This is a genomic window from Priestia koreensis (genome assembly GCF_001274935.1).
GTDB classification, from domain to species: Bacteria; Bacillota; Bacilli; order Bacillales; family Bacillaceae_H; genus Bacillus_AG; species Bacillus_AG koreensis.
The window spans coordinates 402,866-518,208 of record NZ_LILC01000002.1; the positions used below are offsets into that span (position 1 = coordinate 402,866).

General features: G+C 40.4%; 122 protein-coding genes and 1 riboswitch (2 of these 123 running past the window's edge). Of the genes, 91 read left to right on the forward strand and 31 right to left on the reverse strand.

Features of this window, described 5'->3' with window-relative positions:
• The 10 genes from AMD01_RS01940 to ptsP all read left to right on the forward strand — a co-directional run.
• Positions 1-477, forward strand: partial view of a YkvI family membrane protein gene (locus AMD01_RS01940; RefSeq protein WP_245638863.1) — the final stretch only. Its footprint begins 564 nt before the window's first position; only the last 477 of its 1,041 coding nucleotides appear in the window; the start codon falls outside the window, past its left edge; it ends in the stop codon at positions 475-477.
• Positions 478-558: 81 nt separating this feature from the next.
• Positions 559-707: riboswitch (FMN riboswitch) on the forward strand.
• 210 nt (positions 708-917) lie between these two features.
• Positions 918-2,012: a bifunctional diaminohydroxyphosphoribosylaminopyrimidine deaminase/5-amino-6-(5-phosphoribosylamino)uracil reductase RibD gene (gene ribD / locus AMD01_RS01945; protein ID WP_425415100.1), complete on the forward strand. Its 1,095-nt coding sequence runs from the start codon at positions 918-920 to the stop codon at positions 2,010-2,012.
• Entirely contained in the window at positions 2,012-2,665 is a 654-nt protein-coding gene (gene ribE / locus AMD01_RS01950) for a riboflavin synthase (RefSeq protein ID WP_053399698.1), read from the forward strand. Before ribD ends, ribE begins: the two co-directional genes overlap by 1 nt.
• Positions 2,666-2,681: 16 nt before the next feature.
• A complete protein-coding gene (locus AMD01_RS01955; protein ID WP_053399699.1) occupies positions 2,682-3,875 on the forward strand; it encodes a bifunctional 3,4-dihydroxy-2-butanone-4-phosphate synthase/GTP cyclohydrolase II in 1,194 nt (397 codons plus the stop codon).
• 39 nt (positions 3,876-3,914) lie between these two features.
• On the forward strand, positions 3,915-4,385 hold the full coding sequence (gene ribH, locus AMD01_RS01960; protein ID WP_053399700.1) for a 6,7-dimethyl-8-ribityllumazine synthase: 471 nt from the start codon (positions 3,915-3,917) through the stop codon (positions 4,383-4,385).
• Between the two features lie 149 nt (positions 4,386-4,534).
• On the forward strand, positions 4,535-5,383 hold the full coding sequence (locus AMD01_RS01965) for a hypothetical protein (RefSeq protein WP_169775919.1): 849 nt from the start codon (positions 4,535-4,537) through the stop codon (positions 5,381-5,383).
• A 99-nt stretch (positions 5,384-5,482) separates the two neighbouring features.
• Complete coding sequence (gene glcT, locus AMD01_RS01970; protein ID WP_053399702.1) at positions 5,483-6,334, forward strand: glucose PTS transporter transcription antiterminator GlcT; 852 nt, start codon at positions 5,483-5,485, stop codon at positions 6,332-6,334.
• A gap of 342 nt (positions 6,335-6,676) precedes the next feature.
• The gene (gene ptsG / locus AMD01_RS01975) at positions 6,677-8,731 is read left to right on the forward strand and encodes a glucose-specific PTS transporter subunit IIBC (RefSeq protein ID WP_053399703.1); all 2,055 of its coding nucleotides are present in this window, start codon (positions 6,677-6,679) and stop codon (positions 8,729-8,731) included.
• Positions 8,732-8,751: 20 nt separating this feature from the next.
• Positions 8,752-9,018: a phosphocarrier protein HPr gene (locus AMD01_RS01980; protein ID WP_053399704.1), complete on the forward strand. Its 267-nt coding sequence runs from the start codon at positions 8,752-8,754 to the stop codon at positions 9,016-9,018.
• A 2-nt stretch (positions 9,019-9,020) separates the two neighbouring features.
• The gene (gene ptsP / locus AMD01_RS01985; protein WP_053399705.1) at positions 9,021-10,742 is read left to right on the forward strand and encodes a phosphoenolpyruvate--protein phosphotransferase; all 1,722 of its coding nucleotides are present in this window, start codon (positions 9,021-9,023) and stop codon (positions 10,740-10,742) included.
• Positions 10,743-10,774: 32 nt separating this feature from the next.
• On the opposite strand, the gene AMD01_RS01990 is transcribed toward ptsP, so the two are convergent.
• From AMD01_RS01990 to AMD01_RS02000, 3 genes are all read right to left on the reverse strand, one after another.
• Entirely contained in the window at positions 10,775-11,461 is a 687-nt protein-coding gene (locus tag AMD01_RS01990; RefSeq protein WP_053399706.1) for an LrgB family protein, read from the reverse strand.
• Positions 11,458-11,829 carry a CidA/LrgA family protein gene (locus AMD01_RS01995; RefSeq protein WP_053399707.1) on the reverse strand — a complete coding sequence of 124 codons (372 nt, stop codon included), beginning with the start codon at positions 11,827-11,829 and terminating at the stop codon, positions 11,458-11,460. Before AMD01_RS01995 ends, AMD01_RS01990 begins: the two co-directional genes overlap by 4 nt.
• 279 nt (positions 11,830-12,108) lie before the next feature.
• Positions 12,109-12,984, reverse strand: a complete 876-nt coding sequence (locus AMD01_RS02000; protein WP_053399708.1) for a LysR family transcriptional regulator — start codon at positions 12,982-12,984, stop codon at positions 12,109-12,111.
• 190 nt (positions 12,985-13,174) lie between these two features.
• Between AMD01_RS02000 and AMD01_RS02005 the strand changes: the two genes are divergently transcribed.
• A complete protein-coding gene (locus AMD01_RS02005) occupies positions 13,175-13,948 on the forward strand; it encodes a hypothetical protein (RefSeq protein ID WP_053399709.1) in 774 nt (257 codons plus the stop codon).
• 37 nt (positions 13,949-13,985) lie between these two features.
• On the opposite strand, the gene AMD01_RS02010 is transcribed toward AMD01_RS02005, so the two are convergent.
• Together AMD01_RS02010 and AMD01_RS02015 are read right to left on the reverse strand one after the other, a co-directional pair.
• On the reverse strand, positions 13,986-14,648 hold the full coding sequence (locus AMD01_RS02010) for a GNAT family N-acetyltransferase (RefSeq protein WP_053399710.1): 663 nt from the start codon (positions 14,646-14,648) through the stop codon (positions 13,986-13,988).
• 107 nt (positions 14,649-14,755) lie between these two features.
• Positions 14,756-15,367 (reverse strand): nitroreductase family protein, encoded by a 612-nt coding sequence (locus tag AMD01_RS02015; RefSeq protein ID WP_053399711.1) that lies wholly within the window; start codon positions 15,365-15,367, stop codon positions 14,756-14,758.
• Positions 15,368-15,738: 371 nt separating this feature from the next.
• Between AMD01_RS02015 and AMD01_RS02020 the strand changes: the two genes are divergently transcribed.
• Positions 15,739-16,608, forward strand: a complete 870-nt coding sequence (locus AMD01_RS02020) for an NAD(P)-dependent oxidoreductase (RefSeq protein WP_053399712.1) — start codon at positions 15,739-15,741, stop codon at positions 16,606-16,608.
• 29 nt (positions 16,609-16,637) lie between these two features.
• Here AMD01_RS02020 and AMD01_RS02025 read toward each other — a convergent pair whose 3' ends face one another.
• Both AMD01_RS02025 and AMD01_RS02030 read right to left on the reverse strand, forming a co-directional pair.
• Complete coding sequence (locus AMD01_RS02025; protein ID WP_053399713.1) at positions 16,638-17,804, reverse strand: aminotransferase A; 1,167 nt, start codon at positions 17,802-17,804, stop codon at positions 16,638-16,640.
• 112 nt (positions 17,805-17,916) lie between these two features.
• Positions 17,917-18,138: an IDEAL domain-containing protein gene (locus tag AMD01_RS02030; protein ID WP_053399714.1), complete on the reverse strand. Its 222-nt coding sequence runs from the start codon at positions 18,136-18,138 to the stop codon at positions 17,917-17,919.
• A 164-nt stretch (positions 18,139-18,302) separates the two neighbouring features.
• Here AMD01_RS02030 and corA point away from each other — a divergent pair, with 164 nt between their 5' ends.
• Positions 18,303-19,274, forward strand: a complete 972-nt coding sequence (corA, locus tag AMD01_RS02035; RefSeq protein WP_053399715.1) for a magnesium/cobalt transporter CorA — start codon at positions 18,303-18,305, stop codon at positions 19,272-19,274.
• 40 nt (positions 19,275-19,314) lie between these two features.
• Here corA and AMD01_RS02040 read toward each other — a convergent pair whose 3' ends face one another.
• Positions 19,315-19,509, reverse strand: a complete 195-nt coding sequence (locus tag AMD01_RS02040; RefSeq protein ID WP_053399716.1) for a hypothetical protein — start codon at positions 19,507-19,509, stop codon at positions 19,315-19,317.
• A gap of 274 nt (positions 19,510-19,783) precedes the next feature.
• Here AMD01_RS02040 and AMD01_RS02045 point away from each other — a divergent pair, with 274 nt between their 5' ends.
• Together AMD01_RS02045 and AMD01_RS02050 are read left to right on the forward strand one after the other, a co-directional pair.
• Positions 19,784-21,112 carry an MFS transporter gene (locus AMD01_RS02045; protein WP_053399717.1) on the forward strand — a complete coding sequence of 443 codons (1,329 nt, stop codon included), beginning with the start codon at positions 19,784-19,786 and terminating at the stop codon, positions 21,110-21,112.
• 96 nt (positions 21,113-21,208) lie between these two features.
• Positions 21,209-22,114, forward strand: coding sequence for a chemotaxis protein (locus tag AMD01_RS02050; RefSeq protein ID WP_053399718.1), 906 nt, complete (start codon positions 21,209-21,211; stop codon positions 22,112-22,114).
• Between the two features lie 98 nt (positions 22,115-22,212).
• Here the strand turns inward: AMD01_RS02050 and AMD01_RS02055 are convergent, their stop codons facing one another.
• The 3 genes from AMD01_RS02055 to AMD01_RS25045 all read right to left on the reverse strand — a co-directional run bounded on the left by AMD01_RS02055 (position 22,213) and on the right by AMD01_RS25045 (position 24,020).
• Positions 22,213-22,680 (reverse strand): YkyB family protein, encoded by a 468-nt coding sequence (locus AMD01_RS02055; protein WP_083446379.1) that lies wholly within the window; start codon positions 22,678-22,680, stop codon positions 22,213-22,215.
• A gap of 186 nt (positions 22,681-22,866) precedes the next feature.
• Positions 22,867-23,385 carry a L,D-transpeptidase family protein gene (locus AMD01_RS02060; RefSeq protein WP_053399719.1) on the reverse strand — a complete coding sequence of 173 codons (519 nt, stop codon included), beginning with the start codon at positions 23,383-23,385 and terminating at the stop codon, positions 22,867-22,869.
• A 197-nt stretch (positions 23,386-23,582) separates the two neighbouring features.
• Positions 23,583-24,020: a hypothetical protein gene (locus AMD01_RS25045; protein WP_083446380.1), complete on the reverse strand. Its 438-nt coding sequence runs from the start codon at positions 24,018-24,020 to the stop codon at positions 23,583-23,585.
• Positions 24,021-24,179: 159 nt separating this feature from the next.
• Between AMD01_RS25045 and AMD01_RS02070 the strand changes: the two genes are divergently transcribed.
• Together AMD01_RS02070 and AMD01_RS02075 are read left to right on the forward strand one after the other, a co-directional pair.
• A complete protein-coding gene (locus AMD01_RS02070) occupies positions 24,180-24,638 on the forward strand; it encodes a MarR family winged helix-turn-helix transcriptional regulator (protein ID WP_053399720.1) in 459 nt (152 codons plus the stop codon).
• Positions 24,635-27,778 (forward strand): MMPL family transporter, encoded by a 3,144-nt coding sequence (locus tag AMD01_RS02075; RefSeq protein WP_053399721.1) that lies wholly within the window; start codon positions 24,635-24,637, stop codon positions 27,776-27,778. Before AMD01_RS02070 ends, AMD01_RS02075 begins: the two co-directional genes overlap by 4 nt.
• Positions 27,779-27,809: 31 nt before the next feature.
• Here AMD01_RS02075 and AMD01_RS02080 read toward each other — a convergent pair whose 3' ends face one another.
• Entirely contained in the window at positions 27,810-28,673 is an 864-nt protein-coding gene (locus AMD01_RS02080; protein ID WP_053400097.1) for a metallophosphoesterase, read from the reverse strand.
• A 329-nt stretch (positions 28,674-29,002) separates the two neighbouring features.
• On the opposite strand from AMD01_RS02080, the gene fadH reads away from it, so the two are divergent.
• The 4 genes from fadH (at position 29,003) to AMD01_RS02100 (ending at position 32,139) form a co-directional block, all read left to right on the forward strand.
• The gene (gene fadH / locus AMD01_RS02085) at positions 29,003-29,767 is read left to right on the forward strand and encodes a 2,4-dienoyl-CoA reductase (RefSeq protein ID WP_053399722.1); all 765 of its coding nucleotides are present in this window, start codon (positions 29,003-29,005) and stop codon (positions 29,765-29,767) included.
• Between the two features lie 251 nt (positions 29,768-30,018).
• Positions 30,019-31,230 carry an EAL domain-containing protein gene (locus AMD01_RS02090; RefSeq protein ID WP_053399723.1) on the forward strand — a complete coding sequence of 404 codons (1,212 nt, stop codon included), beginning with the start codon at positions 30,019-30,021 and terminating at the stop codon, positions 31,228-31,230.
• Positions 31,231-31,351: 121 nt separating this feature from the next.
• On the forward strand, positions 31,352-31,585 hold the full coding sequence (locus AMD01_RS02095; protein ID WP_053399724.1) for a hypothetical protein: 234 nt from the start codon (positions 31,352-31,354) through the stop codon (positions 31,583-31,585).
• Positions 31,586-31,608: 23 nt separating this feature from the next.
• A complete protein-coding gene (locus tag AMD01_RS02100) occupies positions 31,609-32,139 on the forward strand; it encodes a DUF3993 domain-containing protein (protein ID WP_053399725.1) in 531 nt (176 codons plus the stop codon).
• Between the two features lie 44 nt (positions 32,140-32,183).
• On the opposite strand, the gene AMD01_RS02105 is transcribed toward AMD01_RS02100, so the two are convergent.
• Positions 32,184-32,417: a glutaredoxin domain-containing protein gene (locus AMD01_RS02105; RefSeq protein ID WP_053399726.1), complete on the reverse strand. Its 234-nt coding sequence runs from the start codon at positions 32,415-32,417 to the stop codon at positions 32,184-32,186.
• Positions 32,418-32,685: 268 nt separating this feature from the next.
• Between AMD01_RS02105 and AMD01_RS02110 the strand changes: the two genes are divergently transcribed.
• Positions 32,686-32,922 (forward strand): YkuJ family protein, encoded by a 237-nt coding sequence (locus AMD01_RS02110; RefSeq protein WP_053399727.1) that lies wholly within the window; start codon positions 32,686-32,688, stop codon positions 32,920-32,922.
• Between the two features lie 252 nt (positions 32,923-33,174).
• Positions 33,175-33,366 (forward strand): antirepressor AbbA, encoded by a 192-nt coding sequence (abbA, locus tag AMD01_RS02115; protein WP_053399728.1) that lies wholly within the window; start codon positions 33,175-33,177, stop codon positions 33,364-33,366.
• A gap of 81 nt (positions 33,367-33,447) precedes the next feature.
• Here abbA and AMD01_RS02120 read toward each other — a convergent pair whose 3' ends face one another.
• Complete coding sequence (locus AMD01_RS02120; RefSeq protein WP_245638864.1) at positions 33,448-34,182, reverse strand: sulfite exporter TauE/SafE family protein; 735 nt, start codon at positions 34,180-34,182, stop codon at positions 33,448-33,450.
• A 137-nt stretch (positions 34,183-34,319) separates the two neighbouring features.
• On the opposite strand from AMD01_RS02120, the gene AMD01_RS02125 reads away from it, so the two are divergent.
• From AMD01_RS02125 to AMD01_RS02140, 4 genes are all read left to right on the forward strand, one after another.
• Positions 34,320-35,207 (forward strand): transcriptional regulator CcpC, encoded by an 888-nt coding sequence (locus AMD01_RS02125; RefSeq protein WP_053399730.1) that lies wholly within the window; start codon positions 34,320-34,322, stop codon positions 35,205-35,207.
• 214 nt (positions 35,208-35,421) lie between these two features.
• Positions 35,422-36,141: a 2,3,4,5-tetrahydropyridine-2,6-dicarboxylate N-acetyltransferase gene (gene dapD / locus AMD01_RS02130; protein ID WP_053399731.1), complete on the forward strand. Its 720-nt coding sequence runs from the start codon at positions 35,422-35,424 to the stop codon at positions 36,139-36,141.
• 94 nt (positions 36,142-36,235) lie between these two features.
• Positions 36,236-37,363, forward strand: a complete 1,128-nt coding sequence (locus tag AMD01_RS02135; protein ID WP_053399732.1) for an N-acetyldiaminopimelate deacetylase — start codon at positions 36,236-36,238, stop codon at positions 37,361-37,363.
• A 114-nt stretch (positions 37,364-37,477) separates the two neighbouring features.
• Positions 37,478-37,723 carry a YkuS family protein gene (locus AMD01_RS02140; protein WP_053399733.1) on the forward strand — a complete coding sequence of 82 codons (246 nt, stop codon included), beginning with the start codon at positions 37,478-37,480 and terminating at the stop codon, positions 37,721-37,723.
• Positions 37,724-37,751: 28 nt separating this feature from the next.
• Here AMD01_RS02140 and AMD01_RS02145 read toward each other — a convergent pair whose 3' ends face one another.
• Entirely contained in the window at positions 37,752-38,633 is an 882-nt protein-coding gene (locus tag AMD01_RS02145; RefSeq protein WP_053399734.1) for a mechanosensitive ion channel family protein, read from the reverse strand.
• A 247-nt stretch (positions 38,634-38,880) separates the two neighbouring features.
• Here AMD01_RS02145 and AMD01_RS02150 point away from each other — a divergent pair, with 247 nt between their 5' ends.
• The 10 genes from AMD01_RS02150 (at position 38,881) to AMD01_RS02195 (ending at position 50,305) form a co-directional block, all read left to right on the forward strand.
• The gene (locus tag AMD01_RS02150; protein WP_053399735.1) at positions 38,881-39,333 is read left to right on the forward strand and encodes a TlpA family protein disulfide reductase; all 453 of its coding nucleotides are present in this window, start codon (positions 38,881-38,883) and stop codon (positions 39,331-39,333) included.
• 113 nt (positions 39,334-39,446) lie between these two features.
• The gene (gene gnd / locus AMD01_RS02155; protein WP_157052601.1) at positions 39,447-40,364 is read left to right on the forward strand and encodes a phosphogluconate dehydrogenase (NAD(+)-dependent, decarboxylating); all 918 of its coding nucleotides are present in this window, start codon (positions 39,447-39,449) and stop codon (positions 40,362-40,364) included.
• Positions 40,365-40,630: 266 nt separating this feature from the next.
• The gene (locus AMD01_RS02160) at positions 40,631-42,370 is read left to right on the forward strand and encodes an ABC transporter ATP-binding protein (RefSeq protein WP_053399737.1); all 1,740 of its coding nucleotides are present in this window, start codon (positions 40,631-40,633) and stop codon (positions 42,368-42,370) included.
• An 11-nt stretch (positions 42,371-42,381) separates the two neighbouring features.
• Complete coding sequence (locus AMD01_RS02165; RefSeq protein ID WP_053399738.1) at positions 42,382-44,205, forward strand: ABC transporter ATP-binding protein; 1,824 nt, start codon at positions 42,382-42,384, stop codon at positions 44,203-44,205.
• A gap of 105 nt (positions 44,206-44,310) precedes the next feature.
• On the forward strand, positions 44,311-45,003 hold the full coding sequence (locus AMD01_RS02170) for a potassium channel family protein (protein ID WP_281176824.1): 693 nt from the start codon (positions 44,311-44,313) through the stop codon (positions 45,001-45,003).
• A gap of 112 nt (positions 45,004-45,115) precedes the next feature.
• Positions 45,116-46,231 carry a sensor histidine kinase gene (locus AMD01_RS02175; protein WP_157052578.1) on the forward strand — a complete coding sequence of 372 codons (1,116 nt, stop codon included), beginning with the start codon at positions 45,116-45,118 and terminating at the stop codon, positions 46,229-46,231.
• Positions 46,209-46,841, forward strand: a complete 633-nt coding sequence (locus AMD01_RS02180) for a response regulator transcription factor (RefSeq protein ID WP_053399741.1) — start codon at positions 46,209-46,211, stop codon at positions 46,839-46,841. Before AMD01_RS02175 ends, AMD01_RS02180 begins: the two co-directional genes overlap by 23 nt.
• 146 nt (positions 46,842-46,987) lie before the next feature.
• A complete protein-coding gene (locus AMD01_RS02185) occupies positions 46,988-47,920 on the forward strand; it encodes an ABC transporter ATP-binding protein (RefSeq protein ID WP_053399742.1) in 933 nt (310 codons plus the stop codon).
• Positions 47,921-47,936: 16 nt separating this feature from the next.
• Complete coding sequence (locus AMD01_RS02190; protein WP_053399743.1) at positions 47,937-49,202, forward strand: ABC transporter permease; 1,266 nt, start codon at positions 47,937-47,939, stop codon at positions 49,200-49,202.
• Positions 49,199-50,305: an ABC transporter permease gene (locus AMD01_RS02195; RefSeq protein ID WP_053399744.1), complete on the forward strand. Its 1,107-nt coding sequence runs from the start codon at positions 49,199-49,201 to the stop codon at positions 50,303-50,305. The genes AMD01_RS02190 and AMD01_RS02195 overlap by 4 nt, the downstream gene beginning before the upstream one ends.
• Before the next feature lie 34 nt (positions 50,306-50,339).
• On the opposite strand, the gene rnjA is transcribed toward AMD01_RS02195, so the two are convergent.
• The 4 genes from rnjA to AMD01_RS23290 form a co-directional block, all read right to left on the reverse strand.
• Positions 50,340-52,007 (reverse strand): ribonuclease J1, encoded by a 1,668-nt coding sequence (gene rnjA, locus AMD01_RS02200; protein WP_053399745.1) that lies wholly within the window; start codon positions 52,005-52,007, stop codon positions 50,340-50,342.
• A 1-nt stretch (position 52,008) separates the two neighbouring features.
• Positions 52,009-52,221 carry a DNA-dependent RNA polymerase subunit epsilon gene (locus tag AMD01_RS02205; protein ID WP_053399746.1) on the reverse strand — a complete coding sequence of 71 codons (213 nt, stop codon included), beginning with the start codon at positions 52,219-52,221 and terminating at the stop codon, positions 52,009-52,011.
• Between the two features lie 879 nt (positions 52,222-53,100).
• On the reverse strand, positions 53,101-53,655 hold the full coding sequence (gene def / locus AMD01_RS02210) for a peptide deformylase (RefSeq protein WP_053399747.1): 555 nt from the start codon (positions 53,653-53,655) through the stop codon (positions 53,101-53,103).
• Positions 53,656-53,814: 159 nt separating this feature from the next.
• Positions 53,815-53,964, reverse strand: a complete 150-nt coding sequence (locus AMD01_RS23290; protein ID WP_083446381.1) for a YjcZ family sporulation protein — start codon at positions 53,962-53,964, stop codon at positions 53,815-53,817.
• Positions 53,965-54,174: 210 nt separating this feature from the next.
• Here AMD01_RS23290 and AMD01_RS02215 point away from each other — a divergent pair, with 210 nt between their 5' ends.
• From AMD01_RS02215 to AMD01_RS02240, 6 genes are all read left to right on the forward strand, one after another.
• The gene (locus tag AMD01_RS02215) at positions 54,175-54,840 is read left to right on the forward strand and encodes a YkyA family protein (RefSeq protein WP_053399748.1); all 666 of its coding nucleotides are present in this window, start codon (positions 54,175-54,177) and stop codon (positions 54,838-54,840) included.
• 534 nt (positions 54,841-55,374) lie between these two features.
• Positions 55,375-56,490, forward strand: coding sequence for a pyruvate dehydrogenase (acetyl-transferring) E1 component subunit alpha (gene pdhA / locus AMD01_RS02220; protein WP_053399749.1), 1,116 nt, complete (start codon positions 55,375-55,377; stop codon positions 56,488-56,490).
• 3 nt (positions 56,491-56,493) lie between these two features.
• The gene (locus AMD01_RS02225; protein ID WP_053399750.1) at positions 56,494-57,471 is read left to right on the forward strand and encodes an alpha-ketoacid dehydrogenase subunit beta; all 978 of its coding nucleotides are present in this window, start codon (positions 56,494-56,496) and stop codon (positions 57,469-57,471) included.
• Between the two features lie 107 nt (positions 57,472-57,578).
• Positions 57,579-58,913 (forward strand): dihydrolipoamide acetyltransferase family protein, encoded by a 1,335-nt coding sequence (locus AMD01_RS02230; RefSeq protein ID WP_053399751.1) that lies wholly within the window; start codon positions 57,579-57,581, stop codon positions 58,911-58,913.
• 3 nt (positions 58,914-58,916) lie between these two features.
• Positions 58,917-60,329, forward strand: a complete 1,413-nt coding sequence (gene lpdA / locus AMD01_RS02235; RefSeq protein ID WP_053399752.1) for a dihydrolipoyl dehydrogenase — start codon at positions 58,917-58,919, stop codon at positions 60,327-60,329.
• A gap of 265 nt (positions 60,330-60,594) precedes the next feature.
• Positions 60,595-60,831 (forward strand): hypothetical protein, encoded by a 237-nt coding sequence (locus AMD01_RS02240; RefSeq protein WP_053400098.1) that lies wholly within the window; start codon positions 60,595-60,597, stop codon positions 60,829-60,831.
• Between the two features lie 38 nt (positions 60,832-60,869).
• On the opposite strand, the gene AMD01_RS02245 is transcribed toward AMD01_RS02240, so the two are convergent.
• Positions 60,870-62,381 carry a glycine betaine uptake BCCT transporter gene (locus AMD01_RS02245; protein ID WP_053399753.1) on the reverse strand — a complete coding sequence of 504 codons (1,512 nt, stop codon included), beginning with the start codon at positions 62,379-62,381 and terminating at the stop codon, positions 60,870-60,872.
• Positions 62,382-62,539: 158 nt separating this feature from the next.
• A complete protein-coding gene (locus tag AMD01_RS02250; protein ID WP_053399754.1) occupies positions 62,540-62,872 on the reverse strand; it encodes a hypothetical protein in 333 nt (110 codons plus the stop codon).
• Positions 62,873-63,121: 249 nt separating this feature from the next.
• Here AMD01_RS02250 and AMD01_RS02255 point away from each other — a divergent pair, with 249 nt between their 5' ends.
• Positions 63,122-64,159, forward strand: coding sequence for a M23 family metallopeptidase (locus AMD01_RS02255; RefSeq protein WP_053399755.1), 1,038 nt, complete (start codon positions 63,122-63,124; stop codon positions 64,157-64,159).
• An 8-nt stretch (positions 64,160-64,167) separates the two neighbouring features.
• On the opposite strand, the gene AMD01_RS02260 is transcribed toward AMD01_RS02255, so the two are convergent.
• Positions 64,168-64,557: a DUF1885 family protein gene (locus AMD01_RS02260; RefSeq protein ID WP_053399756.1), complete on the reverse strand. Its 390-nt coding sequence runs from the start codon at positions 64,555-64,557 to the stop codon at positions 64,168-64,170.
• A gap of 291 nt (positions 64,558-64,848) precedes the next feature.
• On the opposite strand from AMD01_RS02260, the gene AMD01_RS02265 reads away from it, so the two are divergent.
• On the forward strand, positions 64,849-64,968 hold the full coding sequence (locus AMD01_RS02265; protein WP_053399757.1) for a GapA-binding peptide SR1P: 120 nt from the start codon (positions 64,849-64,851) through the stop codon (positions 64,966-64,968).
• A gap of 44 nt (positions 64,969-65,012) precedes the next feature.
• Here AMD01_RS02265 and AMD01_RS02270 read toward each other — a convergent pair whose 3' ends face one another.
• The gene (locus AMD01_RS02270; RefSeq protein WP_053399758.1) at positions 65,013-66,488 is read right to left on the reverse strand and encodes an aminotransferase class I/II-fold pyridoxal phosphate-dependent enzyme; all 1,476 of its coding nucleotides are present in this window, start codon (positions 66,486-66,488) and stop codon (positions 65,013-65,015) included.
• A gap of 295 nt (positions 66,489-66,783) precedes the next feature.
• Between AMD01_RS02270 and AMD01_RS02275 the strand changes: the two genes are divergently transcribed.
• Positions 66,784-67,740: an NAD(P)H-dependent flavin oxidoreductase gene (locus tag AMD01_RS02275; protein ID WP_053399759.1), complete on the forward strand. Its 957-nt coding sequence runs from the start codon at positions 66,784-66,786 to the stop codon at positions 67,738-67,740.
• A 22-nt stretch (positions 67,741-67,762) separates the two neighbouring features.
• Positions 67,763-68,035, forward strand: coding sequence for a UPF0223 family protein (locus AMD01_RS02280; protein ID WP_053399760.1), 273 nt, complete (start codon positions 67,763-67,765; stop codon positions 68,033-68,035).
• Between the two features lie 49 nt (positions 68,036-68,084).
• Here the strand turns inward: AMD01_RS02280 and AMD01_RS02285 are convergent, their stop codons facing one another.
• Entirely contained in the window at positions 68,085-68,723 is a 639-nt protein-coding gene (locus AMD01_RS02285; protein ID WP_053399761.1) for a YktB family protein, read from the reverse strand.
• A gap of 248 nt (positions 68,724-68,971) precedes the next feature.
• Here AMD01_RS02285 and AMD01_RS02290 point away from each other — a divergent pair, with 248 nt between their 5' ends.
• The 3 genes from AMD01_RS02290 to AMD01_RS02300 all read left to right on the forward strand — a co-directional run bounded on the left by AMD01_RS02290 (position 68,972) and on the right by AMD01_RS02300 (position 70,555).
• A complete protein-coding gene (locus AMD01_RS02290; RefSeq protein ID WP_053399762.1) occupies positions 68,972-69,163 on the forward strand; it encodes a hypothetical protein in 192 nt (63 codons plus the stop codon).
• A gap of 133 nt (positions 69,164-69,296) precedes the next feature.
• Positions 69,297-70,100: an inositol monophosphatase family protein gene (locus AMD01_RS02295; RefSeq protein ID WP_053399763.1), complete on the forward strand. Its 804-nt coding sequence runs from the start codon at positions 69,297-69,299 to the stop codon at positions 70,098-70,100.
• Positions 70,101-70,153: 53 nt separating this feature from the next.
• A complete protein-coding gene (locus AMD01_RS02300; protein ID WP_169775920.1) occupies positions 70,154-70,555 on the forward strand; it encodes a GNAT family N-acetyltransferase in 402 nt (133 codons plus the stop codon).
• 37 nt (positions 70,556-70,592) lie between these two features.
• Here AMD01_RS02300 and AMD01_RS02305 read toward each other — a convergent pair whose 3' ends face one another.
• Positions 70,593-70,778: a YlaF family protein gene (locus AMD01_RS02305; protein WP_053399765.1), complete on the reverse strand. Its 186-nt coding sequence runs from the start codon at positions 70,776-70,778 to the stop codon at positions 70,593-70,595.
• 119 nt (positions 70,779-70,897) lie between these two features.
• Here AMD01_RS02305 and typA point away from each other — a divergent pair, with 119 nt between their 5' ends.
• Genes typA through AMD01_RS02320 form a run of 3 tightly spaced genes read left to right on the forward strand, consistent with a single transcriptional unit; the run spans position 70,898 to position 73,396 of the window.
• Positions 70,898-72,730 carry a translational GTPase TypA gene (gene typA, locus AMD01_RS02310; protein WP_053399766.1) on the forward strand — a complete coding sequence of 611 codons (1,833 nt, stop codon included), beginning with the start codon at positions 70,898-70,900 and terminating at the stop codon, positions 72,728-72,730.
• Between the two features lie 33 nt (positions 72,731-72,763).
• A complete protein-coding gene (locus AMD01_RS02315) occupies positions 72,764-73,081 on the forward strand; it encodes a YlaH-like family protein (protein ID WP_053399767.1) in 318 nt (105 codons plus the stop codon).
• A gap of 15 nt (positions 73,082-73,096) precedes the next feature.
• Entirely contained in the window at positions 73,097-73,396 is a 300-nt protein-coding gene (locus AMD01_RS02320) for a hypothetical protein (RefSeq protein WP_053399768.1), read from the forward strand.
• 33 nt (positions 73,397-73,429) lie between these two features.
• On the opposite strand, the gene AMD01_RS02325 is transcribed toward AMD01_RS02320, so the two are convergent.
• Entirely contained in the window at positions 73,430-73,885 is a 456-nt protein-coding gene (locus tag AMD01_RS02325) for a pyridoxamine 5'-phosphate oxidase family protein (protein ID WP_053399769.1), read from the reverse strand.
• 205 nt (positions 73,886-74,090) lie between these two features.
• Here AMD01_RS02325 and AMD01_RS02330 point away from each other — a divergent pair, with 205 nt between their 5' ends.
• Complete coding sequence (locus tag AMD01_RS02330) at positions 74,091-74,291, forward strand: YlaI family protein (RefSeq protein ID WP_053399770.1); 201 nt, start codon at positions 74,091-74,093, stop codon at positions 74,289-74,291.
• A gap of 3 nt (positions 74,292-74,294) precedes the next feature.
• Positions 74,295-74,738, forward strand: a complete 444-nt coding sequence (locus AMD01_RS02335) for a hypothetical protein (RefSeq protein ID WP_053399771.1) — start codon at positions 74,295-74,297, stop codon at positions 74,736-74,738.
• Between the two features lie 15 nt (positions 74,739-74,753).
• Here the strand turns inward: AMD01_RS02335 and AMD01_RS02340 are convergent, their stop codons facing one another.
• Complete coding sequence (locus tag AMD01_RS02340) at positions 74,754-75,365, reverse strand: YhcN/YlaJ family sporulation lipoprotein (RefSeq protein WP_053399772.1); 612 nt, start codon at positions 75,363-75,365, stop codon at positions 74,754-74,756.
• Between the two features lie 213 nt (positions 75,366-75,578).
• Here AMD01_RS02340 and AMD01_RS02345 point away from each other — a divergent pair, with 213 nt between their 5' ends.
• Positions 75,579-76,907, forward strand: a complete 1,329-nt coding sequence (locus AMD01_RS02345; protein WP_053399773.1) for a PhoH family protein — start codon at positions 75,579-75,581, stop codon at positions 76,905-76,907.
• Between the two features lie 41 nt (positions 76,908-76,948).
• Here AMD01_RS02345 and AMD01_RS02350 read toward each other — a convergent pair whose 3' ends face one another.
• The gene (locus AMD01_RS02350; protein WP_157052602.1) at positions 76,949-77,446 is read right to left on the reverse strand and encodes a molybdopterin-binding protein; all 498 of its coding nucleotides are present in this window, start codon (positions 77,444-77,446) and stop codon (positions 76,949-76,951) included.
• 217 nt (positions 77,447-77,663) lie between these two features.
• Here AMD01_RS02350 and AMD01_RS02355 point away from each other — a divergent pair, with 217 nt between their 5' ends.
• The 3 genes from AMD01_RS02355 to pyc all read left to right on the forward strand — a co-directional run bounded on the left by AMD01_RS02355 (position 77,664) and on the right by pyc (position 82,967).
• The gene (locus AMD01_RS02355; protein WP_053399775.1) at positions 77,664-77,945 is read left to right on the forward strand and encodes an Fpa/YlaN family protein; all 282 of its coding nucleotides are present in this window, start codon (positions 77,664-77,666) and stop codon (positions 77,943-77,945) included.
• A gap of 223 nt (positions 77,946-78,168) precedes the next feature.
• Positions 78,169-79,362 carry an FtsW/RodA/SpoVE family cell cycle protein gene (locus tag AMD01_RS02360; RefSeq protein ID WP_053399776.1) on the forward strand — a complete coding sequence of 398 codons (1,194 nt, stop codon included), beginning with the start codon at positions 78,169-78,171 and terminating at the stop codon, positions 79,360-79,362.
• A gap of 155 nt (positions 79,363-79,517) precedes the next feature.
• Complete coding sequence (gene pyc / locus AMD01_RS02365) at positions 79,518-82,967, forward strand: pyruvate carboxylase (RefSeq protein WP_053399777.1); 3,450 nt, start codon at positions 79,518-79,520, stop codon at positions 82,965-82,967.
• 39 nt (positions 82,968-83,006) lie between these two features.
• Here the strand turns inward: pyc and AMD01_RS02370 are convergent, their stop codons facing one another.
• On the reverse strand, positions 83,007-83,924 hold the full coding sequence (locus tag AMD01_RS02370; protein ID WP_053399778.1) for a COX15/CtaA family protein: 918 nt from the start codon (positions 83,922-83,924) through the stop codon (positions 83,007-83,009).
• A 615-nt stretch (positions 83,925-84,539) separates the two neighbouring features.
• On the opposite strand from AMD01_RS02370, the gene cyoE reads away from it, so the two are divergent.
• From cyoE to AMD01_RS02415, 9 genes are all read left to right on the forward strand, one after another.
• Positions 84,540-85,487, forward strand: a complete 948-nt coding sequence (gene cyoE, locus AMD01_RS02375; protein WP_053399779.1) for a heme o synthase — start codon at positions 84,540-84,542, stop codon at positions 85,485-85,487.
• Positions 85,488-85,607: 120 nt separating this feature from the next.
• Positions 85,608-86,675, forward strand: a complete 1,068-nt coding sequence (gene coxB / locus AMD01_RS02380) for a cytochrome c oxidase subunit II (protein WP_053399780.1) — start codon at positions 85,608-85,610, stop codon at positions 86,673-86,675.
• 48 nt (positions 86,676-86,723) lie between these two features.
• Positions 86,724-88,592, forward strand: coding sequence for a cytochrome c oxidase subunit I (gene ctaD / locus AMD01_RS02385; protein WP_053399781.1), 1,869 nt, complete (start codon positions 86,724-86,726; stop codon positions 88,590-88,592).
• Complete coding sequence (gene ctaE, locus AMD01_RS02390; RefSeq protein WP_053399782.1) at positions 88,592-89,215, forward strand: cytochrome c oxidase subunit III; 624 nt, start codon at positions 88,592-88,594, stop codon at positions 89,213-89,215. The genes ctaD and ctaE overlap by 1 nt, the downstream gene beginning before the upstream one ends.
• Before the next feature lie 4 nt (positions 89,216-89,219).
• Positions 89,220-89,555, forward strand: coding sequence for a cytochrome c oxidase subunit IVB (ctaF, locus tag AMD01_RS02395; protein ID WP_053399783.1), 336 nt, complete (start codon positions 89,220-89,222; stop codon positions 89,553-89,555).
• A 213-nt stretch (positions 89,556-89,768) separates the two neighbouring features.
• Positions 89,769-90,695, forward strand: a complete 927-nt coding sequence (ctaG, locus tag AMD01_RS02400) for a cytochrome c oxidase assembly factor CtaG (protein WP_053399784.1) — start codon at positions 89,769-89,771, stop codon at positions 90,693-90,695.
• Between the two features lie 75 nt (positions 90,696-90,770).
• Positions 90,771-91,235 (forward strand): DUF420 domain-containing protein, encoded by a 465-nt coding sequence (locus tag AMD01_RS02405; RefSeq protein WP_211263370.1) that lies wholly within the window; start codon positions 90,771-90,773, stop codon positions 91,233-91,235.
• 72 nt (positions 91,236-91,307) lie between these two features.
• On the forward strand, positions 91,308-92,489 hold the full coding sequence (locus AMD01_RS02410) for a GNAT family N-acetyltransferase (RefSeq protein WP_053399785.1): 1,182 nt from the start codon (positions 91,308-91,310) through the stop codon (positions 92,487-92,489).
• 146 nt (positions 92,490-92,635) lie between these two features.
• The gene (locus AMD01_RS02415; protein WP_053399786.1) at positions 92,636-92,920 is read left to right on the forward strand and encodes a hypothetical protein; all 285 of its coding nucleotides are present in this window, start codon (positions 92,636-92,638) and stop codon (positions 92,918-92,920) included.
• 41 nt (positions 92,921-92,961) lie between these two features.
• Here the strand turns inward: AMD01_RS02415 and AMD01_RS02420 are convergent, their stop codons facing one another.
• Positions 92,962-93,342, reverse strand: coding sequence for a YugN family protein (locus tag AMD01_RS02420; protein WP_053399787.1), 381 nt, complete (start codon positions 93,340-93,342; stop codon positions 92,962-92,964).
• Between the two features lie 184 nt (positions 93,343-93,526).
• Here AMD01_RS02420 and AMD01_RS02425 point away from each other — a divergent pair, with 184 nt between their 5' ends.
• The 4 genes from AMD01_RS02425 (at position 93,527) to AMD01_RS02440 (ending at position 96,805) form a co-directional block, all read left to right on the forward strand.
• Positions 93,527-93,949, forward strand: coding sequence for a CBS domain-containing protein (locus AMD01_RS02425; RefSeq protein WP_053399788.1), 423 nt, complete (start codon positions 93,527-93,529; stop codon positions 93,947-93,949).
• A 307-nt stretch (positions 93,950-94,256) separates the two neighbouring features.
• Complete coding sequence (locus AMD01_RS02430) at positions 94,257-95,225, forward strand: CAP domain-containing protein (RefSeq protein WP_281176832.1); 969 nt, start codon at positions 94,257-94,259, stop codon at positions 95,223-95,225.
• 58 nt (positions 95,226-95,283) lie between these two features.
• Positions 95,284-96,051 (forward strand): sporulation protein YpjB, encoded by a 768-nt coding sequence (ypjB, locus tag AMD01_RS02435; protein ID WP_053399790.1) that lies wholly within the window; start codon positions 95,284-95,286, stop codon positions 96,049-96,051.
• Between the two features lie 67 nt (positions 96,052-96,118).
• Positions 96,119-96,805 (forward strand): zinc metallopeptidase, encoded by a 687-nt coding sequence (locus AMD01_RS02440; RefSeq protein ID WP_053399791.1) that lies wholly within the window; start codon positions 96,119-96,121, stop codon positions 96,803-96,805.
• A 41-nt stretch (positions 96,806-96,846) separates the two neighbouring features.
• Here AMD01_RS02440 and AMD01_RS02445 read toward each other — a convergent pair whose 3' ends face one another.
• A complete protein-coding gene (locus tag AMD01_RS02445; RefSeq protein WP_053399792.1) occupies positions 96,847-97,716 on the reverse strand; it encodes a YitT family protein in 870 nt (289 codons plus the stop codon).
• 145 nt (positions 97,717-97,861) lie between these two features.
• Here AMD01_RS02445 and AMD01_RS02450 point away from each other — a divergent pair, with 145 nt between their 5' ends.
• The 19 genes from AMD01_RS02450 to AMD01_RS02535 form a co-directional block, all read left to right on the forward strand.
• A complete protein-coding gene (locus tag AMD01_RS02450) occupies positions 97,862-98,212 on the forward strand; it encodes a nucleotide pyrophosphohydrolase (protein WP_053400100.1) in 351 nt (116 codons plus the stop codon).
• Positions 98,209-99,006, forward strand: a complete 798-nt coding sequence (gene dapB, locus AMD01_RS02455; protein WP_053399793.1) for a 4-hydroxy-tetrahydrodipicolinate reductase — start codon at positions 98,209-98,211, stop codon at positions 99,004-99,006. Before AMD01_RS02450 ends, dapB begins: the two co-directional genes overlap by 4 nt.
• Before the next feature lie 24 nt (positions 99,007-99,030).
• Positions 99,031-99,441: a methylglyoxal synthase gene (gene mgsA / locus AMD01_RS02460; RefSeq protein ID WP_053399794.1), complete on the forward strand. Its 411-nt coding sequence runs from the start codon at positions 99,031-99,033 to the stop codon at positions 99,439-99,441.
• 1 nt (position 99,442) lies between these two features.
• The gene (bshB1, locus tag AMD01_RS02465) at positions 99,443-100,159 is read left to right on the forward strand and encodes a bacillithiol biosynthesis deacetylase BshB1 (protein WP_053399795.1); all 717 of its coding nucleotides are present in this window, start codon (positions 99,443-99,445) and stop codon (positions 100,157-100,159) included.
• Complete coding sequence (gene bshA, locus AMD01_RS02470; RefSeq protein ID WP_053399796.1) at positions 100,156-101,286, forward strand: N-acetyl-alpha-D-glucosaminyl L-malate synthase BshA; 1,131 nt, start codon at positions 100,156-100,158, stop codon at positions 101,284-101,286. The genes bshB1 and bshA overlap by 4 nt, the downstream gene beginning before the upstream one ends.
• A 12-nt stretch (positions 101,287-101,298) precedes the next feature.
• Positions 101,299-102,486, forward strand: coding sequence for a CCA tRNA nucleotidyltransferase (locus AMD01_RS02475; RefSeq protein WP_053399797.1), 1,188 nt, complete (start codon positions 101,299-101,301; stop codon positions 102,484-102,486).
• Positions 102,471-103,457 (forward strand): biotin--[acetyl-CoA-carboxylase] ligase, encoded by a 987-nt coding sequence (locus tag AMD01_RS02480; RefSeq protein WP_053399798.1) that lies wholly within the window; start codon positions 102,471-102,473, stop codon positions 103,455-103,457. Before AMD01_RS02475 ends, AMD01_RS02480 begins: the two co-directional genes overlap by 16 nt.
• Positions 103,458-103,701: 244 nt before the next feature.
• Positions 103,702-104,535 carry a 3-methyl-2-oxobutanoate hydroxymethyltransferase gene (panB, locus tag AMD01_RS02485; RefSeq protein WP_053399799.1) on the forward strand — a complete coding sequence of 278 codons (834 nt, stop codon included), beginning with the start codon at positions 103,702-103,704 and terminating at the stop codon, positions 104,533-104,535.
• 1 nt (position 104,536) lies between these two features.
• Complete coding sequence (gene panC, locus AMD01_RS02490; protein ID WP_053399800.1) at positions 104,537-105,382, forward strand: pantoate--beta-alanine ligase; 846 nt, start codon at positions 104,537-104,539, stop codon at positions 105,380-105,382.
• A gap of 91 nt (positions 105,383-105,473) precedes the next feature.
• Positions 105,474-105,857 (forward strand): aspartate 1-decarboxylase, encoded by a 384-nt coding sequence (panD, locus tag AMD01_RS02495; protein ID WP_053399801.1) that lies wholly within the window; start codon positions 105,474-105,476, stop codon positions 105,855-105,857.
• Positions 105,858-105,988: 131 nt separating this feature from the next.
• On the forward strand, positions 105,989-108,808 hold the full coding sequence (gene dinG / locus AMD01_RS02500) for an ATP-dependent DNA helicase DinG (protein WP_053399802.1): 2,820 nt from the start codon (positions 105,989-105,991) through the stop codon (positions 108,806-108,808).
• A gap of 9 nt (positions 108,809-108,817) precedes the next feature.
• Entirely contained in the window at positions 108,818-109,576 is a 759-nt protein-coding gene (locus tag AMD01_RS02505; protein WP_053399803.1) for a ComEC/Rec2 family competence protein, read from the forward strand.
• 209 nt (positions 109,577-109,785) lie between these two features.
• A complete protein-coding gene (locus AMD01_RS23295) occupies positions 109,786-109,956 on the forward strand; it encodes a YpmA family protein (protein WP_083446386.1) in 171 nt (56 codons plus the stop codon).
• A 12-nt stretch (positions 109,957-109,968) separates the two neighbouring features.
• On the forward strand, positions 109,969-110,475 hold the full coding sequence (locus AMD01_RS02510) for a cell wall elongation regulator TseB-like domain-containing protein (RefSeq protein ID WP_053399804.1): 507 nt from the start codon (positions 109,969-109,971) through the stop codon (positions 110,473-110,475).
• A 180-nt stretch (positions 110,476-110,655) separates the two neighbouring features.
• Complete coding sequence (locus AMD01_RS02515) at positions 110,656-111,840, forward strand: pyridoxal phosphate-dependent aminotransferase (protein ID WP_053399805.1); 1,185 nt, start codon at positions 110,656-110,658, stop codon at positions 111,838-111,840.
• 208 nt (positions 111,841-112,048) lie between these two features.
• Positions 112,049-113,341, forward strand: a complete 1,293-nt coding sequence (asnS, locus tag AMD01_RS02520; protein WP_053399806.1) for an asparagine--tRNA ligase — start codon at positions 112,049-112,051, stop codon at positions 113,339-113,341.
• 206 nt (positions 113,342-113,547) lie between these two features.
• Positions 113,548-114,252, forward strand: a complete 705-nt coding sequence (locus AMD01_RS02525; protein ID WP_053399807.1) for a DnaD domain-containing protein — start codon at positions 113,548-113,550, stop codon at positions 114,250-114,252.
• A 142-nt stretch (positions 114,253-114,394) separates the two neighbouring features.
• The gene (gene nth, locus AMD01_RS02530; protein WP_053399808.1) at positions 114,395-115,051 is read left to right on the forward strand and encodes an endonuclease III; all 657 of its coding nucleotides are present in this window, start codon (positions 114,395-114,397) and stop codon (positions 115,049-115,051) included.
• Positions 115,048-115,343 carry the 5' portion of a YpoC family protein gene (locus AMD01_RS02535; protein ID WP_053399809.1) on the forward strand. The gene runs 226 nt beyond the window's last position, so only the first 296 of its 522 coding nucleotides appear in the window; it begins with the start codon at positions 115,048-115,050; its stop codon lies off the right edge, out of view. Before nth ends, AMD01_RS02535 begins: the two co-directional genes overlap by 4 nt.

Below are 115,343 nucleotides of genomic sequence, written 5' to 3' on the forward strand. Positions count from 1 at the left end.
TATGCAGCTTTTAACTTAGCTGGGGCGCAGGCAGCGTTGGTGCCTCTTAGCACAGAAATTAAGGACAAGAGTGTAGTGAAGTGGGGAGCAATAATCGGGGGAATTGGACTCACGTTTATGATGTTTACGACTCATTTTGTGATTTCTCATTTTCCGCATGCGTTTCAGGCAGAGATTCCAATGGGGCAGGTGGTCAAGTCATCAAGCATATGGCTTGGATGGTTATTTTTACTCGTCGTTTACGGCGAGATTTTCACTACGCTCATTGCGAACGTTTTTGGTATGGCACGACAGGCGAAAGGGGTACTTCGAATTTCTGAGAAACAGTGCGTAGGTTTTGTGCTTATTCTCTGTTTTGTAATTGGCCAAATTGGGTACGGACGCCTGCTAAGCATACTTTATCCTATCTTTGGTTACGTGGGACTCGGCTTTTTAATGATGCTGGCCTTTCATAAAAATAAAATAATAAGCAAATGATTATGACAAAAGGATGTTTCTTTGCTATACTAATTACAACATGAAGTAATAAAACACTTCATAAACAAACAACTTTATAACGTTATCCTTCGGGGTCGGGTGAAAGTCCCAACCGGCGGTGATGAGATTATGAATCTCTAAGCCCGTGACCCGTTTTTGTGTTTTACATTAGCGGTGGATCTAGTTAAAATCTAGAGCCGACAGTATAGTCTGGATGGGAGAAGGATCAGAGTGCAGCGAAATGTTGTACCAGTAGGCAATTTTCTGACAGAGAAAATGTTTTTTGGTATACGCTTTTTACCTATGTTTTTTAGCTGAGGTAAAAGGTTTATTTAGCTGTAGTTGATAGTACATATCTATCGATACACTGATATAGTCTCCACAACCCCTTAGGTTTTCTAAGGGGTTTTTTTATATTCACCAAAGAGGAGGCAGTCACTTTGAGTAACCAGCAGTTTATGAAACTTGCCATCGAGATGGCTCGAACGACGCTCGGTCAGACATCCCCTAATCCGGTTGTGGGAGCTGTGGTGGTTCAAGAGGGGCAAGTGGTGGGCATGGGTGCACATCTAAAAGCAGGTCAGCCACATGCTGAAGTATATGCATTAGAGATGGCGGGGGAAAAGGCAGAGGGTGCAACGCTTTACGTAACGCTTGAACCTTGTGCGCATCATGGTAAGACGCCTCCTTGCGCTGATCTTGTCATTCATCGTGGCATCAAGAAAGTATTTATTGCTTCTACAGATCCGAATCCACTTGTCGCTGGAAAAGGAATTAAGCGGATGAAGGACGCTGGAATTGAGGTAGAGGTCGGTCTGCTGAGGGAAGAAGCTGATGAGTTAAATCAGGTGTTTTTTCACTACGTGTCAACAGGTCTTCCGTATGTGACACTTAAAACAGCTACCAGTCTTGATGGGAAAACGGCTACGGTCACGCGAGAAAGTAAGTGGATTACAGGGGAAGAAGCGCGTGCCGACGTTCATCAGTTGCGTCACACTCATGATGGGATCTTAGTTGGTGTGGAAACAGTTTTAATCGATAATCCTAGTTTAACGACCCGTTTACAAGGAGAAGGGAAAAATCCCATTCGGATCATTTTAGATACGCATTTGCGAACTCCTCTAGATGCCAACGTAGTGATCGATCGTAAAGCACCTACGTGGATTATTAGCGGAAAAGGTGCGAATGCTAAAAAGATTCAGGAACTGGAAAAGCAAGGTGTACTTCTACTACAACTACCATCTGATGAGCTAGCTCTCTCTTCTGTGCTTTCGTTACTCGGAGAAAGAGGGATTACATCGATTCTTGTTGAAGGTGGTGCAACTGTACACGGAAGCTTTTTGAAAAGCAGACTTTTTCACCAAGTGATTGTCTATATAGCGCCAAAGCTGATCGGTGGAAAAGAAGCCCTCACTTCATTTAATGGCGAAGGGTTTCGATCAATGAGCGAGGTCGAACAGCTTGAATTTAAAAGTGTCGAAATGTTCGGACGAGACATTAAAATCGTAGCAGTACCGAAAGAGAGTGACAGCTAATGTTTACAGGCATTATTGAAGAAATAGGGACAATTGATCGCATTCAAACAGGAAAAGAGGCGATTACCTTTGGGATTAAAGCGAAGCATATTTTAGCCGACGTCCACTTAGGGGATAGCATTTCTGTTAATGGAGTGTGTTTAACGGTTACAGACTTCACAAGAGATCGGTTTTCGGTTGATGTGATGCCAGAAACCATCAAAGCAACTACGCTACAGCACCTTAAACAAGGATCGTCTGTTAACTTAGAACGAGCCATGGCGGCAAATGGTCGATTTGGTGGTCATTTTGTTAGTGGGCATGTGGATGGAACGGGTGTTATTCGTAATAAAACCGCTAGAGGGAATGCTGTTTATTACGAAATTGCCACCTCTACAGAACTGATTGATACGATGATTTTAAAAGGTTCAGTTTCGGTTGATGGGACAAGTTTAACGATTTTTGGATTAGCAAAAGATTCCTTTACAATTTCTCTTATCCCTCATACAACGGACCACACCGTTCTCGGATCAAAGGGAAAAGGTGAAATGGTAAACGTAGAATGTGACATGTTGGGGAAATATATAAAAAAAATGATGCAGCCAAAAGAAGAACAACCAAAATCCACCTCTACAATGCAAAATCTGTTAAGAGACAGTGGATTTATGAACTAGAAAGCAGGTGACTCGTATGTTTCATACAGTGGAAGAAGCAATTGAAGATTTAAAGATGGGGAAGCCCGTCATTGTATGTGATGATGAAGATCGCGAAAATGAGGGAGATTTTATCGCTCTTGCTGAGAAAGCGACTCCTGAGGTAGTGAATTTTATGGCGACACACGGAAGAGGGCTCATTTGTACACCTATTTCAGAAGAATTAGCAGATCGTTTAGATTTAAAGCCGATGGTGGACAACAACACAGATATGCACGGAACGGCCTTTACAATCAGCATTGATTATAAAACGACGACAACAGGAATCAGTGCATTCGAACGTTCGACAACAATTCAAGCACTTCTAGACGCAGAAGCAAAAGCCGCTGATTTTAGAAAGCCTGGTCATGTATTTCCGCTCATCGCCAAAAAAGGCGGTGTACTTCGTCGTGCAGGGCATACTGAAGCGGCAATTGATTTAGCAAAGCTCGCCGGTGGACAAGAAGCAGGCGTCATTTGTGAAATCATGAATGAAGACGGAACGATGGCTCGTGTTCCAGATCTTGTTGCCATTGCGGAAGCACATCAGTTAAAAATGATTACGATCAAAGACTTAATTGAGTATCGTCGTCAGCATGAAAAGCTCGTTCATCGCGAGGTAGAAATTAATTTACCAACAACATTCGGCGAATTTCGAACGTTTGGTTATACAAGTACATTGGACGGTCAAGAGCATGTAGCCCTTGTGAAAGGTGATATTACACCAGATGAGCCGGTTCTTGTCCGCGTTCATTCTGAATGTTTGACAGGTGATGTGTTCGGCTCTCATCGATGTGACTGTGGGCCACAGCTACACGCGGCTCTGATGCAAATTGAAAAAGAAGGCAAAGGCATATTATTGTACATGAGACAAGAAGGCCGAGGCATCGGCTTAATTAACAAGCTAAAAGCCTACAAGCTTCAAGAAGAGGGCTATGATACCGTTGAAGCGAACGAAAAACTTGGGTTTGGTGCGGATCTTCGCGATTACGGAGTAGGGGCACAAATCTTAAAAGACCTAGGCGTAACCAAAATGCGTCTATTAACGAACAACCCGCGTAAAATTACGGGCTTAAAAGGTCATGGGTTAGAAGTTGTGGAGCGTGTGGCGATTCAGATGCCTGTTTTAAAGGATAATGAGCGCTATTTACACACAAAGGTTGAGAAGCTCGGTCATTTATTAAAATTATAGTAGACAATTAATTATTACAGTTGAGAGGGAGTTTTAAATATGGGAACATTATTTGAAGGAAATTTAGTAGGCAGCGGATTAAAAGTAGCGATCGTAGTAGGGCGCTTTAATGAATTTATTACAAGTAAACTGCTAGGCGGCGCACAGGATGCCTTAAAGCGTCACGGAGTAGAAGAAGAAAACGTGGATGTTGCATGGGTGCCAGGAGCATTTGAAATCCCATTAGTAGCTAAAAAATTAGCAGAAACGAAGAAATACGATGCGGTCATTACACTAGGAACGGTCATTCGTGGAGCAACACCACATTTTGATTATGTATGTAATGAAGTGGCAAAAGGCGTATCATCGCTAACGTTACAAACAGGTATTCCAATTATCTTCGGTGTTCTGACAACAGAAAATATTGAGCAGGCAATTGAACGTGCAGGAACGAAAGCTGGGAATAAAGGCTGGGAAGCAGCAGCAGCAGCGATTGAGATGGCGAATCTAACACGCGTAATTGAAGGATAATACGATAAATGTGCCTTCCTCTTAAAAGAGGAAGGCGTTTTTTATCCATTCCTACTATAAGAAGAGGTGGCGGAAGTTTTGTTTAGATGTGAATAAAATTTAAAGATCCTCTCATCCTAAGATTATGACACTGTTCGTGAGGAGACGGAATGATGCCTCGAGTAGGGCCTTTTATTATATTAGTATTAGTGAGTAGCATCGTTTTTTTTTATGTGCTGTACAAAAAACGAGATGTTAAGTTGCTTTATTTGTTCGGGTTTATGATCGGACTCGCGTATGCGCTAGAATACGTAATTTTCGTGCTATTAGATAGCTATCACTACGATCCGGGGATAACAAGCAGCCGTTTTATTGACGGGATGTTTGGGTCTATTGCTTCGCAAGCTTTTGCCTTTCCAGTAGCAGCAATTACGGTTGTCGCTTATGAGTGGAAGTTCAAGCAGTATATTTGGGTAGCGGTGTTTTTCATGGGGATTGAAGAACTTTTCCTCGCGTTGCACATTTACGAGCATGAATGGTGGAAAACCATTTATACAGGTGTTTTAATGACGATCGGCTTTGCGATTGCGAAAATGTGGTACTACTGGATGAAAACACGTTATTCAACATTTTTACACTTCACCACGCTTTATTTTTTGATGATCGCGATCAATTGTAGTATTATGTTTGTCGTTTCCACTATTCTACACCTGTATTATTATAAAGTCGGCTTATTTTCTGATCCGAATCGAGATCATATTAATATGAACACAATTTATGTGGTCGTAATGACGTGGATGTATGTGTGGATTATTGTAAAGAGAAAGTCATATCTATGGCAAATTGCCGTCATCATTTTGATGTTTATCATTGATACCGTACTTTTGCATACGGGTATTTTACACTCTAGTCGCCCTTTTTTAAGACTAACGTTCCTTATCATGAACGTATTAGATCTTTGGTTGATCGCCTTTTTGAACGGAAAGCTGTTGCGGCATAGTTTTCAGAGAGCACGATAACAAGGGCATAAACAGGTAATTAATTTTCGTTGACGTGCTGTTGATAGATTGGGTAAGATGAAAGAATGAAATCGTATGAAATAGGGGAGTTGGGGATTCGTGAAAGAGTCCTTTTTTGTAGAAAAGGCTTTAAATAATAACGTGTTAATTGCTTCACATTCACAGTACAAAGAAGTCGTCCTTATCGGAAAAGGCATTGCTTTTGGCAAGAAAAAAGGCGATGAAATTTCGACTGAAGCAGTAGAGAAAATGTTTTTACTGCAAGATGCAGCAGAACAAGAACAGTATAAGCAAATTTTAGCTCACGTAGATGAAACGTTTATCGAAGTCATGAATGATATTATGACACACATTGGAAAAAGCGTTCAGGCACCGTTAAATGAGCACATCCATGTGGCGTTAACGGATCATATCGCTTTTGCTTTAAAACGAATTCAGCAAGGGATTCAAATTAGCAATCCGTTTTTAATTGAAACGAAAACGCTCTACGCAAAAGAGTATGCTATTGCTGAAGATGTGATTGACATTATTCATCAAAAATTAGGGGTTCAGCTCCCTGAAGGGGAAGTGGCGTTCATCGCACTTCATATCCATAGTGCCGTTACACGTAAAAATTTATCAGAGGTGAACCAGCATTCGCAGCTTATTCACCAAATTATTCGTGTGATCGAAGATTCCCTCAAGATTGAGATTGATCGTGAATCGATTTATTATATGCGCCTCATTCGCCACTTGCATTTTGCGATTGATCGTGTAAAAAAAGGCGAAAAGGTAGAGGAATCGGTTCGACTCGCTGATATTTTACGAAATGAATATCCGATGCACTACAGTCTGGCATGGAAGGTCATTAAGGTTATGCAACAGTCCTTAAAAGTACCCGTATACGACGCAGAAGCCGTGTATTTGACGATGCATCTCCAGCGCTTAACAGCGAAGGAAGAGTCTGAATAATAGCACATCAACTCGCTGTATAATGGGAATTTTTCTATAAAGTGGAATGAAAACCTTTGCTTTGTGAACTTTTTTCGACAATTTTCGCAAAAAAGCGTTGACACCCCTTTCAAAACTTGCTATGATTCAATTGTCTTTCTAATAGAATATTAAATCAGATCATTTCTACGTGTTACTGATTCGATCAGGCATGAGTAGAGAGGTTAGTTGAATGTTATCACGGGATACTGGAGATAGTATATTTTGATAACGTTTTATTTCCTCTTTGCTCATGCTTTTTTATATACTTTGTAATCGTTAACATGAAGATATGGTCGTTTAAGGGAAAAGGAGGTTTCTCATATGTTTAAGAAGTTTTTCGGTGTTTTACAGAAAATCGGGAAAGCGCTTATGCTTCCAGTAGCGATTCTTCCAGCAGCAGGTTTGCTTTTAGCGTTCGGTACAGCATTCCAAAATCCTGATTTACTTACACATCTTCCGGCATTAAAAGCTCACTGGTTCCAAGTAGTAGCGAGTGTAATGTCTGATTCTGGTAACATTATTTTCAGTAACTTACCGTTACTATTCGCAGTAGGGGTAGCAGTTGGTTTAGCAGGCGGTGACGGAGTTGCCGGTCTTGCAGCAATTATCGGTTACTTAATCATGAACGTAACGATGAGCACAATGTTACAAGGTATTGGTACGTTAACACCTAAGATGATTGAGAAAATTTCAACGCTTCCAGCGTATGCAAATGTTCTTGGTATTCCAACGCTTCAGACAGGGGTGTTCGGGGGTATTATCGTCGGGGTTATCGCAGCCTCTATGTATAACCGCTTCTTTAAAATTGAATTACCACCGTACTTAGGGTTCTTCGCAGGTAAACGTTTCGTTCCAATCGTGACAGCGCTTGCGTCTTTAATCTTAGGTATCGCAATGATTTTCGTATGGCCAGTTGTACAAAATGGTTTAAATGCATTCTCAAACTTTATGTTAAATGCAAATCCTGGTTTATCAGCGTTCGTGTTTGGTTTAATCGAACGTTCACTAATTCCATTTGGTCTTCACCACATTTTCTACTCACCGTTCTGGTTTGAGTTTGGTGAATACACAAGTAAAGCAGGTAACTTAATCCGTGGGGATCAGCACATCTTCATGCAGCAGCTTCGTGACGGTGTACCATTCACAGCAGGTACATTCATGACTGGTAAATATCCGTTCATGATGTTCGGATTACCAGCAGCAGCATTAGCGATCTACCATGAAGCACGTCCAGAAAATAAAAAATATGTTGCAGGAATCATGGGTTCTGCTGCATTAACATCTTTCTTAACGGGTATTACAGAACCACTTGAGTTCTCATTCTTATTCGTAGCACCAGTATTATTCGCAATTCACGCTGTTTTCGCTGGTTTATCATTCATGACAATGGCACTATTAAATGTCAAAATCGGAATGACGTTCTCTGGTGGTTTAATTGACTACATCCTATTTGGTATCTTCCCGAACCGTACTGCATGGTGGTTAGTTATCCCAGTAGGTCTTGTATTAGCCGTTATTTACTACTTCGGTTTCCGTTTCGCGATCCGCAAGTTTAACCTTAAAACTCCAGGTCGTGAAGACAAAACGGAAGAAGATAAAGCACAAGCTGGTACAGCAGAAGAATTACCAAAAAACATTTTAGAAGCACTTGGTGGACAAGAAAACATCACTCACTTAGATGCTTGTATCACACGTCTTCGTGTTTCTGTAAATGACGCGAAAAACGTTGATAAAAACCGCTTGAAAAACCTAGGAGCTTCTGGAGTTCTTGAAGTAGGGAATAACATTCAAGCAATCTTTGGTCCACGTTCTGATACATTAAAAGGACAAATCAAAGATATTATGGAAGGCCGCACGCCAGTAGTTGCAAAAGAAGAGAAAACTGTGCAAAATGAAGGAGTAGCACTAAACAGCACAAACGGTGATGAAATCGTTTCACCTATCAAAGGGGAAATCGTTCCATTATCTGAAGTGCCTGACCAAGTGTTCTCACAAAAATTAATGGGTGACGGTTTCGCTATTATCCCATCAGAAGGCACAGTAGTTGCGCCAGTCGATGGAAAAATAGTAAACTTATTCCCGACGAAGCATGCTTTAGGGATTGAATCAACAGATGGACGAGAAATCTTAATCCATTTCGGTATTGATACAGTAAACTTAAAAGGTGAGGGCTTTGAAACACTTGTATCACAAGGTGACGAAGTGATGAAAGGTCAACCGCTATTAAAAGTTGACTTGGATTATGTAAAAGCAAATGCACCATCTGTGATTACACCTATTATCTTCACTAACTTAGGTGCTGATGAGAAACTCAACATCTTAAAGCAAGGTTCTGTTGAACAAGGTGAAGAAAACATTCTTAACATTACAAAGTGATCAAAGGAGATTGATTAAAAATGGCAGAAAAAACATTTAAGGTAACAAGCGAATCAGGAATCCACGCACGTCCAGCAACAACTTTGGTACAAGCAGCAAGCAAATTTGATTCTGATGTAAACTTAGAATTCAACGGGAAAACAGTTAACTTAAAATCAATCATGGGTGTTATGTCTTTAGGCATCCAACAAGGCGCTACAATCCGTGTAACAGCTGAAGGTTCTGATGAAGTTGAAGCAATCGCTGCAATCGAAGAAACAATGAAAAAAGAAGGTTTAGGCGAGTAATAATGACTAAAAATATCAAAGGCATTGCCGCTTCTAGCGGCATTGCCATTGCTAAAGCATTTCGCCTAGAAAATCCAGTACTAACCGTTGAAAAAACATCAGTAGCGGATGTTAATCAAGAAGTTTCTCGTTTTGACCAAGCTGTTTCCAAAGCAAAATCAGAATTAGAAGTAATTCAAGAGCACGCACGAAAAGAACTAGGACAGGACAAAGCAGATATTTTTGCTGCTCATCTTCTAGTTTTAAGTGACCCTGAACTGATCAATCCAATTAAAGATAAAATCACGTCTGAAAGCGTAAACGCAGAATCTTCATTAGACGAAGTGTCTGGTATGTTCATCACAATGTTCGAGTCTATGGACAATGAATATATGAAAGAACGTGCAGCAGATATCCGTGACGTAACGAAACGTGTATTATCTCATTTATTGGGCGTAACGATTTCAAACCCTAGTCTTATTTCAGAAGAAGTAGTTGTGATTGCAGAAGATTTAACGCCTTCTGATACAGCACAATTAAATCGTAAATTTGTAAAAGGGTTTACAACAGATATTGGTGGACGTACGTCTCACTCAGCAATCATGGCTCGTTCAATGGAAATTCCAGCGGTTGTTGGAACGAAAACAGTTATGGCTGACATCCAGAACGGTGATCTTGTTATCATTGATGGACTAGATGGAGATGTTATTGTTAACCCAACGGAAGACGTTGTGAAATCATACGAAGATAAAAAAGCTGCGTATGACGTTCAAAAAGCGGAGTGGGCGAAGCTTGTAAACGAACGTACAGTTTCAGCAGATGACCACCACGTAGAACTTGCTGCTAATATCGGTACACCTGAAGATGTAAAAGGTGTATTAGAAAACGGCGGAGAAGCAGTTGGCTTATACCGCACAGAATTCTTATACATGGGCCGCGATACGCTTCCAACGGAAGATGAGCAGTTTGATGCGTATAAGACAGTTCTTGAGCGTATGGAAGGAAAACCGGTTGTTGTTCGTACACTAGATATTGGTGGAGACAAAGAACTTCCGTACTTAGATCTTCCAAAAGAAATGAACCCATTCCTAGGCTTCCGTGCAATTCGCCTATGCCTAGAAATGCAAGATATGTTCCGTACACAGATTCGTGCGTTATTACGTGCTAGCAGCTACGGTAACCTAAAAGTAATGTTCCCGATGATCGCAACAGTCGACGAGTTCCGTCAGGCAAAAGCGATTTTACTAGAAGAAAAAGCAAAACTTCAAGAGCAAGGTGTAACAGTATCTGAAAACATTGAAGTAGGGATGATGGTTGAAATTCCATCTTCTGCAGTGATGGCAGATCAGTTTGCAAAAGAAGTGGACTTCTTCTCAATCGGAACAAATGACTTAATTCAATACACAATGGCTGCGGATCGTATGAATGAGCGCGTATCTTATTTATACCAACCGTACAACCCAGCAATCCTTCGTTTAGTGCATATGGTTATTCTAGCTGCACATAAAGAAGGCAAATGGGTTGGCATGTGTGGAGAGATGGCTGGAGACGAAATCGCGATTCCAATTCTACTTGGTCTTGGACTAGATGAGTTCTCTATGAGCGCATCATCTATTCTAAAAGCACGTTCTCAAATCCGTCATCTATCTAAAGGTGAGATTGAGCAACACGTCGAAAAAATTCTTGCAATGTCTACAACAACTGAAGTAGTAGACTACGTAAAAGCGACATTCCATATTGGATAACAAAAAAAGACGATCTTTTGATCGTCTTTTTTTTATAACAAGTTAAATAATAAGGGAATAAAGGTTTGCGATAAAATAATGGTTATAATGGCTGTACTGATCATCGCAAGGCTTGAGAAGGTACCTTCTAGCTGTCCAAACTCAAAGGCCTTTGCTGTTCCCGTTCCGTGTGCTGCAACGCCCATAAGCAGTCCTTTTGCAATCGAGGAGCGAAGCGCTAAAAAGCGAATTAAAATCGGTCCAATTGTCGCACCGGCGATACCTGTTAAAATAACGAATAAAACGGTTACGCTCGGGTCGCCGCCAAGCGTTTTCGAAACATCCATTGCGATAGGGGTCGTAATCGAACGCGGCACAATGCTGTGGACGAGGAAATCTTGGAGATGAAATAAAATGGCAAGTAGAAGCGATGAAAAGACGGCAATCACCGTGCCCGCAGTCACGCTCAAAATAATTTCCATTCGGTATTTCTTCAACAGATGAAACGACTTATACATAGGGATCGCGAATGCTACCGTTGCGGGTCCCAGCAATAAGTTGATAATAGAAACGTTATTTTTGTAGGCATCATATGAAATATGGGTTTCTTTCAAAATAAACATAATCACCAAGGGTGTCAGAATAATGGGTGAAAAAACAATCCATTTGAAGCGCCCGTATAATCGTTTAGCCAACACATAAATAATGATTGTAAGCACAATGGCTAGTAGTGAAATCATGTTGTACTATCTCCCTTACGTTTGAAAATCAATTCGGCTATCATTCCTGTACTCGCCATGACGAGCGCTGTACTAATTAGGATAATCAAAAGAATTTGCCAGCCGTAGTTTTTTAATACATCGGTATAATTCATTAAACCAACTGTTGCTGGAATGAAGAAAAGCAATAGCTCAGCAACAAGCAAATTGCCGCCTTTTTCAATCCATTTCAGCTTGATTACTTTTGTTTGCAGTAAGATCAGCAGGAGAAAGAGACCAACGACGCTCCCCGGAACAGGTAAATGAAGCAAACGAACGAGTTCTTGTCCAACAAGAAAAACACCTGTTAGTAAAATGATTTGAAAAAATAATGTAAATAACGTTTTCAACGTGTCACCGCCTTTTCATAAAAATAAAATATGTTGTGAAAAGATTATTGTAATGATTGACTAGCAGTTGTCCCCACTGTCTAAGAATCGTGCTTCTATTAAATAGAGTCGCCTTATAAAGACGACTCAAAAGTGGGAAAAGAGAAACTTTGGGATTATGCAAATGGGGTTGCATATCAACAAGTAATAACCTGTTACATACATAAGTGTAGCGTAGGCGTTTCTATTGGTAAAATATATAAATGTTATTCATCCTATTCGCTAAAGTTATGAAAAGGCTTAAATAACGGATTTAATATGCTCAATAAAGGCGTTTGTCGCAAATGAGACGTAGCGATCCTTTCGAATGATAATCGCAAGGTCCCAAGGAATGGAGTTTTCTAAATCCACTACCTGAATTTGATCACGATCAAGCTTCTGACAAATTGACTGTGGAAACAATGCGATCCCCATGCTTGCTGCTACCATTTCGGCAATAAAGTCCCATTGTGTGCTTTGATAAGCGATTGTAGGCTTAAACCCTGCCTGTACACATTCCCGATAAATCATTTCATGCATGGAAAAGTCTTCATGAAATAAAATAAACGATTCGTCCTTTAGCTCATGAAAGGCGATTTTTTTATGCTGTGCGAGGTGGTGATCCTTTGGTAGTGCGACCTGCAATTTTTCTCGCGCAAACGGGATCGTTCGAAATAACTCCTCATTAACAGGTAAGAGGACAACACCAATATCTACTTCTCCTTCTTCTACGATCCTCTCCATTCGTTTGGCACCAAATTCGATCATCCGAATTGAAATATCTGGATACGTTTGTCGAAATGATTTCATAATGTGGGGGAAAAACAGTGATCCTATAATAGGAGGAATGCCAATCTTGATTCGTCCTTTTTGAATATGCATAAGATCATAGAGAGAATTCGATAAATCTCTTAATGAGGATAGAACATTCTCTGCCTGATGATACACGATGTCACCTGCATCGGTTAATTGTATACGTCGAGCCGAGCGATCAATTAAAGTAACGCCTAATTCATCTTCTAATACTTTTACCATTTTACTTAAAGATGGCTGTGAAACGTGCAGAACGTCCGCTGCCTTTGTAAAGCTTTTTTGCCGAGCCACTTCTGTGAAATATTGCAACTGTCGAATATCCATCGAATCGCTCCTTTCAGTTGAGTTTATTGTATGTTAAAGTAAGTATATCCATTATATTTGTGAACAAGTGAACAAATCAATATTTCAGATTTGTTCCACTTTTTTAGTTTCTCTTTTGTTGAGAAAGGACTATAATAGATTCATTGGACAGACATTCGTATGTGATTGACAGAAAAGGTGGTTAGTAAGGTTGAGTAAAGTAGATACGCTGCGAGACATTGTTTACATAAACGGAAATTTGCATGAGCAATATTTCATTACACACGGAATTGAATTTCGCGAATTTTTTCATTCGATCCCTACTCCGTTAGCAAATGTCCTGCTTCTTAAACATGGTTATGAGGAAAGTGACTATGATTTTGGCGTTCATTTAGATTATGTAGAAAATGAACAGCTTCCTCGCTTAGTAGAAGAAGATGTTAGTAAGTACGGTGATTTTTGCTGGGTTGATTTTGATGAATCATCATCTTTTGAACTATTGCACGATGAGGACTTGGCTGCATTACTTTACTTAGGGCACTATAAAAAACCACTACGTACAGCATTTAGTCACAAGTTAAATAACCAATTCGTTTATTTAAGCAGTGAAGACGGATGGTTTAATAAAACGTACTATCGAAATATTTATGATATGAATCACATTGTGAGTCGTGTGATTCCGATGAAACTGTCTGTGACAAAGCAGTCTCGCTTCACTTTCTTAAAAAAGAAATTGGAGTATCCACCGGTCCCGCTCGTATTAGTAAACACGTTGCTTACGCTTGCGAATGATGGACTAGTAGTGGATTTGAAGCAAGTACAGCAGACGCGAAAAGATATTCAAATTCCGATTTTTACGATCGGTAAATATATTGACATGGAAGAAATGCTGCATGATCTTGAAGAATCGTCGCATAAAGGAAGCTTTCAAGCTACGCTTGTGTTAAATAAGAAGGACCTAGAATGGGAACTGATTGAAATGTAAAAGGAGGAGCCGACTGTAAAAAGTGGGCCTCTCCTTTTTATGTGGCTAAAAATGGATTTTTCCACTCCATTAACACAGCATGATGAAGCGATTCTTCGTCTTCAATGTAGTCGGCGACAATTCCTACAGGAGTACGTCCACAGCGCATAAGAAAGGTGATAACGGGATCGGAAATACGCCCCGATTGAATGCCATCTAAGTATTGCTCAGGAGATAATTCATGGTGATAGCGGTGATAGTGAGGTATTCGTCCGCCGCCTAGGAGACGATCCAGTTTCAACTGCACGACGACTTCATACATAGACGACATAAGCAGCTTTCCAATACCTAGCTTACGATATGAGGGTGATACGCAAATGTCGACAATATACAGAGTTTGACCACTATTGGTGTGATTAGTAATAAAACCATCCGAGGTAATTTCTGACCAGGTGTGGGGGTAATCATCAGTTTTCACGCGTAGACCTGTAATCGATCCACAAATTGTGCCGTCTATTTCGGCACATAATGCGCCTTCCGGGAAGCGAGTGACGTGTTCGTGTAACTGTTCCTCTGACCACCATAATTCTGACGGAAAAGGGGGAGGAAAGGCTGCTTGCTGAACACGAATGAGAGATGAGAAATCTGAGGGTGTATAATTCCGAATGATAGCCATACGAGGTGTTTTTTGATCAAATACGTAGCATTTTTTCTGATACATCACAGGACCTGCCTTTCGTGATTTGATAACACTATTATAAAGGATTCTCCCACAGGTGGGTGATTTTTAGCCCACAAAAAAAAAGCTCCGTAAAGGAGCTTTTTAAATTAGATCCAAGTTGTTACTTGATCTAACGGCAAACGGTCGCTAGCATGTGCTTCTTTTGCTGCTGTTCCAACAGAAAGTAGCATAACGGGAACAAAACGATCTTCCACTTTAAATTCTTCAATGAATTTTTGAGCGTTGAAGCCACCCATTGCACATGTGTCAAAGCCTTTTGCTTTTGCAGCATGCATAAGCGTCATAGCCGCTAGAGAAGCATTGCTGTACGCTGCGTCACGAGCAAATACACCGTTTTGGTATGCGCCGTTAATTTGGCCAGCAAGGATGTCTTTAACTTCGCTTGTCATGTGTCCAGCTTCTACAAGTGGATTGTATACGTCGTCTACGTTTTTATTTGCTTCTAAATCACCTAATACAGCGATGACAGCACCAGAATCAACGACTTGACGTTGATTATAAGCGATTGGGAGAAGGCGCTCTAAAGCGTTAGAATCTGTAATGACCATGAAGTGCCAGTGTTGTAGGTTCCACGCAGACGGAGACTTCACAGTTGCTTCTAGAATTTCTGTTAAATCTTGTTTGCTCGGTTTTTTAGCTGGATCATATTCACGAATAGATGTACGAGAGCTTACGACTTCAAAAAAATCTTTTGACATAAAAATTCCCTCCAGATTATATGGTAAAAAAATACATTTGATTACATTTGAATACTTCATTACTTTTTGTAAGTAAGAGATACATGCAAATTTTAATAAACGTTCCCAAGGATGTCAAGAAATAATGCTCAGAAGATAACAAACATTTCTTACGCTAGTTCTACCCTAAAACGTTATTGCGAAAAACTGATGCGCGAGCTGTCCTTCAAACAAAAAAATGGTGAAGAAGACGCTTCGCTTATTTTGTGTTGCTTCTATTCTTCTATACAGAGGAATGAAGACATTTTAAGGGATAGTTCTTTTTAAAACGGTGCTCATCAGGTAAGATAAAGAAAAGGATGTTTTTTCATACAGGAAGAGGAGGAAGAGATATGACAGGCAAACAAACGGTTGGATTTATCGGCACGGGGGTAATGGGGAAAAGCATGGCGTCTCATTTAATGAAAGCAGGGCACGAGGTACATGTATACACCCGAACAAAAGAAAAGGCAGTAGAATTAATTGAGAGTGGTGCAGTGTGGTGCGAAACGCCGAAAGAAGTAGCACAAACTAGTGACGTTATTATTACAATGGTTGGCTATCCATCAGATGTAGAAGAAATATACTTAGGTGAAAATGGATTGCTTGCTCATGCCAAAAAGGGTACATATTTTATTGATATGACAACATCTAAACCATCTCTTGCGGTTCGAATTCATGAAAAAGCAAATGAACAAGGCATGTTTTCATTAGACGCACCTGTTTCCGGAGGAGACGTAGGCGCAAGAGAAGCAACGCTTACGATTATGGTAGGAGGAGACGAAAACGCATTCCAGGCTTGCAAACCGATTTTGGAGTTGCTCGGAAGTAACGTCATTTTACAAGGTGATGCAGGGGCAGGTCAGCATACGAAAATGTGCAATCAAATTGCGATTGCATCTAATATGATGGGTGTAAGTGAAGCGATCGTTTATGCGGAAAAAGCGGGACTAAATCCCGAAGTGGTGTTGCAGTCTATTTCATCTGGTGCAGCAGGAAGCTGGTCACTTAGTAATTTGGCTCCTCGTATGATCAAAGGAGATTTGGAACCGGGCTTTTATATTAAGCATTTTATTAAAGACATGGGAATTGCTTTAGAAGAAGCAGAAGCCATGAACATGGACGTTCCAGGTCTACAGCAGGCTAAAAAACTATACGATTCGCTTGCAGCACAAGGCAAGGCAGACAAAGGTACGCAAGCATTGTATGAGTTATATAAATAAGCAAAGACGAGCGAATGCTCGTCTTTTGTTTATGCCAAAAGATTTTTCGATTTTAAAAAGCGTTCTATACGATCTAACGCTTCTTTTAGTAGCTCCATAGAATAAGCGTAAGACAAGCGTACATAGCCCTCGCCGAGCGCTGAAAATGCGCTACCTGGCACTAGAGCAACACCCGCTTCTTTTACAAGCATAAGCGCAAAATCGAACGAAGAGAGGTTGAATTTACGGATGGATGGGAAAATATAAAATGCTCCCGTTGGTTTTTCAACCTCAAAGCCCATTTGAACAAGGCGATCATACACATAATTCATACGCTCCATATACGCCTCTTTCATATAAAGAGGATCCTCTTGGCCGTTCATTAACGCCTCCAATGCGGCTGCTTGAGAAACAGATGACGCACAGCTTACATTGTACTGATGAACTTTTAAGATATGCTGTGATAAATAAGAGGGCGCAAACAACAGGCCAATACGCCATCCTGTCATTGAATGAGACTTGGATACACCATTGATGACAATCGTCTTCTCTCGCATGGATGGAATCGTGGCGATGGATGTATGAGTGCCGTTAAAGACAAGCTCGCTATAGATTTCATCTGACAGAACAAAGATATCTCGATCTTCTAAAAGCGCGGCGATCTCGTGAAGCTCTTTGCTTGAAAGCGTCACGCCCGTCGGATTGGATGGGTATGGTAACACGATACAGCGCGTTTCCTCTGTTAGATAAGGCTCAATTAAGTCAGCCGTCAGACGAAATCCGTTTTCAGTTGTGTCAACGTGAATAGGAGTCGCACCTGCTAGACGTATAAGCGGTTCATATCCAGGGTATACAGGTCCTGGTAAAATGACTTCAGATCCTTCATCAAGAATGGTTCGAAAAGCAATGTCGATTGCCTGGCTTGCTCCAACCGTCACAATAACTTCATTTTCTGGATTGTATGTAAGGTTGTATTTTTGTTGGATAAATTGAGAAGCTGCCCTTCGCAGTTCAATCGTTCCAGCATTATGTGTATAGGAAGTTAGGTTTTGATCAATTGCCTGCTTTCCCGCTTCTTTTACATGATCTGGCGTTAAAAAATCAGGCTGTCCGATTGTTAACGACAAGACATCCTCATATTGAGAGACCATATTAAAAAAGGTACGAATGCCTGAAATTTGTAGTTGTTTTACGCGATTATTTAGCAAGTGTTCCATTAACAATCATCCTTCCGTTGCAATATCCCACTTATTGTACCACAACCATTTACGTTCAAAAGAAAAACATGTGCCCCTGCTCTTGAATGAAGGTCCAAAGCAGAGGCACATGTTACGCTTCTTCTAATTTTTTATACTCGTTTGTTAATTGAATGAACGTTTCTTTATCGCCTTTATCTAATGCGTCATCAATTAAAAAGGTTAGGCGTTCCTTATTGAAAACGTAGCTTAAATGATCTAGTAAATCGTTCGCTGTTTTTTGGTATTGAATCTCTCTTTGTGTATATAAATCCTTTCGGGAAAAGTCATTCGCGTTTTTTCTGTAGTAGCTCATGACTATGTACCTCCTTCAAATTAGAATGTCTTCCGAATCATCTTGTTAGTTATTTACCCATATATATGACGATTAACCGCAATGTGTTAAAATTTTAGGTGTTTGAAAAAAATGAAAAAAGGGTACATAGGAAAGATACATAATGAAGATTTAAAGGAGCAGATATGATTAGAACATGCGCGTTAACATCAGCTGGTGTAATTAAATACGATCTATCGCTTCGTTCCTTGAAAAAGCCTGACATTGTTTGGTACTGGGTTGATTTCGATCAGCCGTCTAACGAGGAATCTCAGCTTTTAAGTAAACATTTCCGCTTTCACCCGTTAGCTATTGAAGACTGTTTGGAATTTGTACAGCGTCCTAAAATGGATTTTTTTGATAAGTATGTGTTCATTGTAATGCATTATTTGAATCAAAAAACCCTATCGCCAGAAGAGGTAGATGTGTTCGTTGGGAGCAATTACATCGTTACCTTTCATAAAAAGTCAGTGCGAGGACTGAACAATACGTGGGCACGTGTTCGAAAGGATACGGCACTTCAGCAAGGTCCAATGACAATCCTGCATGCGGTAATGGACCAGCTCGTAGATGACTATTTTCCACCCATCTACCGAATCGAAGACCGGTTAAATGAAATTGAGGAAGCGACGGATTCTGATTCGTCCGTATCCGATATCATGGACGAAGTATTTGATATTCGAAGCGACTTATCTAAGATGCGTCGAACGGTTTTGCCTATGCGTGATTTGCTTTATCGTATTTTAAATTCAGAACGTATTGCGCACGTCAACGATCAGAAGATTTACTTTCAAGATATTTATGATCATCTCTTGAAAATTACGGAGCTTATTGAAGCAAATCGAGAGTTTACTTCGGATATTCGAGATAACTATATTTCGATTAACTCTGATCGAATGAATTCGATTATGATGACTCTTACAGTTATTACGACGATCTTTATGCCGCTATCGTTTATAGCAGGACTGTATGGAATGAACTTTACAAATATGCCGGAACTACGCGGTCACTACAATTACTTTATCGTACTAGCTGTAATGGTTCTGATTTCGATCGGGATGACGCTTTGGTTTAAGAAGAAAGGCTGGTTCCGCTTTAGCAAGAGATCAAAGCTATAAGAAAAGGTCACGCAATGTGCGTGACCTTTTTTTTTCGTCTTTATTCCATATCAATCTGGCCTTCTCGCCAGTAAACAGGCGATACGTAGCCTAAATCAATTTCGCGATCATCAAGTGTAATAAAGCAGTGCTGAGCTGCTTCTTGTTGTTTAATCTTGTCATAAATAGGTTTTTCTACTCCCTCTAAAATCTTCATTTCGTGGTCTTCAGAGAATAGAATAACAGAGCCTTTCATGAAAACGTCCACCTTCTATATATGTTTTATTTTAATTCACCTCGTAGTATATGAGTTTTTTTTGGCTTCGTCTAGACGTATGAATCCCTCTTGAAAAATATAAATTCCCTTCTTTCCTTAAAATCATCACATTGGTTTCGTTTTCATAAAAAGAAGAAAAAATTTGCTCGAATGAATCTCTTTATTCGTAAAAGTTTTCATAATTATTTGTAAATAAACAGGTTTTTGTTTTTACGAATGGAAATCAAATAGAAGAAAGAAAAGGAGGATGCATATGAGTAAGCTTGAAAAGAACATGATACCATCAAAGAAAAAATTCATTACGTTACCTGTTTATATCACACTTCCAATTGTTTCATGGGCTTTGTATGATTTTGCAAATACGATTTTCTCTTCTAATATTTCCACGATTTTCTTTCCTTTTTATTTAGAGGAAACAGTCGGTAACAGTGAGGCGATGAAGCAGCTAGCAAGTACATTCATTTCGTATGCCAATGCGCTAGCTAGCATATTTTTAGTGATTTTCTCACCGCTATACGGGACGATGATCGATCGCACGAAGCGAAAGAAAAAGCCGCTCGTTTATTTTGCACTCGGATCGATTATTTGTACGTTCGGAATGGGAGTAGCAGCATATCAGAAGCAGTGGGATCATGCGACAATGTTACCGCTCTCGTTAATACTCGTCGTTATTTTGTTTGTGCTGGCGAAATTTTTCTTTCAATCAAGTCTCGTATTTTATGACAGCATGATGCCGGATTTAGGTTCAAAGGAACAAATGCCCCTCATCTCAGGCTTTGGGGTGGCGATCGGATATTTTGGCACGCTTGTAGGATTGAGCGTTTATTTCTTTGTGGGAGACCATGATTTTCATCGTGCGTTCATTCCAACGGCCATTTTATATCTTCTTTTTTCGCTGCCGATTATATTTTGGGTAAAGGAACCCCCTCAACATGTCGATGTAAAGGAGAAGCAATCTTTTTTTAGTGGTTATAAAGAGATTTATCAAACGTTTCAAGAAATGCGCGCTTTTCGGTCTATTTTTTTATTTATGATTACGTATTTCTTTATTAATGATGCGATTGCGACGGCTATTGCGATGATGGCCGTTTACGCAAAAGCCGTCATAGGATTTACAACAAGTGGTTTTATTCTTCTGTACTTAATATCGACGGTGGCAAGTATTATTGGTGCTTTTGTATTCGGATATGTGGTGAAAAAATTTACGTCTCGGCGTGCGGTTACAATGGTTGGTGTCATTTTGGTAGTCGCCCTTCTTTTTGCCGTGACCGCAAACGGTGTCCCGATGTTTTGGGTGGCAGGATCGTTATTCGGCGTTTCATTAGGATCTATGTGGGTCGCTACAAGAACATTTATTATTGAGCTATCACCTGAAAACAAAAGAGGGCAGTTCTTTGGTTTGTTTGCTTTTTCAGGAAAGTTGTCGGCTATTGTAGGTCCATTGCTATACGGAACCATCACATGGGCGTTAAAAGACTACGGGGCGCTTGCGAGTCGAATTGCTTTAGCATCTCTACTGTTGCTTGCGGGGATTGGACTGTGGGTGCATTTAAAGACGAGGTACGAAACCGTCCGAAAATAAGAAAATGGAGGGAGTTTTGAGCAATTATTCTATGAAATTAATACTAGTAATTATATAATGGAAATACAAATTTTTAACATGGAAGGGCGAAATTGGATGTACAAAGACGCAGGGATTTTACTAGAAAGCGGTACAAATGAAATTGAAATTGTGGAGTTTGGAGTTCGACATATTCGTTTTGGCATTAACGTCATTAAAGTGAGAGAAATTATTAATCCAGTAACGATTAATCCGGTTCCGAATTCGCATCCGTATGTTGAAGGGATTATTGAGCTCCGCGGTGAGGTTTTGCCAATTGTTGATATAGCGAAGGCACTCAAACTTCCGCCATCTGATACGCCTGAGAAGGATAAATTTATTGTCACAGAGTTTAATCAGCAAAAAATCGTATTTCATGTTCATAGTGTGACAAAAATCCATCGCTTGTCATGGAAGCAAATCGAAAAGCCTTCCGAGTTATATCAGGGACTTGAAACACAGATTACAGGAGTCGTTAAAATGGAACAAGAGCTGATCTTGTTGCTTGATTTTGAAAAACTCATTACGGACGTTAATCCTGATTTTGGAATCGACGTGAGCTCCGTCAAAAAGCTCGGTGAACGAAAGCGCTCCAATAAGCGAATTGTAATTGCCGAGGATTCGCCTTTATTGCGTCGTTTAATTGGCGATACGTTAGAAGAAGCAGGCTACGTCATTACGGAGTTTTTCGAAAATGGTCAAGATGCGCTGGCTTATTTAGAATCTATTGTAGCAGGGAATAAGGCGATTGAGGATCAAGTACAGCTTGTGATTACCGATATTGAAATGCCCCAAATGGACGGCCATCATTTGACGAAACGCATTAAGGAAAACGATAAGTTATCAATTTTACCTGTCATTGTTTTTTCGTCTCTTATTACAGAAGATCTCCAACATAAGGGACAAATGGTTGGAGCTAGTGCGCAGGTTAGTAAGCCGGAAATCAAGCGCCTTATCGAACAAATTGATTCACTTATTTTATAAAAGTACACAAAAGCGCCTCATACGAATAGTATGAGGCGTTTATTAAACGTACAAAGCTCCTCTAGCTCAGCCCTTATTAGTGACACAATGGTAGAAAGTTAAAAATAGCTTTTTCCCAGAGGTTTAAAGATGGGAGCGGTTTTACGACGTGTATTCATAGAAGATTGAGGAGGCGTTAATGAGTAGTTGGTATATTGTGAAAGCAAGCGCTTTGCGGTTGAAAGCGACATCGTTGTTTTAGGGTTTCGATAATTCATATCCAACTCTCCAAGATGCGATAGCGTTTGGAAGTCTTCCTTTTTAGGGGGAATATGAAAGTAATAGTTACCGACAGCCACTAAAACATCTGATTTTTGCTGGCTTTTCCCAGGGTTTTTCGAAAAATGCAGTCCTTCTTTTTTCGCTTTGCCTTCTGAAATCAATTTTTCTAGTGCAAGCTTCTTAAGAGTGTATAACATTTTAGGATCTGGAGCAGCCTTTGCATGACGATTTACAGTGAAAATAGCTTGAGCAAGATCATCAACCTTCATATGTGCTGGTTTTGATTGATCTGTATGATGAGGCATGGTGTTCCTCCTTTGATAAACTTTCTATTTATTATATCCTTTCTTGTCCAAATTGCAAACATTGAGTTTTGGACAACTGTAAGTAAAAAGAGCCGTTTATTTTCTTTCAAGGGAAGCTTTTCAGATAAGAAAGAATGGCTCGCCTATAAGCAAGCGAGCAACATTTTGTAGGAATGCGGAAGGGTGTTATTTGTGTGGAAGAATATAGACGCCAGTTCCATTTGGAACGAGCGATGAAAGCTCGAGAACATCTTTATTGTACATGCGTATACACCCCATCGAAACCGCTTTTCCGATGGAAGAAGGGTTGTTCGTTCCATGAATACCGTAGTGATATTTCGAGAGACTGAGCCACATTTCACCAAACGGACCACCAGGGTCAGGTTGCCTGTTTACAATCACATAATTTCCAGGTGGAGTCGAGCTCAACATTTTTCCAACGGCAATCGGATATGTTTTCATCAGTTTCCCATCATGGATAAGCAACAGTCGTTTTTCCTTTAGATAAACGTAAATGGAATAGGGGATGCTTTCCTTTGGTGGAAGACCAGGAATGTAAATAGGTTGCCCGACTACAATTGTGTCAGGGTTTACAGTTGGATTTGCACTCAAGAGCATGTCATAAGGAATGCGATAATCCAGCGAGATTGAATAAAGCGTTTCACCAGATTTTACGATATGGTACACTTGAACACCTCTTCTCATCGATCACCAAGAGTACTTTTGGTGATACTAAAAATCGTTCACATGATCTATCTTATGGAAAAGAAATCATTTCAAGAATAACAAAATGATTTTATAACGGAGGACAAGATAAGTCCTTTTTCAAACGTGGTGCTCATATGTAATTTAATCGTAGAAAAGAGAATGGACGTCTTTTAGACGTCCTATTTGTGGTGAAGCTATTTAGGTGGCTGCATGGGCTGCATGGATTGCATCGGTTGCATGGGCTGCATCGTTGGAGATGAATAATACGTGTTGTAAACAGGAGCTCCTCCAGTTGAAGGAGATGCAGGAATAGCCATTTGAGAAGGGAAGTTGCCGATTCCGGCGTTAATATTTCCCGTTGGATAGCCACCAAAACCTCCAGGAATACCGGCTGCTCCAGGGTATCCGCCGAAAGCGCCTGGATAGCCTCCGTATGGAACAGGATACGGAGGAGGGAACGGAGGGCAACACCCTGGGAACGGAGGACGAGCAATCGCGCCAACTGTCAGCCCACCTAGAAGACCGCCAGCTAATCCAGCAACTAATGGAAGTCCGAAGAAAAATCGTTCATCTTCTGAAGCAATTGAACGGTAAGGATCATATGCGGGGTAGGGAATATATGAATAATACATGTACAAACCTCCTTATGCTTTGTCTTAATAGTGTATGGAAGGTGGAAGGGGATTGAGCCTGCCCTATAAGAAAAATTCCCGTTTAGAAAGAAATAGGTTGACGAAAGCACTTCTCTCTTTATATAGTTTATGTAGTGAATAGTTCAAGGAGTGAACTAAATGGAAAAAGAAAAACTAAAAGCGCTGATTAAGCGCTATGAAGATGTGCATATTTTCGCGCTTAGGCAAGTATCATCTATTGTTGCTGAAAAGCTACCCGAAAATATGACGATGGAGCAATACAACGTACTCCGTTCGCTGAAACAGCGAGGAAAATGTCGCTCGTCTGAATTAGCCGATATTTGCGGGGTAAACCGCAGCGCGATTACCGCGATGGTCGCTCGACTCGTTGCAAAGAATTATGTGAAACGAGTTCAGGATGAACAAGATCGACGTAGCATTTGGCTCACGACTACTTCAAAAGGTGATGAGGTTTATGAGCAGGGTGAGGGAGCGATTGAGCAGATGGTCGCTTCGTATCTACAGGAACTAGATGACGAGGAAGTAGAGACATTCATCCATACGTATGAAAAAATTACGACCATCATTAAACGGATGCACGGAGAGGAGCAGCTATGAAGGCCATTATTAAGTTACGATGGGTATTGCTAGCAGTTTGGATTGTAGGAGCCGTTGTTTTATCGCTTTTAGCGCCTAACATGGAGAACTTAGTGAGGGAGAAAGGTCAGATTGGTGTTCCATCAGGATATTCTTCTTCACTCGCAAATGAAATTTTAGACAAAAAAAGTGGTGAAAATGAGAATGAAGCATCCATTGTGGTTGTTTATCACGACAAGAAAAAGTTAGATCAGCAAGAGCTCGAACAAATTAAACATAACATTGAACAATTTAAAGATCAGAAGAAACAACTAGGTATCACAGAAGTAACAACTCACTTTGAGCAAGCTGATTTGAAAAACCAACTTGTATCAAAAGACAACAAAACTATTTTAGCTCTGTTAACGGTAGATATGACAGGGAAGGAAATTGGAGATATTCGTAAAAGTCTTCAAAAAGTCGTGGATAAAAGTGCCGTAGAAGCACATATGACAGGAAGTAATTTAATTGATGAAGATGTGGTGGTAAGTTCCCAAGAAGGGCTGAAGAAAACGGAGATTATTACGCTTGTCTTTATTTTAGCGGTGTTAATCATCGTGTTCCGCTCTGTTGTGGCACCGATTATTCCATTAATTACGGTTGGTTTTACATATATTATTAGCCAATCAATTGTCGCTTATTTAGTAGATTATTTTGATTTTCCACTTTCAAACTTTACTCAAATTTTCCTCGTGGCCATTTTGTTTGGGATTGGAACAGACTACTGTATTCTACTCCTCAGTCGCTTTAAAGAAGAAATGGTGAACTATGAGGATCCATTAGATGCCATTGCTGCGACATATAAAACCGCAGGAAGAACGGTTCTGTTCAGTGGCTTAGCTGTATTGGTAGGCTTTGCTTCTATTGGGCTTGCGACGTTTAAATTGTATCAATCAGCATCTGCCGTTGCAATCGGAGTGGCCGTTCTTTTACTCGCTTTATGGACAGTGGTTCCATTCTTTATGGTGGTGTTAGGCAAAAAACTATTTTGGCCAATGAAGGGAGCAATTGGCCATTCGCAAAGCCGTCTATGGGGATGGGCAGGGAATCTGTCTATTAAACGACCGTTCATTGTCCTTCTTATTCTAGCCGCTGTAATAGCGCCGCTATTATGGAAATATGATGGCAAGCTTTCGTTTAACTCATTGGACGAAATTGGTGATAGCTATGAATCTGTTAAAGGCTTTAATTTAATTTCTGATAGTTTTGGTCCTGGTGAATCACTTCCGGCGAAGATCGTCATTGAGAACGATGAGCGCATGGATAACCGTGAGTACTTAACCATTATTGAAAAAATCAACCGTGAGTTAGATAAAGTAAAAGTCGTGGATAAAGTAAGAAGTGCCACTCGACCAGTCGGCGATGATTTAGAAGATTTATATGTTAGTAATCAAGTCGATGAGCTCAATAAAGGCTTAGGTCAAGGAAACGATGGGATTGTTAAAATTCGGGATGGGCTCAAAGAAGCTTCTACGAATTTAACAAATTCAACACCTCAAATGAAAGAAGCAACCGGAAACATTACGAAGCTTGTTGAAGGCACCAACGGAATTAAAACAGGTGTGACACAGGTTCAAAGTGGCTTAACGACGATTGAAGAAGGACTTCGTAAAGGGACGTTAGGTGCAGGAGAGGCGAAAAAAGGTCTTCAAGAAGTGAAGAAAAATGCGGTCAAACTTGCCAATGCGAACAGTGAGCTTTTAAAAGGCTATCAAACGCTGCAAGGAGGGCTTGGTGAGTTATCAGGAGGATACGGTGAGATTCAGAAGAATCTGTCCTCGATTAGCGAAGGCCTTGCCGCTATTAATACACAAATGGGGCTTCTCCCTCAGAAGTATCCTGACGTTCAGAGCAATGCGAATTTTATGAGAGATTATGGTGCCCTTCAGCAGCAAGTTGGGAAGTTGAGTGGAGGCGCTACTGAATTAAATAAAGGTTTGCAAACGCTCAATACAAATCTTCAAGGGGCGTCAAAAGGCCTTGCAACGGCCAATACAAATTTATCGAAAGTTGTGCAAGGTCAGCAAGCATTTGGAGCAGGAATTGATCAATTAATTACGGGCATTACCCAGCTTGAAACAGGCATTGGAAAAGCGGCTGATGGACAGTCGCAAATTATTTCAAAGCTACCGGAAATGTCGACAGGTTTAGGAAAGCTTGCAGAAGGTCAAAAGCAGCTTCAAACAGGGGTTGGGACGTTTGTAAGTAAAATTGGGGAGCTAACAAACGGACTAGATCAAAGCGTAACAGGTCTAACCAAAGTAAGTGGAGGATTAGATTCTGCCACAAGCTACTTGGCTGAACTGGCGAAGTCACAGGATAAAGACATGACGGGCTGGTACTTACCAAAAGATGCGTTAAAAAACAAAGAGTTTCAGCAAATTTTAGACGTGTATATGTCTACTGACCGAAAAGTGACAACGATTGATGTGGTGCTGAAAGTAAATCCATACTCAAACAAAGCCTTAACCAACATTCAAGAAGTAGAAGATGCTGTAAAGCGCGGAATGAATGACACAAAACTTGAAAACGCAACGTTTGGTATTTCAGGTGTTTCCAGTATTTTTGCAGATTTAAAGCAAATTTCGGATGCTGATTATTCAAAAACCGTTACCTTTATGCTAATTGGGATTGCATTAATCCTCATTATTTTACTACGCTCGCTCATTATGCCGGCGTACATTATCGCATCCTTGCTGTTAACGTACTATACGTCAGCTGCGATGACCGAGGTTATTTTCGTTGATATTTTAGGCTATCCAGGCGTGAACTGGGCAGTTCCGTTTTTCGGGTTTGTTCTACTGATGGCATTAGGCGTGGATTACTCCATTTTCCTTATGGACCGTTTTAATGAATATCGCAAACATAAAGTAGAAGAAGCAATCATTCTATCGATGAAAAATATGGGCACTGTTATTTTATCAGCGGCCATTATTTTGGCTGGTACATTTGCAGCCATGCTTCCATCTGGGGTACTGTCGCTTCTTCAAATTGCGACACTAGTGCTAACAGGGCTATTGTTATATGCCCTGCTGCTTTTACCGTTCTTCGTACCAAGTATGGTGAAGATTTTCGGCAAGGCAAACTGGTGGCCATTTTTACAACATAAAGAAGAGAAATGAAAAAAGCGCGAGACCAATGGTCTCGCGCTTTTTAGTGATGTAAGACAAAAAGTGTAATTTCCGGCTTGGCTAAAAATCGAAAAGGAAGCCTAGTAGTGCCAAGGCCGCGATTCACATAGAGTGCCATTTTAGAAGGTCCAATTTCAAAGGTGCCTTCTTCATATTTACGTCCATAAGGAGGCGTATAGAGCGGGCCATAAAATGGAATTTGAATCTGTCCACCGTGCGTATGTCCAGATAGCTGAAGATCCACGTTATACGCCGCTACTTTTTTAGCGACATCAGGCTCGTGAACCATCGCCAATGAAAAATTGTCTTTTCCCAATGTGCCGAATGTTTTTTGATAATCAGGCTGTCCTAACATAATATCGTCTAAGCCACTAATCGTAATAAACGATTGATCAATGAGGCTAACCTTTACCGTTTCATTACGAAGTAGTTGAAAGCCAGAATCCTCAATCGCTTTTCTGTAAATATCTGTTCCGTAACCTCCGTGGTCGTGGTTTCCATAGATAGCAAATTTCCCGAGAGGCGCTTGGATCCGCTTTAAAATAGGTGGAATTAATTTTGTATATGGATATTGATTTGGAATATCCATCAAATCCCCTGTAAACAACACAATATCCGGATCTAGCGCGTTAATTTTATCTACAAGGCGACTCAGCATTGAAAGGTCATACGTTAAACCTAAATGGATATCGCTGAATTGCAGAATTTTAACGCCATCAAACCCTTTAGGAAGGTTAGCAAACGTCATATTTTTGGTCGTCACCTGTAACTGTCGAGGTTCTATGTATCTTGCATAGGCATAGCCAAGACTTGTAGTAAGCAAGGAGCCAATACCAATCGATAATAATCCTTTTAAAAAGACGCGTCTTGAGTATTTCTTTGTCATTACAATAACCAACCTAGCATCCTAAATTTTTTAATTATTTCTTGTTATTTATTTGATCGTGCATAGATGAGTATAACAGTTTACCTATGGGTACATCTATACTAAATTCCACTCATAATTGTGGAAACCCTCTAGGAATGTTGGATTATTTCATTCTATATGAATAGTAAGTTTTCGTAAACGAAAGGATGTGTTTAACAAGAATGGAGATAGAAGTGTCATTTTCCCGTGAATTATTTAAAAATTTTGAAAGAAACGTGTCAACTTGAGTAGAAAAAAGGTAAAATGAGTATGATAGCAGTTAAAATTTTCATCAAGGGGGATGGAGAATGAAAAACAAGGTTGTTATTGTAACAGGTGGATCTAGTGGTATGGGGAAATATATGGCGCAGCGTTTCGCGAAGGACGGCGCGTATGTGGTTATCACGGGTCGTACCGAGGAGAAATTACAAAAAGTAAAAACAGAAATTGAAACGTTTGATGGACAAGTATTGGTTGTGCCAATGGATGTTCGTCAGCCTGAGCACGTGGCTCATATGGTTAAAGCGACAGATGAAGCGTTTGGCCGAATTGATTATTTGGTGAACAACGCGGCAGGAAATTTCATCTGTCCAGCGGAAAAACTAAGCGTGAATGGATGGAACAGCGTCATTGATATCGTGTTAAATGGAACGTTCTATTGCAGTTCAGCAGTTGGAAACTACTGGATTGACCGTAATATTAAAGGAAGCATTATTAACATTGTGGCTACGTATGCTTGGAATGCTGGAGCTGGTGTTCTTCATTCTGCTTGTGCAAAATCTGGGGTATTAACGATGACACGTACGTTAGCTGTAGAGTGGGGGAAAAAATACGGAATCCGCGTGAACGCTATTGCACCTGGACCAATTGAGCGTACAGGGGGAGCAGACAAGCTTTGGGAATCAGAAGAAGCGGCAAAACGTACGTTAAATTCGGTTCCACTAGGTCGATTAGGCACACCAGAAGAAATCGCTGCGTTGGCTTCCTTCTTGTTCTCAGATGAAGCCGCTTACATTAATGGTGACTGTATTACAATGGATGGTGGTCAGTGGTTAAGTCCGCACCCATTTTAAGAGCACCATTCTTTTTCTACATATGTGCGTAAAGAAAAAGATAGTGATATACTGCTTTGGTGAAGGGGATAAGTCACATGACTTATCCCTTTTTCTTCTAGTGGAGATGGCACTAGCATAAATGCGATATCCATATTATACTATTGAATATTATGAATGTTCTTGAACCTTTTCGGGTGTTGAGAAGCTAAAACCATGGGTGTGTAAAAGTCCATATGAAACACATCGTAGAAAAAGAATGGAGGTGTGGTATGGATCCACTTGACGTATTAACAAGCTTAGAGAATGTTTTCCCTTATTATCAGGCTATTTTTAGTGCAGATGAGCATACCATTGTAGGCTACGAGGTGTTAGCGAGAATTCGAACAGAAAATGGCGTTGAAAGTCTAGGGCCTTTTTTTCAAGATGAATCGATCCCTGATGAGTATCGTATTGATGTAGATCGAGTCGTTCTTTCCCTCGCTTTGGAACATGCATTGACGAGTCCAGATGCGTATATGCTATTTATTAATCAAAACGCCAATCTGCTGATGAATGATCATGGTGAAACACTGCTGTCATTGCTGCAGTCTTTTGAAGAGAAAGGGCTCTCCTTAAACCGCATCGTACTAGAAGTGACGGAGCATGATTTTGAAGGCGATATTGAACAGCTTCACCATCTGCTGACGTATTATAGAACCTACGGCATTAAGGTCGCGGTCGATAATATTGGGAAGGAGAGCAGTAACCTGGATCGTATCGGCTTACTGGCACCCGATATTTTGAAAATTGATTTGCATACGATGCGGAAAACATCGATGCCACAAGCCTATCAAGACGTTCTGTATTCCCTAGCTCTCTTAGCGAGAAAAGTAGGAGCAACCTTACTATATGAAGAAATTGAAGCATCCTTTCAGCTTCAGTATGCATGGCGGAACGGCGGACGTTATTTTCAAGGATTTTATCTACATAAGCCATCCCCAGATATTCAAGAGGCAACCTTGCTGAAGGATAAATTAAGACAGCAATTCGAAATGTTTATTTCTCATGAAAAAAAGCGTCTGCTGTCTATTTACCATTTGTCACAAATCTTTGAAGAGCAGCTTCAGCGTATCATGGTGAAGGGCAAAAAAGTGGAGAGCTATGACGAGATGATTGCGCTTGTTGCTTCTCATTTAACGAATTCTAGTTTTCGGATTTATGTGTGTGATGAAAATGGCTTTCAAAAGTCAGCGAATATTGTAAAACACGAAAATACATGGGAGCTTAAACCAGAGTATATGCTGAAAAACTGGAGTTGGCGTCCCTACTTTTTAGCCAACATTATCCGCATGAGTGTGGATAAAAAGGGGATATTATCAGACGTATATAGCGATATTGAGACAGGTGAAAATATTCGAACATTTTCCTATCCGATCGATCACCAGCACTATCTTTTTGTGGACTTATCATATGATTATTTATATGAGCAAGATGCGCTTTGAGTATGTCATAAAGCCTTCTACCGCCTTTGAGCAGTAGGAGGCTTTTGTTTGTATATTGTTTGTTTATATTTGGAAAACTAACATACATATCACGTTTAATCTGTAAGGGAGGAAAAAAGTCATGGGACTTATACCGATATTAGCGGTAGCGGCTGTCGTTATTATTTTAGGCGGGTTGCTGTATACGTATCTAATTGGACGTAAGCAGCGCCTTTTAGATGGGGAGTTAGACAGTGCGGTTAGCGAGCGTGTGCAAGAACGACCTTATATGCGAAATCCCATCTTTCTCGTCTATATTTTTGGTTTTTTAATCTTTTTAGGAATCGTCGCCGTGATGGCGATTGTTTACAGATAATAGGAAAGAAGGAGCGAGATAACATGAAAAAACACGCCATGATCGTGCTAGCTTTGCTGATGACTTTTTGGACAGGGAATTATGCGAGCGCAAAAGTGAACACCGTTCATCCTTCGCGAATTGAAGTGTTTACTTTTATGCATGATGCGTTTCAAGCGCAGTTAAAGCTGAGTGAAGCCTACCATACGAAAGCTGAAACAGAACGAGTATTAACCCCATATTTTTCAAAATCATATACAGATCAATTTTTAAAAGAGAACGTCGTAAAAGAAGCGCAGGGCTATATTAGCTACGGGGGAGATCTTTCTCCGTATTATATTCCGTATTTTTCCTATAACGGCGATACGAAAATGATCTATGATGATCAAAAACATAAGCTGTACGTATACGAATATTTCCCTGATGAAACGGATGGACCTGTCAAATACGGGGATCACTATGAAATGATTACGCTAAAGCTGTACGGACCGCAGTGGAAAATTGTGCAATACACCTTCAGCAAAGAGAAGCCTGTGCGTTCAGTCAAAACGTTTCACGAAATTAAAGCGGATTAAAAAAGCAGACCTTCTCATAGGGGAAGGTCTGCCATGAATTCGTATTAGAGATTTAATAATTCTTCTAGTTTCGGTAAGTTAAAACCGATTACGAGGTCATCATCTACTTTGACGGTAGGAGTAGAGTAAGCTTGAAAAGTATGAATCATTCGTTCTCTGGCTGCTTTGTCAGTAGAAACATCAAACTCGGTAAACTTAATTTGATGATGCGTTAAAAACTGTTTAACAACTTGACATGGTGGACATTCAGGCTGTGAATACACTTCTACTTTTTTCATAAAAACCATCCTTACTTTAAAATATGCCTACAATGTGTAGTGCAATGATTACTATTCTTGTGATGAAATAGTATCTACATTATAGATAATTTTAATGAATAAGGCTAGAAATATGAGAGTTGTTTAAAGAATTATCCTGAAATCCCTTGAGTTTTTGGATAAGGTAGCATATAGTTTAAACGTATGTTGTCTTTCTTTAGGTAATGGCATAGAAAAATGTCAGTAGCAAAACCTAATGATTAAAGACAGGTAGAAAGGAGTCAAGTGAATGTCACAGTTACAAGGTATTTTAACTCGTTTAATAAATCTTCGTGAACAAGCAGGTAATGGTGAAGCACCACAACGTTTTTTTGAAGTAGAAGGAAAACGTATTTGTAGTGTGAAATACCATGAAAAAGCAGAAACATATGAGCTAGAAGTATACGTTGATGGCGAAAAACCAAAAGTGTATCAATTTGATAACGTTGATATGATTGCAATTGAAATTTTTGAACTAATTAACTAAAAAAATGAAAGAACGACTGCTTAAATTTTTTGAGAGTCGTTCTTTTTTTATGCTTTTGTTTTGTTCTTATATACGAGAATGAAGCAATCGCTTAAGATTTGCAAAAATAGTCGAATGCTGTAAAAAAAGCGAAAAAAATATCGAAAACGTAATATTGACACATAAGCAAAAAAACTCTAGACTTAAATTGTGTCAAATAATCGAACTTTTTTGAAAGTTTGAATACTTGATGATGAAACTGGGGGGACGGTTATGAGCGTCAAGAATGTAGTCACACTTACACAAGAAGAAGCACAGTTACTGTTAAACGTCTTGTTTGAACAACAATATGCTGTGGAGATTGTCAGCAGCCATATCAATGATATTGAGCAGGGATTAAAAAGAGTAGACCAACTTCAATATCAAAAGATCGCGTCGCTATACAACAGATTATGTGACATGTAACGATACATAGAATGTCGTGTAAATAAAAATGATTCAAGCAAAAAAGCAGTCTTTTAAAGATTGCTTTTTATTTTGTGTCCATTACACTGATTTTTGAATGAGTTGATAGGTAAGCTGGACAATTAATAGAAATGTCACGAGCCGCAAAAGCCAGATAAGATAGACTTTTGGAAGTTTAGGAGCGAGTTTGACAGCAAGCTGTGCGCCTAAAAAAGAGCCTAGTGCTAGAGGAAGTGCAACACTCCAATTAAAGTAAGGAGACGACACATACGTTATGAATGCACCTAAGCAGCTTAGGAAGGTTTGAAAGCGAGTAAATGCTATTGCTTTCAGATACGAAAGCCCTTGTTGCAAGAAGGTATACATTAATAACGTTCCCTGACCAGGACCGAACATGCCGTCATACATCCCAATCCCAAATATAGCAGGAAACGTCATAAGCTTTGGCTTAGTGGTAACACCATCTTTTTGTGTGGGTTTTTTTAAGAAGTTTAAAAGCAGAGCAAAGCTTAGGAGGAAAATAGCGACAATCTGCATCGTATGTGCACTAATGTAGAGCGTAATTTTCCCACCAGTTACACCACCTAAAAAACTGAAAGGTGCCATCCACAAGGCATGCTTCAGTTGAATCGTTTTATTTTTGAGAAGAACAAAAAAACTAGAAAAAGAACTAATGGTATTTGAAAATTTGTTGGACGAAATCACCGTATGAATTGGAATGCCAAGTAGTAGCATGGCTGGTACGTTAATTAACCCTCCGCTTCCGCACAGCGTTCCAATAAATGTTGCAATAAATCCCACGAGAACTAATACCACGATTGCATCATCACCTTTCCATATAAAAATCCGCTTCTTCTTTATTGTATTCGTAGAATGATCATAATGAAATAATGAAAAAAATCAGTTATACTATAAGTAAAACTTATCGAATAAACCAAAGGAAGGACACGGCTATGCAATTAATCGAATACAAGATGCTGATGGTTTTAGCAGAAGAATTAAATATGAGAAAAGCGTCAGAGCGTCTGTTTGTTTCTCAACCTGCTCTGTCACAACGTCTTCAGACAATCGAACGTGCGTGGGAGACGAAAATATTTATCCGCTCTCAAAAAGGATTGGCGTTAACACCTGCAGGAGAAAAGATTGTCCAGTTTGCAAAAGAGGTTGTTGAAAAGCAAGAGAAGGTGAAAGAGGAAATACAGGCGTTGAATACACAAGTATATGGGACGCTCAAGCTAGCCGTTGCTTCCATTATTGGTCAGCACTGGATTCCGCAAATTTTAAAGCGGTTTGTAGAGGAATACCCGCATGCAAAAGTCTCGCTTGTGACGGGATGGAGCAGTGAGATGCTTCAGTACCTATACGAAGACCAAGTGCACCTAGGGATTATTAGAGGAAATCCTGATTGGAAAGGTGTGAAGGAACATATTTTAACAGATACGTTGAACCTCGTAGATACCGATATTACATCACTTGAGCAGCTGGCGACAACGGACAAGCCGTTCATTCAATTTAAAAGTGACTCCACGTACTATCAAGAAATTCAAGAATGGTGGCATCAGCAATTTCAAACGAGTCCAAAGCGCACGATTGTAGTAGACCAAATTGAAACGTGTAAGCAAATGGCGCTGAACGGAATAGGATTTGCGATCTTGCCTTCGATCGCCTTGACGAAAGAGGATAAACGAATTAATCGCATTCCGCTACTTGATGAATATGGTAAGCCCCTAACGCGTGATACGTGGCTAATTGGCTATGAATCCACTTTCCATTTAAAACAGGTGAAAGCCTTTGTGGAGGTCGTGCAACAGTATGTGAAGGAGCATTTAGACGAATACTAATTCCATCTCGTTCGTGAAGTGAAAGGTTTCGTAGGTTGATTTGTGCGAAATACACGTGAATCGGCTATAGGAAGCGTATTTGTCGATAAATGAAACGGAAAAGGCAGAGATCCGCAACTATTGGTGAATTAATCAAAGTTCAAGCTTGTCATGAAGAGTGCAGTTTGTTAAATTAGTAAAATAGAATGTAGCTTACTTAAGGAGGAAATACATAATGAAAATGATGGATGCAAATGAAATTATTTCATTTATTCAAAATAGTACTAAATCAACACCTGTAAAAGTATACGTAAAAGGTGAAGTAGAAGGCATTGATTTCGGCGCAGATTCGAAGACATTTGTGAACGGAAACTCTGGTGTTGTTTTCGGTGAATGGAAAGACATCAAAGCAGCTCTAGAAGCAAACGAAGGAAAAATTGAAGACTACGTGGTTGAAAACGACCGTCGTAACTCAGCGATTCCATTACTTGATATGAAAGGCATCAAAGCACGCATTGAGCCAGGTGCAATTATTCGTGACCAAGTCGAAATTGGTGACAATGCTGTAATCATGATGGGTGCTTCTATTAACATCGGTTCTGTGATCGGTGAAGGAACAATGATCGACATGAACGTTGTTCTTGGCGGACGTGCAACAGTAGGTAAAAACTGTCATATCGGCGCGGGTTCTGTTCTTGCTGGGGTTATTGAGCCACCTTCTGCTAAGCCAGTTGTTATTGAAGACGATGTAGTAGTAGGAGCAAATGCGGTCGTTCTTGAAGGTGTAACGGTAGGAAAAGGTGCAGTTGTAGCAGCAGGTGCAATCGTAGTAAACGACGTTCCTCCATACACAGTTGTAGCAGGTACGCCAGCTCGCGTGATCAAAGAAATCGACGAGAAAACAAAATCAAAAACAGAAATTAAGCAAGAGCTTCGTCAACTAGGCGAAGAGTAAAAATGAGCTTATAGACGTTAATCTATCGTAAAAGAGCGTGGAGATGTTCCGCGCTCTTTGTGTATAGTGAGGTAACAGTAGGAGGAAAAACGGAATGAACACAGAACAGTTAATTCGAATAAGACGCGAATTACATCAAATTCCTGAACTGGGATTTCAGGAAACAAAAACGCAGCGATATTTACTTAATTACATACATAGCCTCCCATCAGAGCGTTTGGAAATCAAAGAATGGAGAACAGGAATTTTCGTCAAGGTGCTCGGGAACAACCCTACTCAAACGATTGGCTATCGAACAGATATTGACGGCTTGCCGATTACAGAAGAGACGGGATATGATTTTCAGTCTGTGCACGACGGAATGATGCATGCTTGTGGCCATGATGTTCATATGACAATTGCGCTAGGTGTTCTTACACACGTTGTTGAGAATCCGATTGATGATCATGTGCTCTTTTTATTTCAACCAGCAGAAGAAGGCCCAGGTGGTGCACAGCCGATGCTAGAAAGCGACGTTATGAAAGAATGGATGCCTGATTTCATAATGGCGCTTCACGTAGCACCGGAGTATCCTGTTGGAGCGATCGCGACGAAGGAGGGGCTTTTATTTGCGAACACGTCAGAGCTCTATATTGATTTAAAAGGGAAAGGCGGTCATGCTGCTTATCCCCACCAAGCAAATGATATGGTAGTGGCTGCTTGTTCTCTCGTCTCACAGCTACAGTCTGTTGTCGCACGTAACGTGGATCCTCTAGATAGTGCAGTAATCACAATAGGGAAAATTACGGGGGGAACCGTCCAAAATATTATTGCAGAAAAAGCGCGCCTTGAGGGAACGATTCGAACCCTTTCACCAGAGTCTATGAAAAGAGTAAAGGAACGAATTGAAGCGCTCGTAAAAGGGGTAGAAGTAGGTTATCACTGTCAGACAGAGATTGACTACGGTGCGATGTATCATCAGGTCTACAATCACGAGATGGAAACACGTGCGTTTATGAACTTTGTAGAGGACGAAACAGATGTAGAGCTTATTGAGTGTAAAGAAGCAATGACGGGTGAAGACTTCGGATATTTGTTAAAAGATATTCCAGGGTTTATGTTTTGGCTAGGCGTGCAGTCTGAATACGGCTTGCACCACTCAAAGCTTAAACCGAATGAAAAGGCGATTGATGTTGCGGTTTCGCTAGTCACACAGTATATGAGAAAAAAAGGCACACGCTAAAATTTTGTATAATTTACCTCTAGTGGGGACAGCTTATAAAGGTACACGCTACTTTTTATAGTAGTGGCTTATGACGCTTTATAAGCGATACCACATTTACGGAGGTAAAAATTAATGGCTAAAATTGGTGTAGAAGCAGGTTTAACGGACGTACAGCAAGCATTACAAGAAATGGGGCATGAAGTGGTTCAACTTCATCAAGAAAGTGATGCACAGGGCTGTGATTGCTGCGTAATTACAGGACAAGACCAAAACGTGATGGGAATTGCGAACACAGTAACACAAGGATCTGTTATCCAAGCAAGTGGATTAACGGCAAATGAAATTTGTGAGCAAGTAGGCTCAAGAGTTCAAGGATAAAAAAAGGATGCCAATCGGCATCCTTTTTTTAAGTCGTTTGTGCAGAAGGCTGAGTGCCTTCATCTTTTTTTACGAACACTTGATGTGGGTACGGAATATCAATTCCATTTGCATCAAGCGCCTCTTTAATCGCTTTACGTAGCTGACGTTCTACGCCCCACTGCTCTCCGTTTACCGTTTTTCCGATAATACGAATCACAACGTCTGAAGAACCAAGGTCTTGCACCCCTACTACATTTGGTCCGTCTACGATGTTTTCATTTTCAAGCGCAACGCGATCACACGTCTCCTGAAGAACCGTAATGGCTCGGTCAATGTCATCGTCATATGAAATACCAATGTCAATTAGCGCACGCATAGTACCTCGTGAGTGGTTGCTTAAGCTTGTAATTTCACGATTCGGAACATAATGAAGCGTTCCGTCAAAACCTCTGATATGAGTTGTGCGTAGACCTACGGCTTCAACAATACCTGAGAAGCTTCCAGTCGTCACGTAGTCTCCTACGTCTAATTGTTTTTCTAATAAAAGAAAAAAGCCTGTCACAATGTCGCTTACAAGACCTTGTGCACCAAATCCGATGGCAAGTCCCACTACTCCAGCACCAGCAAGCAGTGCGGTTGCGTGAACGCCGAACGTTTCAAAAATCATGACGACAAAAATAAAGATCAGCACGTAGCTAAAGACGTTTGCAATTAAGCTCTTTAACGTTAAGGCGCGACCATTTGAAATATTGTCACGTTCCATTGCTTTTGTAAATGAACGCTCAATGATTTTTTGACCGATCGAGCGAAGAATAGCAAATGCGATGAGAAGGCCAATGAGCTTTAAGATCACAATTCCTGCGTTCGCTAACAGCGCCTCCCATTCAAATTGTTGCAGGTTAAGCTTATCCCACATTACAGTAATCATCCTTTCTTAATTCGAAGTGCAAAAGATATGTATGTTGCCCTTTTCCCTCATCTTTGTAGCAATAAACTACAAAAAATGTTATTCGTATATAGCTTTACCAAAGATGCTTAAAATGTGCAAGAGAAGATCGGATTAGGACTAAACTCGCCGAGTGGTCTAGAATCACAGGGAGAAAAGCAATCAGTCTGACATTCTTTACTAATAAAGTGCAGGGACCACAATAAACTAATAAGAGGGGGGAGCCAAGATGAAACTACGTGATACAATGCCAGAGTTAGTTGGGGCAAGCATGTGGATCAATGGAGAGACGTCTACAGAACAGCTTATAGGGAAAAAAGCAACGTTAATTCATTTCTGGTCGGTAAGCTGTCATTTATGTAAAGAAGCCATGTCTCACATTAATGATTTTCGTGATCTTTATCAAGAACAGCTTCAGGTAGTCGCAGTTCATATGCCTCGCTCAAAAGCTGATTTGAATACAGAAGAAATTCAGCGTATAGCAGTAGAAGAGAACATGACTCAGCCTATTTTTATCGATCATGAGCAAACGTTAACAGCAGCTTTTGACAATCAATATGTCCCCGCTTATTATTTGTTTGATCGTGATGGTCGGCTCCGTCATTTTCAAGCAGGTGGAAGTGGAATGAAGGTGCTAAAAAAGCGGCTTCAGCGGATACTTACTGAGATAAGAAATGAATGAGGAGAAAGCGTGAGTGTTATTCTCACGCTTTTTATCGTGCATATAGAAAATTTTCTACATGCTTTTTGTCATTAAGGAAAAGATAGATAGTGAAAAAGTCGAATGATTTAGGAATGAAAGTGAGGATACATAAAATGAAATTAGGTATGGTAGGCTTAGGGAAAATGGGTGCAAACTTAGTGTTGAACTTACTTGATCATAAGCACAAAGTCGTAGCGTTTGATGTAAACGATGAGGCGGTAAAAAAAATCGAAGGCGAAGGAGCAACCGGTGCACATTCACTTCAAGAGCTTATTGAAAATTTAAGCAAGCCTCGTATCGTTTGGATGATGGTTCCTGCGGGTGAAATTACGGAGAGCGTGATCGAGAAGCTTCTTACTTATATGGAAGCAGACGATATCCTCATTGACGGAGGGAATGCATTTTACAAAGATTCACTGCGACGTGCAGACGAAGCAAAGAAAAAAGGCATTCACTACTTCGATGTTGGAACAAGTGGAGGAATGGAAGGAGCTCGTCACGGAGCTTGTATGATGATCGGTGGGGATGAATCGGTCTTCAAAACGATCGAGCCGATTTTCCAAGACATTAATGTTGAAAAAGGCTACTTGTACACCGGTGCAGTTGGAAGCGGTCATTTCTTGAAGATGGTGCATAATGGCATCGAGTACGGAATGATGCAGGCAATTGCTGAAGGATTTGATGTGTTAGAGAAGAGTGAGTTTGATTATGATTTTGAAGGTGTCGCTCGCGTATGGAATCATGGATCAGTCATTCGCTCATGGTTGGTTGAACTGATGGAAAGAGCATTTTCAAAAGATCCAAAGCTCTCCAATATTCGGGGCATTATGAACTCGTCTGGAGAAGGAAAGTGGACGTTGGAAACAGCGCTTGATCTTCAAGTACCAACACCGGTCATTGCCCTGTCTCTTATCATGCGCTATCGTTCATTAGAAGATGATACGTTTACTGGGAAAGTGGTAGCGGCCTTACGTAATGAATTTGGTGGACATGCAGTAGAAAAAAACTAGAGAAGATGGAAGACCACGGATATCCGTGGTCTTTTTCTACGTCTAAAGTCGTAGAGAAGTTCAATCCAATGGCGGTCGCTGACTTTCTTTGTTCCGCGTATTCTATAACTGCATTATGTCTTGTAACCGGTATTAAAATAACAGAAAATATTACTTTTTTAAAATATTTTAAAAAATACAAAAAAGTATGGAAATTTATTTCGAAAACCGATATATTTAATAATACGTTTTCCAATTTGAATAAAAAATGGAAGAAGGAGGATGCTATGGAAACGTTTAAAAAACTAAAGGGCTTTTACTTGCCTTTTCGATCCTATTTTTATTGGTCCGTTCTTTGTTTATTTGTTGTAACAGCAATCACAGTTGTCTATCCAATTGTGCTTCAATACACAATTGATAGTGTCGTATTGAAGGAAAATTATCAGGTAGTTCCATATGTAGCAATTGGTTTTGTCCTACTTATGATAGTGAAGGGCGGAGCTACGTACGTTCAGCAATACTACGGAGACTTATTTGGAATTCGTTCCGTGTATGAATTGCGAAACGCCTTGTACAAAAAGCTACAGGTACTACCATTCGCCTACTATGATAATGCGAAAACGGGTGATTTAATGTCTCGTTTAACCGCGGATGTGGAAGGATTTCGCTTTTTCCTTTCATTTGGTTTTTCGGAGCTAATCCGGTTTGTACTTTTAATCATTGCTAGTTTTAGCGTCATGTTTTACTATTCTATCCCGCTTACGATTGCGACAATCGTCGCTTTACCGTTTCTCTCAATCGTTGTGTATAAGTTTGACAAACGCGTTCACCCCGCATTTCGGGACGTGCGAAAAACGTTTGGTCGTTTAAATACAAATGTACAAGAGAATATAAGCGGAATTAATACGGTAAAAGCACTATCGCGCGAATCGTTCCAAACGAATAAATTTAACCAGTCCAATGCTGATTATAAAGACCGCTATTTGCAAACGTCTGAAGTGTGGGCGAAGTATTTTCCTTTGATGGAATTTATCGGGAACCTATCTGTCGTCGCACTGCTTTCTTATGGTGGTTATTTAGTGATGGAAGGAACGGTCAAACCTGGTGAATTAGTAGCCTTTTTTAGCTTAACTACATACTTAATGTGGCCGATTATGAACTTAGGGTTCGTAATTAACATGTTCTCGCAGTCAAAAGCATCGGGTGAGCGCTTATTAGAAATCTTGGATGAAGAAGAAAAGGTACACGAACCTGTTGCAGAATTACAGCCTTTAAAAGGAAAAGTACAGTTTCAGAACGTTTCTCTTCAATATCCGAATGAAAGTAAAATGGCACTTGAAAACGTATCATTTCAAGCAGATCCAGGCAGCGTGATTGGGTTAATTGGTGCAACCGGATCTGGTAAAACGAGCTTAACAAGACTTATTACAAGATTTTATGAGCCAAAAGATGGCCAAATCTTGCTAGATGATCGAGATATTAAAGACTATTCTCTTTCAAGCCTTCGTCATCACATTGGCTTTGTACTTCAAGAGACGTTTCTGTTCTCGTCAACAATCAAAACCAATATTGCCTATGGTCGTCCAGAAGCAACGATGGACGAAATCATAGAAGCTGCCAAGCGCGCACAAGCACATGAGTTTATTATGGAGCTTGCAGATGGCTATGATACGATGCTCGGAGAACGAGGGTTAGGATTATCAGGAGGGCAGAAGCAGCGTATCGCCATTGCCCGTGCCCTTTTATTAAACCCTAGTATTCTCGTATTAGATGATGCAACAAGTGCTGTGGATATGGAAACAGAACATCAAATTCAACTCGCATTAAAAGAAGTAATGAAAAACCGTACAACGTTTATTATTGCGCATCGCATTTCTTCGTTAAAGCACGCAGATGAAATTTTAGTGTTTGACGATGGAATTGTAGCGGAACGTGGTACACACGAGCAATTATTGAAAAATAACGGACCGTATGAACGAATCTATGATATTCAATATCAAGATCAGCATGCAGTTACGAGTGCATAGGAGGTGTGGACATGAAACAGTCAAAAGAAAAACTCGTCAAAAATCGTTTTTATTACCCAACGGATCAGGTAATTGATAAGCCGTTCAACTGGAAACAGATGCTGCGCTTATTCAGCTACTTAAAACCTTATCGCAAGAAGCTTCTTCCGCTTGCGTTCTTAACGGTTATTATTACGACGATTGTACGACTAGCAGCACCTATTCTAATCGGAGTATATACGCTCGATCATGCGATTAAAAACAAAGATCAAAATTTGTTATGGACGCTTGTAGCAATTATTTTTGGGCTTTATCTTGTATCTTATATTGCCAATATTTTTCGAATTCGCTGGATGAATCAGCTTGGTCAAAACGTGATTTATGACTTGCGAAAGCATTTGTTTACGCACGTACAAAGTCTTTCGCATCGTTTTTTTGATTCAAGATCAGCGGGTTCGATCCTTGTTCGAATCATGAATGATATTAACTCCCTTCAGGAGCTTTTTACGAGCGGTGTTATTAACTTATTGATGGATATGATTTTGCTTATTGGTGTTATTGCCGTCTTATTCTCTTTAAGCCCGTCGCTTAGCATCGCTGTCATGATCATTTTACCGCTTATGTTCTTCATTTCGACGAGCCTGCGCCGCAATATTCGTCGATCTTGGCAGAATGTACGGCTAAAGCAAGCAAAGCTAAATTCACATTTGAATGAGAGCATTCAAGGAATTCGCGTCACGCAAGCATTTAATCAGGAAACAGAAAATATTGCATTTTTTGATGGTGTAAATACAGAAACATACGAAAGCTGGCGAAGCGCTACACGTAAAAACGCCATGTTTCGTCCGTTTGTGGAAATGTCGAACGCGCTTGGAACAGCCATTTTATTATGGTACGGGACAACGCTTATCGCAGATGGAACGTTGACGATTGGGAAATTTGTTTCATTTGCGTTTTATCTCGGAATGTTTTGGGAGCCGATTTCTCGAATGGGGCAAGTCTACAACCAACTTTTAATGGGAATGGCGTCTTCAGAGCGTATTTTTGAATTTCTAGATGAGAAGCCGCTCGTTGATGAAAAAGACAATGCAAAGCACTTAGACGAGATTAAAGGGAAAATTGAGTTTGAGGAAGTTGAATTTTCCTACGATCAAAAACGCTTGGCGTTAAAAGGAATTTCTCTCACAATGGAAGCGGGGGAAACAGTTGCACTCGTTGGGCATACGGGTTCTGGAAAAACGTCCATTGCCAACCTAATTACGCGTTTTTACGATCCAACAAGCGGAAGAGTGAAAATAGATGGCATTGATATTCGTGATGTGACCGTATCAAGCCTGCGCTCACGCATCAGTGTGGTACTTCAGGATACGTTTATCTTTTCGGGTACCATTATGGAAAATATCCGCTTTGGACGTCCTGACGCAACAGATGAGGACGTGATTCGTGCTGCGAAAGCTGTTGGGGCCGATGAGTTTATTTTAAAGCTGAAAAATGGCTACGATACAGAAGTCGAAGAGCGAGGAAATATCTTATCTGTAGGGGAGAGACAGCTTTTATCATTTGCGCGAACGCTGCTTGCTGATCCAAGCATTATTATTCTAGACGAAGCAACAGCAAGCATTGACACCGAGACGGAGCTCATTATTCAAAATGCGCTTCGAACCTTATTGAAGGGCCGCACAGCCATTATGATTGCGCATCGTCTGTCAACCATTCGTGAGGCAGATAAAATCTTTGTTCTAAATCACGGGGAGATTGAAGAGTTTGGAAATCATCAGGAGCTGATGAGGCAACAAGGTGTTTATTACGAATTAGTAAAAGCACAGTTTCGTATGATTGATTCAACGTCAGCTTGATTAAGAAGAGGGTAACCATTGTGTTACCTTCTTTTATTTGTAGCAGGGAAATCGTATAAAAGACAGAAATATATGATACAATCAGAGAGGTATGTACATACTTAGATGGAAGCTTTTTATAATGGAGGAGTTCTTGTGAAGAAGGAATTTGCCGTTATCGGATTAGGTCGATTTGGCGGAAGCATTTGTCAAACGCTTAGTGATCAAGGAATGGAAGTTTTGGCGATTGATATGGATGAAGATAAAGTAAATCAATACGCTAATATCGCCTCTCATGCTGTCGTGGGAGATACGACAGACGAGATGGTGTTAAAAAGCCTCGGCATTCGTAACTTTGATCACGTCATCGTAGCGATTGGCGATAATATTCAAGCGAGTATTTTAACAACGATTATCTTAAAGGAACTAGGAGTTAAGAAAATCACCGTAAAAGCTCAAAATGACTATCATGAAAAGGTACTATCAAAAATTGGCGCAGACAAAATCGTTCATCCAGAACGTGATATGGGGAAACGAATTGCGAATAATATTATTTCAAACAGCGTACTTGACTACTTGGAGCTGTCTGATGAGCATAGTATTATCGAAGTAATTGCCAACAGTCGTATGGCAGGTTATTCCCTAATTGAGCTCGACATTCGAGCGAAATATGGAATTAATATCGTCGCGATTAAGCGCGAGAAGGAGATTATCGTATCTCCACAGGCATCGGAGCTCATTCAAGAAGGAGATATTTTAATTATTATCGGTGCGGATTCAGACATTGATCGTTTCCAAACAAAACTTTATAGTCGTTAACTACTCGGATCGTCTTCTATCTAATTCTCAAGTGGATTGGAGAGAAGACGGTCCTTTTTAACAAAATAGACTTATACTCAGTAATAAAAGGGGTGAAAAGGTGCGTATATTTTTGAGTAGATGGAGCTTATTTTTGCTTCTGTGGATTCTCTTCATTTTGTCCATTCCCTATACGTTTTCTCGAATCATTACAGCATTTTTATTGTTAAGTATATCCATGCTCTTTTATTTTTTATTACCGATTTTAAAGCAGCCGCTCATCGGTTATGTAGTGGGGCTTGTTATTATTGTACTAGCAGCCATTCGATATAACTATCCGTTTTACTCCGTACTACTGATCGCATACTTAGCGCTCGAGGCAGTTTTTCAGCTTCCGTACAAAACATCTCGTCTCTACACCGTTCTTTCTTCTATAGTGAGCATGATTCTTTTGCTCTTTTCTCATTCAATGAATTACATTGCTGAAGATGTTTTGATTGTTTTTTTCTTCATGTTTTTATTACTTGCGTTAAGTCAAAATCGCCAACAAAAGATGGAAAAACAGCAATTGTATGAGCACTTATTAGGCGAATATCGACACATAAAAAGAATGGCGTTAAAAAATGAACAGGGAGCCCGAGTTCAGGAAAGAACACGTATCGCACGTGATATGCATGATTCAGTAGGGCACAAGCTAACTGCGCTTTTAATGCAAATTGAAATGATGATCTTAAAGCCTGAATCATCAGCCGAAGCCGCTCCGACACTTAAAAGGCTCGCAAAAGAAAGCTTAGAGGAAACCAGAAGCGCAGTACGTACCTTAAAGGACGAAGAAGTAACGGGCATTCCGTCTGTTCTTCTTTTAATTCGGAAGCTAGAATCCGAGAGTCATATGAAAGTGGAATTTACGACGAAGCAGGGCGCATTGTCTCTGCCACTATCAAACCGTCAGAGTGTCGTCTTATATCGTATTATGCAAGAAGGATTAACCAATGCGATGCGCTACGGATCATCACGTGACGTTCACGTGACGTTAGGACTGAGCGCAATAGGAGATTTGTCCTTTAGAATTGTGAATACCGTACATAAACCGATACCGTTTCAACCAGGATTTGGATTAAAAGGATTAAAAGATCGTGTTGAAGAAATAAAAGGGAGCGTCACATTTTATCAAACAGAATCAACCTTTGTTATAGAAGGATTTTTGAAGGTGGAGGGACCAGAACATGTGGAACATCCTACTCGTTGAGGATCAGCATATCGTTAGGCAAGGACTGAAAATGATGATTGAAATTGATGATGATTTTCGAGTGGTTGCTGAAGCAAGCAATGGAGAAGAGGCGCTTGCACAATTGCATAAGCATATCGTTGATATGGTCGTAATGGACATCCGGATGCCGATTATGAACGGCCTTGAAGCGACTAGGAAAATAAAAGGAATTAATCCCCAGATGAAAATTCTTATTTTAACGACGTTTAATGATGATGAATATGCTCTGCAGGCACTAAAGGATGGAGCGAACGGATTTATGCTCAAAGATGCGGAGCCTGTAAAGCTTATTGAAGCGATCCGTAGCTGTCTAAATGGGGGACTGACCATTCATGATAACGTCGCTGCAAAAGTCGTTCCGCGCTTATTGCAAACACCGAACGTTCAGGCTTCAGAGATTCCCCTAAGCCCGAGAGAGCTTGCTGTCACAAAGTTAGTGGGTGAGGGGAAAACGAATAAAGAGATTGCCGATGAGCTGTATTTATCTATTGGAACAGTTAAAAATCATATTACACAAGTATTGAATAAGCTCGAATTGCGAGATCGGACACAGCTTGCGATTTATGCCGTTCGACATCACCTTGCTTAAAAGGCTCCGTTAATGGGGTCTTTTTATATGAAAAGAGAAAAGAAGTGACGGAGGTCATGGGTAAAAAAGAAAAACAGTGACGGAGGAAAGTGTAGAACATTCCATTCAGAGCTTATGATAGAGAGAGAACAAAGGAGGAGAAAAATATGTTAGAAGTGGTGAACATAACAAAACAATACAAAAAGACAAAAGCGGTGAACGGGGTAAATTTATTTTTAGAAAAAGGCGAAACAGTGGGGTTGTTGGGGCCAAATGGTGCAGGGAAATCCACCACGATCTCAATGATTTCTTCCCTTATTCCCCCGACAAGCGGTGATATTCGAGTGTTCAATGAAAGTATTTTAAAAAAGCCGCAAACGCTTCGAGACATTTTAGGAATTGTTCCTCAGGAAATAGCGGTGTATATGGAGCTAAGTGCAAAAGAAAATTTAATGTTTTTTGGCAGGCTTCATGGACTTCGCGGAGAGAAGCTTGGCAAAAAGGTACAGGAAGTATTGGAAATTATCGGGCTAAGCGATCGTCAGAACGATCAAGCGAAAACATTTTCTGGTGGAATGAAGCGGCGTTTAAATATCGGGGTTGCGTTAATGAATGACCCTCAAATTATTATTATGGATGAACCAACGGTAGGAATTGATCCGCAATCACGAAATCATATTTTAGAAACCGTTCGACGTTTAAACGAAGAAAAACAGATGACGGTTTTGTACACAAGTCACTACATGGAAGAAGTAGAGTATTTATGCGATCGCATTTATATTATGGATAAAGGCGACATTATTGCTTCTGGTACGAAGGATGAAATTAAAAATATCCTTTCTGCTGAAAATACGATTCAAATGAAAGTGACGATTCATGACGAATCGTTTATCACTCTCTTAAAAAATCATCCTTCCATTTCAAACGTCATGGTGCAAGATAAAGTAGTCACGGTGTTGGTTCCAAAGCAAGTTCACATTTTACCAGAATTATTCAAAAGCGCTGATCAGTGTAAAGTGATGATTACATCGGTAGAAGTGAAAACACCAACGCTTGAAGATGTATTTTTACATTTAACAGGAAGACAGTTAAGAGACTAAGAGAGGGGGATTTCTTGTGATATTTCGACTTGTTCAAAAGGATTTGACCTTGTTTTTGCGAAAGCCACAACAGCTAATGGTTATTTTATTAATGCCGTTTGTATTAATTACGATTCTCGGAAACGCGCTAGGATCGCTAGGCGAATCGACCCAATCATCTCTAAAAGCAAACGTGATCATAGCTCAGGAAGGGAACGAAGAAGCAGAGGCGAAAAAGTTTTCCGAAGAAATAGCGAACATGCCGGTCCCAGCTGAGCAGAAAAAAGCGATTCTGCAGGGGACAGAAAAGCTCAAACCAATCGAACTTTTGAAACGTAACGTTTTAGGAAGCGACGTTGTAAAGAGCATGATCACCGTAAAAGAAATGACGGTAAAGGAAGCAAAAAAAGAGCGGAAAAACAAAAAAAATACGGCGGTTATCATCGTGCCTCAAAACTTTTCTTATGAGGTATTGCAGCACATGCTGTTAAACAAGAAAGAGACGCCTACTCTACAAGTGACATACAACGAAAAAAAGGAAAATGCAGTGAAGCTCGTTCAAGATATACTAACTTCCTACCAAAAGCAATTAACGCTACAGTCTAACCTCAGTAAAGTGGTTGTCAAAGTTCCACATGAGGAAGGGAAGGTGTTTGGGGCTGTAAAAGCTGTTCACCAAGAGAAGCCGCTCAGTGCCATTGCTTATTATACGATTGCCATGAGTATGATGTTTGTAATGTATGTCGCTTCAACGATGGCTAGTTATTCGTACATGGACAAAGAACAGCACGTGTATGATCGAATTATCATTTCCAATCTGTCTCCTTATGCCTATTTCGGAAGTATATTTTGTTCGACTGCGCTTATTGCGTTTTTACAGCTTTCGATCTTGTTTGGTCTTGCTGCTCTAATCTATCACGTATACTGGGCAAGTATCGGACTATTTTTCATTGTCACGCTGGCGATTAGCTTAGCTGTGGGCGGTATGGGGGTGTTCTTAGCCGTTCTCAATTTTATTTCAGGATCTTCTAGTGCATCCGCAATCTTCTCATCTGTGGTCGTATCGATTCTAGCTCTGATCGGTGGGAGCTTTGTCCCAACTTCACAGCTACCAGCATCTTTGCAAAACTTATCCGAGTTTGTTCCAAACGGCGCAGGGTTAATGGCTTATCTACAAGTTGTGCAAGGGTATTCGTTCTCTGACATTCAAACGTCTGTCGTTGTGTTGCTTTTGTACGGATTAGTATTTCTTATGCTATCTGTGTTCATGTTTAATCGTAGGAAGGGAGAGGTGGCGATATGACATCGATTTTATGGGCTCGTTTTAAGCTTCTAGCTCGCAGACCAGGTGCGACCATTTTAATGACCGTGCTCGCAATGGCATTTGCGTATTTTTTAGGAGGAACAAATGGGGGAAAAGAACCTGTTCCTGTTTATAGTCACCTATCAGGCGCTCCTGAAAAAGCCTTATTAAAGGAATTGAATCAATCGGATGTTTTTAGCTTTCATCTAAGCAGCTTAAAAGGGATAAAAAAAGACGTGAGTGCTGGAGAAAGCTCTGTAGGGCTGGAAGTTTATCCTGATCGTTATAATGTCATCGTCATTGGTGAGAATGTACAGAAGTCACTGCTAGATCCGTTTGTACAATCGGTTTATGCAGAAAATAGTCAAAAAACAGCCATTGCAGCAGCAAATCCAGCAGTGGATCAGAAGAAGATCGAAAGAGTATTTCAGGAATCCAAGAAGCATCCTGTTTTTACGATGAACGATACATCGATGGAAGGAAAGCTGTCGGTAGACAATAGTAATCAGCTTCAGGCAATTTTCGGATTTACGTTGTTTTTTTCGATCTATACCATTGCTTTTAGCGTGTTTGGTCTCTTTAATGAGCGTCAGCAGGGGGTATGGAACCGGGTCATTTTATCTCCCGTCTCAAAAACAAGCATTTATTTGGGTCATTTGATTTATAGCTTTGTGGTTGGGTATGCACAAATTGCGCTTGTGTTTAGCGTTTTTCATTTCGTAGCGGGTGTGGATTTTCATACCTCCCTTGGTTTCGTTCTTTTACTGATCGCACCATACGTTTTTGCAATTGTTGCCTTTTCTTTATTAATTACGAGTTTAGTAAAGACGGTTCATCATTTCCGAGCACTTATTCCTCTTTTATCCGTAAGCATGGCGATGATTGGAGGAGCCTATTGGCCAATTGAGATCGTTTCCTCAAACGTTATGATCAGTTTATCTAAAATTGTTCCTATTACGTACGGAATGGATTTACTAAAAGGAGTAACGATTCATGGGTATGAATGGCAACAATCTTTCTATTCAGTTGTCATTTTATTATTGATGGGAATTATCATGATGGGAATCAGCATCAACGTAATGGAACGGAAACAAACCGCATAAAAAAAGCTCGCCAGGCGGCGAGCTTTTTTTATCGTCATACTTCCATGATGATTGGTAAAATCATTGGACGACGTTTTGTTTTTTCGTACAAGAACGGAGCAAGCGTATCTGTGATCTCATTTTTAATTTCAGACCACTGAGACGTACGACGTTCCATTACTTTATTAAGATGTTTTGTAATCAATGCTTGTGCGTCATTAATAAGGTCACCTGACTCACGCATGTAGACAAAACCACGAGAGATAATGTCTGGACCAGCTGCAATTTTAAAGTCCTTCATGTTGATGCTTACGACAACGATAACAAGACCTTCTTCAGAAAGAATACGGCGGTCGCGCAACACGATGTTTCCGATGTCTCCGATACCGTTTCCATCAATGTATACAGATCCAGATGGAATTTTACCAGCAACAGATGCTTCATCTTCACTTAATGCTAACACTTCACCATTGTCCATGATGAAACAGTTCTCTTCCGGCACGCCGCAGTCAACAGCAAGCTTGATGTGCATTTTTTGCATGCGATATTCACCGTGAATTGGCATGAAGTATTTTGGCTTAATTAAGCGAAGCATTAGCTTTTGCTCTTGCTGTCCACCGTGACCAGATGTATGGATGTCATTTAACGGTCCGTGAATAACATCAGCACCAGCGCGGTACAGAAGGTTAATGGTTCTGCTAACGCTTACGGTATTACCCGGAATCGGTGAAGATGAGAATACAACCGTATCTCCCGGAATGATTTGAATTTGACGATGCGTCCCGTTTGCGATACGAGATAACGCAGCCATTGGCTCTCCTTGGCTTCCTGTACATAAAATTGTGACGCGGTTAGCTGGGAGACGATTGATTTGAGACGCTTCAATGAACGTATCTTTTGGACATTGGATATAGCCAAGGCTTTGACCAATTTCAATCGCAGATTCCATGCTTCGTCCAAATACAGCTACTTTACGATTGTTTTGCACAGCTGCTTCAATCACTTGTTGAAGACGGTGAATGTTAGAGGCAAACGTTGCAAAAATAATACGACCATCTACTTTACGGAAGATATCGTTAATGCTATCGCCTACACGACGTTCAGAAATCGTGAAGTTTGGCACTTCACTGTTTGTGCTATCAGAAAGTAAGCAAAGTACACCTTCTTTGCCGATCTCAGCCATTTTTGTTAAGTTGGCTGGTTCACCTACAGGAGTGAAATCAAATTTAAAATCGCCTGTATGTACGATTTGTCCATTAGGTGTTTTGACAACGACACCATAGGAATCAGGAATGCTATGTGTAGTACGGAAAAACGTCACCGATGTTTTTCGGAATTTGATAATATCATCTTCCTGAATTTCATGAAGCTTTGCTTTACGTAATAACCCATGCTCTTCAAGTTTATTTTTAATAAGACCCATTGCAAGTTTTCCAGCGTAGATTGGAATATCTACTTGACGTAGTAAGTAAGGAATCCCGCCGATGTGATCTTCGTGTCCATGAGTAATGAATAAACCACGGATTTTATCTTCGTTTTTTACTAGATATGAGTAGTCTGGAATAACGTAATCAATACCAAGAAGCTCGTCTTCAGGAAACTTAATCCCAGCATCAATGACAATAATTTCGTCTTGGAATTGAACAGCATACGTATTCTTCCCGATTTCGCCTAGTCCACCGAGGGCGAAAACAGAAGTTTGATTGTTTTTTACAAATTTCATATTATCCTATCTCCAATACTTTGAAATCTTCATGTTGCTGTTCATATTCTAAATGAGCACCACGAATTGGTTGAACGAATTCGATGTTAAGATTACGGTCCTTCAGTTTTAATCGTACGTCTTTCTCAGAGTCTGCCTCTACATACACGGTTTTTGTGTGCTCACGTACGGGAACTTGCTTAATGCTTTCTTGGAAATATACTTTAAAAATCATTTCTTATCTCTCTCCTTAATCCGAAATTCAAGTAACTTTTTTTATTATATTACAAAATGGGTATGTATTTCATTTATTTTCTAGTTATAACACTAATAAAATGCATCTTCACTAAATTGTATTCATGGAACGAAGTGAAGTCAATTCATTATCCACTATACCGCAACTAGAAAAATAGTATGAACATCATCCGCGCTTTGAGAAATGCTGGTGGAAACCTGCAAATCGTCTTGTTAAGATAGTAGCCGAAACGAGATCCTTTTTGCAAGTAGCATTGCTCTCTTTCTTATAACAATAAATTAAGGCAATACGAAAGGCAAGTTCTCCTTTCATATTGCCTCTCTAATAATTATGATTTTATTATGCGATAGACTTCTTACGGAGTAGCTCTTTCCAACGATTTGCTAACTTCTTTCGTAGACGTTTTAGCATAGTAGCTCATCTCCTTGTCCAAAATAGTCATGTCATTTACTCGAAGTCAAAGGGATGTTCCGTCCTCTTTGAGCTCGGTCGCGTGTAATAACCGCTAGATCCCTGTTAAATTGATTGCGTCTAGCAAACGTGTTCAGCGATAGGCTTGACTCTACCTGCTAGAGGCAGAGATGAAAAAAGGATCCTTTCTCTCTATAGTATCTATTATATGAAATTTTTCTCAAAAATAGCATGGTTATATATGGAATATCATAAAAATAGTAGGTGAATCATGTTTTTTTACTATATTCAAAGCATAAAATAGGGGGGAGAAGTAGAAGGAAATAGGGGTTAAAAGAAGAGGTTTACGATCGACGTCTTCATGTACGTTGTTTCGCCTGTCCATAAAGGAGCTGTCCAATCTTTAAAAAAACAGACCGCATTTCAATTGAAATGCGGTCTGTGGCATCAGCGCTCTAACGGCTGTGCATCTGCTGGTTGGTCAAACGGCTGCTGTTCATTAATGTAGTCGTAGAACATTACGCCGTTTAGATGATCAATCTCATGTTGAAACACAACAGCAGGAAGTCCTTTTAGACGTAGTTTCACTTCTTCACCGTCTAATGTTGTTCCTGTTACCGTTACTCTCATGTAGCGGGGAACAAACCCAGGAACGCTTCGCTCAACAGATAGGCAACCTTCTCCGCTTGTTAAATAAGTTTTCTCGACAGAATGGCTAATAATTTTGGGGTTAAATAGTGCGTAGCTGTATAACGTACCTTTTTCGTCCGTTACGTGAACGGCAATCATTCGCTTTGATACGTTAATTTGCGGTGCAGCCAGGCCGATCCCAGGACGAAGCCCGTATTTTTCAACCATATCAGGATTTTGGCTGTTTTGAACATATTCCATTAAGCTAGCTAAAATTTGTTTGTCTTCCTCCGAAGCAGGTAATGATACCTCTGTTGCGACTTCACGCAGCGTCGGATGCCCTTCTTGTATAATATCGTTCATTGTAATCAAGATTAACATCTCCCTAATTCGAATTACTTACATCATATGCGATATATCCAAAGTCTATCAAAAGAATATGTAAAAGTCACCAAAACTGTTGATAAAAAAGGGGTTAGAGGGTGAAAAATAGAAAAGCGGCGAAATCCGCCGCTTCGATGTTAGCTGTTATTACCAAGCTCCACAGCCACAACCAACAATGATTAAAAGAATGAACAATACAACTAATAATACAAATCCTCTTCCACCGTATCCAACTCCACCATAACCGTAACCACAAGGATTACATCCGCCACCATATCCATATCCGTAACCGTACATATTGAAAGACCTCCTAGTAATATAAGTTTTCCACCAGCCCTCATGATTTTTTCTTTTCATGTGCTGGGTTAATACAATATATGTAGGGAATGAAAAGGTGTGTAGAGCAAATGCCTATATTCATGTTTTAAATGGCAGAATCGTCTCTTTTCATTATTTGTTAATTCCTGTAGTATAAGATCTACAAGATATGTAAGGAGGACGTTCGATTTGGAAAGATGGGTAAAAAAGGGCAGCGCATTGCTTGTTGGAATGTGTACGGTACTGGTTTTAGGCGCATGTTCGGACGATCCTTCTCCACAGCAGCAAATTTATTCTTCACTTGAGAAAGTTGTTGCACAGGAGAAAGGGTTTTTAAATCAGCAGGAGCCGTTGGTGAATCTTGAAAAAGAAGAAAAAGGTATCTATGATCAAATCATTGCGTTAGGGATGAAAGAACACGATCAGATTAAAGCCTTGTCAGATGATGCGTTAAAACTGATTGATAAACGTGAAAAGCATCTTCAAAAAGAGAAAGAAAGCATTCACGCCTCTAAAGAGAAATTCGATGCGATTACCAAGCGTATTGACTCATTGGAAGATGCGAAACTGAAAGAACAAGCAGAGCAGTTAAAAGACGTAATGGAAAAGCGTTACGCTTCTTATGACCGCCTATATGCTAATTACGAGCAGTCCATCACATTAGATCGAGACCTTTACAAAATGTTTCAAAAGGATGAGATCACGTTAGATGAACTTGAAAAGCAAATTACCTCCATTAATGAAACCTACGACAAAATTGTCAAAGAAAACAAGGTATTCAATGACCTCACGAAAAAATACAACGATGACAAAGAACAATTTTATAAAAAGGCTGGTATTGAATCGTCAAAATGATAAAATGACTGGCCAAAAAGAAGGCTCAAAAAAGACGTACTTTTTTGAGCCTTCTTTCTTTTTATGGTACGCTAATGTAGGAATTTGTCGAAAAAACATTCCCTTATAAATCAGTGGTGCTATAAAACAATATAGTACAGATTAGCGATGTGTATTAATACAGTTCGCCATTTCCACACTATTTAAAATTGATTCTACAATCTTTTTAAATAGTGATACAAAAGGATTGACGAATCATTTTAACATGGTGTAAACTAAGCGATGGAATGATTGGTTGTATTAATCTCGAATAGAGAGAGACTAATACAGATGAACGAATGATTGCATTCGTTCGAACTTTCCTTTTGCTCATGTTTTGATTGAGTTTGCGGGGGAATACATATCAGTGTAAAAAAGCGCGAACTCAAATTTAGCTAGTCAATGATTTGAATGTTTTTCTTTAATAGTTTTGGACAATCTAACTATGTATGTACACTTTCAGTATTGACTAACGTCATGAATAAATTGGTGAAATGAAAGGAAGAGGTGACAAAGATGGCTGCAAAAACGAAAAAAGCTACTTTTGATTTAAACAAGCAACTTGAAGCCGTTGCTGAGCAGTACCCAACGTTACAAATTCTTAATGAAGAGGGCGAAGTTGTTAACGAAGCAGCAATGCCAGCTTTATCTGATGATCAATTAAAAGAACTAATGCGTCGTATGGTATATACACGTATTCTAGACCAACGTTCAATTTCATTGAACCGTCAAGGTCGTTTAGGTTTCTACGCACCTACAGCAGGTCAAGAAGCATCTCAAATTGCTTCTCACTTTGCTTTAGAGAAAGAGGACTTTGTACTACCAGGTTACCGTGATGTACCACAATTAATCTGGCATGGTCTTCCATTAACACAAGCATTCTTATTCTCTCGTGGACATTTCAAAGGGAATCAAATGCCTGCAGATGTTAATGCAGTATCTCCACAAATCATTATCGGTGCTCAATATATCCAAGCAGCAGGTGTTGCTTTAGGACTTAAAAAGCGCGGTAAAAAAGCTGTTGCAATCACTTATACTGGTGACGGCGGAGCTTCACAAGGTGACTTCTACGAAGGTATTAACTTTGCAGGTGCATTCAAAGCTCCAGCAATCTTCGTAATCCAAAATAACCGTTTCGCAATCTCAACTCCTGTTGAAAAACAATCAGCAGCGAAAACAATTGCGCAAAAAGGTATTGCTGCAGGACTTCCTGGTATCCAAGTAGATGGAATGGATGCGTTAGCTGTATATGCTGCTGTTAAAGAAGCACGTGAGCGCGCGATCAACGGTGAAGGTCCAACAGTAATTGAAACATTAACTTACCGTTACGGTCCACATACAATGGCTGGTGATGACCCAACTCGTTATCGTACAGCAGACCTTGATACTGAGTGGGAAAAGAAAGATCCATTAGTTCGTTTCCGCAAGTTCTTAGAAGGCAAAGGTCTATGGAGCGAGGAAATCGAAAACGAAGTAATCGAACAAGCAAAAGAAGATATCAAACAAGCTATCAAAGAAGCGGATGATACTCCAAAACAAACGGTTACTGACTTAATGGAAATCATGTATGAAGAAATGCCTTTCAACTTGAAAGAGCAGTATGAAATCTACAAAGAGAAGGAGTCGAAGTAAGCCATGGCGCAAATGACAATGATTCAGGCTATCACTGATGCGTTACGCACAGAATTAAAAAATGATGAAAACGTGCTAGTTTTCGGTGAAGATGTTGGCGTAAACGGCGGGGTATTCCGTGCGACTGAAGGCCTTCATCAAGAATTCGGTGAAGATCGTGTATTTGATACACCTCTTGCTGAATCTGGTATTGGTGGTCTTGCAATTGGTCTTGCTACACAAGGCTTCCGTCCTGTACCAGAAATTCAATTCTTCGGTTTCGTATACGAAGTAATGGATTCAATCTCTGGTCAAATGGCTCGTATGCGCTACCGTTCTGGTGGTCGCTGGACGGCTCCAATTACTGTACGCTCTCCATTCGGTGGTGGTGTACATACACCTGAACTACATGCAGACAGCTTAGAAGGTCTTGTAGCTTCTCAACCTGGTCTAAAAGTAGTTATTCCTTCAAGCCCTTACGATGCAAAAGGACTTTTAATTTCATCTATCCGTGATAACGACCCAGTTATCTTCTTGGAGCACATGAAATTATACCGTTCTTTCCGTGAAGAGGTACCTGAAGAAGAGTACACAATTCCATTAGGAAAAGCAGAAGTGAAACGTGAAGGTTCTGACCTTACAATCGTAACTTACGGTGCAATGGTTCATGCTTCATTAAAAGCTGCTGAAGAACTTGAAAAAGATGGCCACTCCGTAGAAGTAATCGACCTACGTACGATTCAACCTTTAGACATCGAAACGATCGTAGCTTCAGTTGAAAAAACTGGTCGTGCTATCGTTGTTCAAGAAGCACAAAAACAAGCTGGTATCGCTGCTAACGTAGTAGCTGAAATCAACGACCGTGCGATCTTAAGCCTAGAAGCTCCAGTATTACGTGTAGCTGCACCTGATACTGTATATCCATTCACTCAAGCTGAGGGAGTATGGTTACCAAACCATAAGGATATCGTAGAAACTGCGAAAAAAGTTTTAAACTTCTAATTTAAGTTAAGCATGTTTGACTATAGAAAAATCAGCAGAATTGCTGATTTTTTCTACAGTCATTTCTCATAATGTTAGGAAAGTACACACTAGGAGGTTGAAGACACTTGTCATTCGAATTTAAACTGCCAGATATCGGTGAAGGTATTCACGAAGGTGAAATTGTAAAATGGTTTGTGAAACCTGGAGATGAAATTGAAGAAGACGATGTACTTGCTGAAGTACAAAATGATAAAGCTGTAGTAGAAATTCCTTCTCCTGTTAAAGGAAAAGTATTAGAATTAAAAGTGGACGAAGGAACTGTAGCAGTAGTTGGACAAGTTATCGTTACATTTGATGCACCTGGTTACGAAAACTTAAAATTCAAAGGTGACGATCACGACGACGAGCCTAAAGAAGAAGCACAAGTTCAAGCAACTGCTGAAGCTGGTCAAGATGTAGCAAAAGAAGAAGCACCGAAACAAGAAGCGAAAGCTGAAACTGGTGCAGGCGCTCAAGCTCAAGCAGACGTTGACCCTAACCGTAAAGTAATCGCTATGCCTTCAGTGCGTAAATTAGCTCGTGAAAAAGGCATCGATATTAAAGCGGTTCCTGGTACTGCTAAAAACGGCCGCATCACAAAAGAAGACGTTGAAAACTTCGTAGCTGGCGGATCTGCTGCACCTGCAACTGAAGCACCTGCTGCTAAAGAAGAAAAAGCAGAAACAAAAGCTGCTGCAACGGCTATTCCTGAAGGTGAATTCCCAGAAACTCGTGAGAAAATGAGTGGTATGCGTCGTGCAATCGCTAAAGCGATGGTTAACTCTAAGCACACAGCTCCTCACGTAACGTTAATGGACGAAATTGATGTAACGAAACTTGTTGCACACCGTAAAAAATTCAAAGAAGTTGCTGCAGATCAAGGTATTAAATTAACATTCTTACCTTACGTTGTTAAAGCGTTAACTTCTGCTCTTAAGAAGTTCCCAGCTCTTAACACTTCTATCGACGATGCTACAGACGAAATCGTGCACAAGCACTATTACAACATCGGTATCGCTGCTGATACTGAAAAAGGTCTATTAGTACCTGTTGTAAAAAATGCTGACCGTAAGTCTGTATTCTCAGTTTCTAATGAAATCAACGAACTTGCTGGTAAAGCTCGTGACGGTAAATTAGCTCCTGCTGAAATGAAAGGTGCTTCTTGCACAATCTCTAACATCGGTTCTGCTGGTGGTCAATGGTTCACTCCAGTTATCAACCATCCAGAAGTAGCGATCTTAGGTATTGGTCGTATCGCTGAAAAACCAGTTGTGCGCGATGGCGAAATTGTTATTGCTCCAGTATTAGCGTTATCTTTAAGCTTTGACCACCGTATGATCGATGGTGCTACTGCTCAAAATGCGCTTAACCACATTAAACGTCTATTAAATGATCCAGAATTATTATTAATGGAGGGGTAAAAAATGGTAGTAGGAGATTTCCCAATTGAAACTGATACTCTAGTCATTGGTGCGGGTCCTGGCGGATATGTTGCAGCAATTCGTGCAGCACAATTAGGACAAAAAGTAACAATCGTAGAAAAAGCAACGCTTGGTGGGGTTTGCTTAAACGTTGGATGTATTCCTTCAAAAGCATTGATCACTGCAGGTCACCGTTTCGAAAACGCGAAGCATTCTGAAAACATGGGAATTAAAGCTGAGAACGTAACAGTTGATTTCTCTAAAGTTCAAGAATTCAAAGGCGGCGTTGTTAAAAAACTTACTGGCGGTGTTGAAGGCCTTCTTAAAGGTAACAAAGTAGACATCGTTCGTGGTGAAGCTTACTTCGTTGACAATGAAACAGTACGTGTAATGGATGAAAATTCTGCACAAACATACAAATTCAAAAATGCTATCTTAGCAACAGGTTCTCGTCCAATCGAGATTCCAGGATTCAAGTTCTCTAAACGCGTTCTTGACTCTACTGGTGCTTTAGCATTACAAGAAGTTCCGAAAAAATTAGTTGTAATCGGTGGCGGTTACATCGGTACTGAGCTTGGTACTGCATATGCTAACTTCGGTTCTGAAGTAACATTTGTTGAAGCTGGCGAAGACATCCTTTTAGGCTTCGAAAAACAAATGAGCTCACTTGTAAAACGTAACCTTAAGAAAAAAGGAAACGTTGAAATTCACACTAAAGCAATGGCTAAAGGTGTAGAAGAAACAGAAAACGGCGTAAAAGTTACGTTTGAAGTAAACGGCGAATCAAAAGTAGTTGAAGCTGATTACGTTCTAGTAACAGTTGGACGTCGTCCAAACACAGATGAGCTTGGTCTTGACCAAGTAGGCGTGAAAATGTCTGATCGCGGTGTGATCGAAATCGACAACCAATGCCGTACATCTGTAAGCAGCATCTATGCGATCGGGGACATCGTTCCTGGACCACCACTTGCTCATAAAGCATCTTACGAAGGTAAAATCGCTGCAGAAGCAATCGCTGGTGAAGCATCTGAAATCGACTACCTTGGAATTCCTGCTGTCGTATTCTCTGAGCCTGAACTTGCATCTGTTGGTTATACAGAAGCTCAAGCAAAAGAAGAGGGCGTTGCAGTTACAGCTGCTAAATTCCCATTCGCTGCTAATGGACGTGCACTTGCACTTGACGCTGCAGAAGGTTTCTTAAAAATTGTTACTCGCAAAGAAGATGGCGTTGTAATTGGTGCGCAAATCGCTGGTCCAAATGCTTCTGACGTAATCGCAGAACTAGGTCTTGCAATTGAGGCTGGAATGACAGCTGAAGATATCGCATTAACAATTCATGCTCATCCAACTCTTGGTGAAGCAACAATGGAAGCTGCTGAAGTAGCACTAGGTAGCCCAATCCACATCGTAAAATAATGATTATTTTAGAGAACCTACCCTATGGATAGGTTCTTTTTTGTGTTAGCGAACAACTTTCTTTTACCGTTTCTTCTCAGTTTTTATTCTAAGAGCTTATAATAGTACTTAAGGACCCTAGATTCAATTTTAGCTAGAATTCCGCTCACTCTCTCGCTACTCGGCATTATAGATGGTGTTATGTGAAAAGAAGCGTGATAAAATGGGTCAAGCTGCATAAGATAGAAAAAAGCAGGTATTGAAGAGTGGTGAAGGCATGAAGGGAATGAACCTATTATTACTGTGCATTCATTTAATACTATGGAGTGGATATTCCTTCGTTGAGTATCTATCAAATCGAGATAAATTGTCATCGAAAGTCATTTTATTTGTTGTGTTTGGGTATGTCGCTTACTTAATTGCAGAGCGCTTAATTGAACGTAAACGAACCGCACTGTTTGTTACGATCTTGATTTTAGGAAGCTTTTTCGGATGTCAAAAAATTTTATGGATGGTATTCTAAAAAAAAGATGTGCCAACGATTCGTCGGCACATCTTTTTTTATTTATTACTTACTTGTCGTTTTTCACCTTTAAATGCCTTTATGAGCGAGAATACGGCGAGTATGAGTACAATTGAGAACGGCAAGGCGGCTATGATAGAAGCCGTCTGCAAGGCCTCTAATCCTCCTGTTCGAAGAAGAACAATCGCTGTTAAGGCTTGGATGATACCCCAAACTAATTTTACTGTATTCGGCGGGTTCAATGATCCTCGTGTTGTTTGCATTCCGAGTACGAACGTAGCCGAATCGGCAGATGTAATAAAGAATGTTGCAATTAAGATGATTGCAATAACAGACAAAATCGTTCCCATCGGAAGCTGCTGAAGCACATAGAATAATGCAACTTCTGTCCCTTTATCACTCATTACTTCAAATACCGGAAGTTTTTCAAAGTAATCAAGGAAGATAGCAGATCCCCCGAAAGTTGAGAACCAAAGTCCCCCTAAAATAGTTGGAACGGCTAATACACCAATTAAAAATTCTCGAATTGTACGTCCTCGAGAAATACGGGCAATAAATGTTCCAACGAACGGAGCCCATGAAATCCACCATGCCCAATAGAAAATAGTCCAATCTTTAATCCATGTATTATCTTGATCAAATGGAGTCAGTCGGAAACTCATAGATGGCAGGTATTGAATGTAACTACCGAGTGTTGTAACAAACAGATCCATAATAAAGTTGGTTTTACTTACAAATAGTACGACAAGTAAAAGAACAATCGCAATGATAACATTTAAGTTACTCAAGTATTTAATTCCTTTGTCGAGTCCGCTCTTCGCTGACAAAAGAAACAGTAGCGTTACGACGATGATAATAATCAGCTGTGTCGTAAAATTATTTGTGATGGGTGAAATATACGATAATCCACCGCTAATTTGAATCGCTCCAAGACCTAAAGATGTTGCGACACCAAAGATCGTTGCAAATACAGCGATAAAGTTAACGAAGGTTCCTAAACCACCATCAACACGATCACCAAGAAGTGGGCGTAAAATGTTGCTAATTAATAGCGGTGCGCCTTTTCGAAATTGGAAATAAGCAAGTGCAAGGGCTAAAACGGAGTAAATGGCCCAAGGGTGTAATCCCCAGTGGAAAAATGAATAGCGCATGGCAGTACGCGCAGCATCAGCTGTGCCACCGTCACCTGCTGGTGGTACGTGGAAATGACTAATTGGCTCTGAAGCTCCCCAGAATACTAATCCGATCCCCATTCCGGCACTAAAGAGCATAGCGAACCAGCTTATGTAACTGTATTCAGGTCTCTCATCATCTTTACCTAAACGAATACTTCCGTAGCGAGAAAAAATGAGGAATAAGACAAAAATAACAAAGATACTTCCTGCTAATAAGTAATACCATCCAAATTTATCAACGATAAACGTTTGAATAGCGTTTGTAACAGATCCTAAGCTTGCACTCCCTAAAGTTGCTTCAGGTAATGCCCCCCAAATAATGAATAGAACCGTTACAACAATTGAAATCCAAAATACTGAACTTACCTTTTTCATGCAAAATCTCCTTTCGACATACAAACCTTATCTTAGCTTTTGTGAACGTTGAAAATTTATTCGCAAATTCAGTCCAGACAAGACAGTTACCCATTTAAACATAAATCAAAACGTTTGTCGACCGTTCAATATGGAAAAAGAGCCAATAAGTCATTGACTTATTGGCTCTTTTGTCGGGAAAAACCCAAAAATTTTGATGCTAAGTATGTAATGGCTAAAAGTAAAACAAAATGTCCTAAAGTCGAGAGTAGGAAAGGCGTCAGCTTGAATGTGATGCTTTCATTAAAGTAAGAGTGAAAAGCAACAGTTGCACTCTGACCGGCTGGTACGGACGTCTCTGAAAAACTTTTTTCAACAAAGGGAAAAGGTGAGCCAAAATGAGCTGTCGTATGCACGGTTGGGTGTTGAACGTGAGCTTTAAAAATAAACGGTGTGCAATAGGTGTAGATCAAGCTGATCACGCCAAGAATTAGTAGGGTTTTTCCTTTCATTTGAACCTCCTGTAGAACAATCCACTGCAATCACAAGTGCTTATTTCGTGCGCTATTTGTACATATAAAGGTACATCTCATGTGTAGCAGACGTTAGTCGTATTTATTTTATCACGTTTTTAAGATAAGTTTGTACCTTTTTCGCATAACATTTCTCATGCTTGGCGATACTAAGAAGTAAATTTTTAGTACTTTTTCTAAACGTTCGCAGGCTTTTATGTAGAAGAAAGCAAGGAGGGGAGCATCACGTTGAAACCAAAATGGATCGGAATTGGTATGGTGATATGTATCGTTACGTTTTTATCATTATACTGGATGGAGAAAAAAGACGAAAGTTCAGCAACGGTTCAAGAATTACCTATCCACTACTTTAAAGAAGAGCCTTATATCCCGCTACAATCAATGATCAACTATCTTCAAGGTTCCTTTCACTATGATAAAGTGAATCGACAACTGACGATGCGAGTTGATCATAATTCGTATGAGCTTACGGAAAAGATTCCGGTTGTAGTTAAAAACGGAGAGTATATTCCTTTTCAACGAGATAATATTCTCTACCAAAATCATCAAGTGTACGTGCCGATTGATTTTATGGAAACGGTATTGAATCGCGAAGTGACGCTGCGTGCTGATCATGCGGAAGTAGTGCCATCGGCTTTGGCCACTTCTATTGACAGTGTTACAGCAAAAAAAGAGATGATCACCATAAATGAAGTAAAGAGCAAGTTTTCAGAGCTTTCAACCCCGATTCACGGAGCGAAGGCAGATACGTATTCCTCCCATCTCCCTGGTGCGAGAAGGTGGTATCGAAATGATTTTCATGAAGGACTTGATTGGTACGGCTATTCGTCTGGTATCACCATTTCAAAGAAAACACCGGTTTATGCCATGGGGGACGGTAAGGTAGTCCGAGTGGATCACGATTATAAAGGGTACACCTCAGAGATGCAACGTGAAGCTGACCTCGCGATTTGTCAGACGATTGGTCACACACCGCAGTACATTTTGGATAAGCTACGTGGTCGACAGGTATGGATTCAATATGAGAACGGGGTACAAGCACGATTTGCCCATTTAAGCACCGTATCGAATTCTCTTCAAGTAGGGGATGAAGTATCAAACAAAACGCTGATTGGACTCGTCGGCAATAGCGGCACGAGCGGTGAAGTAAAACAAGACCAATCAGAGACTCATCTACACGTGGATTTACTCGTTTACAATCACTTGTTTTGGAAGGGACTAACGCAAGAACAAGTGAAAGAAGTCATCACAACAGCGTTCAAATAGGTACATTCCTAGAAAGACATGATCCGGCCGTTAAATAATTGAAGCTGTCCTTTCAGCTTTTTGGCTAAAAACTTTGCCAACTCATTTGCCTTTCCTTTATCGCCATGCGTGGCCTTAGAAGGAAGGGCAATTTTTATGGCGGCTGTTTCATCGGTCACCGTAATGTCTAACAGAATGGAATAGTATTGTGGAAGCGTTCCTTTTAAATAAAGAGATGATTCTGTTTCCATTACTTTATAGGGAAAACCGGTTTGTTCATATTCCCAGTTCAACTGCTGCCCCGTCTTTGTTAGAAGATTTTCATAATAAGTCAGCCATGTTTTTAACTCTTCAAACGTAATGCTCTTTTGTGTGGATGTAGACGTTAAATGAATATAAGAAATATGTTCCACGTCCATTTCCTCCTTCATTCTGTACTTTTTCACTTGCTAACGTGACAGATCTTGATGAGGTGTTTTCAGTTTATCACTGAGTAAAGAAGTGCATCAAATGTTTTACCAGAAACTTTATCATATTCCTCCTATTGATTGATTATGACTCTAAATAGGTTATATTATTATTTTAAATAAGTTATACTAATTGTGGTTGACAATTCAAAAATGCCATAATATTATAATAACAAAGAAAATAAAAGCGTTTTCAAAAAGGGTAATCATGTTTAAAATATGAATGATAAAGGGGAGTTGGCCGTGGGAACAATTATTTGTCAGGGATGCAACTGTACGATTGATCATTTTGAAGATGAAAAGGTTACAACGTTATACGGACGATGTCAGGGATGCGAAGAAGGAATCGAAATTCCAGAATAATAGAATAAAAGCAGCGACCTGTCATGAGGTCGCTGCTTTTTGTCTTAACGAATAGCTTTGTGCTCCTTGATAACACGAAGAGATTGCAACGTGAAATCTTCTGGTCCTTGAACGGGTAAGCCAGCCTCAAGGTTTTCTTGAATATAAGCCAAGTTATCTTCTGTAATAATTTCACCGGGAATAAAAATAGGAATGCCCGGTGGATACACCATCACAAATTCCGCAATGATACGCCCTGCAGATTCTTCAATTGGAACAACTTCCGTCTCTGCATAAAAGGCATCACGAGGAGTTAAGGCAAGTACAGGAATATCCGGAAGCATCACCGATACAGGAAGATGGTTATCAGATAAATGGCTGAACTCTTCAGAGAGAGAAGTGAGCGCTCGAACGAGTAATTCAATGTCGCCTTCTTGGTCACCTGGTGTGACGATACATAAAATATTGTAGAGATCAGACATTTCTACTTCGATATTATAATGCTCACGTAACCACTTCTCTACTTCATAGCCAGTGATACCAAGTTCGCGTACGGATACAATCAGCTTCGTTGGATCTAAATCGAAGGTCGCTTCCGTACCAAGAATTTCAGTTCCGACACAGTGAAGATGATGAATCTCATTAATTTGTTTTCGAGCTTCTTCTGCGAGGCGAATGGCTCTTTCTGCTAGCTCATATCCTTCTGTTGCCAAGCGCTTTCTTGCAACGTCTAGTGACGCAAGTAACAAATAAGAAGTTGACGTAGTTGTGAGCATGCTCAAGATACTTTGAATACGAGACGGAGAAACAAGGCCTTCTCGTACATTTAAGATCGAGCTTTGTGTCATTGACCCGCCTAGCTTGTGCACGCTTGTTGCGGCCATATCTGCACCAGCCTGCATCGCAGAAAGGGGCAGTTTATCATGAAAATGAATATGAACGCCGTGTGCTTCATCGACAAGAACGGGAACGTGATAAGAATGAGCCACTTCCACAATTTTTTGTAAATCACCGGCAATGCCAAAGTAAGTAGGGTTAATGACTAATACCCCTTTAGCATCTGGATGCTGCAGTAATGCCCTTTGAACAGCTTCAGGCGTCATCCCGTGTGAGATTCCTAGGTTCGGGTCCACTTCTGGATGAATGAACACAGGTGTAGCTCCTGAAAATACGATGGCACTCATAACAGATTTATGCACGTTACGTGGAACGATAATTTTATCTCCAGGGCCACATACTGACATGACCATGGTCATAATCGCACCGCTCGTCCCTTGAACGGAGAAGAATGTATGATCAGCACCGAATGCCTCAGCAGCTAAATCTTGGGCTTGTTTAATAATGCCCTTTGGCTGATGAAGGTCATCGAGTGGTTGAATATTAATTAAATCGATCGATAATGCATTTTCACCAATAAATTCTCGAAATGTTGGATCCATCCCAGCTCCCTTTTTATGACCAGGAATATGGAATTGTGTAGGATTTTTTTTCGCGTGTTCTACAATGCCGGAAAATAACGGCGTATCAAATTGAGAAGACAACTTTGCTATCCACCTCTTTACATCAAAATAATTCCGCTTTTCACGGTTGACTTTTATGTCAGTTTTATCGTATTTATATACGCTTTTTATTGAAAGGAAAGTCATAAAACAAATGAATTATAGCACTTATTGCTTTCATTGCATAGCTAAATTTTTAATGTGGGAAGTGTGACATTCATTCAGTTGAATAAAAGAGAAGAAATGAACGGAATAGTGGCAGGAAAGACGAGTAGAGTGAATACTAGAAAGAGGTTTTTTTTATGAAAAGGAGAACCTAATAAAATGAGGTGATGATATGAAGTGGGAAACAAAAATTACGAGTTTGCTAGGAATTGAGTATCCAATTATTCAAGGGGGACTAGCTTATTTAGCTTATTCTGATCTTGCTGCAGCTGTTTCGAATGCCGGAGGGCTAGGACAAATTACGGCGATGTCCCTTAAGACGCCAGATGATCTCCGCAAGGAAATTCAAGCTGTCAAGAAAAAAACGAATAAACCATTTGGAGTAAACTTCGCGATCGGGCAGCACGGTCGTCCGTTTCAACATATGCTCGACGTAGCGATTGAAGAAGAGGTTCCGGTCGTGACGATGACAGGGGGGAATCCAGCACCTATTTTCGAACAAATGAAGGGAACATCTAGTAAGAAGCTTGTACTTGTTGCAGCGAGGCGGCAGGCTGAAAAAGCGGAAGAGCTTGGAGCAGATGCGGTGATGGTAGTCGGACAAGAAGGAGGAGGACACCTAGGTCGTCAAGATACGAGTACATTCGTGTTGATTCCTCAAGTAGTTGACGCTGTGTCAATTCCTGTAATTGCCTCAGGAGGCATTGGAGATGGAAGAGGACTAATGGCAGCACTAAGCCTTGGAGCAGAAGGAATTGAGATGGGAACGCGTTTTATTGCAACAAAAGAATGCGTGCATGCGCATGATTTGTATAAGCAGGCTCTTGTTAATGGTCAAGAATATGATACAGTAGTGATTAAGCGCTCGCTTGGTGCCCCTGCGAGGGCCGTATCCAACGAATGGACGGATCGCATTTTAGCTTTAGAGGCAGAAAAATCAACTTACGAGCAGTTAAAAGAGTACATAAGTGGTGAAGCTAATAAACGATACATCTATGACGGTCATCAGGCGGAAGGCTTCGCATGGGCTGGTCAAGTGATGGGATTAATAAAGGATGTACCAAGCGTTGAGGAATTGTTTCAGCGAATGGTGAAAGAAGCCGAGCAAATTCGCGTGCGCTGGAATTAGTTAAGAGACGGAGTGAGAGTATATGGAGTATCAATATCCGATAGCGATTGATTGGGCAACAGAAGAAATTATTGATGCTGTGCAGTTTTTTGAAGCGGTCGAACGAGCGTATGAAAAGGGCATGGATCGTGATGAGCTGATGAGCTTGTACCGACGATTTAAAGAAATTGTTCCAAGTAAATCTGAAGAGAAAAAAATTGATAAAGAATTTGAAGAAGAAAGTGGATACTCGACGTATCGCGTCATAAAAAAAGCAAAAGATGCGGCAAGTGGAGATTTTATTAAAATGAAATAATGTGTATGGGTAGCAGGAGTCTTCATCATCGAAGGCGCCTGCTGTTTTTTTATGAAAGAACCTTTGTTTTTGTAAGGTCATACAAAGGCTGAAGCGTTCTAAAACTATCGTCTATAAGTGCAAGCCACTCCTCACCGCTTATTGACATGGCATCTTCTGCAGAAATGGTTCGACCACATAGAATTTCAGCTTTTTTCACCGTGCCTAAGCGCTCGAAAAGCGTTTTAAGATCATGATCTGTCATTTGGTTCATCGGCAATACCTCAGGCTTCATATGGTCTTTTGACCATACAAAAGTATCAGGAATTTGCTGTGTAATGTCGTTTAAGTGTGCAAGAAGCGTTTTGGAATAGTCACCTTTAATAGGCGCTTCATAAATAACAGCAAACCAAATAAAAACATGTGATTCCCAAAGTCCGATTTGAAAGTGTGGCATCATTTTATATCCACGCTTATTTGGCGCAAACGCTACCCATGTATCCTTTGGGGGATTAATGGTGCGGCGTGCATGCTTTGCTACGTGATAAAACATTTCGTCTCCTACCATTGATGAGAGTGTCGGAGCAAAGTATTGACCAAGCTCTTCAAGCTTTGGACGGATGTGCGTCTTTAAAGCATCCATTCGCTCATCTAATCCATCTACCTTAAATACATGAAAATCGTCTTGTGTAAACCCGTTGAACGTCATATATACCTCCAGTTGTGTATCAAACATTGGTTTGATTTTATCATAGAGGCGATGTTTTTCTCATGTTTTTTGATCTCAGCCTCAGAGCTTGTCACAATTCGTCTATTAATTTTTCTATAGGTAATCACACAATTTAGTTACAGGATTTTTGGTTTCGTCATACACTAGTAGAAACAAAAATATCTGAAAATTTAGTTTATTGAAGACAAGATGAAAACAATGAGAATTTATGGAAGGAGTGTATGGGAATGAAGCAAGTGGTGAATATGTATAAAAAAGGGGACGGAAATCGACGACTTGCGGTGCTTCGATTGGAGCTGGATTATGAACTTGCAACTCTTTATGATGCTATGGTTGAAAACAATGAAGATAAAAAACGAGAAACGAAACAAAAACTGGAAAGAATTCGCCAAGAATGGATGAGGCTTCAGAATGCATGACTGTTTGAAAAAAGCGAACCTTTCCACCAAAGGGTTCGCTTTTTTGTGTGAACGCGTTTACTTGATTTCTTGTTCCGTTTTTCTATACACTACAAATAGGTATATTCTTATCCTTTGAGGAGGCTTTACAACCATGCTGTCAAATTTAGAAACGATCTATACATACGCAGAAAAATGGGTGAGAGAAGCAGGAGAATTAATTAAGCAATCATTTAGTAAAGAACTTCTAATTCAAACAAAGTCAAATCCAAACGATTTGGTCACTAACATGGATAAAGAAGTAGAGCAATATTTTATTAAGCATATTCGTGAAACGTTCCCAGAGCATCATATTCTTGGTGAAGAAGGGTACGGTGAAAAATTAGAGTCTACTGACGGAACAATTTGGATTATTGATCCGATTGATGGCACGATGAATTTTGTTCATCAGCAGCGCAACTTTGCCATTTCGGTTGGTATTTATGTTGATGGAGTAGGAGAAATTGGTTTTATTTACGATGTCATTCACGACGAGTTGTACCATGCGCGACGAGGACAAGGTGCTTATATGAATGATATTGAGCTTCCGAAGCTTGATCCTGTTTCAGTAAAAGAAGCGATTCTTGCTTTAAATGCAACGTGGGTAACAAAAAACTTCCGTATTGACCCTAGTGTATTATCACCGCTTGTCACAGCGGTACGCGGGACACGCTCATACGGCACAGCAGCTATTGAACTGGCTTACGTTGCTGCAGGAAGATTGGATGCCTACATCACTCCTCGATTAGCTCCTTGGGACTTCGCAGCTGGCCTCATTTTAATTAATGAAGTAGGGGGAGTAGCAACTAATTTTGAAGGAACAGAAATCGATTTACTGAAGCAAAATAGTATCTTTGTTGGGAAGCCGGGACTACACGAAGAAATTCTAGAGAACTATTTTAGGAAAGCTTCACGGTAATGCTCGTTTCCAAACTTTTTCAAAGACAACACCTGTCTTTCTTTCAAAAACTTGTGTCAGAAAGCCCAGAGTGGCAAAGCGAAGAGTGTCATGAAGATCAGTTAAAGGGATACTTGAAAAGGTATGACATGCTTGCAGGAGAATGGTGTGTATGGTACGACGGCCAAGAGCCAATTGGCATCACGTTTGGGGTGGAGTGGGCTCCTTCTAATGAAAAGGCATGGATTGGAACGATCTTAATTGCTAAAAATAAACGAAGACAAGGATACGGACAGGCTATTATAGGTGAGATGATAGCAAATTTTACAAGCAACCAGCATGACGTTTTGTTTGCAGGCGTGCCGATTGAAAAATTATCGTGGATTCACTTCTTATCTTCGTGCGGGTTTGAGCAATTTAAAGTGGAAGAGGATGAAGCAGGAAGATCATTTATGATCATGGTTCATCCCCTATAAAAAAAGTCCTCTGGTTGAGGACTTTTTTTGACGGCTCTTATAGCTCGCCGCGTTCACGTAGCTGTTTTTTCTTCGTAAATCCGAGTCCCATAATAATAATGAGTGCTACAATGGCTAATAGTATACCTAGAATACTTTGTTCACCAATGAAGACGCCAATGGCCATAATTGAAATTGTTGCAAGAACTGCATAGAACATAAAAATCCATTTTATTTTTTTCATGATGTGATCCTCCCATTGTCCCTTTTAATTATTAGTTTACATAAATTATTCGAATAATTCCATCCTTATATTCATTGTGGTATAATGTTTTAGTTATTATAAATTTAGGAGTGAAAAGCTTGAATATTCGTCACGATTTGCGAAACATCGCAATTATTGCCCACGTAGACCATGGGAAAACAACTTTAGTAGATAAATTATTACACCAATCTGGGACTTTCCGTTCAAATGAACATGTTGAAGAGCGCGCAATGGACTCAAACGACCTTGAGCGCGAGCGCGGCATTACCATTTTAGCGAAAAATACAGCAATTAACTACAAGGATACGCGCATTAATATCATGGATACACCAGGACATGCGGACTTCGGTGGAGAAGTAGAACGTATCATGAAAATGGTTGATGGTGTGTTACTTGTTGTCGATGCATATGAAGGTTGTATGCCACAAACACGCTTCGTATTGAAAAAAGCACTTGAGCAAAACTTAACGCCAATTGTTGTTGTAAACAAAATTGACCGTGACTTTGCTCGTCCTGCTGAAGTAGTAGACGAAGTAATTGATCTATTTATTGAATTAGGTGCAACAGAAGAACAACTTGAATTCCCTGTTGTGTATGCATCAGCAATTAATGGAACAGCTAGTCATACAGCTGAAAAGCAAGATGACAACATGGAAGCATTATTCGAATCCATTATCGAAAACATTCCAGCACCTGTTGACAACAGCGAAGAGCCGTTACAATTCCAAGTAGCAATGCTTGACTACAATGACTATGTAGGACGTATCGGTGTCGGCCGCGTATTCCGCGGAACGATGAAGGTAGGTCAACAAGTAGCGTTAATGAAGTTAGACGGAACGGTTAAACAATTCCGTGTAACAAAAATGTTTGGTTTCCTAGGATTAAAACGTGTTGAAATCCAAGAAGCAAAAGCTGGGGACTTGATTGCCGTTTCCGGAATGGAAGATATCAACGTAGGGGAAACAGTATGTCCGACAGAACATCAGGATGCACTACCAATCTTACGTATCGATGAGCCAACGCTTCAAATGACGTTCCTTGTGAACAACAGCCCATTCGCAGGACGCGAAGGGAAGTTCGTAACGGCTCGTAAAATTGAAGAGCGCTTAATGTCTGAGCTTGAAACAGATGTAAGTTTACGCGTTGAGCCAACGGATTCACCAGATGCTTGGGTAATCTCAGGACGTGGTGAGCTTCACCTTTCAATCTTAATCGAAAACATGCGCCGTGAAGGGTATGAGCTTCAAGTATCAAAACCAGAAGTTATCGTTCGTTTAATTGATGGTGTTCGCAGCGAGCCTGTAGAGCGCGTTCAAATCGACGTACCTGAAGAGCACACAGGTTCAATTATGGAATCAATGGGAGCTCGTAAAGGTGAAATGGTTGATATGGTCAACAACGGAAGTGGACAAGTTCGTTTAACATTTATGGTTCCAGCTCGTGGACTAATTGGTTATACAACTGAGTTCTTATCATTAACACGTGGATTTGGTATCATCAACCATTCATTTGATAGCTACCAGCCAATGCAATCTGGTCAAGTAGGCGGACGCCGTCAAGGTGTACTTGTTTCCATGGAAACAGGAAAATCATCTACTTACGGAATTACAGGTATCGAAGATCGTGGTACAGTGTTCGTAGAGCCTGGTACAGAAGTATACCAAGGGATGATCGTAGGGGAGCATAACCGCGACAACGACCTAGTTGTTAACATTTGTAAAATGAAGCAAGCGACTAACGTGCGTTCTGCTACAAAAGATCAAACAACAAGCATGAAAAAACCACGTATCATGTCTTTAGAGCAATCATTAGAATATCTAAATGACGATGAGTACTGTGAAATCACACCTGAATCAATTCGTCTTCGTAAAAAAATTCTTGATAAGAATGAACGCGAAAAAATGGCGAAAAAGAAAAAGTTTGCTGAATAAAACTAACGTCTAGATAACAAGGGGGAGCTTTGAATGAAAGTTCAAGAGCATTTATCCTTTTTTGCAGCGTTATTTAGAATCGATGAACAGCCAGTTCTAGGTATGAAACTCCTTTACATCACGATATTGATTCTTTCAATCGTTGTATATAAGTTAGGGTTTGCGAAGCGACTGCCGCTTCTAAAATCAGCGGTCATTTACTTGTTCTTAGCCATTGGTTGTAGTGTGCTCACATTTTTTGGCGCATTTTTACCAATTGCAGAAGGATTAGTAGTTGCGGCTCTCGTACTTATTATTTATAAAGTTCGTTTGCATCAGTCGAAAAAACATGAGGCAAATCAGAATCTATAAAAAGGGGTTGCAGCATTGAAATCAATTCAGGATGCTTTGTATAACTGGTTAACGATCAAAAAGGTAGCCGATGCAAGACCGGATGATTATGCAGCTCAAGAAACTTTCACATTGTTCGATCACATGTTAAAAGATGATCATCACGTCGAAAACGTGACGATCATCGAACATGAAGAAATGTACGAAGTGATCTACTCTCGTCAGCAGGAAGAAAAGAAAACTCGTTTTCCGAAAGAACTTGTTGATGCGATGTATGATCACATTAAAAGGGAGCCTGAAAAATTTAAAAGCTACCCTTTAGAAGAAAAGAGATAAGGCATGTGCCTTATCTCTTTTTTTCATACCTATTTATGCGTTGTGGACTGCTTCAATTACCTGTTTGTCAAGCTTTGCTGCCGCTACAGGGTCATACGTTTTTTCGTAATTAGGCTCTGTCGAAATTTTCGATCCATAAAACATCACGTCGCGAACTTCTTTCACCGTAAGCTCAATTAAAGCGAGCTTTAGAGGCACATTTGCTAGTCGCTCCTGAAGCAGGACGGCATGACCCGAAATGGAGTAGCATGATTCATTAGCAATAATATTAATGACAGCGTCAGGCTGTTTTTGAAGGTTCTTTACGATACGAGACCGATTATCAACGGCAAAGCGAATATGAGTATGATCGGTTGCTGTAACCCAAGAAATAGCGCTGACGTTGGGCGCAGATGTTTCAAAATCAATGGTAGATAATGTAACAAAGTGCTGTTGCTGTAGGCTATCAAATAGTGGCTGAATTAAAGTTGGTTCAACTTGATTCGACACGTTCATTCCTCCCTTATAAGTGTACTTCTTATCTTACCTCTTTTAACAGGTGCTGAAAATATATGGAGATCATTTGCTACCATCTTTTTATAAAATGAGTATGTTCTATAGCTAATAAACGATGAATGTGTAAGAAATCGCTTCTTTTTCTTTCGTAAGGTTCTTCTATCGTATACAATATCTTTATAAAGATTGAGGTGACAGTATGAGAGTTAAATGTGTAATTTGCGATAAAATTGAAAGCATTCATGATGAAACGCTTCAAGCAAAGCGTTTGCGTAACCGTCCTATTCATACGTATATGTGCCAAAGCTGCCATGATCGTATTGAAGACAAAACAAAGGCTCGTATTGCAACAGGAAAGTTTAGTCTATATGCATCAAAGGTAACGAAGGAGGACTGGTAGGCGTTGAATAGGGGGGCATGGTCAGGCGCAATAGCAGGTCTTATATTAGGTCTCTTTTTAAAAATGATTCAATTCATCACAGGAGAAAAAGTCTATACGCTATTACTGAACGTAGACTTTATTCCTGTAATCGGAAACGTTGATTGGCCTGAAGTCGTTGAATTTCTGTTTCATTTGATTATTGCCGTCATGATTGGTCTTGTATTCGGTGGTGTGCTTCAATTTAAAAAATGGGAGACACTGCGGATGCACGTGCTGATTGCCGCTTGTTTGACAATACCGACCATCTTTCTCTATTTTCCGCTAACACTGCTAGCACATCAAGCTACACCAGGGGTGTGGAATGGCTGGTCTCTGTTTTATTGGACTTTTGGCCATGCACTCTTTATGATTGTTCTTCTCATTACGTATCGTTTGCTAATGCGTAAAAAAGCTTCGTCCGCTTAACCGGACGAAGCTTTTTTATTCTTTGTTATCTTGAATTTTGTGATTGGATTGTTTCAGTTGATTATCCTTAAGCTCTTTTTGCTGTTTAGGAGAGAGCTTATTATCATTTGTCCCCGTTCCCTCTGGGTTTTTCCTAATTTGCTGTGAAACTTCTGGCATTACGCGGTTTACCATCGCAGCTAGCTCGTCGAGAAACCCTGTAACCGGGTGACCTTGGCGAATTTGTCTTGCAATCGATTTTAAGCGCGTGTATGTGTCAGGATCTGCTAGTACAACAGCATGTGCACCGTAAGGATCATTTTTTAACCCTTCCGCGACCGTGTATTTCGTTGATGCCACTTCAGAACGGTCTAAATTATTGTCCACATCGATGCCAACAAGCGCATATTTTCCAACAATAACTGCTGTGGCATCGTTTACCCCAGGCACGTCTTCTGAAAGCGTGACAAGGTGTCTCGCGATTTCCTTAGCCGACTTATGCTGCATTTGATCGGGTGCGGAATTTTTTACGTTGATGGTGCGGTTTGGATCGTTTAATTTTTGCTCAGCCTCGTTATTATTTCCCATGGTACAGCCAACAAGTGGGAGACATAGAAAAAGGCTAGTAAGAATCCATATCTTTTTCATGATAGACACTCCTAACTAGATTCATCGTTTTTTGTAGTATGTTTGTATTTATTGTTCAATAGTTCTTCTATCTTTATGCACCGCTTCATATATTTAAAGCAAATAGGACGTCCACCTTTCATTGCTAGCACACGACGCGGCTTTTGAAAGGGAAGTTTTGGACGTAAACATGAACTCCTTTGAAGGAAAACATTTGGAGCAGGAGGAGAAGGTTTGGATAAAATCTATGTACTGGATACAAACGTGTTATTACAAGACCCACACTCAATTTTTTCCTTTGAGAAAAATGAAGTCGTAATACCTGCAGTCGTACTTGAAGAAGTGGATTCGAAAAAGCGAAATATGGATGAGATTGGGAGAAACGCCAGACAAGTGTCCAAGCTAATTGATGGGCTCAGGCAGTCGGGGAAGTTGCATGAGCGAGTACCGCTCGAAAATGGCGGGTATTTGCGCATTGAGCTCAATCATCGTTCTTTTCATGAGCTACAAGAAATTTTTATTGAAAAAACGAATGACAACCGGATTTTAGCAGTAGCGAAAAATCTTTCGTTAGAGGAAGAAACAAAAGAGGATGGCAGAGAAGTCATTCTAGTAAGTAAGGATGTGCTAGTGCGAGTAAAAGCAGATGCGATTGGTCTTTTAGCGGAAGACTTTTTAAGCGATCGTGTCGTGGACTTTAATAGCATTTATACCGGTTATTTGGAAGTGTACGTATCGGTTGAGTTATTAAATCAGTTTTATGAAAAAGGAGAGCTTCCTCTTCTCAGCATTGCTAATCATCCCTTTTATCCACATCAATTTCTCGTTTTAAAAGATGCCTTTGGAGGCTCAGGATCAGCGATTGGTATTGTAGATCCAACTACCCAAAAAGTACGAAAACTGGTGTTTGACAATGATCACATTTGGGGAATTAAGCCGCGGAATGTTCAGCAAATTATGGCGTTTGAATTGCTGCTTCGAAATGATATCCAGCTTGTGACGATGATTGGAAAAGCAGGGACTGGAAAGACGCTTTTAGCTCTAGCAGCTGGATTAATGCAAACAGAAGACTTAGGATTGTTTAAAAAACTTCTTGTTGCACGGCCTATTGTTCCTGTCGGAAAAGATATTGGGTTTTTGCCGGGTGAAAAGGAAGAAAAGCTGCGACCGTGGATGCAACCGGTTTATGATAACTTGGAGTATCTATTTAATACGAAAAAGCCAGGAGAACTGGATGCAATCTTAGCAGGAATGGGTTCAATTGAAGTAGAAGCGCTCACGTATATAAGAGGAAGAAGCATTCCAGACCAGTTTATCATTATTGACGAGGCGCAAAATTTAACGAAACACGAAGTGAAGACCATTCTGACTCGAGTAGGAGAACGAAGCAAAATTATTTTAATGGGGGATCCTGCTCAGATCGACCATCCATATCTTGACGAATATAATAATGGCTTGACGTATGTGGTAGAAAAGTTTAAGGATCAAAAGATTGCTGGTCATACGAGGTTAGTTAAAGGTGAGCGCTCTGGACTTGCGCAGCTTGCCGCAGATCTTCTTTAAAAAAATTCCCGTCTCACGATGATGAGGCGGGAATTTGTTCGTTATTGCACCACGAATTTACGCACGTGCTTAATAGGGTTTTGTTCATTGGAACCGTCTTCATAATAGACGTGAATCGGACCGTCTTCCAAAAGTGGCTTGCCATCTTTTGAAAATCCAAGGATCAGCGTGTAGGCTTGTTCCAATGGAATGGTAATTTGATCGTTTTCTGTTACAATCGTAACCACAGAAGCTTCTTTAAGCGGCTCCGCATTTTTTAAAAAATCGCGAAATGAAATGCCGAATGTTCCTGTCAATACTTCCTGTTTCTTGAATTTTCGTTCAGTCTTCAAAGTAGGAGGAAATACGGCCCCTTCTTGAATTTCACGATCCCAATGAGCAGAGACAGATTTTGTATATTCTGCTATCTCATCCTTTTGTACTGGTTTTTCTTGAAAATACGTTGTTAAGTCAACCTTACGATCATCAAAAATCCAGACGCCTGCATCAAGCGTAATTGCATATTGAACATTTCCTTCAATTGACATAATTGTATTCACTGTTGTCATCCATCCTTTTTTACCACGGTTAGTAATGGTGCCCTGATTTTAAGTATAACGCTATTGGATAGACCTGTCATCCGTAGACAAAAACGAAGAGATCAAAAACGTGAGCAAATAGGAAGGGAGTTTCCTCTTAATTCTTGCTTTTTTTCGTGTTTAACGATATGATTTATTAATAGTATTGGCAAATCGCTCGTGAACGGAGGGATTGATTTTGACGCCTGAAATAGTCGTAGATCATCGTGAAAAGGCACATGCTTTACTAAATGCTGATGCAGAAAAAATCTTGAGATTAATTCGAGTTCAAATGGATAATTTAACCATGCCTCAGTGTCCGTTATACGAAGAAGTATTGGATACGCAAATGTTCGGATTATCAAGAGAAATTGATTTTGCAGTCCGCCTTGGTCTAATTGAGGAGCAGTTTGGTAAAAACTTGCTAAATCGGTTAGAAAAAGAGCTATCAGCACTTCATGAAGCATTTACAAAAAAATAAACGTGCACACCGCATGTAGAAACTCAAACTATTGACGTGATAGTTTGAGTTTTTTATTATACAATGTTTGAAATCGATAGAGGGATTTTCTACGCGTTGTATTGGAAGAATGTTTCTTTTGATAAATAAAAAGTTTTAGGTGCCTTATTGTCAGAAAATATAGTACAATAAAGTCAATATTTTTACATACCTTCAACAAAAATAAGATGAGGGAAGATGATGGATGTTAAAAAGAATGTTTCGTCATTACGACTATACGCTTTTGATTGCAGTTGTCGCGCTTTGTATTATAGGACTTGTGATGATTTATAGTTCCAGTATGATTACTGCCGTTACGAGATATAAACGGGAAAGTGATTTCTTCTTTAATCGTCAAGCGCTATGGCTTATTATCGCTAGCTTCTTTTTACTAGTAACGATGATCTTTCCATACAAAGCCTATGCAAAGATTATTCCGCCTATCGTTCTTGGCACAGCCGGTTTACTTATCTTACTTCGATTTATCGGACATACGGCAGGGAACGCAAAAAGCTGGTTAGGAATTGGGGGCATGGGCATACAGCCTGCAGAGTTTGCAAAAATTGTGGTCATCATGTATCTTGCTACCATACTAGGACGGCGGCAAGAGAATATTAACAATCTAAAAAAAGCTTTTTTTCCACCGCTACTATTGACGATTGTTGTTTGTGGACTCGTTGCTGCACAGCCAGACCTTGGTACAGCATCCATTATTGGGTTAGTAAGCATTGTGATTATGGCATCGTCAGGCATTAATCGAAAAACGTTCGTTAAGCTATCTGTTTTAGCATTGATAATGGTGGCGATTGCTGCGCCGATTATTATGATGAAAGGCCTTATTACCGATGAGCAGGTATCTCGATTTACAGGAGCTTCCGATCCGTTTAAGCTTGAACAAACAGATGGATATCAGCTGGTAAATTCTTATTTAGCTATTGGTTCAGGTGGATTAGGAGGACGTGGATTAGGGGAAAGTATTCAAAAATATGGGTATTTACCAGAATCCCACACCGATTTTATTATGGCGGTCATTGCAGAAGAACTTGGCTTTTTCGGCGTAGCTATTGTATTATTCTTATTAGCCTTTATCGTACTAAAAAGTCTACTTTTAGCGAGGCGATGTACGGATCCTGTTGGTAGCCTATTTTGTATAGGTGTTGCTACGATGATTACTATTCAAACGAGCATCAATTTGGGTGGACTTACCGGTTTAATTCCAATTACCGGAGTGCCTCTTCCGTTTATTAGCTATGGTGGTTCTTCACTTATTGTACTGATTATTGCCATGGGAATTATCTTGAATATCTCCATGTTTGTTAGGTATCAAGAATGGAAGCAAAGAGAAGAAGGCTCATCAGTGGACAAGCCTGCTCCGTTTTCATTAAATACAAATGCGTAGGAAAAACAGAGTAAGCGATTTTTATGGCTTACTCTGATTTCATAGATACCCTGTTTATGTGTTATATTTATGCATTTTAGATGGATAAACGTAACGACGAATTCAAGGGAGAATAAATAGAATTATGATGAAGCAGTTAGAAAGGAGAGAAGAGTGTGAGTCGTGTAACGAAAAAGATAAAAAAAGTATTAGTAGCAAACAGAGGTGAAATCGCGATACGGGTATTTCGTGCTTGTAACGAGCTAAATATCCGAACAGTTGCGATTTATTCAAAAGAGGATTCAGGCTCCTATCATCGCTATAAAGCAGATGAGGCCTATCTTGTAGGGGAAGGCAAAAAGCCGATCGATGCGTACCTTGATATTGAAGGAATTATTGAGATCGCCAAATCACATGGCGTTGATGCTATTCATCCGGGATACGGATTTTTATCTGAAAATATTAAATTCGCTACTCGATGTGAAGAAGAAGGCATCGTCTTCATCGGTCCTAATTCTAAACATCTGAACATGTTCGGGGATAAGGTAAAGGCACGCTATCAAGCAGTTGAAGCAGGCATTCCGGTTATTCCTGGAACAGATGGTCCAATCTCTTCTCTGAAAGAAGTGGAAGAATTCGGAAGACAACACGGGTATCCACTTATGATTAAAGCTGCTTTAGGTGGCGGTGGGCGAGGGATGCGTATCGTCCGCAATGAAGCTGGTGTAAAAGAGTCCTACGAGCGTGCGAAGTCAGAAGCGAAGGCTGCGTTTGGTAGCGATGAAGTATATGTAGAAAAATTTGTCGAGAATCCAAAACATATTGAAGTGCAGATCTTAGGGGATCACTCAGGGAATATCGTTCATTTGTATGAGCGCGATTGTTCCGTTCAGCGTCGACATCAAAAAGTAGTAGAGGTTGCACCGAGCTTGTCCCTTTCCGCAGAGCTTCGCGACCGAATTTGTGAAGCGGCTGTAAAATTAATGGAAAATGTACAGTACATAAATGCTGGAACAGTAGAATTCTTAGTAGCGAATGATGAATTTTATTTCATTGAAGTAAATCCACGTGTTCAGGTTGAGCATACGATTACGGAAATGATTACAGGAATTGATATTGTACAATCACAAATTTTAATTGCAGATGGTTATGATTTAAATAGTCCTATAGTGGGCGTTCCAGCGCAAGAAGACATTCGTACAAATGGGTATGCGATTCAATCTCGTGTTACGACAGAAGATCCGTTAAATAACTTCATGCCAGATACGGGGAAAATTATGGCTTATCGCTCCGGCGGTGGATTCGGTGTTCGTCTTGATACGGGAAACAGCTTCCAAGGCGCTGTTATCACGCCTTACTACGACTCACTACTTGTAAAAGTAACGACATGGGCGCTTACGTTTGATCAAGCGGCAGCGAAAATGGTCCGAAATCTTCGCGAGTTTCGTATTCGTGGAATTAAAACCAATATTCCGTTTTTAGAAAACGTAGTCAAACACGAAGACTTTTTAACAGGAAGCTACAATACATCATTTATTGATACAACGCCAGAGCTTTTCGTGTTCCCAAAACGTAAGGACCGTGGAACAAAAATGCTAACGTACATTGCCAACGTAACGGTTAACGGCTTCCCAGGTGTGGAAAGTAAGAAAAAACCTGATCATGGGAATCTTCGTATTCCAGCTCTATCAACTTTAACAGAGCCATTAAAAGGGACGAAGCAAATTTTAGATGAGCAAGGTCCTGAAGGGCTTGTAAAATGGGTGAAAGAACAAAAAGAAGTACTCTTAACGGATACAACGTTCCGTGATGCTCATCAGTCGCTTTTAGCTACGCGTGTGAGAACAAACGATTTAAAACAAATTGCAAAGCCAACAGCGCAGCTATTACCAAACCTGTTCTCGATGGAAATGTGGGGAGGGGCAACATTTGATGTGTCTTATCGCTTCTTAAAAGAAGATCCGTGGGATCGTTTGCTGAAGCTTCGTGAAGAAGCACCAAACGTTCTTTTCCAAATGTTACTTCGTGCTTCAAATGCCGTAGGGTATAAAAATTATCCAGATAACGTTATTAAAGAATTTGTCGAGAAGTCATCTCAAGCAGGGATTGATGTATTCCGAATCTTTGATAGCTTGAACTGGGTTCCTGGAATGACGCTTGCCATTGATTCTGTACGTAAAAACAATAAAATCGCAGAGGCAGCGATTTGCTATACGGGTGATATTTTAGATCCAACGCGACGTAAATACGATCTCGATTATTACAAAACGATGGCTAAAGAGCTAGAAGCATCAGGAGCGCATATTTTAGGGATTAAAGATATGGCAGGTCTATTAAAGCCGCAGGCTGCGTATGACCTTGTATCAGCCCTAAAAGAAACGGTAGATATTCCTATTCATCTGCATACACACGATACGAGCGGAAACGGTCTATACACATACGCAAAAGCTATTGAAGCGGGAGTCGATATCGTAGACGTGGCAGCAAGCTCTATGGCAGGTCTTACGTCTCAGCCAAGTGCAAACTCTCTGTACTATGCGCTTGAAGGAACAGATCGCAAGCCTAACTTAAATATTGCAGGATTAGAGCAATTATCTAATTATTGGGAAGATGTTCGTAAGTATTACAAAGACTTTGAAAGTGGCATGAATGCTCCACATACGGAAGTGTATGTCCATGAAATGCCTGGTGGACAGTACAGTAACCTCCAGCAGCAAGCGAAAGCTGTCGGTCTAGGAGATCGTTGGGATGAAGTGAAAGAAATGTATTCGCGTGTTAACCAAATGTTTGGCGATCTAGTAAAAGTAACGCCATCATCAAAAGTAGTAGGCGATATGGCGCTTTATATGGTTCAAAATAACCTAACAGAAGATGATATTTATGAACGCGGCGAAACGCTTGATTTCCCAGATTCTGTTGTCGAGTTGTTTGAGGGCTATTTGGGACAGCCACACGGCGGATTCCCAAAAGAACTGCAGCGTATTATTTTAAAAGGTAAAAAGCCTGTAACGGATCGTCCGGGCGAACTGTTGGAGCCGGTTGATTTCAAAGAGATTCGTGACACGTTATTCCACTCATTAAATCGTGCGGTCACAAGCTTTGACGTCATCGCTTACGCTCTCTATCCAAAAGTATTCATGGAGTACAGCAAAGCAGTGGAGCAGTACGGTGACATCTCTGTACTTGATACACCGACGTTCCTTCATGGTATGCGTTTAGGTGAAGAAGTAGAGATTGAGATTGAACAAGGAAAAACGTTGATTGTGAAGCTTGTCTCAATCGGAGAGCCGCAGTCAAACGGTACGCGTGTCGTTTACTTTGAGTTGAACGGTCAGCCACGTGAAGTAGTGATCAAAGATGAAAGCATCAAGGCAACAGTCGCAACAAAAACGAAGATTGATCCAAGCAACCCTAGTCATATCGGGGCAACTATGCCTGGTACAGTCATTAAATTACTAGTAGATAAAGGCGATCAAGTAGCCAAAGGCGATCATTTGATGATTACAGAAGCGATGAAAATGGAAACAACCGTTCAAGCTCCTTATTCAGGAACGGTAAAAGATATCTTTATTAAAAATGGTGAAGCAATCGAACCAGGAGATTTACTAATTGAACTATCGAAATAACATAAAAAGATCGAGGAGCGTGAGTTCCTCGATCTTTTTTTATCTCATCGATTTTTTATTACGCTGACTGCGAAGGGCGAGCATCGCTAAGTAGCTTAGCACACCGAACAGACATGAAATAAATAATGAGTGCATTAAGGCAAAGCCTAATGCTAAATGACTTAGTACGGACAATGCACCTGATAAGGCTTGAAGCGTGATGAGAATAAAGCTGATTAACCAACTGTAAAATACAACCTTCTGCTGACGATAATGCTTAAACGCATGAATAAATGCAATTAAGATCCATACGAAAATTAGCGTTGCAGCAAGTCGATGTCCCATTTGTACCCACTGATAAAAGTCCTGTGGCAACCCGATGCTACCGTTTGAGCAAAACGGAACGCTCGCACAAGCAAGGCTTGATTTCGTATGACGTACGTAAGCACCTGTGTAAACGACGACATAGCTATAAATCAAAATGCCGTAAATATGAAATAGCATGGTACGACCGAAACGTAAAGAGAGGGAATCAAATTTGCGATCAACCTCAAACACTAGCAGTGTTAAGAGGAGCACGGATGCGAACGAAATAAGAGAAATCCCAAAGTGAAGAGCCATGACAAGTGCAACTTGTCCCCATACAACGGCCGCAGCTCCAAGAAGTGCTTGAAGCACTAAGAAAACAAACGCAATAACTGCTAGAGGACGAGCTTCACGAACGTGTTTTAAGGCAATCCAACACCAAATACATAGTGCAAGAACTAGAATACCACCGAGACCAGATGCTGCTCGATGACTCAACTCAATAACGGTTTCAATCGTAAGCGGATGCGGGATAATTTGACCGTGACAAAGAGGCCACTGACGTCCACACCCAAGACCAGATCCTGTTTTTGTTACTAACGCTCCCCCAAGTAAAATCACCGCCATACAAAGAGTGGTGACAACTGATAGAGCTTTCAATAATTTGTTCAAAATACCACCGCCTAGAAATAGTGCTTCCTGTACATATAAACTCTATAGACAAGTATTAATTTTATTATATCAATAGAATACATGCAAAGAAGAAGGAATGAATGCCAAGATATAAGTATAAATAATCGCCTTTTTTATAGTCAGTATGTGTTAAAATATGGATAAGGATTCTCTTGCCTATAAAAAAGTTACGAAAATAGCAGGCATATGCTAGCTTCAGCTAGAAATTATACAGAAGAAAATCGTTCTCTAACTAGATCGACACACGTTAAACCTTTCGAAGTAAGCAACAAAGGCTTGAATGTGTCTCATGTGAATTATAACTCTTTCTTCTTGATGCGTAATGATTTTGTGTCATCTATCGAAAAAAATCCATATAAATTTCACATTTTTTTCACAAAATTACCTAAAAATGTGTTTTAATATACACGAGAAACATGTTCTAATATAAAGGAGAAAACACACTCACCATAGACCCCTCTTTGCGGTTTTCTCGAAGTCTTCTTCATCACCTTTACAAGCTGTACGCTGTTTCCTGCACACACATATACCATCAATCAGTTTAATAGTCATAATCATCGATTCAGTATGATGAAGGGCAAAGGAGGAGCTACGATGAGCAACGTCAGGTTGAGATCGTCGGAAGATTCTGAAGATTATTCAGAAAAGCCGTTGCTGCACCCCATTGTGGTGACATCGGTTTGGAAAGACTTTTTAGCTACCATCAAGATTGGAATCGTAAATTCAAACTTAATTACCGCTTTTACAGGTTTTTGGTTAGCCCTCTATTTTAATGGAGAACGTTTTCTTCAAAATTTAGATCTTGCTTTTTTCTCTCTAATTGGTACCGCTCTCATAATTGCGGGATCCTGTAGCTTAAACAATTATATCGATCGTGACATTGATCATTTAATGGAACGAACGAAGGAACGGCCGACAGTGACAGGACGCTTTAACCCGGTGATCGTGTTGTTTATGGGAATAGGATTGACCCTGTTAGGATTATTCATGCTTTTGGCTACTACCCTTACTGCAGCTGTAATTGGGCTAGTAGGAGTGATCACCTACGTGTTTTTCTATACGCTTTGGTCGAAGCGACAGTATACGATTAATACCGTTGTAGGAAGCATATCAGGAGCAGTCCCTCCACTCATTGGATGGGCAGCAGTAGATTCAAATTTACATATTGTAGCATGGATTTTATTTCTGATGATGTTCATCTGGCAGCCACCTCATTTTCTGGCGCTTGCGATGCGAAGAAGTGAAGAGTACCGCGCAGCCAATATTCCTATGCTGCCGGTTGTATATGGTTTTAGCGTCACGAAGAGGCAAGTTATGATTTGGATTGCCTGCTTGCTTCCGCTTCCGTTTTACTTATATGAACTCGGGCTCTGGTTTGTTATTGTCACCACGATTCTTACAATAGGATGGTTAAGTCTTGGAGCCTTAAAATATACTAGTTTGAAAGACGATAAAAAGTGGGGAAGCCTGATGTTTGTTTATTCGGTTAACTACTTAACGATCGTATTCGTTTTAATGGTTGTGGCAACTTTATTCATTTAAAGTCTGCAACATTACAAGGGGAATTTCTTCTTAATGAATTTCTATATAGAAGGGATTAATGTTTCAGTTTTTTGAAACGGAAATGAAATCACATCAATGAAAGAGGGGTATGGATGGGGTATGAAAAAATGGCTACCTAAATGGCGCATAATGTTACTATTTAGCATGATCGCGCTTTTATTAGCAGGCTGTGGCAAACCGTTTTTATCAACGCTGCAACCGGCTGGTGAAGTAGCTGACATGCAGTATTCGTTGATGCTACTTAGCACGATTATAATGGTTTTAGTTATTGTAGTCGTCACCATTATCTTTATCTATGTGGTGGTACGTTTTCGTCGCCGCGAAGGAGATGAAGATGTTATTCCAAAGCAGGTGGAAGGCAGCAAGAAATTAGAAATCATTTGGACTGTTATTCCAATTTTGCTGTTAATTATTCTAGCCATTCCGACTGTGAAGGATACGTTCACACTGGCGAACGTTTCAGGAATGGAAGGGAAGAACAAAGACAAGGATGCACTCGTTGTGAATGTCCGCGCAAACTTGTATTGGTGGGAGTTTGAATATCCTGACAAAAAAATCATTACTTCTCAAGATCTTGTAGTACCTACCGATCAAAAAGTCTACTTCAAAGTTAAAGCTTCTGATGTGAAACATTCCTTCTGGATTCCTTCCGTTGGTGGAAAAATTGATACAAACGTAGAAAATGATAATAAGTTTTGGTTAGTCTTCGATTCGAAAAAAGCTGAAAAGGCCGGCGGTATTTTCTATGGGAAATGTGCTGAACTATGCGGCCCGTCTCATGCACTTATGGATTTTAAAGTTAAAGCGCTACCAAAGGATGAATTTAATGCTTGGGTAGATAAAATGAAAAGTGCAAAACCAGAAGTAGCCGATGCAGACGCACAGGCTGGCGAAGAAGTATTTAAGAAAAACTGTTTATCATGTCATGCGGTAGAAGCAAAAGATACTCGTGCTGAAGTAGCTCGCACAGCGCCGAACTTAACTGATTTTGCGGACCGTGAGCGTGTGGCAGGAATTCTACCAAACAATGAAGAAAGCATTAAAAAATGGCTGAAAGATCCTGAATCGATCAAGCCGGGCAACAAGATGACAGGAAAGTATGGAAATTTAACTGATGAACAAATTGATCAGTTAACGAAGTACTTGATGGGAATGAAAGTTGAATAAAGGTCTAGTAACATGCTCGTATAGTTACGACAAAGGGGAGGTTAAGCCGTGAGTACATTGAGTCAAAGGAAAGGCTTCGGTGCTACGGTTTGGGATTACTTAACAACTGTAGATCATAAAAAAATCGCCATTTTATATTTAATTGCGGGAGGATTTTTCTTCCTTGTCGGCGGTCTTGAAGCTTTATTTATTCGCATTCAGCTTATTAAGCCTGATAATGACTTTATTTTAGGAACAACCTACAATGAAGTGTTAACGATGCACGGAACGACAATGATCTTCCTAGCAGCCATGCCGCTTATCTTTGCGTTAATGAACGCAGTTGTTCCACTTCAAATTGGGGCGCGTGACGTTGCCTTTCCGTTCGTAAATGCGCTAGGGTTTTGGTTGTTTTTTGCCGGTGGAGTGTTCTTAAACTTAAGCTGGTTCTTCGGGCAGGCGCCTGATGCTGGGTGGACGGCTTATACAAGCTTGTCGATGGCATCTCAAGAGCACGGAATTGATTTTTATGCACTCGGTCTTCAAATATCCGGTGCAGGAACACTGATAGGTGGAATTAACTTTCTTGTGACGATCATTAACATGAGAGCACCGGGAATGACTTACATGAGAATGCCTTTGTTCACCTGGTCAACATTTGTTACATCTGCACTTATTTTATTCGCATTTCCACCGTTAACGGTAGGGTTATTCTTGATGATTTTTGATCGTTTATTTGGTTCAAACTTCTTTGACCCAGCACTAGGTGGGAATACGATTATCTGGGAACATCTATTTTGGATTTTCGGACATCCGGAAGTTTACATACTTGTTCTTCCAGCGTTCGGTGTTTTCTCAGAAGTATTCGCAACATTTTCTCGAAAGCGCTTGTTTGGATACTCCTCGATGGTGTTTGCGACAGTACTAATTGGATTTTTAGGATTCATGGTATGGGCGCATCACATGTTCACAACGGGACTTGGTCCTATTGCCAACGCTATTTTTGCCGTAGCAACGATGGCAATTGGTGTTCCAACCGGTATTAAAATATTCAACTGGCTCTTCACGATGTGGGGAGGAAGCATCAAGTTTACAACGCCGATGCTTTACGGGGTAGCATTTATTCCATCCTTTGTTATTGGTGGGGTAACCGGAATTATGAATGCCGCAGCACCAGCTGATTATCAGTATCATGATTCTTATTTCGTTGTTGCTCACTTTCACTACGTTATCGTAGGGGGAGTGGTGTTTGCCTTACTAGCAGGTGTTCACTACTGGTGGCCTAAAATGTTTGGTCGCATGTTAAGTGATGCTCTAGGAAAAGTAACGTTTTGGTTATTCTTCTTCGGCTTCCATTTGACATTCTTTATTCAGCATTTCCTAGGTTTGATGGGGATGCCGCGTCGTGTTGCAACGTTCCTTCCTAATCAAGGATGGGAAACGGCCAACTTAATTAGTTCAATAGGAGCCTTCTTTATGGCAGCAGCTACAATTGTGCTTGTGTTTAACGTAATCAAAACAAGCATAAACGGAGAAGTAGCAAAAGGGGATGCTTGGGGAGACGGTCGTACAATTGAGTGGGCGATTTCATCACCAGCACCTGAATACAATTTTAAGCAAACGCCGCTTGTGCGTGGATTAGATGCTCTATGGATCGAAAAAATGGAAGGAAAAACGGAGCTAACTCCAGCTGAACCGATTGGTGATATTCACATGCCAAACTCCTCTATTTTACCTGTAGTCATCGCTAGTGGATTATTCATCGCAGCGCTTGGTTTCATGTTCCGGAACGAACATGGATGGGGTGATGTTGTCGGAGGAATTGGTTTAGCTATTACGTTGCTAGGAATGTTCTTACGATCTTGGATTGATGATCACGGTTATCACATTCATAAAGAAGAGTTAATGGATGATGATTCAAAGGAGGTTAAGGCGTAATGCATGCAGAAGAAAAATTTACAGCTGCTACGTTTCCTGAGTCTCCTGAAAAAGCGACCCTAGAAGGAAAAAACAAGTTTCTAGGATTCTGGCTTTTCCTTGGAGGAGAAACCGTTTTATTCGCCACATTATTTGCAACGTATCTCGCACTAAAGGATCACAATGCAGGTGGAGCAACAACTCAGGAACTGTTCGAACTACCGTTGGTTTTTGCCGCGACAATGCTCCTGTTAACAAGTAGCTTAACAAGTGTATATGCGATCTATCATATGAAAAACTTTGCTTTTTCAAAGATGATGCTTTGGTTTGGAATTACGGTTCTGTTAGGGGCTGGATTCCTTGGGCTAGAAATTTATGAGTTTAATCACTATGTACATGAGTTTAAGCATACATTTACAAGTAGTGCCTTCGGTTCGGCGTTTTATACCCTTGTAGGTTTTCACGGAGCTCACGTAGCGGTAGGATTATCGTGGATTTTAACGCTTATGATCCGAAATGGAAGACGAGGATTAAATTTGTATAATGCACCAAAATTCTATGTAGCAAGCTTGTATTGGCATTTCATTGACGTCGTATGGGTGTTCATTTTTACAGTCGTATACTTAATGGGAATGGTGGGATAAACTGATGGCGACTAATCAATCAAATTCAGGTAACCCAAGAGTAGATTTGAAATATCGCAAAAAAAAGAATGCAGAGGAAATGAAGTTTCAAGTCATTTCATTCGGCCTGATGCTCTTTTTAACGCTAGTTGCGTTCCTTGCGGTTTGGAATGAAGATTTTGGTGGATGGTATACCGTACCGTTTATTATGCTGCTAGCAGTTGTTCAAGTAATCTTCCAACTGTACTATTTCATGCATATGAGTCATAAAGGACACGCGGTACCTTCCCTATTCCTTTATTCTGGGTTGCTAGTAGGGCTTATCACTCTACTAACATTCGTAACCATTATTTGGTGGTAAAAGTCTTATGAGTAGTAGCTATTTCGGTAGCTGATCACAACGGAAACATACAGCTGACATTGCCTAGGTAATAAGTGAATGAAATTTAATTGAATAGGCGATGAACAGCTGTGATTCGAGGCGACTCATAAGAAGAGATTTTTCTTCTTTGAGTCGCCTTTTTATTGCTTAAAGAACAACTTGTACGTAAACGAAGTAAAGGTGGTGTGAGTGATGTATGATAATCTTTTGCTTTTTGGATTTGACGCTATGTGGAGTCCATATTTTCTAGCAGCGAATGTACTACTCATCGTAGTTTACCTGTGGTTCGTGGGACCAGGACGTCGATTTTTTAAAGATTCTACGTCAGTTTCTCTTTCAACGAAAACCTTTTTTATCTTAAGTATTGTTTTGTTGTATGCATGTAAAGGGAGTCCAGTTGACTTAATGGGGCATTTAATGTTTAGTGCGCACATGACGCAAATGGCGATCGTTTACCTTGTCATTCCGCCGTTACTGATTTTAGGATTGCCGAATTGGCTTATACAATCGATCATTGAGGCACCGATTGTGAGACCGCTCTTTCAATTTTTTTCAAAGCCTCTTATTGCACTACTCGTTTTTAATACGCTCTTTTCGATTTATCATATTCCATTAATCTTTGATGCCATTAAAACTGATATGACTTGGCATGCGGTAGTAAATATTGTGCTGTTTGTTTCCGCATTCTGCATGTGGTGGCCGCTTATGAATAAAGCACCAGGCTATGAGTCGTTATCAGGGATTAAGAAAGTCGGGTACGTGTTCGCAAATGGAATTTTGCTGACACCTGCATGTGCACTAATCATTTTCGCCAAAACACCTTTATATGCAACGTATGCGGATCCACAGTCGTGGGTACAAGCGCTGTCTCTGTGCGTATCACCTGATATGATGGCGTCTATTCCACAGATAGGTCCTGAGATGTTTAATATGCTTCCGCTCGTTGAAGATCAGCAGTTGGGCGGTGTGCTAATGAAAATTATCCAAGAAATTGTGTACGGAAGTATTCTTGCTTATATCTTTTATCAGTGGGCTCGTAAAGAACGAGCAAAAGATGAAGTACCGGATCCGTCCGTACAACCTCATAGCCCACACGTATCTATTTCACCAAAGCTCTAACGCAACTACTATAAGCCTATGATTCTCTCTCCGTTTAGAGGAGTATTTCGGATTGAGAGTGGAAAGGATGGCCAAATGGATTTATTGCATATTTTACCTGCTGTTAGTACAGTTTTTATTGTGATTAGTGCGATCCTAGTGGCGATCGGTTGGTACTTAATCATTAAGCGAAAAGTTAATGCCCATCGTAAGGTTATGTTTTGGGCAGGGGTGACTGCCCTGATCTTTTTTATCATTTATTTATCTAAGACCGTTTTTGTTGGGAATACACAATTTGGCGGTCCACACACGATTAAAATGTACTATACGGCCTTTCTCATTTTTCATATTACGCTTGCAACCATTGGAGGAGCTTTTGGACTAATTACGCTTTGGACAGGTTATAAAAGCAGCATGAGAAATCACCGTAGGCTAGGTCCGCTAACAAGTATCGTTTGGTTCTTTTCTGCTATTACAGGAGTTGCGGTATACACGCTTTTATACCTCTTGTATCCAGGCGGAGAAACAACGTCTCTTGTAAAAGCTGTACTAGGCTTCTAACGGGCAAGAAGACAATGCATCCCAATGTATTGTCTTTTCGTTTTTTTATTCTATATCAAGGGGGAACAGACGATGACTAAAACAAAAGTGTTAACAGAACGTGAATACGAGCAGGTTATAGCACTATCAGAATATGCGTTTCAATATAAAGTGGCTGAAAAGGAGTATGAACAAAAGCTCCAAAACCTCGCGAACTTTCATCTATTAGGAGTCATGGAAAATGATCGTCTTTTATCCAAACTTCATCTCCTTTCCAAAACGGTGAATATCCACCAAACGGAATTTAAGATGGCAGGTGTGGCGAGCGTTGCGACGTGGCCAGAGCATCGTCGTGGTGGCTTAGTAAAGGGACTATTAGTCGATGCCTTAAAGTGGATGAAGGAAAATAACTACACGCTTTCTTATTTGCATCCCTTTAAAATAAGCTTTTATCGAAAATTTGGTTGGGAATTGTTTGTGGATCATAAGACGTATACGTTTACCCCTAATGACTTAGTTCGCATGCGGGCTAGTAATGGACATGTGTGGCGAGCGAATAAGGAGAGAGATCGTCCCGGCATTCATGGAATTTATGAACAATTCGCTTCTCGTTATAGCGGTATGCTTTGCAGAACAGAAGAGTGGTGGGATAAAAGTATTTGGGATGAAGGGGATCATGTAGTTGTATATGAAGGAGAAGACAAGCAAAATCTAGGGTATTTGATGTACTCCTTAAAAAATCGTCATTTAGAGGTGCATGAGTTTGTGGCATTAAATGAAGAAGCAACAAGAGGACTGTGGAATTTTATATGTCAGCACGATTCGATGGTTCAAAAAGTGACGATGGTTGTGCCAAAGAGCGATGAACTACCTTATTTGTTAGACAATCCGCGCTGTGAGCAAGCAATTAGGCCTTACTTTATGGCTCGAATTGTTGATGTGACGACATTTTTGTCCACGTATCCGTTTCAAACGATTAAAAATCCATTCTTTTTACATATTTATGATGAATATGCCACATGGAACAATGGCAGCTATCTAGTGAAAGAGGGCGGCATAGAAGTCTTTAATAAAACGAGCACGCACACGTCATGTTCGCATCCTCCTAAGAAAGGAATTCGTCTTTCTATTAATGAGCTATCGAGCATTTTACTTGGCTATCAAACACCACAGCAGTTGTATAAGATCGGAAAGATTGAAGGGAATCAAGAGGATGTGAAGCGACTAGAGGAGGCATTGCCTGAGCTGTCTACGTATTTTATGGATTTCTTTTAAGAGGTTAGTTCACCTGCTCCTTTCTCCCTTAGCAGTTTCTATTCCCACAATCATGCTTATATTAGAAACTCTTTTGGCACATGATAACATTATGAAGGCCGTTACATATGATAATGAAACAGCTGATAAAAAGAGGGGGAAGGAAAATGATCGGACGAAAAAAAAACGTTCATGACCTGGTGATCCCTTTTGTGTTATCGGTATGCTTCGGGGAAGAATCAGGGATTAAGCTCCTCAGCTATGAGGTGGACAATTTCACCGTATGGGAGGGACTTGCAAGCTTCAGCCTTTTTATTCAAATTGCGATGTCATTGAAGCCGAATATACGAAATGAGTGTGAAAAGGTTCAGCAGATGATTATGGATGAATTTAAAGCTGTTGCAAATTATACCATTCGAGAAGTGCGTATATATGTAAAAGAAATTCTATAAAAAAACGCTCCTTCATTATGAGAAGGTAGCGTTTTTGCTTTTTATTCTGTGACTGATTTTGATTGAGAAGTTAAGACTCGGATCTCTTCGTAGGCTTGTTTAAGCGTTCTCTCACATTGTGTAACTAGAGACGAAGGGAACGTTTCACCTTCACCGTACTCCACTCCATGTGGATAATAGTGCTTCCCTAGAAGAGGTGGTAAGAGCTTAATAAATGCATGACGTGCACCAACATCTCCAGATACTGCGTAACCTTGAACACGAAGGTAATACACATCATCTTGAATTTCGATTTTTTTGTCATACGTCACGCGTTCATAGTCCCATTGCCCAGCACGCACTAACCCTACGTCTTTCATGATGTCGTCCAAATAAGAAAGTTCAATCGTTTGGTCTTCAAGACCTGTTTTTTCAAACTTCATGTAACATCCCCTCCTCAAAACATATACACCCTAAATTAATAATAGTATGAATAGGAAAAACTTTCAATAAAACATCGTTATTGTGGGAGTAATCGAATAAATTCCCAGAGATAAAGTGGCGGAGAAGATCATACTAAGAAAGAGTATTCGTTTGTCACGTTGTTTTAAATAGGAGGGAATAAATATGCAAACGGTTCGTGAAGTGATGACGACAGATGTACAAGCATGTACATCGCAAGATAATGTTTATGAAGTAGCTCTCAAAATGAAAGAATTAAATGTAGGAGCTATTCCAATAGTTGATCATAACCAATTGGTAGGAATGTTGACAGATCGAGATTTAGTAACAAGAGGGATTGCTGGTAAAAAAGCAAATTCATCTCGTGTAACGGATATTATGAGCCATAATTTATTTTCTGCGACACCTGATATGTCTGTCGAAGAAGCCGCACAACTAATGGCCGAACATCAAATTAGACGGCTACCTGTTGTAGATCAAGGCCAAGTAGTGGGAATGATTTCGCTGGGAGATTTATCTATAAACCAATATTCAGACCAACGAGCGGGCGCAGCTCTAACCGAAATTTCCGAACATCATCCTCACTAACTATTTATTGTAATTAATCGTACATTCACAAGGACGGCTCAAAATTGGGCTGTCCTTATTATTCGTTTTTTTTGAATAAACAGGTATAATGGGGTTAAAGGAAGAAAAGATGATAAAGATCGTTAATTTTTGTAAAAAATAGCATCCTTTATTATTTTTTGTGAAAATGATACATAAAGTGAACTAGTGGACAAACAGACCGCTTGAAATGTTTAAGTAGGGTATAAGGAGTGGAAGGCAACTGAAAAAGGTTTTATTTATTTTAGTCCTTTTATCTATTTTTTTATATACGTATGATTATCTACCAATTTTTGAAAATCAATCTAGTAATGAAGAACAGTTAGATTCGAATGCAATTCCTGAAGCAGTAAATCAGGATGATGATAAAAATGTACTAAATGCCATCGGGAAAAGTTCAGAGGAGTTAATGAGCGTATGGGGGGAGCCAGATCGTATTGATCCGTCTTCCTACGATTATGACTGGTGGATTTACAAAAAAGATGCGTCTCACTATATGCAAGTTGGCATTAGCAATAATCGCGTCGTCACTGCATTTGTGATTGGGCCAAAAGTTAACATGGGGCCGTTCGTTTTAGGGCAAACGCGACAGGAGACGTTAAAGCAGCTATCGGTGTCTTCAGAAGTATCGTTTTCTTATGATGGCAACCACTACCGCTTTGAATTAACGGATGATGATCAAGTCGTACGACCGTTGGTAAAATATGATGATCTTTTCGTTCAGCTATACTTTGATAAGTTCACTGATAGACTCTCAAGCGTTCGAGCAGTAGATGCTCCTACTTTGATCAAGCTACGACCATATGAGCTGTCTTACCGGGGTGAGCTACTTAACCCAGAGCCACTCAGTGAAGATCAGTGGAAGGACGTAGAGGATGGCAACGCTCAGCAAATTTTAGATATTACGAACGTAATTCGCCAAACGCACCGTTTAAGCAAGCTTTCTTGGGATCAGAACACAGCTGACGTTGCGTATGGACATAGTAAGGATATGAGCATGAACAATTATTTTGATCACGTCTCCCCAACGGCTGGTGATTTAGCGAAGCGTCTTGAAAAAGGAGAGATCACGTACTTAACGGCAGGTGAAAACATTGCCGCTCAGTACCAAGATGGTGCTGCAGCTGTTGAAGGCTGGTTGAACAGCGAAGGACACCGTAAGGCATTACTCAATAAAAACTTTAACAAACTAGGCGTAGGGGTTTATCAAAAATACTACACTCAGAACTTTGTTCAAACCATGTCTAGACAAAAATAAATGGTCTACTCTTGTCCCTCTTCTCATAAATAGTATTAGAAGCTAGAGGGGGGATAAGATGAGGGTCTTACTAATTGGGTTACTATGTTTTTTCATGATGCATCAAACAGCGTTTGCGAAGGAAAATGGATATTGGAAAGACCTAAATCTACTCTCTGATGAGGCACTAGAGCTAGTGAAGCAGGATCAGCTCACAGAAGCAGAAAAAATGCTCACTCAATTTTCAGATCAGTTCGTGCAGCTTAATATTCAAGCTTTACACATAACGATGGATGATTTACGAGTGCTGACGGTTAGCCATGAAGAAGCCATACAGTCGCTAACAGCAACGTTGCCGCTAGATGTAAAGGTACGTAAGGTCATGCAGTTCCGCCTGCTTGTTGATGCACTTCAATCAGAGCATCAGCCTCTTTGGACAGAGATGGAAGGTCCGATCATGACAACGTTTAAGCAGTTAAAGACAACCGCTGCGCAGGGACAAAAAGATTTATTTCAGCAGCAGCTCACGCAGTTTTTAAATCAATATGAAACGATTGAACCGAGTGTAAAAGTCGACATCAAATCTGAGTTCGTGCAAAAAATGAACGCCCATTTAAATGAGCTCGACGCGCAGGCAACGGATGAAGCAACCCAGATGAAACAGCTGAATGAGATGGAGAAGGATTTGAAGGAGCTTTTTCAAAATGTAAAAGATAACGGTGTCGATTCATCGCTGATCTGGATGATGATCACAACAGGAAGTATTATTATCCTTACATTATCTTACGTTGGCTGGAGAAAATACAATGGAAACAATATTATTACTCATCATCCACAGGAGCTTTAGGTTTGACATCAAGCCTTCATGTTGAATAAACTAGTAATAAATACATCTTTACTGGAGGATTGCTTGAATGGGATATGGATACCTGATTTACTTCCTTATTATTGTTCTTGTTCCAATTTGGGCTCAGTTCAAAGTTAAGGGCGCATACAAGAAATATTCGGAAATCTCCAACTCTTCTGGAATGAGCGGTGCGGAAGTGGCACGTAAAATCTTAGATGAGAATGGATTATATAACGTTGGTGTGGAACCTGTTGGAGGGTTTTTAAGTGATCATTACGATCCTCGAGATAAAACAGTTCGATTATCAGAAGGGAACTACTACGGTACGTCGGTCGCCGGTGCGGCTGTTGCAGCCCATGAAGTAGGTCATGCTGTTCAAGATAAGCAGGACTATGCGTTTTTACGCTTCCGTCATCGATTAGTCCCTGTTGCGAATTTAGGTTCTAACTTATCGTGGATTTTGATTTTAGTTGGGATGCTCGCTCACCTATCAGATTTGCTCCTTCTTGGGATCGTCTTTATGGCAGCAGCCGTTCTTTTCCAGCTCGTAACGCTCCCAGTAGAGTTCAATGCATCGAATCGTGCGATGGATCAGCTCGTATCATCTGGTGTGATTCGTAATGATGAGGAGAAGGAAACGCGTAAAGTACTAAATGCCGCAGCGATGACGTACGTTGCTGCAGCCGCAGTCGCCGTATTAGAGCTACTCCGCTTAATTTTAATTTACACAGGTATGACACGAAACGAAGATTAACGCAAAAGAGGCTGAGGACAATTGTCCTTAGCCTCTTTGCTTTAGCGTTCGAGCGGTTGTTTATTTTCATCTAAGGTAAATCCTTCACCTAGCACATCATGCACTTCACTAACTGATACAAAGGCATGAGGATCAATAGACGTAATAATTTGTTTTAAGCGAAAAATTTCATTTCGGCCTACCACGCAGTATAGAACGTTCATATCTTGTTTCGAAAATGATCCTTGGCCTTTTAAAATCGTCACGCCTCGGTCCATTTCTTTCATAATTTTTTGAGAAATGTCCTCGTTTTTACTTGAAATAATGGTTGCTCCACGAGCCGCATATGCACCTTCTTGCATAAAATCAATCACACGAGCGGCTACGAATACCGCAACAAGCGTGTACATGGCCTGTTTGTAGTCTAAATAGACAAGGGAGATCGCGATAACGCAGAAATCGAATAAAAACATCGTTTTTCCCATATTCCAGCCCACGTATTTTTGAACAAGACGTGCAATAATATCAACTCCGCCTGTCGTGCCACCAAAGCGAAAAATAATGCCGAGTCCGACACCGATAAATACGCCTGCAAATAGGGCAACAAGGAACATATCATGACGAAGATTAATATGGAGAGAATAACGCTGGAAAATCCAAAGAAAGAGTGAAAGTCCTGCTACTCCTAGTACCGTATAAAAAAAGGATGTACGACCTAACTGCTTCCATCCAATAAAAAGCAAGGGGATGTTTAATACTAAGTTACTGTAAGATGGGTCTATATGAAACAGGAAGTACAAAATTAGCGTAATTCCAGTCAAGCCACCTTCTGCTAGCTTATTTTCCATGTTAAAATTAACGAGTCCGAATCCAAAAATAGCGCAACCTATTAAAATAAAGATAATATTTTTCAGTTTAATACCCGTAAACATATGTACCTCCTGATATTCACTTGAATCACTACCTTAATATAATAGTGTAAAGTATGAGTATTGGTAAACCCCCTAAACGTATTGTTTGTCAAAAAAGAGGGTTTTAGCTAACATGAAGAAAAAAGATGATAAAAGAGGTGAAGGAATGGCTGAAAAGACGATGCAACAGCTTCAAAAAGAAGTTGATACATACATAAGTCAGTTTAAAGAAGGATATTTTAGCCCACTTGCGATGCTCGCACGCATGACGGAAGAGCTTGGTGAATTATCAAGAGAGATTAACCATTTTTACGGTGAAAAGCCAAAAAAGAAAACCGAGAAGGCCCGTACAGTAGAAGAGGAAATGGGCGATGTTTTATTCGTCTTAATTTGCTTTGCCAACTCACTTAATATTGATCTCCAAGAAGCACATGATATGGTAATGGAGAAATTCAATACGCGTGATAAAGACCGATGGACAAAAATTGAAGACACAGAGGGAGAGAGTACAAAATGACAACACGTATCATTTTAGCAGGACCACGAGGAAGAATGGGATTAGAGGCGTTAAATTTGATTGCCGATACAGAGCACTTTGAGTTAGTCGCTGCTTTGGATCGCACGAACAAAGGGAAATATATTGATGAGGTTGTGCCAACATCATCTCTTCATGCCCCTATTTATACAGATATTGATGAATGTTTAGCAGAAGTAGAGGCCGATGTATTAGTTGATTTAACAACACCTGAGATTGGCCGTGTACATACGAAAAAAGCGCTTGAGCATGGTGTTCGTGCAGTAGTCGGAACAACAGGTTTTTCAGAGGCAGATCTTACAGAACTGCGAACGTTAGCAGAAGACAAGGGAATTGGCTGTATTATTGCCCCTAACTTTGCGATTGGTGCGATTTTAATGATGAAGTTTTCACAAATGGCTGCAAAATATTTCGAAGACGTCGAAATTATTGAGCTTCATCACGATCAGAAATTAGATGCTCCGTCTGGTACAGGTGTAAAAACAGCTGAGCTTATTTCTGAAGTTCGTGAATCGAAAAAGCAAGGTCATCCGGATGAAAAAGAAACGATTCCAGGTGCAAGAGGGGCAGATTATGACGGTATTCGTCTCCATAGCGTACGTCTTCCTGGGCTTGTGGCACATCAAGAAGTGTTGTTTGGTGGGTTTGGCCAATCATTAACCATTCGTCATGATTCTTATAATCGTGCATCCTTCATGTCTGGCGTAAAAGTGTCGGTTGATACGGTTATGAAGCTTGATACGCTTGTGTACGGACTTGAAAACATTATCGAGTAAGGATTATTAAAAGGGGGTACTGGGATGAAAATTGCGTTAGTTGCACATGACAAAAAGAAAAATGATATGATTCAGTTTACGACTGCGTATAAATATGTGTTAGAGGATCATGAACTGTTTGCAACGGGTACAACAGGGAAGGAAATAATGGAAGCGACCGGCTTATCCGTGCATCGTTTTCAATCAGGTCCGCTCGGAGGCGATCAGGAAATTGGGGCTTTAATCGCTCAAAATCGCATGGATATGGTTATTTTCTTCCGTGACCCACTAACAGCGCAGCCTCATGAGCCGGATGTTTCAGCATTAATGCGTTTATGTGACGTGTATGCCGTGCCTCTTGCGACAAATATGGGCACAGCAGAAATTCTTATACGCGGGTTAGAACGAGGGGATTTAACATGGAGAAACATCGTACGAGGTAAAAAAGGAGAGTAAAATGAGTATTCAAAAGCTAGATGTATTAGCATTTGGCGCCCATGCCGATGATGTTGAAATCGGTATGGGTGGAACAATTGCTAAAATGGTCGAAAGCGGGTTAAAGGTCGGAATTTGTGATCTTACTCATGCCGAATTATCTTCAAATGGAACGGTCGACATTCGAAAAGAGGAAGCAGCGAATGCCGCTGCTATTCTTGGGGTAGAAGAGCGTATTCATTTACATATTCCAGATCGAGGCTTATTTTTAACTGCGGATTATATTCGTGAAGTAGCCTCCATTATTCGCAAGTATCAGCCTAGACTAGTCTTTGCCCCATATTTCGAAGATCGTCATCCTGATCATGGAAATTGTGCGCGATTAGTAGAAGAAGCGGCCTTTTCGGCAGGTGTCAAGAATTACCGAGACGATTACGGTCAGCCTGCACACCGGATAGAAGCTCTTCATTTTTATGTGATCAATGGCTTTCAAAAACCGCATTTTGCCGTGGATGTATCGACAACCTTTGAAAAGAAACGTGCGAGTTTAAACGCATATGAAAGTCAGTTTGTGCAAACAGAGACAACGTTTACGACCCCGCTTGTGAATGGCTACATTGAGACGGTAGAGAGCAGAGACCGTTTGGTAGGAAAAGAGGTTGGGGTGTTATACGCAGAAGGGTTTTTGACAAAAAAACCGTTATTATTACATGCTGACTTAATAGGAGGGCAAGAATGAAACTCAAAATTGGAATCGTGTGCTATCCCTCTGTAGGTGGTTCAGGTGTTGTCGCAACGGAACTTGGGAAACTTCTAGCTGAAAAGGGACATGAAATTCATTTTATTTCATCGAGCATGCCTTTTCGTCTGACGAAAGTTTATCCGAATATTTATTACCATGAAGTCGAAGTCAATCAATACTCGGTGTTCAAATATCCTCCTTATGATTTAGCGCTTGCTTCCAAAATAGCAGAGGTAGCAAAGCGAGAGGAATTAGATTTAATTCACGCGCATTACGCTATTCCTCACGCTGTCTGCTCTTATTTGGCTAAAAAGATGGTAGGCGATCATTTGAAAATTGTCACGACGCTGCACGGGACGGATATTACAGTGCTTGGATATGACCTATCGTTAAAAGATTTAATCAAGTTTGGGATCGAACAATCTGATGAAGTTACAGCGGTCTCAAAAGCGCTCATTGAGCAAACCTATGATCTAGTGGCTCCAAATAAGAAAATCGAGCCCGTGTATAACTTTATCGATGAGCGCGTGTACCGTCGAACAGACATGTCTCATTTGCGTACAGAATATGGAATTGAGGAGCATGAAAAAGTGCTCATTCATATTTCGAACTTCCGGCCTGTGAAGCGTGTAAAAGATGTGATCGAGGTGTTTGAGCGCGTAAATAAACAAGTTCCTTCTAAGCTGTTACTTATCGGTGATGGGCCTGAAATGACAGGTGTTATAAGCGAAGTGCAAAAGCGAAACTTAAATGAGCGCGTCTTATTTCTTGGGAAACAGGAAAATGTCGAAGAATTGTATTCAATCAGTGACGTAAAGCTTCTATTATCGGAAAAAGAAAGCTTTGGTTTAGTTTTACTAGAGGCGATGGGCTGTGAAGTCGCTTGTGTGGGCACAAATGTCGGAGGAATACCAGAAGTTATTGAAGACGGAAAAACGGGCTTTATTTGCGAGCTTGGTGATGTCGAGGATATGGCGGATAAGACGCTAATGCTTTTGCAAGATGAAAAATTATATCATGACATTACTTCTCAGGCGCTGTCAGCTGTCAAAGAACAATTTCACTCAACGACGATTGTGGATCAATACGAACAAATTTATTACCGAGCACTCGGCAGAATCTAAAAGGAGATTATGATGAACGAACCTTTTATTCGTCCTATGACGATTATTGAAACGTTAGAACAACATGGGCACGAGGCGTATTTTGTAGGTGGTGCTGTACGAGACGTGATTATTGGCCGTGAAATTGGCGATGTTGACATTGCTACATCAGCAAAGCCAGAAGAAGTGATGGCCCTATTTTCGAAAACGATCCTCGTTGGAATTGAGCACGGGACGGTTGTGGTGGTATTAGACGGTGAGCAATATGAAGTAACGACTTTTCGGGCGGAAGGGGAATATGAAGATTTCCGCCGCCCCGCTTCCGTTCAGTTTATTACGTCATTGACGGCCGATTTAGAGCGTCGTGACTTTACCATTAACGCAATTGCCATGAACAAAGATGGCGAATTACTAGATCCTTTTAATGGACAGCAGGCGATTAAAGATCGCATCATTTGTACGGTAGGAGAAGCAAAAGAGCGATTTACAGAAGATGCGCTCCGAATGATGAGAGCCCTTCGCTTTGTCAGTCAGCTTGGGTTTCAGTTAGAAGATCGGACCAAAGAAGCCATCAAGGAACATAAATCGCTGCTTCAGCACGTTTCAGTAGAGAGAATAACGATTGAATTTGAAAAAATGCTCTCGGGTCCTTTTGTGAAAAAGGCGATTACGTTGATGAACGAAACTGGCGTACATGATTTTCTTCCGGGACTCTATGGGTCGGCACGTTCTCTTGCAAAAGTGGCGAACAGTCACTTAGGAGAGTTAAAGGAACAAAATGAGTTGTGGGCGCTTTTATTGCTCGTTCTTGAGGAAGCAGAGTGTACCGCTTTTCTTAAAAAATGGAAGCTGTCAAATCGAAGCATTAAAGAAATTGAATTTGCCGTAGCGGCATTTGAAGCCGTGAGCAGGGACGGATGGACGGCACAAATTTTATATACATATGGTCTTGAGCGTGCGTTAAACGTGGTTCGCCTTCATCGTGCGTTTGGGATTGCTTCCATTCAGTTTAATGCGGTAAAAGAATGGTATGATCGCCTTCCTATTCACTCGCTTAAGGAGCTAGCAGTAAAAGGAACAGACCTTATGAGTTGGTCTGGGAAAAAGGGCGGTCCTTGGCTTTCTGAGACGCTTCAATTGATTGAGCAGGAAGTAGTAGCAGGGCGTTTACAGAACGAGCAAAGCGCAATAAAGGAGTGGCTGAAATGCAATCAGCAATGAGAAGAAAGCTGTTAGAAATCTTTACGAATGCCGAAACAGATTATGTATCAGGTCAAATGATTAGTGAACAACTGAATTGCTCACGAACGGCCGTTTGGAAGCATATTGAAGATTTGCGAAGCGAAGGATACGAGCTAGAAGCCGTTCGTAAAAAAGGCTATCGTATCATTCGTGTTCCAAATAAGGTTACCTCAAACGAACTATTGCTTGGTCTTCATACAAAGCGAATGGGTCATCATGTTCACTACGAAGAAAGCGTAGAATCAACGCAAAAAATAGCGCATCGTCTTGCTCAGGAGGATGCGGTAGAAGGAACCGTTGTCGTAGCGGAAGAGCAAACGTCCGGTCGAGGACGCTTAGATCGCGTGTGGTATTCACCGAAATACACGGGAGTTTGGATGAGTATTATTTTGCGTCCGACTGTCCCGCCACAGCAGGCGCCGCAGCTGACACTATTAGCTGCCGTAGCGATTGTACAAGCTATTGAAGAAATAACGGACTTGTCTCCGGACATCAAATGGCCTAACGATATTTTAATTAACGGGAAAAAGCTTGTAGGAATTTTAACAGAAATGCAGGCGGACGTGGAGCGCGTTCATTCGGTCATCGTTGGGATTGGCATTAATGTTAACCAACAGGCATCTGATTTTGCGCCCAATATCCAAAAAATAGCGACGTCCCTATCAATTGAAAGTGGACAACAGATTAACCGAGCAGAGCTTATGCAGACGATTTTCTTAAAGCTTGAAAAATTATATGACGACTATCTTACACACGGATTTAAAGTTGTTAAATTGCTGTGGGAAAGCTACGCGGTTACGATCGGAAAGCAGATTGTTGCCCGCACGCTTCGTGAGACAATTGAAGGTACCGCAAAGGGCATTACGGATGACGGAACGCTCCTTTTAGAAGATTTACACGGAAAAGTTCACTACATTCATTCAGCCGATATTTCGCTTAAAAGTAAGTAAAAGATAATACTGGTCAATTTTAGATAAGTTTTTTATAATACAGATATCAGGGTAGTATCGAAAGAACTGCACCTATTATCTGTATTTTTTTATGTGAAATTAAATAGGATTCTGCCTTGATCCAGAATAGGGACTAGGACAGAGGGATGAATATACCGATGTGAACCGATCCTTCTTTCCTGTGGAAAGAAGTTTTTTTATATGTTCGGTACTTCATTTCCTCTACAACCAAAGGAGGAAGATGATGAAAACGAAAATGGATTTTTTAAAAATGAAGCAGCAGCATGAACCAATTGTGATGCTAACGGCGTATGACTATCCATCTGCAAAGTACGCGGAAGCGGCAGGAGTGGATATGATTTTAGTTGGTGATTCTCTTGGAATGGTCGTTTTAGGCTATGATTCAACGATTCCCGTAACGGTAGATGATATGATTCATCATACAAAAGCGGTAAAACGAGGGGCAACAGATACCTTTATCGTAACGGATATGCCGTTTATGTCGTATCACTTGTCAAAGGAAGATACGATGAGAAATGCAGCTCGAATTATTCAAGAGAGCGGAGCACATGCGCTGAAGCTTGAAGGAGCGGGTGAGGTGCTAGGTGCGATTCGTGATATTACAAATGCGGGGGTTCCTGTTGTTGGCCATTTAGGTCTTACTCCGCAATCGGTTGGAGTGTTAGGTGGATACAGAGTTCAAGGACGAGACGCTGAGGAAGCGAAAAAGCTAATCGAAGATGCGAAAAAATGTGAAGAGGCAGGGGCGATTGCGCTTGTGCTTGAATGTGTGCCTCGCCAATTAGCAGAAGAAATTTCAAAGCAGCTATCGATTCCAACGATCGGAATTGGAGCGGGTGTAGAAGCAGACGGACAGGTGCTTGTCTATCACGACGTATTAACTTACGGAGTCGAGCGCGTACCGAAATTTGTGAAGCAATATGAATCGCTTCGTGAACCGATCATGTTCAGCCTTAGTCAGTACGTAAAAGAAGTGAAGGCTCGTCAGTTCCCAGCGGAACAGCATACATTCACAATGAAACAAGAACAGCTTAGTGCACTTTACGGAGGAAAATAACTTGAAGACGATTATGCATATCCACGAATTACAGCAGACGATCAAACAAGAGCGCTATGAGGGGAAAACGATTGGTTTTGTTCCAACGATGGGCTATCTTCATGAAGGTCATCAGTCCTTGCTTAACAAAGCCCGTGAACAAAACGATGTCGTAGTTCTCAGCATTTTTGTCAATCCAACACAGTTCGGACCGAACGAAGATTTAGACGCATATCCGCGCGATTTTGAACGCGACCAAAACGTAGCAAAAGAAGCGGGAGTAGATTATATTTTTTATCCAGACGTGAACGAAATGTATCCAAACGAGCCGTCAATCACGATTCAAGTGACGAAGCGTGTTGACGTTCTTTGTGGGAAATCACGTCCAGGTCATTTTGACGGTGTGGCGACTGTTCTAACAAAGCTGTTTAATATCGTAACACCTGACCGTGCTTACTTCGGTATGAAGGATGCTCAGCAAGTAGCCGTAGTAGAAGGCCTTATTTCCGACTTCCGTTTCCCTATTGAACTAATAGGAGTTCCGACGGTTAGAGAAGAAGACGGCTTGGCCAAAAGCTCGCGCAACGTATACTTAACAGAAGTTGAACGAGCACAGGCACCTGCGATCAACGAGGCGCTACAAGCTGCAAAAGCACGCATTGAACAAGGGGAGAGAAATACGTCCGTTCTTTATGAAGAGATTGTTTCTCAGATTGAAGAAAAAACGGACGGCGTCATTGATTACGTGGAGATCTATTCTTACCCGGAATTAGAGCCCATTCAAATGCTTAAAGGCCGCATCATTATCGCGGTTGCAGTCAAATTCTCAAAAGCACGTTTAATTGATAATCTAACGATGGAAATTTAACTGTATGTGCTTCATAAAGTTCACTTAACTCTATGAAGCACATGTAACGGAAGAAATGTTTAGTCAAACTACTATAATGGGGGACGTAAGTATGTTTCGTACGATGATGAATGCAAAAATTCACCGTGCTCGTGTCACGGAAGCTAATTTAAATTATGTAGGTAGCATTACAATTGATGAAGATATTATTGATGCCGTAGGAATTGTAGCTAATGAGAAAGTTCAGATTGTTAACAATAATAACGGTGCACGCTTAGAAACATATGTGATTCCGGGTCAACGGGGGAGCGGCGTTATTTGTTTAAACGGTGCTGCTGCACGTCTTGTGCAACCGGACGATATTGTGATCATTATTTCGTATACGCTTGTACCGGAAGAAAAAATCGCTAGTCATCATCCAACTGTTGCGATTATGGATGAACATAATCAAATTACACAGCTACTAAAGCAAGAGCCTGCTCATACGATCTTGTAATGACATAAAATAGGATTTTGTAGAAGGATTAAAGCATCTGCTGATAATTTTTATTAGTAGAGTTGCTTTAATCCTTTTTAATTTGACGATATGTGCATTATACTAAGAAGGATGGAAATGAGGTGTTAACTATGAGCAACAGGTTTGTGGTCATTGATTTAGAAACAACTGGCCATTCACCAAGACAAGGCGATCGAATTATTCAGTTTGCGGCGGTAGTAATTGAGAATGGAGTAATGGTGGATCAATTCTCAAGCTTCGTGAATCCGTATATGAATATTCCGCCTTTTATCGAACAACTAACAAATATTACAGATGATATGGTCATTGATGCCCCATCATTTGAGGAAATAGCTCCTAGAATTTTAGATCTATTGCGTGATGCGTATTTTGTCGCTCATAACGTAGCATTTGATTTCTCGTTTCTTCAGGAGGAATTAACGAGATGTGGATATGGAATGCTGTACAACTCCACGTTAGATACCGTCGAGCTAGCTAGAATACTTTTACCAACGGTAGATGGTTACAAGCTAAATCAATTAGCTGATTATTTGGATATTGAGCACAGCAACCCTCATCAAGCAGATAGTGATGCTGAGGTGACCGCTCATATTTTGCTGTCGTTCATTGGGAAGATGCGAGATTTACCGCTTGCAACATTGCGTCAGCTTGAACAATTATGTCTGCATTTGAAAAGCGAAATAAGTGAACTTATACAAGACTTGTTGTATGAAAAAGAGCAGCATCTAGAAGAAGAGGACGGACGATTTTTATGGTTGAACGGAGTGGCGCTAAAAAAACAGCCAGATTTTCAGCCAACACGTGAAGAAATAACGATGTCCTTCCAGGATTTTATGACGGAAAAAGAGCAACAGCTTCCGACTGTGTTTCCGACGTACGAAAGACGAAACGCACAGTGGGAAATGATTGAGAAAGTATATGAGGCGTTCTCAAATCAGAAACACGCGCTAATTGAAGCAGGCACGGGCGTCGGAAAGACGTTTGCTTATTTAATGCCGGCGCTTTATTATGCCCTTACTCACGGCGAACGCATCGTCATTTCAACACATACGATTACGCTGCAGCATCAGCTGATTGACCGGGATCTTCCCATTTTACATAAGCTATTTCCTTCTTTTTCAATGGTTGTATTGAAGGGTCGGAATCAATATTTGAACATTCGTAAGTTCATAAATCTACTAAAAGAAACAGATAATAATTACGACTCCATTTTAACGAAAGCCGCTATTTTAGTATGGCTAACGGAAACGGAGACAGGTGATATTGAAGAAGTGAATCTTCCATCTGGAGGGAAGCTCGTATGGAGTCAAATGAGTGAGGCTAATCCTTCTTCTTTGGATCTTCGTGAACCGTGGCGAAGCTATTCGTTCTACCAGAGAGCACGTGAAAAGGCTAATCAGGCAGACGTTGTCATTACGAATCATAGGTTGCTTTTAATGGATATCCAACATAAAAATTCACTACTGCCACCGTATGATCGAGTGGTTGTCGATGAGGCTCATCATTTGGAAAGTACAGCTAGCGAAGAGCTAGGCGTGCAAATCGATTACTTTTCAATTCACAACGTTCTGACAAGAATCGGGACGTTAGAAAAAGAAGACAGCTTATTGTCAAAAGCAAGTGATGTTCTTCAAAAAATAGCGCTCCCTGGGCGAAGCGTAGTAAAAAACCTTCACAAGTTACTAAACGATGTTCGAGTTGAGGTGGACGATGCGTTTCGTCTCATTCATTCCTATGTGAAAGGAAAGGTGAGCGAGGAGTCTCCAGACGGAGGGCGCATTAGCTACCGCTATCAAGTGGGGAATGAAGCAGGCCGACACTGGTCTGTAATTGAGGAAACAGGGTCACGAGTTCGCTTTCTACTCCATGATGTTTTACAAATCATTGATGAACAACTGTTAATTAATGAAGAGACTCCACAGTTGTTAAGCAAGCAAGAATTACATCAGCTGAATGAATTTTTAGGGTTGTGCACAGAGCTAAAGAGCATACGAGAGAAGCTTCATTTTCTGTTAGCGCAGTCTCATGATAATGCTGTCACATGGATGGAAATTGAACCAAGAGGGGCAGCAAATGCGACGTATCTTTATAGCCAGCCCGTAGATGTAGCAACGGAACTTGCAGAAAACTTCTTTAGAGAAAAGAAAAGCGTTGTACTCACGTCTGCGACGCTTACAGCGAATCAGACGTTTACGTATATTATGAGGGAATTAGGACTGAGCGAATTTGATCCATTAACACTGTCTGTGCCATCACCTTTCCGCTACGATCTGCAGGCAAAAGTATTTATTCCAGAAGACATGCCGTCTATTAAAGAAGTGACGCTAGACGAATATAGCATGATTTTAGCGGAGAATATTATTGATATTGCTTCCGTGACAAATGGACGAATGCTCATGCTTTTCACGTCGTATGAAATGCTCAAAAAGACGTATCAGTATGTAAAAGAATTTAATCAATTAGACGAATTTGTGTTGTTAGCACAGGGCGTTACAACACGAAATCGAAACAGATTGATGAAGGATTTCATGCAGTTTGATAAATCCATTCTTCTAGGAACGAGCAGCTTTTGGGAAGGAATTGATATTCCAGGTGAAAAGCTTTCATGCCTTGTAATCGTACGGTTACCTTTTGCACCGCCAGATCAGCCTATTGTAGCAGCAAAGCTTGAAAAAATAAAAGCTGAAGGGAAAAGCCCTTTTATGGACTACTCGTTGCCTCAGGCTGTTCTAAGATTTAAACAAGGATTTGGACGTTTAATTCGAAGTACAACAGATCGTGGGGTCGTGTACATTTTTGATAGACGTATTACACAAGCGGACTACGGAAAGTTTTTCTTGCAGTCTCTACCAACGGTTCCAGTGTACGAGAAGCCTTTTCATATGCTATTAGGTGATTTGGAGAACTTTTGGACGACAATCTCAGAATGAGGCGATAACATGAAACGGGTACTGTTCGTGCTTTTACTTCTTCTTTCCATAACAAACGTAGGAAACGCAGCATCCTTACAGGATATTAACGTACAACTAAATCAGAAAGAAGCGCTAATTACGTTTTTTCACTTAAAAAATGGGGAAGCAACGTTACTACAAGATGGATTTGGGAAAGCCATTTTAGTGAATACAGGCGGAGAAGGGAGTAGTAGGGAACTTTACTCTCATCTCCGCGCGATGGATGTTAACCGAGTCGATGCGATCATTGTGACAAAGGAGGAATCCCCCTATAATGCAAACATATCGTACTTTTGTAAAAGGCTTCATCCAGAACAGGTGTACAGAACAGTACCAAAAGACGGAGTGACGTTGCTTAAAGATCAGCAGTCACTTCCTCTTTCAACAAAGCTTCATCTTCAAATAGTAAAAAAAAGCAGCGATGGGGTTAATTTACTCATTCAATTCGGACAGATCAAGCTTTTATATATGTCTACAGATCCAAGTGACGAGAATCTGCAACAGCCTTTGCAGAAGGTAAGTATTATAAAAGTGCCGCACTTCGGTGAAAAACCGCTTGGAGAGCCTTTTCTCAAAATGACAGACCCACATGCGGCCATTATTTTTCATCAAAGGCAGAGTCAACCGAATGCCGAGCTTCTTGAGCAATTGAGCGAACACTGGATTGACGTCTATCAGCTAGCTTATGTAAGCGTTGCGGTTAAATTGAAGGAGGATACGTATCAGCTCATTACACTCCCAAAATAAAAAAAGGCAGCTGGAAAACAGCTGCAAAAAATGGTGGTGTGGACTCGAAAGGGTTTATAGTTAAAAGTTAAAAATATTTTTCGACAAACGTTTCTTCACTGTTATAATAATGGTTGAAATCATTTGTAGGTGTTGCTTTGTACTTTTATTGTGACCGTCAAATGTACAAATATGATTAACAATTTTGTGATGTAAAGGGAGGAAATAACATGGAAAGTAAAATTGAAGTTTTATCAACTGTCCGTATTCAGCATTCAGAGGATTTATATAAGATCGTCGACAGCTTAAACCGAACGTTAAAAAAGAAAGATCTTATGTTTGGCCTCGCACTAGATGAAGAAGACCAAAATACAGCCGTATTTACAATCTATCGTACGTAAGAAGGTATTATCATGAAAAAATGGATTATTAGTGTAGTTGCTCTGTTACTTATTTTTCTTATTTGGCAATCCGTCTCCGTATACAACCACACGTTCAAGACCCAGGAAAAGGTCGAAAGCAAAATGGAAAAGACGGTAAAGGAGAAAGCAAACTTAAAAAGCGTTAGTAGTATAACTACGTACTATGGTGATGAGACGTACTACGTAGGGCGCGGTAAAACAAAGAAAAACGAGAAAGTTATCGTATGGATGCCGAAAAATCAGAAAAAACATGATATGATAGTAAAAAAAGTGAGTCAAGGCATTACGAAAAAAGAAGTAAAAGAAAAAGTTCAAGCGGATAAAAACCCTGAAGAGATTAAATCCATCCGTTTAGGGGTTACAAAAGACGATCAAACAAACAAAGAGTATCCGGCATGGGAAGTGACGTATGTCGATTCTGAGAATCGCTTTACATATTACTACGTTGCGTTTGAAACTGGAAAGTTCACGAAGCTTTATCGCTTGTATCAATCTTAATTCTCGAATTCAGGTGAGAACATAGAGAAAACGTGCAAGATATTGTGAATGATTAAACATATGCTGTGAGCAAAAGCGTGTTCAGCTGGATTTCGGGGGCGTTTCATTTTGTGAGCGTTCACGAAGACTAGAAGAATAAATTCGAACAATACTTACTTTTAATTGTAGGGGGAGATTTCGTTGAAACTAGCCAAACGAGTATCAGCACTAACACCATCTTCAACTCTTGCGATCACCGCAAAAGCGAAAGAATTAAAAGCAGCAGGTCATGATGTGATTGGTCTAGGTGCTGGAGAGCCTGATTTTAATACGCCTGAACATATTATTGAGGCAGCTGAAGCTGCGATGAAAGAAGGACATACAAAGTATACGCCTGCTGGAGGGCTTGCTACTTTAAAAGAAGCAATTATTAAAAAGTTTGAACAAGATCAGCACATTCAGTATGCGGCAAATCAAGTTATTGTATGTTCCGGTGCAAAGCATGCGCTCTATACATTGTTTCAAGTGCTTTTAGATGAAGGAGACGAAGTCATTATCCCAACACCATATTGGGTAAGCTATCCGGAGCAAGTAAAACTTGCGGAAGGAACGCCTGTATATGTGGAAGGAAAAGAACAGAATCACTTTAAAATTACGCCTGAGCAGCTAGAATCGTCCATTACAGAGCGTACAAAAGCAGTTATTATTAACTCACCTAGCAATCCAACGGGGGTTATTTACAGCGCTGGAGAGTTAAAAGCGTTAGGCGAAGTTTGCTTGAAGCATGACGTTCTGATTGTGTCTGACGAAATTTACGAAAAGCTTGTGTATGATGGTGCAACGCATACGTCTATCGCGGAGCTATCTCCTGAATTAAAAGAGCAAACGATCATCATTAATGGGGTATCCAAATCACATTCAATGACAGGGTGGCGCATTGGATATGCAGCAGGAAATGTAGACATTATTAAAGCAATGACAAACCTTGCGAGCCACAGTACATCAAATCCAACGTCGATCGCACAGTACGGGACAATCGCTGCATATGAAGGAAGTCAAGAGCCTGTTGAAATGATGCGCACTGCGTTTGAAGAACGTCTGACGATTATTTATAAGAAGCTTGTTCAGCTTCCAGGATTCAGCTGTGTGAAACCACAGGGGGCGTTTTACTTATTCCCGAACGTGTCAGAAGCAGTGAAGATGACAGGTTTCTCAACTGTAGACGACTGGGTAGAAGCTATTTTAGAAGAAGAAAAGGTAGCGCTTGTGCCTGGATCAGGATTCGGAGCACCTGATAATGTACGATTATCTTATGCGACGTCTCTTGATTTAGTCGAAAAAGCGATTGAGCGCATTGAACAGTTTATGAATCGCCACATGAAATAAATAGCAGAGGTAAGACATTCTTTTGAAAAGGGTGTCTTACCTTTTTTCAATGACTGTATGAGTCGAGTGTCAAGCTTGCGTTCATAAAGAAAATACAGGGGGATGTTTCCTTTTGAAGGTCACCCCTTGTTATTATGTGTGTCGAATTGTATAATGATAGGGATTATACATACTATTTGTACTGTAAGTTCTTGGAGGGGTTTATATCGTGAAGATTACGATTTCAGAAGTAAACAAGCACGTGGGCGAAGAAGTAACCATTGGTGCTTGGCTTGCAAATAAACGTTCAAGTGGAAAAATTGCTTTCTTACAGCTTCGTGATGGTACGGGCTTTATGCAAGGCGTTGTTGTTAAAGCAGAAGTAGGAGAAGACGTATTTCAACTTGCGAAGTCCACAACGCAAGAGTCTTCTTTATATGTAACAGGTGTTGTACGTGAGGACGAGCGTTCACCGTTTGGTTATGAATTAACGGTAACAAACGTCGAGTTAATTCATGCAGCGGTTGATTACCCGATCACACCAAAAGAGCATGGCACAGAGTTCTTAATGGATCATCGTCATCTTTGGTTGCGTTCAAAGCGTCAGCATGCGGTAATGAAAGTTCGTAACGAAATTATTCGTGCGACATATGAATTTTTCAATGAGAATGGATTTACAAAAATTGATCCGCCAATTCTAACAGGAAGTGCTCCTGAAGGAACAACGGAACTATTCCATACAAAATATTTTGATGAAGATGCTTATCTTTCTCAAAGCGGTCAGCTTTACATGGAAGCAGCTGCAATGGCGCTTGGAAAAGTGTTCTCATTCGGTCCAACATTCCGTGCTGAAAAATCGAAAACTCGTCGTCACTTGATTGAGTTTTGGATGATCGAACCGGAAATGGCGTTCTGTGAATTTGAAGATAACCTACAAGTTCAAGAAAATTACGTATCACATGTGGTTCAATCTGTGCTTAAAAATTGTTCATTAGAATTAAATACGCTTGGTCGCGATCTTTCTAAATTAGAAAATATTAAAGCACCATTCCCGCGTATTACGTATGACGATGCACTGAAGTTCTTACATGAAAAAGGATTTGACGATATTCAGTGGGGTGATGATTTCGGTGCACCGCACGAAACGGCAATCGCTGAAAGCTATGACAAGCCGGTATTTATTACACACTATCCAACATCTCTAAAACCTTTCTATATGCAACCAGATCCAAATCGTGAAGATGTTGTATTATGTGCAGATTTAATTGCGCCAGAAGGTTACGGTGAAATTATCGGTGGATCAGAGCGTATTCATGATAACGACTTATTGCAAAAACGCGTGAAGGAACATGAATTAGATCCTGAAACATACAAGTGGTATTTAGAACTTCGTAAATACGGTTCTGTACCTCATTCTGGATTTGGACTAGGTTTAGAGCGCACAGTGGCATGGATTAGCGGCGTTGAACACGTACGTGAAACAATTCCATTCCCACGTCTATTAAACCGTTTATATCCTTAATCTATAAACATCTACTCATTAAAAAGTGATGTGTCATCACTGTCATATGAACCGTCGTGAACGTCCAATCAAAATGGATAGCATGGCGGTTCATCTTATTTTTTAGGGCATAATGAAAAAGATTCAGTCGCATTCAAAAAAATTTATCCCCACACTTTTTAAATGAAGAAGGACTTCATGGTATACTTACAATTGAGGTGTTCAGAATGGAAAAAAACAAAATGGCAGAGTGGTTATCAGAAGGAAGCGTCGCAATTCCGAAGCTTCTCATGAATCATTATGCTGAATTAGGATTAAATGAACAAGAGTTTATGATGATCTTGCACATCCATGTAGCAATTGAGGGAGGAAATGATTTTTTAACTCCTGAGGAAATGTCTAAAAAGATGAGCATCTCGGCTGCTAAATGCATGGAAGTGTTAAGAAAGTTACTGAAAGAAGGATTTATTGGCATTGAACAAAAGCAGGACCCTTCTTCAATGATTGCTGAATTTTATACGCTTCAGCCGCTTTGGTATAAGCTTGTTTCCTTGCTTTTTGACGAAAATAAAAAGCATAAGCAAATTGAGCAAGAAGAAGAGGAAGCAAATTTATACACGATGTTTGAAAAAGAATTTGGACGTCCTCTTTCACCGTTTGAATGTGAAACGCTCGCGATGTGGCAGGACCAAGATTATCATGATTCTGTAATTATTAAAGCTGCTCTTAGAGAAGCGGTGATGTCAGGAAAACTGAACTTCCGCTATATCGATCGTATTTTATTTGAATGGAAGAAAAATGGCGTCAAAACGATTGAACAAGCAAGAAATCATGGCCAGCGCTTTCGTCAGCATCAGCAAACGAAAAAGCAAGCAGTCAGTCAACCACAGCGCAGCAATGCGATTCCGTTTTTTAATTGGCTTGAGCAATAAGATGGATAGTCGTCGAAACGAAAGATCTTTGCACATCAATAGAACCTGCTCGTTAGGTTGTTGAAAGGATGATTTGAAACGATCACTACCGTTTCGAATGATCCTTTTTTTAGTTTAAATTGAGAAAAAGTGAGGGAAGGTTATGTTAACGTTAAAGCAAATTCGATTTTGTTTGGATACAATGGCTGAAATGTTTCCAGATGCACACTGTGAATTAAATCATCGTAATCCGTTTGATTTAGTTATTGCCGTTGTGCTGTCCGCTCAGTGTACAGATGCACTTGTCAATAAGGTCACGACAGAATTATTTAAGAAATATCATGTACCAGAGGATTACCTGGCAGTAACAGAAGAGGAGCTACAGCATGATATTCGTTCCATTGGTTTATATCGAAACAAAGCCAAAAACATTCGCAAGCTTTGTGAAGACCTTATTCATGTGTATGGAGGGAATGTACCTGAAACACAGGAAGAGCTAGTAAAGCTTGCAGGCGTAGGTAGAAAAACGGCCAACGTTGTGGCATCAGTCGCATTTGGTGTGCCAGCTATTGCGGTTGATACACACGTAGAGCGCGTCAGTAAGCGTCTAGGCATTTGCCGCTGGAAGGATTCTGTTACGGAAGTAGAAAAAACGTTGATGAGAAAAGTGCCAGAAGAAGAGTGGAGCGTAACGCACCATCGTCTTATTTTTTTCGGTCGCTATCACTGCAAGGCACAGTCACCTCAGTGCGACATTTGTCCGCTGCTCGAAATTTGCCGTGAAGGTCAAAAGAGAATGAAGGGTAGGGAGAAAAAATGAGCGAATTAATGATCCCAAAAGATTTTCAGCAAGCACCTTTTTTCCAAGATCTTTATCTATCCTTACGTATCGACACGGAAAAAGATTTTGAAGAACTGCTTCATGATCGTTACTTTCTATATGATATACAAGAAAAATTAGGTGAGGGTGTAGTCAAGCCTTGGACGGATGCTACTTTTTATATTCCGATCGTGTTTCGACGTTGGAAAGAGGAGAAAATCCAGATTGGTGAAGTTTTTCAACAGCGTAAAAACAAAGAGGCAAAAGAACCGATGACTCGCTGGGTCGCACA

Coding starts and splice junctions, on each gene's coding strand:
- AMD01_RS02250 (WP_053399754.1), bottom strand. CDS start 62,872: ATGAAAGGAAAAACCCTACTAATTCTTGGCGTGATCAGCTTGATCTAC.
- AMD01_RS23295 (WP_083446386.1), top strand. CDS start 109,786: ATGGAAAGTAAAATTGAAGTTTTATCAACTGTCCGTATTCAGCATTCA.
- AMD01_RS02505 (WP_053399803.1), top strand. CDS start 108,818: ATGAAACGGGTACTGTTCGTGCTTTTACTTCTTCTTTCCATAACAAAC.
- AMD01_RS02090 (WP_053399723.1), top strand. CDS start 30,019: ATGGATCCACTTGACGTATTAACAAGCTTAGAGAATGTTTTCCCTTAT.
- AMD01_RS02160 (WP_053399737.1), top strand. CDS start 40,631: ATGGAAACGTTTAAAAAACTAAAGGGCTTTTACTTGCCTTTTCGATCC.
- corA (WP_053399715.1), top strand. CDS start 18,303: ATGATTAGAACATGCGCGTTAACATCAGCTGGTGTAATTAAATACGAT.
- AMD01_RS02195 (WP_053399744.1), top strand. CDS start 49,199: ATGACATCGATTTTATGGGCTCGTTTTAAGCTTCTAGCTCGCAGACCA.
- AMD01_RS23290 (WP_083446381.1), bottom strand. CDS start 53,964: ATGTACGGTTACGGATATGGATATGGTGGCGGATGTAATCCTTGTGGT.
- AMD01_RS02330 (WP_053399770.1), top strand. CDS start 74,091: ATGAGAGTTAAATGTGTAATTTGCGATAAAATTGAAAGCATTCATGAT.
- pdhA (WP_053399749.1), top strand. CDS start 55,375: ATGGCTGCAAAAACGAAAAAAGCTACTTTTGATTTAAACAAGCAACTT.
- AMD01_RS02225 (WP_053399750.1), top strand. CDS start 56,494: ATGGCGCAAATGACAATGATTCAGGCTATCACTGATGCGTTACGCACA.
- AMD01_RS02315 (WP_053399767.1), top strand. CDS start 72,764: ATGAAAGTTCAAGAGCATTTATCCTTTTTTGCAGCGTTATTTAGAATC.
- AMD01_RS02165 (WP_053399738.1), top strand. CDS start 42,382: ATGAAACAGTCAAAAGAAAAACTCGTCAAAAATCGTTTTTATTACCCA.
- rnjA (WP_053399745.1), bottom strand. CDS start 52,007: ATGAAATTTGTAAAAAACAATCAAACTTCTGTTTTCGCCCTCGGTGGA.
- bshB1 (WP_053399795.1), top strand. CDS start 99,443: ATGAGTATTCAAAAGCTAGATGTATTAGCATTTGGCGCCCATGCCGAT.
- AMD01_RS02185 (WP_053399742.1), top strand. CDS start 46,988: ATGTTAGAAGTGGTGAACATAACAAAACAATACAAAAAGACAAAAGCG.
- dapD (WP_053399731.1), top strand. CDS start 35,422: ATGAAAATGATGGATGCAAATGAAATTATTTCATTTATTCAAAATAGT.
- abbA (WP_053399728.1), top strand. CDS start 33,175: ATGAGCGTCAAGAATGTAGTCACACTTACACAAGAAGAAGCACAGTTA.
- AMD01_RS02305 (WP_053399765.1), bottom strand. CDS start 70,778: ATGAAAAAAATAAAATGGATTTTTATGTTCTATGCAGTTCTTGCAACA.
- AMD01_RS01980 (WP_053399704.1), top strand. CDS start 8,752: ATGGCAGAAAAAACATTTAAGGTAACAAGCGAATCAGGAATCCACGCA.
- AMD01_RS02415 (WP_053399786.1), top strand. CDS start 92,636: ATGATCGGACGAAAAAAAAACGTTCATGACCTGGTGATCCCTTTTGTG.
- AMD01_RS02405 (WP_211263370.1), top strand. CDS start 90,771: ATGGATTTATTGCATATTTTACCTGCTGTTAGTACAGTTTTTATTGTG.
- AMD01_RS01990 (WP_053399706.1), bottom strand. CDS start 11,461: ATGATTTCACTACTAGCCATTGTGCTTACAATCATTATTTATGTGTTG.
- AMD01_RS02095 (WP_053399724.1), top strand. CDS start 31,352: ATGGGACTTATACCGATATTAGCGGTAGCGGCTGTCGTTATTATTTTA.
- AMD01_RS02295 (WP_053399763.1), top strand. CDS start 69,297: ATGCTGTCAAATTTAGAAACGATCTATACATACGCAGAAAAATGGGTG.
- AMD01_RS01955 (WP_053399699.1), top strand. CDS start 2,682: ATGTTTCATACAGTGGAAGAAGCAATTGAAGATTTAAAGATGGGGAAG.
- AMD01_RS02105 (WP_053399726.1), bottom strand. CDS start 32,417: ATGAAAAAAGTAGAAGTGTATTCACAGCCTGAATGTCCACCATGTCAA.
- dinG (WP_053399802.1), top strand. CDS start 105,989: ATGAGCAACAGGTTTGTGGTCATTGATTTAGAAACAACTGGCCATTCA.
- AMD01_RS02260 (WP_053399756.1), bottom strand. CDS start 64,557: ATGGACGTGGAACATATTTCTTATATTCATTTAACGTCTACATCCACA.
- AMD01_RS02135 (WP_053399732.1), top strand. CDS start 36,236: ATGAACACAGAACAGTTAATTCGAATAAGACGCGAATTACATCAAATT.
- fadH (WP_053399722.1), top strand. CDS start 29,003: ATGAAAAACAAGGTTGTTATTGTAACAGGTGGATCTAGTGGTATGGGG.
- AMD01_RS02420 (WP_053399787.1), bottom strand. CDS start 93,342: ATGAAGTTTGAAAAAACAGGTCTTGAAGACCAAACGATTGAACTTTCT.
- ctaF (WP_053399783.1), top strand. CDS start 89,220: ATGGCGACTAATCAATCAAATTCAGGTAACCCAAGAGTAGATTTGAAA.
- panB (WP_053399799.1), top strand. CDS start 103,702: ATGAAAACGAAAATGGATTTTTTAAAAATGAAGCAGCAGCATGAACCA.
- cyoE (WP_053399779.1), top strand. CDS start 84,540: ATGAGCAACGTCAGGTTGAGATCGTCGGAAGATTCTGAAGATTATTCA.
- AMD01_RS02475 (WP_053399797.1), top strand. CDS start 101,299: ATGAACGAACCTTTTATTCGTCCTATGACGATTATTGAAACGTTAGAA.
- AMD01_RS02340 (WP_053399772.1), bottom strand. CDS start 75,365: ATGAAAAAGATATGGATTCTTACTAGCCTTTTTCTATGTCTCCCACTT.
- ribH (WP_053399700.1), top strand. CDS start 3,915: ATGGGAACATTATTTGAAGGAAATTTAGTAGGCAGCGGATTAAAAGTA.
- AMD01_RS02440 (WP_053399791.1), top strand. CDS start 96,119: ATGGGATATGGATACCTGATTTACTTCCTTATTATTGTTCTTGTTCCA.
- AMD01_RS02030 (WP_053399714.1), bottom strand. CDS start 18,138: ATGAGCTACTACAGAAAAAACGCGAATGACTTTTCCCGAAAGGATTTA.
- AMD01_RS02080 (WP_053400097.1), bottom strand. CDS start 28,673: ATGACAAAGAAATACTCAAGACGCGTCTTTTTAAAAGGATTATTATCG.
- AMD01_RS02100 (WP_053399725.1), top strand. CDS start 31,609: ATGAAAAAACACGCCATGATCGTGCTAGCTTTGCTGATGACTTTTTGG.
- AMD01_RS02020 (WP_053399712.1), top strand. CDS start 15,739: ATGACAGGCAAACAAACGGTTGGATTTATCGGCACGGGGGTAATGGGG.
- AMD01_RS02170 (WP_281176824.1), top strand. CDS start 44,311: ATGGAAGCTTTTTATAATGGAGGAGTTCTTGTGAAGAAGGAATTTGCC.
- AMD01_RS02150 (WP_053399735.1), top strand. CDS start 38,881: ATGAAACTACGTGATACAATGCCAGAGTTAGTTGGGGCAAGCATGTGG.
- AMD01_RS02110 (WP_053399727.1), top strand. CDS start 32,686: ATGTCACAGTTACAAGGTATTTTAACTCGTTTAATAAATCTTCGTGAA.
- AMD01_RS02280 (WP_053399760.1), top strand. CDS start 67,763: ATGGAGTATCAATATCCGATAGCGATTGATTGGGCAACAGAAGAAATT.
- AMD01_RS02015 (WP_053399711.1), bottom strand. CDS start 15,367: ATGTCAAAAGATTTTTTTGAAGTCGTAAGCTCTCGTACATCTATTCGT.
- ptsG (WP_053399703.1), top strand. CDS start 6,677: ATGTTTAAGAAGTTTTTCGGTGTTTTACAGAAAATCGGGAAAGCGCTT.
- AMD01_RS02360 (WP_053399776.1), top strand. CDS start 78,169: ATGTTAAAAAGAATGTTTCGTCATTACGACTATACGCTTTTGATTGCA.
- AMD01_RS02275 (WP_053399759.1), top strand. CDS start 66,784: ATGAAGTGGGAAACAAAAATTACGAGTTTGCTAGGAATTGAGTATCCA.
- AMD01_RS02045 (WP_053399717.1), top strand. CDS start 19,784: ATGAGTAAGCTTGAAAAGAACATGATACCATCAAAGAAAAAATTCATT.
- AMD01_RS02055 (WP_083446379.1), bottom strand. CDS start 22,680: ATGCCTCATCATACAGATCAATCAAAACCAGCACATATGAAGGTTGAT.
- AMD01_RS25045 (WP_083446380.1), bottom strand. CDS start 24,020: ATGTATTATTCATATATTCCCTACCCCGCATATGATCCTTACCGTTCA.
- AMD01_RS02050 (WP_053399718.1), top strand. CDS start 21,209: ATGTACAAAGACGCAGGGATTTTACTAGAAAGCGGTACAAATGAAATT.
- AMD01_RS02140 (WP_053399733.1), top strand. CDS start 37,478: ATGGCTAAAATTGGTGTAGAAGCAGGTTTAACGGACGTACAGCAAGCA.
- AMD01_RS01965 (WP_169775919.1), top strand. CDS start 4,535: ATGATGCCTCGAGTAGGGCCTTTTATTATATTAGTATTAGTGAGTAGC.
- AMD01_RS02425 (WP_053399788.1), top strand. CDS start 93,527: ATGCAAACGGTTCGTGAAGTGATGACGACAGATGTACAAGCATGTACA.
- AMD01_RS02245 (WP_053399753.1), bottom strand. CDS start 62,381: ATGAAAAAGGTAAGTTCAGTATTTTGGATTTCAATTGTTGTAACGGTT.
- AMD01_RS02145 (WP_053399734.1), bottom strand. CDS start 38,633: ATGATTACTGTAATGTGGGATAAGCTTAACCTGCAACAATTTGAATGG.
- AMD01_RS02000 (WP_053399708.1), bottom strand. CDS start 12,984: ATGGATATTCGACAGTTGCAATATTTCACAGAAGTGGCTCGGCAAAAA.
- coxB (WP_053399780.1), top strand. CDS start 85,608: ATGAAAAAATGGCTACCTAAATGGCGCATAATGTTACTATTTAGCATG.
- AMD01_RS02285 (WP_053399761.1), bottom strand. CDS start 68,723: ATGACGTTCAACGGGTTTACACAAGACGATTTTCATGTATTTAAGGTA.
- ctaG (WP_053399784.1), top strand. CDS start 89,769: ATGTATGATAATCTTTTGCTTTTTGGATTTGACGCTATGTGGAGTCCA.
- AMD01_RS02525 (WP_053399807.1), top strand. CDS start 113,548: ATGGAAAAAAACAAAATGGCAGAGTGGTTATCAGAAGGAAGCGTCGCA.
- gnd (WP_157052601.1), top strand. CDS start 39,447: ATGAAAGTGAGGATACATAAAATGAAATTAGGTATGGTAGGCTTAGGG.
- ctaE (WP_053399782.1), top strand. CDS start 88,592: ATGCATGCAGAAGAAAAATTTACAGCTGCTACGTTTCCTGAGTCTCCT.
- AMD01_RS02445 (WP_053399792.1), bottom strand. CDS start 97,716: ATGTTTACGGGTATTAAACTGAAAAATATTATCTTTATTTTAATAGGT.
- mgsA (WP_053399794.1), top strand. CDS start 99,031: ATGAAAATTGCGTTAGTTGCACATGACAAAAAGAAAAATGATATGATT.
- AMD01_RS02070 (WP_053399720.1), top strand. CDS start 24,180: ATGGAAAAAGAAAAACTAAAAGCGCTGATTAAGCGCTATGAAGATGTG.
- AMD01_RS02410 (WP_053399785.1), top strand. CDS start 91,308: ATGACTAAAACAAAAGTGTTAACAGAACGTGAATACGAGCAGGTTATA.
- AMD01_RS02290 (WP_053399762.1), top strand. CDS start 68,972: ATGAAGCAAGTGGTGAATATGTATAAAAAAGGGGACGGAAATCGACGA.
- AMD01_RS02010 (WP_053399710.1), bottom strand. CDS start 14,648: ATGTATCAGAAAAAATGCTACGTATTTGATCAAAAAACACCTCGTATG.
- AMD01_RS02205 (WP_053399746.1), bottom strand. CDS start 52,221: ATGATTTTTAAAGTATATTTCCAAGAAAGCATTAAGCAAGTTCCCGTA.
- AMD01_RS02240 (WP_053400098.1), top strand. CDS start 60,595: ATGAACCTATTATTACTGTGCATTCATTTAATACTATGGAGTGGATAT.
- AMD01_RS02510 (WP_053399804.1), top strand. CDS start 109,969: ATGAAAAAATGGATTATTAGTGTAGTTGCTCTGTTACTTATTTTTCTT.
- AMD01_RS02125 (WP_053399730.1), top strand. CDS start 34,320: ATGCAATTAATCGAATACAAGATGCTGATGGTTTTAGCAGAAGAATTA.
- ptsP (WP_053399705.1), top strand. CDS start 9,021: ATGACTAAAAATATCAAAGGCATTGCCGCTTCTAGCGGCATTGCCATT.
- panD (WP_053399801.1), top strand. CDS start 105,474: ATGTTTCGTACGATGATGAATGCAAAAATTCACCGTGCTCGTGTCACG.
- dapB (WP_053399793.1), top strand. CDS start 98,209: ATGACAACACGTATCATTTTAGCAGGACCACGAGGAAGAATGGGATTA.
- lpdA (WP_053399752.1), top strand. CDS start 58,917: ATGGTAGTAGGAGATTTCCCAATTGAAACTGATACTCTAGTCATTGGT.
- AMD01_RS02025 (WP_053399713.1), bottom strand. CDS start 17,804: ATGGAACACTTGCTAAATAATCGCGTAAAACAACTACAAATTTCAGGC.
- nth (WP_053399808.1), top strand. CDS start 114,395: ATGTTAACGTTAAAGCAAATTCGATTTTGTTTGGATACAATGGCTGAA.
- AMD01_RS02075 (WP_053399721.1), top strand. CDS start 24,635: ATGAAGGCCATTATTAAGTTACGATGGGTATTGCTAGCAGTTTGGATT.
- AMD01_RS02060 (WP_053399719.1), bottom strand. CDS start 23,385: ATGAGAAGAGGTGTTCAAGTGTACCATATCGTAAAATCTGGTGAAACG.
- ypjB (WP_053399790.1), top strand. CDS start 95,284: ATGAGGGTCTTACTAATTGGGTTACTATGTTTTTTCATGATGCATCAA.
- AMD01_RS02040 (WP_053399716.1), bottom strand. CDS start 19,509: ATGAAAGGCTCTGTTATTCTATTCTCTGAAGACCACGAAATGAAGATT.
- ribE (WP_053399698.1), top strand. CDS start 2,012: ATGTTTACAGGCATTATTGAAGAAATAGGGACAATTGATCGCATTCAA.
- AMD01_RS02180 (WP_053399741.1), top strand. CDS start 46,209: ATGTGGAACATCCTACTCGTTGAGGATCAGCATATCGTTAGGCAAGGA.
- AMD01_RS02480 (WP_053399798.1), top strand. CDS start 102,471: ATGCAATCAGCAATGAGAAGAAAGCTGTTAGAAATCTTTACGAATGCC.
- bshA (WP_053399796.1), top strand. CDS start 100,156: ATGAAACTCAAAATTGGAATCGTGTGCTATCCCTCTGTAGGTGGTTCA.
- AMD01_RS02450 (WP_053400100.1), top strand. CDS start 97,862: ATGGCTGAAAAGACGATGCAACAGCTTCAAAAAGAAGTTGATACATAC.